This window comes from Streptomyces sp. NPDC057474 (assembly GCF_042802555.1).
In the GTDB taxonomy this organism is placed as follows: Bacteria; Actinomycetota; Actinomycetes; order Streptomycetales; family Streptomycetaceae; genus Streptomyces.
Genome location: NZ_JBHVDX010000013.1, coordinates 1 through 87,115 on the forward strand (window position 1 = coordinate 1; position 87,115 = coordinate 87,115).

Sequence of the window (87,115 nt, forward strand, 5' to 3'; positions counted from 1 at the left end):
TTCGCGGGCCGGCCCGGACGTTTTTCGTGCACGGTGACCACAGTTGGGTACCGCTCCCGCAACCCCGACGGCAAGGCCATGATCAAGGCCGCCGCGTACGTCGCCCCGCCCGAGGAACCGGACGCGGAGTACCCGTTCCAGCTCACCACCGGACGGACGCCGTCTCGGCGGGCGACGCGGAACGCTTGGTCTCGGCGAGGGCGAGTCGGTCGAGGTCCGCTCGCGCCGGGGCGCCCTGCGGGGACGGCTTCGGGTCGCGGACGTACGGCCCGGCGTGCTGTTCGTGCCCTTCCACTACGGCTACTGGGACACACCCTCCGGGGTGGGCCCCGGCGAGAAGACCCCTCCGCGGGCGGCGAACGAGACGAACCTCACCGCCTGGGACCCCGCCTCCGAGCAGCCTCTGTTCAAAACAGCCGCCGCGGCCCCGACCCCGGTCACCGCCCGGACCACGGACCACTGAGCCGCGCCGGGGCACTCACGCACGTCGGCGCCCTCTCACTCCGCCGGGCGGGCGTCCTCCGGGGCCCCGATCCAGCGGCTCGCCTCGACATCGGCGGAGGTGTCCCGCAGCAGGGTGGGGGCGATGACGAGTTCCTCGACGACCGTCCGCTGCGGGAGCGTGGCGCATAGCAGTACGGCCCGCGCCACGTCCTCCGGCTGCACCATGGCCGCCCGCTGCTCCTCGCTCGGCGGGGCGGCGCGGCTGTCCAGGATCGGGGTGTTGACCTCGCCGGGGAGGATGCGGGTGGCGCGGACGAGGTCGTTGCGGAAGGTGTTGTGCAGATACGTCATGAAGTTCCGCACGCCCGCCTTCGCCGCACCGTAGGGGGCTCCGCCGAGGAGAGTGGGCCGTATCGCGGCGAGCGAGGAGATCGTGATGATCGAGCCGCCGCCGCGCTCCAGCATGTCCGGGAGGACGGCCTGGGTGAGCAGATAGACCGCGGTGAGGTTGACGCCCATGACGGCGTTCCACTCGTCCTCGCCGATCCAGCGGACGTCGACCACTCTGCCGGCGCCGCCCGCGTTGTTGATCAGGATGTCCACGGGCCCGGCGACCTCCCGGGTCCAGTCGACCAACTCCCGCACCTCGTCGGCGTTCTCGACGTGCGTGGAGTGGGTGAACGCCGTGCCTCCGGCGTCCTCGATGACGGCGGCGACCTCGTCGAGGATGTGCTGCCGGCGTCCGACGAGGACCACGCTCGCGCCCTCCTCGGCGAGCATCAGCGCCGTCTCCCGGCCGATGCCGGTGCCGGCCCCGGTGACCAGCGCGGTCTTTCCGTCGAGCAGTCCCGTCCGCTGTCCGTCGCGGTTTCCCATGCCCGTCAGCCCTCCCAGCCGTGGGCGCGCCCCACGCGCCCTCAGGAGTGAGGATGCCCCTCCCCCGAGGCCCGTGGGGAGGGTGCGTCAGCGGGCAGGGAGCCGGACGCCCAGCTCGGCCGCCGCCGACCGCAGCAGCGGGACCATGGCGACGAGGTCGTCCATGCCGCGGCGGAAGGCGGGCGCGGCGGTGGAGAGTGCGGCGAAGACGGTGCCGTCGGGTCTCAGGATCGGGACCGCCACGGCGCGCAGGCCCGCGTGGTGTTCCTCGTCGGCCGTGGCGTAGCCGAGTTCGGCGGCGCGGGCGACCTGGGCACGCAGGACGTCGCGGTCGGTGATGCTGTTCGGTCCGTGCGGGGTCAGCTCGACGCGATCGAGGAGGTCGGTGCGTACGTCGTCGGGGGCGAAGGCCAGGAGGACCTTGCCCATCGAGGTGCAGTGCAGCGGTCCGTGGCGGCCCGGCTCGCTGCGGACGCCGACCGGCAGGGGGCCGTCCACGTAGTGCACGTACAGGTGCCGGGTGCCGTCGAGGACGGACATCAGGGTGGCTTCCTCGGTCTGCCGCGTCACGCGCTGCATCACGGGGAGGGCGGTGCCGGCGAATCCGTACACCTGGCCCGCCTGCTGGCCGAGTCGGAAGAGCCTGAGGCCCGGTTTGTAGCGCTTGCCGTCGGCCTCGAACTCCACCAGGCCCTCGCGGCAGAGGGAGTTGACCAGTCGGTGGGCCGTGCTGACGGGGACGCCGCTGGCGCGGGCCAGTTCGGACAGGGTGATGCCGTGCGGGTGCTCGCCCACCAGGACGAGCAGCCGGATCGCCCGTCCGACCACATCCGCCGGGACCTCGCTGTCACTCACAGCGGCAAATTACCACTGGACGGAAAGACCTCCCACTCAGCGGTGCCCTCAGCGGTGTCATTCGGCACTCCCGCACGGCACACGGCACCACCCGGCGGTTGACATCGCCCGCCCGCCACACCCACGATGTTTTCCATTGACCAGAAAGCCTTTCCATTCAATGGGAAAACCAGGGAGCCGTGTATGACTCAGCGAGTGCTCATCACCCGGCCCGCCCTTCCCGGCGGCGGCCTGGACCGGCTGGCGGGCCGGGCGGAGCCGGTGTGCTGGGACGGGCCCGGCAAACCCGAACCGGCCGAGCTGCAAGCCCTCGCCCCCGGGGCGACCGGCATCCTCTGTCTGGGCAACGACCGGGTGGACGCCGCCCTGCTGGACGCCGCCGGGCCTTCGCTGAAGGTGGTAGCGCTGGCCAGCATGGGATACGACGGCGTGGACCGGGACGCGGCGGCCGAGCGGGGTGTCGTGGTCACGCACACCCCCGGCGTCCTCGCCGAGACCACCGCCGATCTGACCTTCGCGCTCGTCCTGATGGCCCGCAGGCTGCTCGGCGCCGCCGGCGACTCGCTCACCGCCGGGCAGTGGGACGTGCCCCGCATGGGCGACCACCTGGGTCTGGACGTGTACGGCGCCACGCTCGGCATCGTCGGGTACGGCCAGATCGGGCGCGCGGTGGCCCGGCGGGCCCATGGCTTCGGCATGCGGGTGCTGCACCACAGCCGGTCCGCACGCGAGGACGCGCTCTCCACGCCGGTTGACCTGCCCACCCTGCTCGCCGAGTCCGACGTGGTCTCGCTCAACGTCCCCCTGACTCCGCAGACCCGTCACCTCATCGGCGCCGCCGAGCTGGCGGCAATGAAGCCGACCGCGACCCTGGTCAACACCGCGCGGGGCGGTGTCGTCGACGAGGACGCACTGCTCGAGGCGCTACGGGACGGGACCATCCACTCCGCAGGCCTGGACGTCTTCGAACGCGAGCCGATGGGCGCCGAGCTGTCGCCGCTGGTCGGCGAACCCCATGTGGTGGCCCTCCCCCATGTCGGCTCGGCCACCGAGGCCACGCGGGCCGCGATGGTGGACCTCGCGGTCGACAACATCCTCGACGTCCTCGCCGACGGCCCGGCGAGGACTCCGCTGCCGGGCAGCGCGGCGCGCCCCGCGACACCGGCATCCGATGCCACGCCCCGGCCAGGCACAGGCGCGATCCCGCCCAGCGCACCGACACCCGACGACGCGGCCCGGCCCGGCACGTCGAGCCATACCTGAGAGGACGCCCCCATGAGCCACCCCCTCTTCGACGTCACCGCCAAGGTCGCCCTGGTCACCGGGTCGAGCCGCGGCATCGGCCGGGCGCTGGCTGCCGGCCTCCTGGAGGCCGGTTGCACGGTCGTCCTCAACGGCCGGGACACCGTCGCCCTGGAGACCGCCCGCAAGGAGCTGGCCGGCGCCTTCGGCGAGGCGGTCCTCGCGGAGGCGTTCGACGTCACCGACTCCGCCGCGGTCGCCGCCGCCGTCACCCGGATCGAGGACCGGACCGGCCCGATCGACATCCTGGTCAACAACACCGGAGCCCAACGCCGGGCCCCGTTCCTCGACTTCACCGACGAGGACTGGCACGGCCTGCTCGACACCAACCTCACCAGCGCCTTCCTCGTGGGCCGCGAGGTCGCCCGCCGTATGGTCCCCCGGGGCCGCGGCAAGATCATCAACATCTGTTCGCTGCAGAGCGAGGCGGTACGTCCCGGCATCGCTCCCTACTCGGCGACCAAGGGCGGCCTGAAGATGCTCACCAAGGGCATGTGCGCCGACCTCGGGCCGCACGGCATCCAGGTCAACGGCATCGGCCCCGGCTACTTCGACACCGAACTGACCTCCGCGCTGGTCGCGGACGAGGAGTTCAGCGCCTGGGTGCGGGGGCGGACCCCCGCAGGCCGCTGGGGCAAGGTCGAGGACCTGGTCGGTGCCCTGCTCTTCCTCTCCTCACCTGCCTCCGACTTCGTCAACGGGCAGCTGCTGTACGTCGACGGCGGCATGCTGTCTGTCCTGTGACCCGGCCGACCCCTCAAGGAGTCCCCATGCACGCGTGTGTTGTCCACGGAGCCGGCGATCTCCGGGTCGAGGAGCGGCCGTACGACGGTCCCGCGCCCGGTGAGATCGCGGTCGCCGTCGCCCTCGGTGGGATCTGCGGTTCCGATCTGCACTACTACCACCGGGGCCGGGTGGGTGACTTCGCGGTGAGCGAGCCCATGGTGCTCGGCCACGAGGTGGTGGGCCATGTCGCCGAGCTCGGGCCCGGCGTCGAGGGGCCGGACGCTCCGGCGGTGGGCGCGGCCGTCGCGATCCATCCCGCCACGCCCTGCGGGGTCTGCCCCGAGTGCGCGCGCGGCACGCGCAATATCTGCGCGCACACCCGCTATCTGGGCAGCGCGGCCCACACCCCGCACGTGCAGGGCGGTTTCGCCCAGGTCATCGCCGTGCCCGCCGACCAGGTCCGGGCGCTGCCGCCCGGACTCGACCTGCGCCGTGCCGTGCTCGCCGAGCCGCTGTCGGTGGCACTGCACGCCGTCCGCCGTGCGGGCGAGGTGAGCGGCAAGCGGGTGCTGGTCACGGGGGCCGGTCCGATCGGCTGTCTGGTCGTGGCGGCGCTGCGGCACGCCGACGCCGCCGAGGTCGTCGTCAGTGATCTCCACGAGGAGCCGCTGCGGATCGCCGGCGAGATGGGCGCCACCGCCACCGCACGGGCGGACCGACCCGACGATCCCGCCTGGGCCGGTGTCTTCGACATCGCCGTGGAGGCGTCCGGGGCGCCTGCCGGGCTGCGGAGCTGCGTGGAGCGGGTGCGGCGCGGCGGCACCGTGGTCATGCTCGGGCTGCTGCCGCCCGGGGAGATCGGGCTGCTCGGCAATGTCGCGGTCACCCGTGAGCTCGAACTGCGCGGGTCCTTCCGCTTCGACACCGAGTTCGACGAGGCCCTGTCGCTGCTGGCCCAGGGCCTCCCTGTCGACCCGGTCGTCACGCACACCTTCCCGTTGGAGCGGTCCGCCGCCGCGTTCGACACGGCTCAGGACCGCACGGTCGCCTCCAAGGTGCTGCTGGATCTCTCCGGGGAGGTGCGAGCGGGCGTCACACCTCGGTGAACGTCCGCATCAGGTTGGTGCTGGTGCCCCGTGTCGACTGTTCGGCGACCGAGCCGGAGGCGACGTTGCCGCCGCCGTCGAGGACGAGTCCCGTGGTGCGGTTGGCGAGGGATTGACTTGCACCTCAGGCTGAAGCCCGAGGATTCTGGCCTTCTCGATCGTTGCTGTGCCGCTACGCGGCACGGGGTTCGGTCGGGAATCCGTGGCTTCCTGTTTCTTCACGCTGTGGGGACGATGGCGGTGCGGATCCGGGAGGCGTTGGGCCCGCTGTTTGAGGACGAGGCGTTCGCCGGAGCGTTCGCCGTCCGGGGACGTCCGGCTGTCTCGCCGGGGGCGTTGGCTCTGGTGCCGGTGTTGCAGTACGCGGAGGGGCTGACCGATCGGCAGGCCGCCGACCAGGTGCGGGCCCGGATGGACTGGAAGTTTCTGCTCGGCCTGGAGCTGGATGATCCCGGGTTCGATGCCTGCGTGCTGAGCCCGACAACGGCCTCGCGCGGAGCCGCGACCCCTGCCACGGCCCTGGTCACCCTCGGCCTTGGTCGACGCCTGGCCGTCCTCCGCATCCGCCTCCTCCACGAGGGGAAGACGCTCCGCGCCAACGCGCGCCCGCCACAACGGGGCACGACGGACGGGTCAGACGGGCTTCGGACGGGCTCCGCCGTCGTCCCCCGGACGTTCGACGGCGGCGGTCACCGCGTCCTGCGACGCCTGTTGCTCGTCGAACGCGTCGATTCCCCACGCGCCCGCATGAGGGCCGAACTCGTTCTCCGCCGCCTGGGCGACCAGGCGGGCGTTCCGGGCGCGTGCCTCCGGCCCGTCCGGCAGGTGGTAGTCCTCGCCGGCCCGCGCGGAACTGGCCTGCACCTTCGTGGCGGCGGCCAGCCGTCGGCTCACGTACCGGTCGAGCGCGTCGGGTACGTCGGACGGTGCCGCGCCGACGAGGCAGTCGCCGAGTACGGCCGCGTCGACCAGTGCCTGCGCCGCGCCCTGGGCCTGGAACGGCACCATCGCGTGGGCGCTGTCGCCGAGCAGGGTGACTCGCCCGATGTTCCAGCGGGCGAGCGGGGCGCGGGTGTGGATGCCGTGGCGGAGCACCGTCCCCGTCCGTCCCAGGATGTCGCGCACCCGGGGGTCCCACCCGTCGAACGCGCGCAGGTGCTCCCCCGGCTCGGCCCGAGCGGTCCACGACTCCTGCGCCGCCTGGGTCCCGATGACGCCCACGACGTTGAGCAGTTCCCCGCGACGCACCCAGTAGTGCACGAAGTGCCGTCCCGGCCCGAGCCAGATCGCGTACTCCGGGAGGCCCAGGCCGGCCACCTCGCCGGCGGGCAGCAGGGCCCGGTAGGCAGCGGTCCCCGAGAACAGGGCCTCGTCGACGCCGAACAGCCACTGGCGGGCCGAGGACCGTACCCCGTCCGCGGCGACGACCAGGTCCGCCTCCAGGTGCTCCCCGCCGACCGTCGTCACGCGCGCGGACTTGTCGTCCTGCCCGATGCCCACGACCACGGTGTTCAGGCGCACCGACTCGGGCGGCACGGCGGCGGCCATGGCCTGGTGCAGATCGGCCCGGTGGACCTGGAGGTACGGCCCCCCGAACGCGCCCTCGGCCTCGCGCCCCAGCGCGTAATGGCAGATCTCGCCGCCGTCGGACCACGTGCGGAAGCTCAGCCGGGACGGCCGGGTGGCCCGTGCGGCGACCGCGTCGAGCAGGCCGAGCCGGCGCAGGACGCGGGTGGCGTTGGGCGCGAGCTGGATCCCCGCACCGATCTCGGTGAACCGCGGCGCCTGCTCGACGAGCGTCACCTCGCACCCCGTGCGCCGCAGACTCAGTGCCGCGGCCAGTCCCCCGATACCCGCCCCCACGACGATCGCCCTCATGTCCCACCTCAGGTCGACGTCTCCTCACGCTACCGGCGGACGAGGACCCGAGGCAGGCGCGCGACGACGCGAAATCGCCGCGCGCCGACGCTCAGAGCGGGGTCCGCTCCACCGGAATCCACAGCTCCGCGTCCGCCTGAGCCGCGTCCTGCGACAGCCGGGTCCGCAGGATCTCGGGGCCCGGGCGGCTCCGGTACGGATTGGACGGGAACCACTGGGTGAACACATCCCGCCACAGATACTGGAGCGCCTGCGGGAACGGCCCGGAGTTCTCGAAGACGGCCCAGGTCCCGGCCGGGACGGTGAGCTCGTCCATGCCGTCGGGCACGGCGGCGCGGGTCACCGCCCCGTGGAAGTAGTCGAGTTCGGTCCCCTCCGCCCGGCTTTCGGCGAGATTGTCACTGACCGAGACGATCCCCTGCGGCTCCTGGTCGGAGAGGCTCTCGATCTGGCGGAGCGTCTCCTGGCCGATGCTCCGGATGAAGTCGGCGATCGCCGGGTTCACCCCCTCGTGCACGAGTGGGACTCGGGCCTTCCTCCCGACCACCCGGAACTCCTCCCTCTCCACGACCCGGTATCGCATGCTGCTGCTCCCTTCGACGACGAGGCGGAAGGACATCCGGGGCTGGGACCGCAGACTCGCGCCGGTCCGCCGGGCCTCCCCGGGGCCGACGCCGTGCAGGGCGCGGAACGCCCGCGCGAACGCCTCCCCCGAGCCGTAGCCGTAGCGCACCGCGATCTCCAGCAGGGTCCGCTCGTCGGCCAGCACCTCGGCGCCGGCTACCGTCAGCCGCCGGCGCCGCACGTACTCCGACAGCGGCATGCCCGCGAGCGCGGAGAAGAGCCGCCGCAGGTGGTACTCCGACGTCACCGCGATCCGTGCCAGTTCGGCCACCTCGATCCGCTGGTCGAGATGGCGCTCGATGTGCTCCATGGCCTGGTTCAGCCGCTCCAGCACCCCGGTCTCCTTCCTTTCGATCACCACGCTAGGGAGGAACCACCTTGCCGGACCCGACATTCTGTGCCCGCTCCGGTCGGGTGAGCGTGAGCGTGGGCGTGAGCGTGGGCGTGAGCGTGGGCTTGGGCGGGTGAGCGTGGGCGGGTGAGCAGTGATGGCCGGCTGGGGGCGAGACCGACGTTCGATCAGCGGTTTGTTGAGACGTCCTGACATACCCGTTGACATCCCCGAGGAGCGGCTCCATAGTCATGCCACTAGAGCGCACTAGTAAAGCGCGCCAGCGGCCGGACCACAGGTCCGCACACCCACCCTGACCAGCACAGCGAGGTGCGAGGGACATGCACAGACACCATCGAGTCGCCGCTCTGACCGCCACCGTTCTGGCCGGCGCCCTGTTCGCCGCCGGCTGCTCCAGCGGTTCCGGCGGCAAGAAGTCCGAGGAGGGCGGGGACACGGCGGCCGCGGGCAAGGCCGACAGCCCCCGGATGACGGTCGCGATGATCACCCACGCGGCCCCCGGCGACACTTTCTGGGACCTCATCCGCAAGGGCGCCGAAGCCGCTGCCGCCAAGGACAACATCAAGCTCGTCTACTCCAGCGACCCGAGCGCCGGCAATCAGGCCAACCTCGTGCAGAACGCCATCGACCAGAAGGTCGACGGCATCGCGCTCACCGCCGCCAAGCCGGACGCCATGAAGGACGCCGTGGCCAAGGCCACCGCCGCGGGCATTCCCGTCGTCGGCTTCAACTCCGGTCTGGACGACTGGAAAAACCTCGGCATGCTGGAGTACTTCGGCCAGGACGAGAACATCGCCGGCCAGGCCTTCGGCGAACGCCTCGACGAATCAGGCGCCAAGCACGCCCTCTGCGTCATCCAGGAACAGGGACATGTCGCCCTCGAGGCCCGCTGCGCCGGCCTCAAGAAGGGCTTCAGCGGCACCACCGACATCCTCTACGTCAACGGCACCGACATGCCCTCCGTGAAGTCGACGATCACCGCCAAGCTCAAGCAGGACTCCTCCATCGACGAGGTGGTCACCCTCGGCGCCCCGTTCGCGCTCACGGCGGTGCAGTCGGTGTCCGACGCGAGCAGCAAGGCCAAGATCGCCACGTTCGACCTCAACAAGGACCTGGTGAAGGCCGTCCAGGACAACAGCATCGAATTCGCCGTCGACCAACAGCCCTACCTCCAGGGCTACCTCGCCGTCGACGGCCTGTGGCTCTACAAGTACAACGGCAACTTCAGCGGGGGCGGCACCGCGCCCGTCCTCACCGGCCCGGCCTTCATCACCAAGGACAACGCGGACGACGTCGCCGAGTTCGCGGCCAAGGGCACCCGCTGACCACTGCGGCCCACAGCAGCGCGACGGCACCGCCAGAAGCGGCCGGCACCGCCCACGCGGTGCCGGCCGCTCCCATGATCCTTGACCTGGGGCTACGCCCCCGCCGCCGGCACCGGCCCGCTGCTCTCCCGTACCACCAGCTTCGGCTCCAACACCGCTTCCCGCGGCTCCAGTTCCGGCTTCTCCAGCCGCTCCACCGCGAACCTCACCGCGTGCTCCGCCATGAGCCCCGCGTCCTGGCGGACGGTGGTCAGACCGATCGGCATCAGATGCGAGAGGTGGCTGTCGTCATAGCCGACGACGGACAGGTCGCGGGGGACCTCGACGCCGGCCCGGGTCAGGGTCATCAGCAGACCCATCGCGCTGCGGTCGTTGCCGGCGAGGACCGCCGTCGGCAGGGGCTGCCCCCGGTCGCGTTCCGCGAGGAGCAGACGGCCGGTCTCCATGCCCGACTCCTCCGTGTGGTCGCCGGGAACGACACGGGCCTCGGCCTCCAGACCGTGGCGGCGCATCGCCGCCCGGTACGCGCGCCGCCGCTCGGCCGAGCCGGGACCCCGTCCGCCGTCGATGTGCACGATCCGCCGGTGCCCCAACTCGACGAGATGGTCCATCGCCTGCCGTACGCCCTTGCCCTCGGCGGAGTGCACGAAGTCGACGTGGGCCCGGGGGACCCGGCGGCTGACGGAGACGGCGACGGTACGGCGCCCCAGTTCTTCGAGGAGGGCGGGCTCGGCGAAGGAGCCGAGCAGGATCAGGGCCTCACAGCGATGGCTGAGCAGCGCCTCGACGGCCTTCTCCTCGCTGCGGCCCCGGGTGGCGCCGGACAGCAGGACCTCGTAGCCGAGTCGTTCGGCCTCCGGGTAGATCCCCTCGATGAGGTTGGTGTGGAAGGTCTGGTGGACGGTGAACATCACGCCGAGTGTGCGGCTGCGGCCGCGCGCCAGCAGCCGGGCCGCACTGTCGGGCCGGTAGCCGATCTCATCGGCGACCCGCAGCACCCGCTCCCGGGTCTCCTCGCTCGCTCCCGGCTGGTTGCGGAACACGATCGAGACGAGCGCCCGCGAGACGCCCGCCTTCGCGGCGACGTCCGCCATCGTGGGCCGCCGCCTGCCCGATGCATCCACCTGTGAACCCACCCTCCGATCGCCGCCCACCTTAGGGCCTGTCGTTCGGATCACGCAGGACAGGCCGGGGCCGTGGTCGGCCGTGGTCTCGAAATCTTCCGGCAACAAGCTATTGACATGACATTTGGACAGGAGTCATCGTACTCGAACTAGAGCGCGCTAGTAGAGCGCGAAACTTCCTGGTCGTCCCTGCCCCTCTCCCTGAAGGACACACGTCATGGCAACGGCGCCAACCCCCACTCCGCACCACCGCGGGCAACCTGTGCCTGGGCTCCGCCCCCGACTCCTGGGGCGTGTGGTTCCCCGAGGACGAGCACCAGATGTCGTACACCCGCTTCCTCGACGAGCCGGCCAAGGCGGGCCACAGATGGCTGGAGCTCGGCCCCTACGGCTATCTCCCCACCGACCCGCGGCGGCTCAAGGAGGAGCTCGACACCCGTGGGCTCCAGGTGTCCGGCGGCGCCGCGTTCGGCGCGCTGCACCGGCCGGAGGCGTGGGACGAGATGCTCGCCCACGTCCGCCGGGTCGCCACGCTGACGGCGGCCGTCGGCGCGCACCACCTCGTCCTCATCCCGCCCATGTCCCGGGACGAGAAGACCGGCGCCTTCACCGAGTCGCCGGAGCTGACCGCCAACAGGGGGCCGGCTTCGGCCGCGCCGCCGACCGGCTCGGCAGACTGCTTCTCGACGAGTACGACGTACGCCTCGTCGTCCACCCGCACGCCGACAGCCACATCCAGACCCAGCCGGAGATCGAGCGGCTGCTCAACGAGTCCGACTCCCGGTACACCAACCCGTGCCTGGACACCGGGCACGTCGCCTACGGCGGCGGCGACAACCTCGACCTGATCCGCCGGTTCGGCGAGCGCGTCGGATACGTCCGCATCAAGCAGACGGACCCGGTCGTCCTCGCCGAAGTGGCCGCCGAGGACCTCTCGTTCGGCGGGGCCGGCAAGCGCGGGGTGTGCGTGACGCCTCCGGACGGTGTGCCGAACCCGACCGATGTCGTGGCCGAACTCGCGAGGCTGGACGCCGAGTTGTTCGTGATCGTCGAGCAGGACCGGTGGCTGTCGGAGATCCTCCCGATGCGGATGCGCGGCTTCGGCATGGGTGTCGCGGCCGTGCTGCTGTGGCTGACCAACTTCCTGATCGGCCTGGTCTTCCCGTCCCTGGTCTCCGGGATCGGCGTCTCCAACGTCTACTTCCTCTTCGTCGTGGCGGGCGTCTTCTCGCTCGCCTTCGTGAAGCTCTATGTCCCCGAGACCAGGGGACGTTCGCTGGAAACCCTCGAAGCCGAACTCCGGACGCGCTTGTCCTGACACCCCTTTCCGCCGAGGAATCTTCTAAGGAAACGACCATGACCGTACGTGTAGGCGTCATCGGCGCCGGCTGGATCGGCAAGGAACACATCCGGCGCCTCACCGACACCGTCACCGGTGCCCGCGTCACCGCCGTGACCGACATCGACGCCGCCCGCGCCGCGGAGGCGGCGGCGCCGGTCGGGGCCCGGGTGCTGCCCGACGGCGCGGCCCTGATCGCGGCGGACGACGTCGACGCCGTCCTCGTGACGTCCTGGGGCCCGACCCATGCCGAACACGTGCTGAACGCGATAGCCACCGGGAAGCCGGTGTTCTGCGAGAAGCCGCTGGCCACGACCGCCGAGGACTGTCTGCGCATCGTCGAGGCCGAGACGGCGCTCGGCCGCCGTCTGGTCCAGGTCGGCTTCATGCGCCGCTACGACACCGGCTACCGGAAGATGAAGCAGGTCATCGACTCCGGTCGCATCGGTGAGCCGCTGATCGTGCACTGCGCCCACCGCAACCCGACCGTCCCGGAGTCGTACACCTCCTCGATGGCCGCCCTGGACACGGCGGTGCACGAGGTGGACGTGCTGCGCTGGCTGCTCGACGACGAGATCGTGTCCACGCAGGTGGTGGCTCCGCGTGCCACGAGCAAGCGGTTCGCCCACCTCAAGGACCCGCAGATCATGCTCTTCGAGACCGCCAGGGGCGTCCGCATCGACCTGGAGGTCTTCGTCAACTGCCAGTACGGCTACGACATCCAGTGCGAGGCCGTGGGCGAGGAGGGACTGGTCCGGCTGCCCGACCCGGCGACGGTCGGCCTGCGCAGCGCCGGGCACCACAGCACGGAGGTGCTCGACGACTGGGTGGGCCGCTTCGCGGACGCCTTCGACACCGAGTTCCGCGAGTGGATCGCCGGTGTCGCCGCCGGCGATGAGCCCACCGGCCCGTCCGCGTGGGACGGCTACGCCGCCACCGTCATCACCGGCGCGACCGTCGAGGCCCTGGAGTCGGGCCGTGTCGTCGCCACCGACCTCAAGCCCCGGCCCGCACTCTACGGAGGTGCCGCGTGAAGATCGCCCTCGACCCGTACATGTTCCGGGCGCTGCCCATCGACGAGATGGTGCGCACGGTCGCCGAACTCGGCTACGCATACATCGAGTTGTCGCCACGCGACGACTTCATGCCGTTCTTCCTGCATCCGCGGGCGGACGACGGGCGCATCGCGGAACTCAAGGACTCCCTGCGCGCGCACGGCGTACAGCTGTCCTCCGTGCTGCCGCTCTACAAGTGGTCCTCGCCGGACGAGGCCGAGCGGCAGGCCGCCGTCCGCTACTGGAAGCGGATGATCGAGATCACCGCCGACCTCGGATGCCCGCTGATGAACTCGGAGTTCAACGGCCGCCCCGAGCGGGCCGCCGAGAGCGAGGCCGCGTTCTGGCGTTCGCTGGAGGAACTGCTGCCTCTGTTCGAGCGGGAGGGCATCGCCCTGAACCTGGAGGCGCACCCGGACGACTTCTGCGAGGAGAACGCCCCGGCCGTCGACCTCGTCCGCGCGATCAACAAGCCTTGGGTGAACTACCTGTACTGCGCCCCGCACTCCTTCCACCTCTCCGGCGCCGATCCGAAGGCGGACATCGCGGCGATGATGCGCTACGCCGGAGACAAGTTGAAGCATGTGCACATCGCCGACTCCTTCGACCACAAGGGCTCCAGCGGACTGCGCTACATCCTCAACCCGCCCGGCACGACCGCCCGCATCCACCAGCACCTGGACATCGGCCAGGGCGAGGTGGACTGGGACGCCTTCTTCGGCACCCTGCGCGCGCTGGACTTCGACGGGGTGGCCACCGCCTGTGTCTTCGCCTGGGAGGAGCGGGCGAAGGAGTCGTCCGCGTTCATGCTGGACCGCATCACCAAGGAACTCGCCCGCTGACGGCGTGACTCGGGCACCGGCGGACATCTCCCCCACCGGTGCCCGAGGGCGTGTCAGGCGAGGGTCACCTCGACCGGCAGCTTCTTGATGCCGTTGACGAAGTTCGAGCGGACGCGCGGGACGTCACCGACGAGGCGGATGTCGGCGAGACGCGGGATCAGCTCCTCGAACATGATGCGGATCTCCGTGCGGGCCAGCAGGTTGCCGAGGCACAGGTGCGGGCTGCCCTTGCCGAAGGTGACGTGGTCGTTGTCGGCACGGGCGACGTCGAAGTCGTACGGGTTGCCGAAGATCTCCTCGTCGCGGTTGCCGGAGGCGTACCACATGACGACCTTGTCGCCCTCCTTCACCTGCTTGCCGCCGAGTTCGACGTCACGGGTCGCGGTGCGGCGGAAGTGGTAGACGGGGGACGCCCAGCGCAGGAACTCCTCGGTCGCCACCGGGATCAGGGACGGGTCCTCCTGGAGACGGGCGAGCTGCTCCGGGTGCTGGAGCAGGGCCAGCATGGAGTGGGTGATGGTGTGGCGGGTGGTCTCGTTGCCGGCGACGACGAGGAGCAGGAAGTAGTTGTCGAAGTCCTGCTCCGAGAGCGGGACGCCGTCGCGCGGGGTGGTGTTGACCAGCTTCGACACCAGGTCGGTGCCGTCGCCGCCGCGTCGCCGGCGGGCCAGTTCGCGGCCGTACTCGAAGACTTCGAGGGAGGCGGGCGAGCGGAAGGGCAGGTCGCGGTACTGCTCGCTCTCCGCACTGTGCAGGAGCACGTCGGCGTAGTCGGGGTCGGTGTTGCCGATGATGCGGTTGCCCCAGTCGATCAGCCGCTGGTTGTCCTCCGGCGGGACGTCCAGCAGCCGGGCGAGGACATTGATGGGGAAGTCGGCGGAGACGTCTGCGACGAAGTCGAAAGTGCCCTTGGCGAGGGCCCTGTCGAGGGTGGTGGCGGTCAGGCCGCGCAGGAAGTCGGTGTAGCTGTTGATGACGTTCGCGCCGAACTGGCGCTGGATCACGCTGCGCAGCGCACGGTGGCGGACACCGTCCAGCTCCAGGATGGAGGCGCGTTTCTTGATCTGGTCGTCGTCGACCTCTTCGAGGTTGACGAACCGGGTGGAGGTGAAGGTCTCGGCGTCGCGGTCCACGCGGGCGATGTCGGCGTGCCGGGTCACCGCCCAGAAGCCGGAGTTGGGGGCCTCCTCCGGCTGCCAGTGCACCGGGTCCTGATGGCGCAGGGTGTGGAACATACGCCACGGGGTGACGCCGTCGGTGAAGTTGTCGAGGTCGGCGAGGTCCACGTCGTTCAGCGGCATGGGTTCCTGCACGGCTTCGCGTACCGGGGGGCGGTGGGCGGAAGTGGTCATGACGGGTCTCCCAGGCGTCACAGGTGGTAGGCGTACTCGGTGAACTCCCAGTCGGTGACGTGCCGTTGGAAGCGTTCGACCTCATCGCGCTTGTAGGTGAGGTACGAGGTGGTGAAGTCCTTGCCGAGGATCTCGGTGAGGGCGGTGTCCGCCGCCAGCTCGTCGAGGGCGGCGGGCAGGCTCATCGGCAGCACGGCGGCTCTGGCGGTGTCGTAGCCGTAGCCCTCCAGCGGGGCAGGGGGCTCCTTGCCCGCCCGGACGCCGAGCAGTGCGGCGGCGATCGTGCCCGCGATCAGCAGATACGGGTTGGCGCCGGCGTCACCGAGCCGTAGCTCCAGCCGGGCGCCGGAGCCGCGCTCGGGCGGTATGCGGACCATGGCGCTGCGGTTGTCCAGCCCCCAGTCGATCAGCCAGGGCGCGAGGGTGTCCGGGCCGAAGCGTTTGTACGAGTTGACCGTCGGGTTGGCGAGGGCGGCGAGCGCCGGGGCGTGGGCGAGGACACCGGCGATCGCGTGGCGGGCGGTGTCGGACAGCCCGTACCGGCCCGCCGGGTCGTCGAAGTCGTTGTGTCCCCGCTCGTCGTCGCAGGACAGGTGGAGGTGGAAGCCGGAGCCGCCCGCGTCGTTGAAGGGCCTGGCCATGAAGGTGGCGAGCCGGCCCTCCTTGCGCGCCAGTTCCTTGACGGCGGCCTTGAAGCGGAAGGAGCGGTCGGCGGCCGAGAGCGCCTCCGAGTGCGTCAGGTTGATTTCGAACTGGCCGCCGTCGAACTCGTGGTTGCCGTTGGTGACGCCTATGCGCAGGTCGCGGAGCCGGCGCAGGGTGCGCAGCAGATGGTTGTCGGGGTCGGCGCGCAGGCCGGCCGTGTAGACGCCGCCGGTGGCGCCCGAGTAGCGCTTCCAACCGCTGGGAGACGCGGGGTCCTCGTCACAGAGGAAGTACTCGAGTTCGGGGCCGACCACCGGGCGCAGCCCCTGTTCGGCGCACTGGGCGAGCACCGAGCGCAGCAGGTCGCGGGGGGACTCGGGGGCGGGTGCGCCGGTGGCCGGGTCGATGGTCTCGCCGAGACAGGTGGCGACGCCGGGTTCCCAGGGCAGGGCGAGCAGGGTGTCGAGGTCCGGGCGGACATGGATGTCGGGCAGGCCGGCGTCCAGGCCTCCGGCCACGGGGACGACGTCCCCCTGGGGTGAGGTGTGGTAGACCGCCCGGCAGAAGGCGAGCCCGTGCTCGCACGCCGTCGGCAGCTGGTCGAGCAGCACGTCGCGGGCCCGGTCGGTGCCGATGAGGTCGGGATAGGTCACCCGGACCACGTCGATGCCCTCGGCGGCCAGTCGCTCCTGGTAGTGCGCGACGGCCGGTGTTTCAGATGCGCTCACCGTGGTCTCCTCGGCGACTGCGGTCAATTGTTTGATGCCAAACGATAAGAACGACTCCATCGGCCCGCAAGGGGTCGGCCACAAAAAATTATCCACCTGGACAGGTATTGACCAGGGGTGGACGACTTCCTATGTTGTTTGAAGCCAAACGAGTCGGAGGTCCCCATGAAGGTCGTCGTCGACATGAACAAGTGCCAGGACCACGGACAGTGCGTCTTCGCCGCCCCCGACGTCTTCCAGCTCGACGAGAACGGGCGCCTGGCCTACGTCAGCGATCCCGACGACGCGCTCCTCGACGAGGTCGAGGAAGCGGCCGACGTCTGTCCGCTCCAGGCCATCCGGATCGAGGCCTGATCGATGAGCACACGCATTGTCGTGGCCGGCGCCTCCATGGCCGGTCTGCGCGCCGCCGAGCAGCTGCGCGCGGCGGGCTGGACGGGGGCCGTCACCGTCGTCGGCGACGAGACCCACATGCCCTACAACCGGCCCCCGCTCTCCAAGGAGGTGCTCGCCGGGAAGGCGCCCTTCGAGTCTCTGGCCTTCCGTCCCCGCGCGAGCGTGGCCGACGTGGAGTGGCGGCTCGGCACGAAGGTCGTCGCCGCGCGCCTCGACGAGCGGACCGTGGAACTGGACGACGGATCCACACTGTCGTACGACGGTCTGGTCGTCGCCACCGGTATGCGGCCCCGTCGGCTCGGCTGCCCCGGTCCGCTCGCCGGCCGCCACACGGTCCGTACGCTGGCCGACGCGCAGGGGCTGCGGGACGAGCTGACCCGGCCCGGGGCCAGGGTGGTCGTGGTCGGCGCCGGGTTCATCGGCTGCGAGGTCGCCGCCACCGCCGTGGGCCTCGGTGTCGCCGAGGTGACCGTGGTCGATCCGCTGCCGCTGCCCATGGTCGGTCCGCTCGGTGAGCTGCTCGGGCGCGCGCTGCTGCGGCGGCACGAGGAGCGCGGGGTGCGGTTCGCGCTCGGCACGGGCGTCGCCGGGTTCGAGGGCGAGGACCGGGTCACGGGCGTGGTGCTCGGCGACGGGACCGTACTGCCCGCCGATGTGGTCGTGGAGTCGGTGGGCTCGGTCGCCAACGTCGAGTGGCTGGAGGGCAACGGCCTCGATCTGTCCGACGGCGTGCTCACCTGCGAGCGGCTGAGGGTCGGCGGACGGCCCGAGGTGGTCGCCGTCGGTGATGTCGCCCGCTTCCCCAACGCCCGCTACGACGGCGTACCGCGCCGGGTCGAGCACTGGTCGATTCCCACGGACACCGCCAAGCACGCGGCGAAGGTGCTGGTCGCCCATCTCACCGGCGCGGCCACCGGGTCGGCGCCGTTCGGACCGCTGCCCACCTTCTGGAGCGACCAGCACGACTTCCGGCTGCAGTCCTTCGGCGCGCCGGTCCTCGGCAGGGACGACGTACGGGTCCTGGACGGCGACCCGGCCGCGGACGTCCTGGTCGGCTACCACCACGGCGGCCGGCTGGTCGGAGTCGTCGCGCTCGGCGGCCCCGCCACCGTTTCCGCCGCCGCCCGCTACCGCGCCGAACTGCTCAAGCAGCCCGCCCTCACCGCGTAAGGATCCTCCTGACCATGACCAGTGTCCGTGGATACTTCCACCCCAAGACGGCGAGCGGTACCTCGTCGCTGATTCCGTCCCCGCCGTGGCGCTACTCGGGCGACCTGCTCACCGTCGAGTACCGCACGGATCCGGCGCGGGTGCGTGAACTCCTGCCTGAGCCCTTGGAGTTGGCCGACGAGGACCCCGGTGCGGTCGCTCTGATCTGGGCCGACTGGCAGTCCTGCTCGGCTTCAGGGGCGGAGCTGCTCGACCCCGTGCTCTCCCAGTACAAGGAGGCCTTCGCGGTCGTCCGCTGCACGTACAAGGGGCGGACGTACTCGCGGTGCGTCTACATCTGGGTCGACAAGGACTTCGCGATCGCCCGCGGGCTGCACCAGGGGTATCCGAAGAAGCTCGGGTCCATCCATCAGACGCGGCCGCATCCGCTGGGGCCCGCTCCACGGATCGAGGCGGGAGCACGGTTCGGGGCGACGCTGGCGGCTGCGGATCGGCGGCTCGCGCAGGCCGTGGTGACGCTGCGGGAGCCCTCGGAGACGAACGGGTTCGTGAACGCGCACCCCATGGCTCATCACCGGTGGCTGCCGTCCATCGAGAGGGGGAAGGGGTTGGCGCTCGATGAGTTGATCGAGACCGGGGCGGCTTCCTTCGAGGGGGGTCAGCCGTGGGTCGGCGAGGCCGAGTTGGAGCTTTTTGAGGCACCGACCGAGGAGTTGGCTCGCTTGGAGGTTCGTGAGCCGATCGCTGCGTATTACCGGCAGGTGGGGGTTGTCTGGGACGGGGGGCGGTTGTTGGAGTCCGGGACGTCCGAAGCGGCTGCCGGGTGAGGTTCGTGGGCGACTGCGGGTCGTCCGTGGCTGGTCGCGCAGTTCCCCGCGCCCCTAGGTGAGCGGGTCCGTCCCTATCCCGAGAAGGAAGCCCCTTTCATGTCTGACAAAATCGTCGTCGCCGGAGTTTCCGTCGACACCCGGCACTGGATCGGTGGCCAACGGGTCGCCTCCGCCGAGACCTTCACCGACGTCTCCCCCATCGATGGTCGTGTCCTCGGCGAGATCGCTCGCGGTGGTCCGGGCGAGGTCGAGGCCGCTGTCGTCGCCGCCCGTGAGGCGTTTCCCTCCTGGGCCGCCACCCCCCGCGCCGAACGCGCCCGCGTCCTGCACGCCATCGCCGACGGGGTCGAGAAGCGGCTCGAAGAGCTGGCCGTCGTCGAGACGAACGACAACGGGGCGCTGCTGCGGTCGCACCGGCGGGGTGTGATGCCGCGGGTGGCGCACAACTTCCGGTTCTTCGCGGACTGGCTGCTGACCCTGGGGCACGAGGACTTCGAGACGCGCGGGCACACCAACCAGGTGAGCTGGGACCCGGCCGGGCCGTCCGTGCTGATCACGCCGTGGAACGCGCCGCTGATGCTGGCCACCTGGAAGGTCGCCCCGGCGCTGGCGGCCGGCAACACGGTGATTCTGAAGCCCGCCGAGTGGACTCCGCTGACCGCGTCGCTGCTGGCGGACATCGCCGCCGAGGCGGGACTGCCCGCCGGGGTGCTGAATGTCGTCCAGGGGTACGGCTCGGAGATCGGTGACGCGCTCACCTCGCACCCGGACGTGCGCCGGATCAGCTTCACCGGTTCGGTGCCGACTGCGAAGCGGATCGCCGGGTCTGCGGCGCCCAACCTCACTCCGCTCAGCCTCGAACTGGGCGGCAAGTCACCTCTGTTGGTGTTCGCGGACGCCGATCTGGACCTGGCCGTGGACCTCGCGGTGGAGCAGTACGACAACGCCGGGCAGGTGTGTCTGGCCGCGACGCGGTTCCTTGTGGAGGAGTCGGTCGCGGAGGAGTTCACCCGGCGGTTCGTGGAGAAGGCCAGTGCTCTGCGGCAGGGTGATCCGCGGGACGAGGCCACGGACATCGGGCCCAACATCCATCCCCGGCAGTTGGAGAAGATCGACGGGTTCGTGCGGCGGGCCGTGGCGGCCGGGGCCCGTGCGGTCATCGGCGGGCACCGCGAGGGCGAGCAGTACTACGCGCCCACGCTGCTCACCGAGGTCGCCCAGGACTCGGAGATCGTGCAGGAGGAGGTCTTCGGACCGGTCCTGACGCTCCAGACCTTCGCCGACGAGGACGAGGCGGTCCGGCTGGCCAACGACACCCGGTTCGGGCTGGCCGCCACCCTCGCCACCGGTGACACCGAGCGCGCCGCGCGGGTGACCGAGCGGCTGGTGGCGGGCACGGTGTGGGTGAACTGCTTCTTCGTACGCGATCTGCAGGCACCTTTCGGCGGCTCCCGTGACTCCGGGGTCGGCCGGGAGGGCGGCACCTGGAGCTTCGACTTCTACTGCGATGTGAAGAACACCGTGACCGCACCGAACGGATGGAACAGCCATGGGTGAGATCGTCGGGGCGGGACTCCTCGCCCACGTCCCCACCATCGTCCTGCCGGAGGCCGACCGGCTGGAGCTCAACGAGGGCAAGGAGATCACCCTCGTCACCGGACTCCAGCAGCTCCGCGAGGACGTCTTCGAGCGCGATGCCGCCAACGAATACGACACCGTCGTCGTCCTCGACTCGCACTGGGCGACGACCGTCGAGTTCGTCGTCACCGCGCAAGCGCGCCGCGCCGGACTGTTCACCTCCGAGGAGCTGCCGCGCGGGATGTGCCGGATGCCGTACGACTTCCCCGGTGATCCCGAACTCGCCCTGAACATCGAGAAGTTCGCGGACAAGCACGGCACCTGGATCACCGCGATCGAGGACGAGTACCTGCCGATCTACTACGCCACGATCAACCTCTGGAAGTTCCTCGGCGAGGGTCTGCCCGACAAGCGGTGGGTGACCATCGGGGTCTGCCAGACCGGGGACATGGAGGACCATCTGCGGCTGGGGCGGGCGCTCGCCGACGGTATCGCCGCCACCCCCGGGCGGCGGGTCCTGATCATCGCCTCCGGCGCCCTCTCCCACACCTTCTGGCCGCTGCGCGAGCTGCGCGACCACGAGGCCAGCGACCCGGTGCACATCTTCACGCCTCAGGCGCGCGCGGCCGACCAGGAGCGGATCGCCTGGTTCAAGGAGGGCCGGCACGACAAGGTCCTCGACACCATGGACGAGTTCTGGAAGTTCAAGCCCGAGGCCAGGTTCTTCCACTACCTGATGATGGCGGGCGCGCTGGGCGAGCAGGCCTGTGTCGCCAGGGCCCGGCAGTACGGGGAGTACGAGAACTCCATCGGCACCGGACAGGTACATCTGTGGTTCGACCGCCCGGCCGACGGCTGGACCGGCGACGACAGTGCCGGCACACCCGCGAACGCCGGTCCGCGCAACCCTCACACCCGCAGCTAGCCGCAACACTGGAGCCCTCATGCCCGAGTACCGCCGCATCCTCCTCGACGGTGCCACCGTCCAGGTCACCGTCGACGACGACGAACTGGTCGCCGGGGACGGCCGCCGCGTCAAGATCGAGGAGGCCCACCACCTTCCGCCGGTCGTGCCGTCGAAGGTGATCGCCGTCCACCTCAACCACCGCAGCCGCGTCGACGAGTTCCAGATCGGACTCCCCAAGACGCCCACCTACTTCCACAAGCCGACCTCCTCCCTCAACAGCCACAAGGGCGCCGTCGTCCGCCCCGACGGCTGCAAATGGCTCAACTACGAGGGCGAGGTCGCCATCGTCATCGGGAGGACCGCGCGGAACATCGCGCCCGAGGACGCGGGCGAGTACATCGCCGGCTACACCGTCGCCAACGACTACGGCCTGCACGACTTCCGTGACACCGACGCCGGTTCGATGCTCCGGGTGAAGGGCTCCGACACCCTCTGCCCGCTCGGCCCCGGGCTCGTCACCGACTGGGACTTCCACGGCAAGCGGCTGCGGACGTACGTCAACGGCGAGGTCGTCCAGGACGGTTCGACGGACGAGATGAAGTGGGACATGCACTACCTCGTCGCCGACATCGCCCGCACCATCACGCTGTTCCCGGGTGACGTCCTGCTCTCCGGCACCCCGGCCAACTCCCGGCCCGTGCAGCCCGGTGACATCGTCGAGGTGGAGGTGGAGGGCCTCGGCCGGCTCACCAACCACATCGTCACCGGCCCCACCCCCGTACGCACCGACGTCGGCGCACAGCCCACCGAATCCGAGGAGGTCCTCTCCACGGCGCTCGGCGGCGACTGGGAGTTCCGTGGCATCCGCCCGCCCCAGCGGTGACCTCCCGGGGCGGAGACGGGCAGGTGGCGGGCGGGAGGCAGGCGGGTAGGGTCACGCGCATGACCGACTCCGCCGACGCCCCGAAGAGCCGACGGCCACGCAAGCGCCTCCACTACGGCGAAGGGCGCGAGGCCCTGCTGAACGCCGCCGTACACGTGGTGGCGCGGGGCGGGTTGCGCAAGCTCACCTATCGGGCCGTCGCGGAGGAGGCGGGGGTCACCCACGGGCTCGTCGTGCACCACTTCGGGTCGCGCGACGCCCTGATCGAGGAGGCCCTCGCCCACACCATCCGCACCTCGCTCAACACCAGCTCCCTCGAACCGGGCACGGGCAGGGTCGCCGACTTCTCCACCGGGCTCTCCGACATGGTCACGGCCGATCCGGACACCCAGGCGTTCCAGTACGAGCTGCTGCTGGAGTCCCGCCGCCGGCCGGAGCTGCTGCCGCAGATCCGTGAGCTGTACGACGAGTACTTCGACGCCGCCCAGCGCGAGCTGGGCCGGATGCTGCCGGCCGGCGCGGACAAGGCGCTGACCCGGCTGGTCTTCGCCGCGCTCGACGGGCTGGTGCTGCATCAGCTCGTCCTCGGCGAGCCCGACGTCACGGACGCCGCCCTGGCAGAGCTGCGCTCCCTGCTGCGGCTGCTCGACGCCAATGGCGACGCCCATGAAACCCGTGACGCCGACGAAGCCGGCGACGCCCGCGCATAGCCTCTGACCTCAGCGGTTCCGGCCCCGGGCGTTCGCCGTCCGGGGCCTTTCGCCGTCCCGGCACGCACCCGGAAAACCAGGCGGAAGGCCGACCGGAAAGCCCGGCGAAAATCTTCACGGAATCCCTTGCCAAACGGATAGTTCGGGCCCACGATAAGGCAACTCGTTTGGGTCTAAACGAATCCATCCCTCCCCGTCCCCGACAGGTGATCCGAGTGGACAGTCAGACGGCGGTCGCCCCGCACAGCTCTCAAGATCCATCCACGGCAGGCAGGCTCAAGCCCGATTCCCTCGGCGTCCTGGGCATCCTCTTCTTCGTCCTTTCCGCCCAGGCCCCGCTGACCGGCATCGCCGGAGCCGTCCCCATCGCCGTCGTCATCGGCAACGGGGCCGGTGTCCCCGCCGCGTATCTCGCGGCCGGCGTCGTGATCCTGCTGTTCTCGATCGGCTTCGTCGCCATGGGCCGCCACGTCGTGGACGCCGGCGCCTTCTACACGTACATCGGCAAGGGGCTGGGCCGCTCGACCGGCTCCGGCAGCGCCGGCGTCGCGCTCTTCGCCTACTGCGCCATCCAGGCCGCGATGTACGGGCTCTACGGCGCGACGGTGAGCGGCCTCGTCGAGCACTACGCCGACATGCGGATCGCCTGGTGGGTGTGGGCGCTGGTCACGATGGTGGTGGTCCAGGTCCTCGGCGCCGCCGGGATCGAGATGGGCGCCAAGCTCCTGGCCGTGTTCGTCCTGGCGGAGTTCAGCATCCTGATCGCCTTCGCCTTCGTGACCTTCTTCAAGGGCGGCGGCCCCGAGGGGCTCGGCCTCGCCGACAGCTTCTCGCCGGACGCGGCGCTCCAGGGCGCTCCCGGTGTGGCGCTGATGTTCGCCGTGGCGTCGATGTTCGGCTTCGAGGCGACCGCCATCTACGGCGAGGAGGCCCGGGAACCGAGGAAGACGGTCCCGCGCGCCACCTATCTGTCGGTCGCGGTGGTCACCGGCTTCTTCGCCTTCACCTCGTGGATGCTGGTCTCCGCACACGGCGCGACCCAGGCGACGGCCGAGGCGGGCAAGGCGCTGGAGAGCGGCGACGCCGCGGGCTGGGTCTTCGCCCCCATCGCGGCGGAGTTCGGCGCGTGGACCGGCGATGTGCTGCCCGTCCTGCTGGCCACCTCGCTGTTCGCCGGCATCCTGGCGTTCCACAACTCCGCCAACCGCTACCTGTTCTCCCTGGGCCGCGAGGGTCTGCTGCCGCGCGGGCTGACCTCGCTCAACCGGCGCCACTCCCCCTGGGCGGCCGGCCTCGTCCAGACCGTGATCGCGGTGGCGCTGGTCATCCCGTTCGCGCTCCTGGCCAAGGACCCCGTGCTGACGCTCTTCTCCTGGTTCAGCGGAGTGGCCGTCCTGGCGATGATGCTCCTCTACTTCCTGACCTCCGTCTCCGTGGTCGTCTTCTTCCGCCGCTCCCGTGCCGACACCCGGCCCTGGAACACGCTGATCGCGCCGGTCCTGGGCGCACTCGGCATCGCCTGGGCGATCTGGCTGATCATCGAGAACTTCACCACGCTCATCGGCGGCGACCAGGCCACCGCCGTGTGGCTGCAGCTGACCGTCCCGGCGGTGCTGGTGCTGGGTCTCGTCGTGGCACGGGTGACCCGGGGCCGGCAGACGGTCACGGACTGACCGCCACTCCCCTTCACCGATTCGAACCCCTCACAAAGACAAGAAGAAGTGGAGAGCTGATGCCCGCCCTCGCCCACGACGACCTGCTCCGTCGCGCCAAGGAACTGGATCTGCCCGACCAGCACCACATCGACGGGGTGGACGAGCCGGGCGGGGGCGCCTCGTTCGCCGTCGTATCGCCCCGTGACGGTCAGGTCCTCGTCGAGGTGGCCGACGCCGGGAGCGCCGAGATCGACCTGGCCGTGGCCGCCGCCCGCCGCGCCTTCGACTCCGGCCCCTGGCCCCGCCTCGCACCCGCCGACCGCGGCCGGATGCTGCTCCGCGTCGCCGAACTCCTCGATGAGCAGCGGGAGAAGCTCGCCCTCACCATCACCCTGGAGATGGGCAAGCCGTACACGGAAGCACACGACATCGAACTGCGCGCCGCGATCAACACCTTCCGCTGGTACGGGCAACTGGCCGACAAACTCACCGACGAGTCGCCCCACACCTCCCCCGACTCCCTGGCCTTGATCACCCGGGAGCCGACGGGTGTCGTGGGCGCGGTGGTGCCGTGGAACTTCCCTCTGACGCTGGCGAGTTGGAAGGTCGCCCCGGCGCTGGCGGCGGGCTGCACGGTCGTCCTGAAGCCCTCCGAGAACTCCCCGCTGTCCGCCCTGCTCCTGGGCCGGATCGCCACCGAGGCCGGACTGCCGCCGGGCGTCCTCAACGTCGTCACCGGTGACGGGCCGACGGCCGGGCGGGCCATCGGACTGCACCCCGATGTGGACGTCCTGGCCTTCACCGGCTCCACGGCGGTCGGCCGGCACTTCCTCCACTACGCCGCCGACTCCAACCTCAAGCGGGTCTGGCTGGAGCTGGGCGGCAAGTCGCCGAACATCATCCTCCCCGACGCCCCCGACCTGGAGAAGGCCGCCGCCACCGCCGCCTGGGGCATCTTCTTCAACCAGGGCGAGATGTGCACCGCCCCCTCCCGGCTCCTGGTGCACTCCTCCGTCGCCGAACGCGTCACCGAGGCCATCGTGTCCCGCGCCCGGGAACTGCGCGTCGGCGACCCGCTCGACCCGGCCACCGAGATGGGCGCGCTGGTCGGCGAGGCCCACCTCGACCGGGTCCTCGACCACATCGGCACCGGTGTCGACGAGGGCGCGCGACTCCGGGCGGGCGGCGACCGCACCCTGACCGGTAGCGGTGGCAGCTATCTGCGGCCCACCGTCTTCGACCAGGTGGATCCCGGTATGCGGCTGGCCCGCGAGGAGATCTTCGGCCCCGTCCTGTCCGTCCTCACCTTCGACGACCTCGACGAGGCGGTACGGCTCGCCAACGCCACCGAGTACGGTCTCGCCGCCGGCCTGTGGACCTCCGACCTGTCCACCGCCCACAAGGTCTCCCGCGCACTCAAGGCCGGAACGGTCTGGGTCAACTGCTACGAGGAGGGGGACCTGACCGTCCCCTTCGGCGGCATGAAGCAGTCGGGCAACGGCCGCGACAAGTCCGCCCACGCCATCGAGAAGTACACCGAGCTGAAGACCACGTGGATCCAGCTGTGACGACGTCCGTGCGACCTGCGACGACGCCCGTGCGACCGCTCATCGCCGTCCCCGCCCGCTTCTCCGCGACGACCTCCGCACTGCGGTACGCCGCCGAGGTCAACGCCCGCGCCCTGATCGAGGCCGTCTGGCGGGCGGGCGGCGAACCAGCGAGCATCCACCCGGCCTCCGGTGACACGGCCGCGCGCCTCGCCCGCTTCGACGGAGTCCTTCTCCCGGGCGGTGGTGACCTCGCCCCGCACCACTACGGGGCGCGAGGTGTCCACGCGAGCGTCTACGACGTCGACGAGGTGCAGGACACCTTCGACCTCGAAGTCGCCCGCGCCACCCTGGACCTGGGCATCCCCCTGCTGGCGATCTGCCGGGGCCTCCAGGTCGTCAACGTCGCCCTCGGCGGCACCCTGGAACAGGACATGGGCGGTCCGGACCGGGAACACCGGCACCTCGTGCACCCGGTGGCGCTCCAGCCCGGCACGCTGCTGGAACAGGCCACCGGTGTGCAGAAGGTGGATGCCTCCTGCTACCACCACCAGCGGGTGGAGATCCTCGGCACGGGACTGGAGATCACCGCCCGCGCCGCCGACGGCACCGTGGAAGGACTCGAACTCCCGGGCGCCCCCGGCTGGTTCACCGCCGTCCAGTGGCATCCCGAGGACACCGCCGAAGAGGATCCCGCGCAGCAGGCCCTCTTCGCCGCTCTCGTACAGGCCGCCGGGGACAGCCGTCAGTCCTCGCCGCCCTCCAGGTCCCCCTCCGCCTCCAGGTACACCTGACGCAGGCCCTCCAGCACCGCCGGGTCGGGCTTCTCCCACATCCCCCGCGACTCCGCCTCCAGCAGCCGCTCGGCGATGCCGTGCAGGGCCCAGGGGTTGGCCTGCTGCAGGAACTCGCGGTTGGTCTCGTCCAGGACGTAGGTCTCGGTGAGCTTGTCGTACATCCAGTCGGCGATCACGCCGGTGGTGGCGTCGTAACCGAACAGGTAGTCCACGGTGGCGGCGAGTTCGAAGGCGCCCTTGTAGCCGTGACGGCGCATCGCCTCGATCCACTTGGGGTTGACGACACGCGCGCGGAACACCCTGGACGTCTCTTCGACGAGGGTGCGGGTGCGGACCGTCTCGGGGCGGGTGGAGTCGCCGATGTACGCCTCGGGGGCCGTGCCGCGCAGGGCTCGGACGGTGGCGACCATGCCGCCGTGGTACTGGAAGTAGTCGTCGGAGTCGGCGATGTCGTGCTCGCGGGTGTCCGTGTTCTTCGCGGCGACCTCGATCCGCTTGTACGCGGTCTCCATCTCCTCGCGGGCCGGGCGGCCGTCGAGTTCGCGGCCGTAGGCGTAGCCGCCCCACACCGTGTAGACCTCGGCGAGGTCGGCGTCGGTGCGCCAGTCGCGGGAGTCGATGAGCTGGAGCAGTCCGGCGCCGTACGTGCCGGGGCGGGAGCCGAAGATACGGGTGGTGGCCCGGCGTTCGTCGCCGTGGGACGCCAGGTCGGCCTGGACGTGGGCGCGGACGTGGTTGGCCTCGGCCGGCTCGTCCAGGGAGGCGGCGAGGCGTACGGCGTCGTCGAGCAGCCCGATGGTGTGCGGGAACGCGTCGCGGAAGAAGCCCGAGATGCGCAGGGTGACGTCGATGCGCGGGCGGCCCAGCTCCTCCTGCGGGATGGCCTCCAGGCCGGTCACCCGGCGGGAGGCGTCGTCCCAGACCGGGCGGACGCCGAGCAGGGCGAGGGCCTCCGCCACGTCGTCGCCGGCCGTGCGCATCGCGCTCGTGCCCCACAGCGACAGTCCCACGGACGTGGGCCATTCGCCGTTGTCGGCGCGGTAGCGCTCCAGCAGGGAGTCCGCGAGGGCCTGGCCGGTCTCCCAGGCGAGGCGGGAGGGGACGGCCTTGGGGTCGACGGAGTAGAAGTTGCGGCCCGTCGGCAGGACGTTCACCAGGCCCCGGAGCGGGGAGCCCGAGGGGCCCGCCGGGACGAAGCCGCCGTTCAGCGCGTGCACGGTGTGGTCGAGTTCGGCCGTGGTCGCGGCGAGCCGGGGCACGACCTCGCGGGCGGCGAACTCCAGGATCGCGGCGACCTGTTCGCCGTGCTCGGCGGGGACGGCGGCCGGGTCCCAGCCCGCGTCCTCCATCGCCTGGACCAGCGCGCGGGCCTTCTCCTCGGCCTCGTCGGCGGTCGTGCGGGTCGCGGCGGACTCGTCGAGGCCGAGGGCCTCGCGCAGGCCGGGCAGGGCGGTGGTGCCGCCCCAGATCTGGCGGGCGCGGAGGACGGCGAGGACCAGGTTGACGTGGTCGGCGCCGGTGGGCGGCTTGCCGAGGACATGCAGACCGTCGCGGATCTGGGCGTCCTTGACCTCGCAGAGCCAGCCGTCGACGTGGAGCAGGAAGTCGTCGAAGCCGTCGTCCTCCGGGCGGTCGTTCAGGCCGAGGTCGTGGTCGAGCCTGGCGGCCTGGATGAGGGTCCAGATCTGGGCGCGGATCGCCGGGAGCTTCGCCGGGTCCATGGAGGAGATCTGCGCGTACTCGTCGAGGAGTTGCTCAAGGCGCGCGATGTCGCCGTAGGAGTCCGCGCGGGCCATCGGCGGGACCAGGTGGTCGACGAGGGTGGCGTGGACGCGGCGCTTGGCCTGGGTGCCCTCGCCCGGGTCGTTGACCAGGAAGGGGTAGACCAGCGGGAGGTCGCCGAGGGCGGCGTCGGGGCCGCAGGCGGCGGACAGGCCCGCGTTCTTGCCGGGCAGCCACTCCAGGTTGCCGTGCTTGCCGAGGTGGATCATCGCGTCGGCGCCGAAACCGCCGTCGTCGGCGCGGGCCGCGATCCAGCGGTAGGCGGCCAGGTAGTGGTGGGAGGGCGGGAGGTCCGGGTCGTGGTAGATCGCGATCGGGTTCTCGCCGAAGCCGCGCGGCGGCTGGATGAGGATCAGCAGGTTGCCGAAGCGGAGGGCCGCGAGGACGATGTCGCCCTCCGGGTTGGCGCTGCGGTCGACGAACATCTCGCCGGGCGCCGGGCCCCAGTGCTCCTCGACGGCGGTGCGGAGCTGCTCGGGGAGGGTGGCGAACCAGCGGCGGTAGTCGGCCGCCGGGATACGGACCGGGTTGCGGGCCAGCTGCTCCTCGGTGAGCCAGTCCTGGTCGTGGCCACCCGCCTCGATGAGGGCGCGGATCAGCTCGTCACCGTCGCCGGAGGCCAGCCCGGGGACGTCGGCGCCCCCGAAGTCGTAGCCCTCGTCGCGCAGTCGGCGCAGCAGGGCGACCGCGCTGGCGGGGGTGTCCAGGCCGACCGCGTTGCCGATGCGGGAGTGCTTCGTCGGGTAGGCGGACAGGACGAGCGCGAGGCGCTTGTCGGCGTTGGCGATGTGGCGGAGCCGGGCGTGGCGTACGGCGATTCCGGCGACACGGGCGGCGCGCTCGGGGTCTGCGACATAGGCCGGGAGGCCGTCCTCGTCGATCTCCTTGAAGGAGAACGGGACGGTGATCAGGCGGCCGTCGAACTCGGGCACGGCGATCTGACTGGCGGCGTCGAGCGGGGAGACGCCCTCGTCGCTCTCCTCCCAGGCGGCGCGCGAGCCGGTCAGGCACAGGGCCTGCAGGATCGGCACGTCGAGGCCGGTCAGGGCGCCCGCGTCCCAGGACTCGTCGTCGCCGCCGGCCGACGCCTCGGCGGGCTTGGTGCCGCCCGCGGCGAGGACGGTGGTGACGATGGCGTCGGCGGCGCGGAGTTCCTCGATCAGCTCGGGCTCGGGGGCGCGCAGGGAGGCCACGTACAGCGGGAGCGCGTGGGCGCCCGTGTCCTCGATCGCCTCGCACAGGGCGCCCACGAAGGCGGTGTTGCCGCTCATGTGGTGGGCGCGGTAGTAGAGCACGGCGACGGTCGGGCCGTCGGTGCCCTCGGCGCCGTCGCGCGGGGTGCGCTCCAGCGGGCCCCACGAGGGGGCGGGCGCGGGGGCGTCGAAGCCGTGGCCGGTGAGCAGGACGGTGTCGGAGAGGAAGCGGGCGAGCTGCTCCAGGTTGGCGGGGCCGCCGTGGGCGAGATAGGCGTGGGCCTCGGCGGCGATGCCGACCGGGACCGTGGAGGCGGCCATCAGCTGGGCGTCGGGGGCCTGTTCACCGGTGAGGACGACTACCGGGCGGCCGTCGGCGAGCAGCAGGTCGAGGCCGTCCTGCCAGGCGCGGATGCCGCCGAGGAGACGTACGACGACCAGGGCGGCGCCGTCGAGGAGCGCCGGGATGTCGTCCAGCGCGAGGCGGGAGGGGTTGGCGAAGCGGTACGGGACCGGGCCGGCGGCCGCGCGGGCGCTGAGCAGGTCGGTGTCGGACGTCGACAGAAGCAGGATGTGGGGCTGCGTCGAGCGCTCCCCGGACGATGGCTGCATGCGGCTGCTGGCCTTCCTCGGGGTCCGCGCCCCGGGCGGTGTCGGATCGGAGTCTCCCCTGCTCGGGCGGGACCGAGGGGTACGGGGAAGGGAGTTCCTGACTTGCCCGCCCCTCCTGGGACGGACTCACAGTGGCGGGACCGCGCCGGACTCACACCGGGCTTCCTCCCCTGTCGCCGTGGTGGCGTCGGCGGACCGGATGATCCACCAAGCAGCATAGTAAGGGTCGCCTCAAAAGGGCGGAGGATACGTCCGTTGTGCCGGTGGGTATGCTCGCCGCCATGTCCACGCCTCCCGTCCGTTCATCGTCCCAGGCCACAGCGGTCACACGGGACCGTGGTGACGCCTGCCCGGGGACGTTGCGGCTGCACGCGGCGGACGACGGGGCGCTGGCCCGGGTCCGGGTGCCCGGTGGTGTGCTGACCGTCCGCCAGGCCGAGGCGCTCGCCGAGGCGGCACGGCGGCTCGGCGACGGTGAGCTGCATCTCACCTCGCGCGGCAATGTGCAGCTGCGGGGACTTGCCGACGGCTGCGGGGCCGAGCTGGCCGAGTCACTGGACGCGGCCGGGCTGTTGCCCTCCGCCGGGCACGAGCGGGTGCGCAACATCGTCGCCTCGCCCCTGGCCGGCCTCGACGGGCGGGGCCTGCGTGACGTACGGCCCTGGCTGTCGGCCCTCGACGCGGCGCTGTGCGCGAGCGACGCGGCGCGGGAACTGTCGGGCCGGTTCCTGTTCGCGCTCGACGACGGGCGGGGGGATGTGGCCGGGCTCGACGCCGATGTGACGGTCCGGGCGGCCGGGGACGGCGGTGCGCTGCTGAGCCTCGGAACGGCCGACGAGGCCCTGTCGGTGCCCGGCGAGGACGCGCCCCGTGCCGCGCTGGCGGCCGCCGAGACCTTCTTGGAGGCGGCGCGGGAGAGCGGGTCCCGGGTCTGGCGTGTGACCGAACTCCCACTCCAGGGCGAGTTGCTCCGCCTGGTCCGCCATCGACTGGCCGCCGACGGCATCGACGCCGCCAGCCGGGCCCGGACCGGAACCGGGACGGCCCGGGCCGAGGGCCCGCCCCCCGGAGCCGTCGGCGACGCACTCTCCGTACACCCTCCCCTCGGGCGCCTCACCGCCCTCCAGTGGCGGGAGTTGACGCACCTCGCGTCCACGACCCCCTGCCGTGAACTGCGGTTGACTCCCTGGCGCGGAGTCGTCGTCCCCACGCCGGGCCTGGGCGAGGAGCAGGCGTCCGAAGCGCTCGCCCGGCTCACCGTGACCGGCCTCGTCACCGATCCGGCCTCTCCCTGGCTCCGCGTCGGCGCCTGCATCGGGCGGCCCGGCTGCGCGAAGTCCCTCGCGGACGTACGGGCGGACGCGACCGGGAGCCTCGACGCGGCCGGGCGCGGCGGCCTCCCCCTGTACTGGTCCGGATGCGAGCGCCGCTGCGGCCACCCCCGGGGTGAACGGATCGACGTGGTGGCCGTGCCGGGCGGCGGCTACCAGCTCTCCCGCGCCACCCCGGGACAGGACCCACGCACCGCGTCCATGGCCGGCCCCGGCCAACTCGCCACCGCCCTGGCGGCGATCACCCCATGACCCGCACGAACCACACCCTCACGAACCACACCTGCACAAACGACACCCTCACGAACGACACCTGCACGAACGACACCCGTATGACGACCGAGAGCAGCGAGAAGACCACCGTGACCACGTACGACTACGAGAAGGACGGCCCGGCGATCTACCGGCAGTCCTTCGCCACCATCCGCGCGGAGGCGGACCTCGCGGCCCTGCCCGCCGACGTCAGCCAGGTCGCGGTACGGATGATCCACGCCTGCGGAATGGTCGACCTCGTACGGGACTTGGCGTACACGCCCGACGCGGTGGCCCGTGCCCGTGCGGCCCTGCGCGCCGGAGCGCCCATCTTCACCGACGTCCAGATGGTGGCCAGCGGGGTGACCCGCAAGCGGCTGCCCGCCGACAACGACGTGCTGTGCACGCTCTCCGACCCGGCCGTCCCCGAGCTGGCGGCGAAGCTGGGCACGACGCGCAGCGCCGCCGCCCTGGAGCTGTGGCGGGACCGGCTGGAGGGTGCGGTCGTGGCTGTCGGCAACGCGCCCACCGCGCTCTTCCGGTTGCTGGAGATGATCGAGGAGGGCGCGCCCCGGCCCGCCGCCGTCATCGGCGTGCCGGTCGGGTTCGTCGGCGCCGCCGAGTCCAAGGACGCGCTCGCCGCGCACCCGTCGGGCCTGGAGCACATCGTCGTACGCGGCCGTCGTGGTGGGAGCGCCATCGCCGCCGCCGCGCTCAACGCGATCGCGAGTGAGGAAGAGTGAGCGGCAAGCTGTACGGGGTGGGGCTCGGCCCCGGTGACCCGTCCCTGATGACCGTCCGGGCCGTCGAGGTCATCTCCGAGGCGGATGTGATCGCGTATCACAGCGCCCGCCACGGCCGTTCCATCGCCCGCTCGATCGCGGCGAAGCACCTGCGCGCCGACCATATCGAGGAGCGGCTGGTCTACCCGTTGACGACGGAGACCACCGATCACCCGGGTGGCTACAAGGGCGCGATGGAGGAGTTCTACGCGGAGGCGTCGGCCCGGCTGGCCGCGCATCTCGACGCGGGGCGCACGGTCGCGGTCCTCGCGGAGGGCGATCCGCTCTTCTACGGCTCCTACATGCACATGCACAAGCGGCTCGTCGACCGCTACGACACCGAGGTCGTCCCCGGTGTCACGTCCGTGTCCGCCGCCGCCGCGCGTCTGGGCACGCCGCTCGTCGAGGGCGAGGAGGTGCTGACGATCCTGCCGGGCACCCTGCCCGAGGAGGAGCTGACCGCACGGCTCGCCGCGACGGACGTGGCCGTGGTGATGAAGCTGGGGCGGACCTTCACCAAGGTGCGGAGCGCGCTGGAGAGTTCGGGGCGGCTGGGCGAGGCCCGCTACGTCGAGCGGGCCACCATGGCCGGGGAGCGGCTCGCCGAACTGGCGGACGTGGACGCGGAGTCGGTGCCGTACTTCTCGGTGGCCGTGCTGCCCAGTCAGGTCGACTCCGAGCGGCCCGTGGCCCGGGAGCGGGGCGAGGTCGTGGTGGTCGGGACCGGGCCCGCCGGTCCGCTGTGGCTGACGCCCGAGACGCGGGGCGCGCTCGCCGCCGCCGACGACCTGGTCGGCTACACCACCTACCTGGACCGGGTGCCGCGGCGGGCGGGCCAGGTCCGGCACGGCTCGGACAACCGGGTCGAGTCGGAGCGCGCCGAGTTCGCCCTCGATCTGGCCCGGCGCGGACGGCGGGTCGCGGTCGTCTCCGGCGGCGACCCGGGTGTCTTCGCCATGGCGACGGCCGTGCTGGAGGCCGCCGCGCAGGAGGAGTACGCGGACGTCCCGGTGCGGGTGCTGCCGGGGGTGACCGCCGCCAACGCGGCCGCCGCCCGCGCGGGCGCCCCGCTCGGCCACGACTACGCCACGATCTCCCTCTCCGACCGGCTCAAGCCGTGGGAGGTCATCGCCGAGCGGCTGCGCGCGGCGGCCTCGGCGGACCTGGTGCTGGCCCTGTACAACCCCGGTTCGCGCAGCCGCACCTGGCAGGTGGGCAAGGCGCGCGAGCTGCTGCTGGAGCACCGGGCGCCGGACACCCCGGTCGTGGTCGCGCGGGACGTGGGCGGCTCCGGCGAGCGGGTGCGGATCGTACGGCTGGCCGACCTGGACCCGGCCGAGGTCGACATGCGCACGATTCTGCTGGTCGGCTCCTCACAGACCCAGGTCGTACGGCGGGGGGACGGCGAGCAGATCGTCTGGACGCCTCGCCGGTATCCGGAGGGGTGAGCGGGGCGGTACCGCGAGCGGCGGCTGCCGGGGTTCAGCGGGCGGGGAGACGCTCTTCGACCCAGCGCGCCGCCGCCTCGGGGTCCGCCACCACGGTGACGCCCTCGGGCACGGGAGGCCTGCGCACCACGACGACGGGCACCCCGGCCTCCCGGGCCGCGGTCAGTTTCGGCGCGGTGGCGGCTCCCCCGCTGTCCTTCGTCACGACGACGTCGACGCGGTGGCGGCGCAGCAGTTCCCGCTCCCCGTCGAGGGTGAAGGGGCCCCGGTCGAGCAGCACCTCCATACGGGCCGGGTGCGGGGCCTCGGGCGCGTCGACGGACCGTACGAGGAACCACAGGTCGTCCAGGGCGGCGAAGGCTGCCAGGCCCATGCGCCCGGTGGTGAGGAACACGCGTCGGCCGAACGTGGGCAGCAGCTTCGCGGCCTCTTCCAGCGAGCCCACGTCGTGCCAGTCGTCGCCGTCGGCCGGGACCCAGCCGGGTCGGCGCAGCGCGAGCAGGGGAACATGGGTCATGGCGGCCGCCCGTGCCGCGTGGAAACTCATGGTCCCGGCGAAAGGATGGGTGGCGTCGATGAGCGCGTCCACCCCGTGCTCGCGCAGCCAGGCGCCCAGCCCCTCGGCCCCGCCGAAGCCGCCGACGCGGACCTCGCCCGGGGGCAGCCGTGGGCTGGCGACCCGTCCGGCGAGAGAGCTGGTCAGGGTCAGGCCGGGGGTGCCGTGCAGCCGCTCGGCCAGACGGCGGGCCTCCGTGGTTCCGCCGAGTATCAGTACGTGCATGGAAGTCCGGGTCCGTTCATGAGCGGTGAAGCGAAAGACATCGGTGCGGCGAAAGCCGTCGGTGAGGCGAAAGCCGTCGGTGAGGCGAAAGCCGTCGGTGAGGCGAAAGCCGTTGGTGAGGCGAAAGCCGTTGGTGAGGCGAAAGCGGTCGGCGAGGCCAAGGGCGGTCGCGCGGCCCAACTCAAGCACACCGGTCTGCGGCACGGCTGGACCACCGGTGCCTGTGCGACCGCCGCGACGACGGCCGCGTACACCGCGCTGCTGACCGGCGAGTTCCCCGACCCGGTGACCATCACCCTGCCGAAGGGTCAGACCCCGTCGTTCGCGCTCGCGGTCGAGGAGCTGACCGGCGGGAGCGCGATGGCGGGGATCGTGAAGGACGCGGGCGACGACCCGGACGTCACGCACGGCGCGCTGGTCCGGGCCACGGTACGGCGGCTGCCCGCCGGAGCCGGGGTGGTGTTCAAGGCCGGTCCCGGGGTCGGGACGGTCACCCGTCCGGGCCTGCCCCTGCCCGTCGGCGAGCCGGCTGTGAACCCGGTCCCCCGCCAGATGATGCGGGACCACGTCGCCGAGGTCGCCGCCCGCCACGGCGGCACCGGCGATGTCGAGATCACCCTCTCCGTGGACCACGGCGAGGAGATCGCCCGCTCCACCTGGAACCCCCGCCTCGGCATCCTCGGCGGTCTGTCCATCCTGGGCACGACCGGGATCGTCGTCCCGTACTCCTGCTCGGCGTGGATCGACTCCATCCGGCGGGGCGTGGACGTGGCACGGGCGGCCGGGCGTACACATGTCGCCGGGTGCACGGGGTCGACGTCGGAGAAGACGGTCGTCGCCGAGTACGAGCTGCCCGAGGACGCCCTGCTCGACATGGGCGACTTCGCGGGCGCGGTGCTCAAGTACGTCCGCCGGCATCCCGTCGACCGGCTGACCATCTGCGGCGGCTTCGCCAAACTCTCCAAGCTCGCCGCCGGCCATCTCGACCTGCACTCCGCCCGCTCCCAGGTCGACAAGGGCTTCCTCGCCGAACTCGCCCGGCGCGGCGGCGCGGACGAGGCACTCGCCGCCGAGGTGGCCGGCGCCAACACCGGGCTCGCCGCGCTCCAGCTGTGCATGGCCGCCGGGGTGCCGCTCGGCGACCTGGTCGCGACGACGGCCCGCGACGAGGCACTCGCCGTGCTGCGGGGCGCGCCCGTCGCGGTCGACGTCATCTGCATCGACCGCGCGGGCATGGTCGTGGGCCGCAGCACGGTCCGCTAGCCGGGCATCCGCATGTGCGTTGTCGGCTGCGGGTGGGTGGGGGCTGGTCGCGCAGTTCCCCGCGCCCCTAAAAGACGCAGGCCCCGCGCCCCTAAAAGACACAGGCCCCGCAGGCCTGAAAAGCGACGGCCCTGCGGGCCGAAAAGCACGGGGCGCAGCCCCTGCTTTTCAGGGGCGCGGGGAACTGCGCGAGAAGCCCCACGCACCCGCACCCGACAACGCACCCAGGGCATCAGCAAACGTGCCGGTCCCGCTCCGGCGAGTACAGGTGGCTGTCGCGGAACTGCTCGGCCCCCAGAGCCCGCCCGACCATGATCACGGCCGTGCGCAGCACACCCGCCTCCTTCACCTGCCCCGCGATGTCCGCGAGGGTGCCCCGGATGATCAGTTCCTCGGGGCGGGAGGCGTAGGCGACGACCGCGACGGGGCAGTCGGCGCCGTAGTGCGGGAGGAGTTCCTCGACGACCCGGTCGACGTACCGCGCGGCCAGGTGCAGCACGATCAGCGCGCCGCTGCGGCCGAGGGTGGCCAGGTCCTCGCCCTCCGGCATGGCCGTGGCGCGCTGGGCGATCCGCGTGAGGATGACGGTCTGGCCGACGGTGGGCACGGTCAGCTCCCGCTTCAGGGCAGCCGCCGCGGCGGCGAAGGCGGGCACGCCCGGCACCACCTCGTACGGCACTCCGGCCGCGTCGAGCCGTCGCATCTGCTCGGCGACCGCGCTGAACACGGACGGGTCCCCGGAGTGCAGCCGGGCCACGTCGTGGCCCTCCTCGTGCGCGCGCACCAGCTCGGCGGTGATCTGGTCCAGGTCGAGCTGGGCGGTGTCCACCAGCCGGGCGTCCGGCGGGCATTCGGCCAGCAGTTCGCGTGGGACGAGGCTGCCCGCGTACAGGCAGACCTGGCAGGCGGCGAGCGTGCGGGCACCGCGGACCGTGATCAGGTCGGCGGCACCGGGGCCGGCGCCGATGAAGTACACGGTCATCTGTCTGCTCCCGAAGCGGTGTCGACGGTGTCGAGGGTGGTTTTCTGTACGGCCCACTGGGTCACCGGCATCGCCTGCCGCCACCCGGTGAAGCCGCCCACGGGCACGGCGTGCGCCACCGCGAGCCGCACCAGCTCGCCGCCGTGGCGGCGGTGGGCGGCGGCGAGCAGCGCCTCGGACTCCAGCGTCACGGTGTTGGCGATCAGTCGTCCACCCACGGGCAGCGCCGCCCAGCAGGCGTCGAGGAGGCCGGGCGCGGTGAGTCCGCCGCCGATGAACACGGCGTCGGGCGGGGGCAGTTCGGCCAGCGCGGCGGGCGCGGCACCGGTGACGACCCGCAGGCCGGGTACACCGAGCCGGTCGGCGTTGCGGGTGATGCGTTCGGCCCGCACCGGGTCGCGTTCGACGGTGACCGCCCGGCAGGCGGGGTGCGTACGCATCCACTCGATGGCGATCGAGCCCGATCCGCCGCCGATGTCCCACAGCAGTTCGCCGGGTGCCGGGGCGAGCGCGGCCAGCGTGGCGGCGCGCACATACCGCTTGGTCAGCTGCCCGTCGTGCTCGTACGCCTCGTCGGGGAGGCCGGGTACGGCGCCGAGCCGCAGGGTGTCCGGGGTCCCGCGGCACTCGACGGCGACGATGTTGAGGGGGTCGCCGGGCGTCCGCGTCCAGTCGTCGGCGGTGGTCTCGTCACTCGTCCGTTCCCGCTCGCCGCCGAGCTGTTCCAGGACGCGCATCCGGCTCGGTCCGAAGCCCCGGTCCCGCAGCAGGGCGGCGACCTCGGCGGGCGTGCCTGCGTCCGCGCTGAGCACGAGGAGCCGGCGGCCGTCGTGCAGGGCGGCGGCCAGGCGGTCGGCGGGTCTGCCGACGAGGGTGACGACGTCGACGTCCTCCAGCGGCCAGCCGAGGCGGGCGGCCGCGTAGGAGACGGAGGAGGGGTGCGGCAGGACGCGCAGCCGGTCACCTGCCTCCTCGGCGAGGGCGCGGCCGATGCCGTAGAACATGGGGTCGCCGCTGGCCAGTACGGCGATCCGGCGGCCGGCGTGCGCGGCGAGCAGCGCGGGAACGGCGGGGCGCAGGGGCGAGGGCCAGGCGATCCGCTCGCCCGCGCACTCCGGGGGCAGCAGGTCGAGCTGCCGTGGGCCCCCGATCAGGACCTCGGCGTCGCGCAGGACCGCCCGGGAGGCGTCGGGGACGCCTCGCCAGCCGTCGGCGCCGAGCCCGACGACGGTGACGGCGTACGGCGGTCCTGGTCGTGCGGGGGTCACTGCGCGGTACCTCGGCGGTTCGGGGGCGGGCGGCTCTCGGGGACGACAGAGGCGCACTCTACTGGGCGGTGACCTGCACGCCTGTGCCCGGGTGCACGTCACCGCCCGTCGCGTCCGGCACCGGGTGCGGTCATCGCGTCCAGTAGGCGATGTTGCGGAACCGGGCCTCGGCGCGGCCGGAGCCGTGGTTGTAGACGCCGTTCTTGAAGTAGCGGGTCGCGGGGCCCCGGTCGTCGACCGTCAGGACGAGGGAGTCGTCGAGGTAGACCTTGATGGTGCCGGTCCCGCTGCTCGCCTCGTGGGCGATCTTCACGTTGAACCAGGTGTCGTACGCGTTGGTCTTGAGCACCGTGCCGTCGTAGCGGCGCACGGTGCCGCCGCCCGTGTTGTGGACGTTGAGCATGATGTCGGTGGCCGGGGTGCCCGAAGGGCGGCGGGTCCGCAGGATCTGGACGAAGGACGCGCGGTCGCCACCGGCCGGCAGGTAGACGTCGGCGTCCCACATGTGGTCGCCCGTCGTGTAGTCGTTCTTCCAGCGCATCTCGGTGCGCGGGTCCGTGGAGTTGCCCTCCTCGAACGGCTCGTCGGTGGCGTACACCCACATACGATGGACGCCTCCGCTGTAGCTGTGCCGGTCGCTCAGATCGAGGTTCCAGGGTTTCTGCCAGCTGTACGTGAACGAGGTCCGCGTCCAACCGTCGGTCGGGTCGGCGGCCGGGGCGGTCGGTGCCGCCGACGCGGCACCCGTGAGCGGGGACTGGGGCAGGGTCAGCGCGGCACCGCCGGCCAGCAGGCCGGCTCCCGCCCGTAGGACGGTTCGCCTCTTCATCATGCGTCCTTTCCGGTGCGAAGACATCGGGCGAATACATCGGGTCGAGCTACATCAGACCGAATACATCGGATGAGTCAAACGTCTGGACCAGGTTGCCCATGTGAGCATGGAGCCCAACTCCGCTCCCCCACAGCCCAATTCCGGCCTGTATTCCGCTTGATCTCGCCACGCTCAGACCATTGACAGGTACACGAACCCTGCTTAGGTTCGCCGATACACCCGATGTATCGATGATCCGTCAGGTCTGGAGGACGATGATGACCTCGCAGTCGGGGAAGCACTCCCCCCTGCCCCGCCGTGCCGTGATCGGCACCGCGCTGGGCGGTGCGGCGGTGGCGGCCCTGCCCGGGACGGCCCATGCCGGACAGTCCTTACCGGCGGCGGCACCGCCCGCCGAAACCGATGCGGTGGCCTCGGGGCGCAGACGCCCCTGGAAACTCCGCGACACCATGGCCACCGACCGCTCCTGGAACCGGTTCCTTCGCGACCAGGACCTCCGCTGGAGCAGACTGCCCACCCGCTGGTACGAGGGCCCGTTCCTCGGCGACGGGCTGCTCGGCAGCATGATCTACCAGGAGCCGGACACCAACCGGATCCGCTTCACCGTCCAGCACGGCCGCGTCCAGGACCACCGGCCCCGGTTCGGCAGCGGCTGGGGCACCTGCCGGCTGCCGGTCGGCCACCTCACGCTCGACCCGGTCGGCACCATCACCGCCGTCGACTGGCGGCTGAGCCTGTGGAACGCCGAACTCACCGGCACCGTCACCACCACCGCCGGCACCCTCACCCTCTCCGCCCTCATCCACGACGAGGTCCTGGCCACCCGGGTGACGGCCGACGGCGGCGAACAGGTCGTCTGGACCTTCCACCCCGAGGAGGCCATCAGCCCCCGGAAGATCAGCGAGGCCCCGCCCGCCGACTACACCGCCCACCCGCCCTGGACGACCCGGACCACCGCCGACGGCACCGAGCAGGTGCTCCAGCCGCTCATCGGCGGCCAGACCGCCACCGCCTACCGCCGCGACGGCGACGAACTGCTGCTCAGTGTGGGACACAGTGCCCCCTCCGAGACCGCCGCCGAGGCCGCGTCGCTGGGGAACCTCCGGCGCGCTCAGTCGTACGGCACACTCCGCCGACGGCACCTGCGCTGGTGGCACGCCTTCTACCCGAAGAGCTTCGTCTCGTTCCCCGACGAGCGGCTGCAGAGTTTCCACTGGATCCAGCTCTACAAGGTCGCCTCCGCCAGCCGCGCGGGCGGCCCCGTCATGGCCACCTGCGGGCCGTGGCTGGAGCCGACCCCGTGGCCCGCGGTCTGGTGGAACCTCAACATCCAGCTGGAGTACTGGCTCGTCCACGGCTCCAACCACCTGGAACTCGACTCGCTCGCCACCACCGTGCGGCAGAACCAGGAACAGCTGATCGCCAACGTTCCCGCCGCCTACCGCGCGGACAGCTCCGGCGTCGGCCGCAGCTCCGACATGTTCGCCAACCGCGGGGTGGGCCGACCGGGCACCGGCGCCGAGGTCGGCGACCTCACCTGGGCGCTGCACAACGTGTGGCTGACCTATCGGCACTCCATGGACAAGGCCCTGCTCCGCGAAACGGTCTTCCCGGTGCTGCGCCGGGCGATCAACTACTACTTGCACTTCCTCACCCCGGGCAGCGACGGCAAGCTCCATCTGCCGAGCACGCTCTCCCCCGAGTACCCGGTCGTGCCGCCGCAGGACACCAACTACGACCTGGCCCTCATCCGCTGGGGCTGCCAGACACTCATCGAATCCGCCGAACTGCTCGGCGTCGACGACGAGTTGATCCCGCGCTGGCAGGAGGTGCTGACCAGGCTCACCCCGTACCCGGTCGACGACAACGGCTACATGATCGGCGCCGACACCCCGTACGCGCAGTCCCACCGGCACTACTCGCATCTGCTGATGGTGTATCCGCTGTACCTCGTCAACTGGGAGCAGCCCGAGAACCGTGACCTGATCACGAAGTCGGTGGTCCGCTGGCACGCGCTGCCGAGCGCCCACCGGGGCTACAGCTACACGGGGGCCGCGTCGATGTACGCGATGACCGGCGACGGCGACACCGCGATCACCTATCTGCTGAAGTTCTTCGACCCCACCACCCGCTACCCCTGCCGGCCCAACACCCACTACACCGAGGCCGGTCCGGTCATCGAGACGCCGCTGTCCGCCTCGCAGTCACTGCACGACATGTTCTGCCAGAGCTGGGGCGGCGTGATCCGTGTCTTCCCCGCTGTCCCGTCCGCCTGGGCGGACGTCACGCTGCACGACTTCCGCACCCAGGGCGCCTTCCTGGTCAGCGCGGTCCGCAAGGGCGGGGCGACCCGGTTCATCCGGATCAGGAGCCTGGCCGGCGAGCCGCTCAGGCTCCGGCACGGGCTCGGTGGCCGTCTCACCGTCCTCCTCGACGACGGCAGCCAGGCCCGCACCCGCGACCTGGGCGACGGCACCCTCGCCATCGATCTGCCCAAGGGCCGCGAGGTGCTCGTCCACTCCGGCTCCCGGCCCGACCTCGTCATCGCACCCGTCGCCGTCAGCGAACCGGGCGCGGCCTGGGGACTGCCGTAACGACCACCGCCCCGGGGGACACGCACACATCAACAGGGAGGATTCTCATGGCGGTTCCGATCAGGACCGCGGTCGCCGGGCTCTGCGCCGGACTGGTGGCCACACTGCTCACGACCGTGCCCGCGCGGGCCGAACAGCACGACCGCGCCTGGGCCGTGTCCGCGACGGCACACGCACCACGCGCGCGGGTGTCCCTGGACTCCACCACCGGCGCCCTGAGCCTCGCGGTGTCCCGCGGCGGCCGTACCGTCGTCGAGCCGTCGCCCGTCGGCATCGTCACCGAACAGGCCGACCTGTCCCAGGGGCTGCGCTTCCTGCACCGCAGGGACAGGGTGATCGACGAGCGGTACCGGACGAAGGCGGGCAAGCGGCTGGACCGCCGGGTGCGGATGAACGAGAGCCGACTGTCGTTCGCCACGGCCGCCGGTGCCCGGCTCGACCTCGTCGTCCGTGCCTCCGCCGACGGCGTCGCCTACCGGTACGTCCTGCCCGCCGGGTACGGCGACGTGCTCGGCGAAACCTCCGCGTTCAACCTTCCGGCGGACGCGAAGGCATGGCTCGGCACCTACCGGGCCGACAACGAGGGGCAGTTCGTCCAGTACACCGCCGCGGGCGCGCCCACCGGGGCGTACTCGGACCAGGCGCTGTTCGCGACCGACGGCGGCTACACCCTGCTCGCCGAGTCCGACCTCACCGGGGCCTACTCCGGCGCCCGGCTCACCCACGAACAGGGCACGGGCACCTACCGGATCAAGCTCGCCGACGACCGGGTCCGGACCGACGGCCCCCTCGCCACCCCCTGGCGTGCCATGGTCACCGGCGACCTCGCCACCGTCACCCGCTCCACCTTCACCGACGACCTCGCCCCCGCCACCAAGGTCAGCGACCGTTCCTGGATCCGGCCCGGCACCGCCCTGTGGACCTGGCTCGCCGGCGGCCGACCGGCCGGCCAGAGCCTCGCCGCGCAGAAGGCCTACGTCGACTACGCCGCCGAACGCGGCTGGCCCTACGAGGCCGTCGACGCGGGCTGGTACTTCAGGTCCGACGCGTGGGACACCACCGACCCGGACTGGCAGACCAACAGCTGGATGCCGGAACTCGTCGAGTACGCGCGCGCCAAGGGTGTCGGCATCATCGTCTGGATCCACCAGCGCGACCTCGACACGGCCGAGGAACGCGCCCAGTGGCTGCCCACCCTGGAACGCTGGGGCGTCAAGGGCGTCAAGATCGACTTCATGGACTCCGAGGCCCAGGCCACGCTCAAGTGGTACGACGCGATCCTTCCGGAGACCGCCGCCCACCATCTCCTGGTCAACTTCCACGGTTCCACGATCCCCAAGGGCATCCAGCGCACCTGGCCGCACGTCATGACCCTGGAGGGCGTCGCGGGCGAGGAGAAGCGGACCAACACCGCCGCCCACCTCACCACCCTGCCCTTCACCCGCAACGTCATCGGCTCAATGGACTTCACCCCCGGCGCCTTCCAGCGCGTCGGACTGCGCCCCAACTCCGACGCGGCCGAGGTCGGGCTCTCCGTCGCCTACGAGTCGGGCCTGCAGATGTTCGCGGGCACCCCCGAGTCGTACGACGCCCGGCCGCTCGCCCGGTCCTACTTCGACCAGGTCCCCGCCGCCTGGGACGACACCCGGCTCCTCGCCGGACAGCCCGGCCAGGAGGCGGTGCTCGCCCGCCGCAGCGGCGACCGCTGGTTCCTGGGCGGGGTGTACGCCGGCGCGGCCCGCACCGCGGAGGTACCGCTGTCCCTCGGCTCCGGACGCTGGCTGGTCGAGACGATCCGGGACGGCGCCGACGGCCTCGTCCAGGACCGGCAGGTCCTGCGCGGCGGCGACAGGCTCACCGTCGGCGTCACCGCCAACGGCGGCTTCGCCGCCCTCGCCTGCCCGTGGCGCCCGGGGGTCACCACCTGTTACCACTGAGCCTCACCGACACGGTCCGACACGGTCCGACACGGTCGCAGGCCGGCGGCTGGGCCGCGTACGTGACGCGCACGACGCCGTCGGCATGCCGTTCCGCCCGGCCGCGTACGCCGAACACATCCCGGGTGGTGATCCCGGTGCTGCGGATCAGGGCCAGGAGCTCGAACCGGGCGGTGGCCGGCGCCGACGCGCACTCGCGCTACTACTCCGAGGACGTCCAGGCGACGGCCCCCGGCGCTGTCGACCTCGTGATCGTCCCGGGCGCGGACCACGTCGACCTGTACGACCGCAAGGACCTCATCCCCTTCGACAGGCTCGACGAGTTCTTCACCAAGAACCTCGCCTGACCGCAAGTGCCCCCGACAGGCCGTTACCGCCACCAGCCTGTCGGGGAGCCCCCACGGCGGAAGCGGACTCTCGGGAACGGTCGGGACGGTCACCCCGCAGAGCTCCCTGATGCCACCGTGGTCAGCAACGGATTGCCTACCTCGCGCACAGACTCGGCATGGACCCGATCGAACTGCGCACGCGCAACGAACCGAACGAGAACGACTCGTCCGGGCTGCCGTTCTCCACCCGCCGGCTACGCGAGTGCTACACCGCGGGGGCGCGCGAGTTCGGCTGGCACCGCCACAGCCCCCGACCGCGCGCCCGGCGCGAGGGCGACCGCTGATCGGCATGGGCGGTGCCGTCGGTGTGTACAAGACGCAACCACGCCCAGGCGCGAATTCGTCTGTACGCCGACGGCACCGCCCATCCTCCTTCCTTGCTGTGCTGTATCGGTGAGGGGTGGGGCGTCAGTTGTTGATGAGGACCTTGAGGCTCTTGCGGTCGGCCATGTCCTGGTAGCCGGCCGGGACGCCGTCGAGCGTGGTGGTGACGTCGAAGACCTTGCCCGGCTCGATGGCGCCGTTGAGGATGTCGGGCATCAGTTCCTCGATGTAGGCGCGGACCGGGGCGGGGCCGCCGGCCAGGCGGATGTTGTGGCGGAAGAGGCTGCCGAAGCCGATCGGCGCCTCCTCGTACTGCGGGACGCCGACGCGGCTGATGACACCGCCCGGACGGACGATCCCGGTGGCCTGCTCGTAGGCGGGCATGTTGCCGACGCACTCCAGGACCACGTGCGTGCCGTGCCCGCCGGTCAGCTCCCGCACCTGGGCGATGCCTTCGTCGCCACGTGCGGAGATGACATCGGTGGCGCCGAACTCGCGGCCCAGGTCGGTGCGCGCCTGGTGACGGCCCATCAGGATGATCTGCTCGGCGCCCAGGCGCTTGGCGGACAGGACCCCCAGCAGGCCGACCGCGCCGTCACCGATCACGGTGACGCGGGTGCGCTCGTTCACGCCGCCCGCCACCGCGGCGTGGTGGCCGGTGCCGAAGACGTCCGAGAGCGTCAGCAGGGACGGGATGAGCGCGGAGTCCGGGGCGACGGGGAGCTTGACGAGGGTGCCGTCGGCGAGCGGGACGCGGACCGCTTCGGCCTGGCCGCCCTCCTCCGCTTCGCCGTCCCAGAAGTTGGCCTGGGCGTGGGCGCAGGAGGTGTGCAGGCCCTCGCGGCAGAACTCGCAGGTGTTGTCGGAGATGGCGAAGGGGGCGACGACCAGGTCGCCGTGCTTGACGGTGGTCACCTCCGAGCCGGTGTCCTCGACGACGCCGATGAACTCGTGGCCCATCCGGGCGGGACCGTCTTCGGCCTTGTGCGAGCCGTACGGCCACAGGTCGCTGCCGCAGACGCAGGACGCGGTGATCCGGACCAACGCGTCGGTGGGGCGCTTGATGACGGAGTCGGGGACGTTCTCGACGCGGACGTCGCCGGCGCCGTACAGGAGTGTTGCGCGCATCAGGGATGCTCCATTTCCTCGTGGTGGGTGATACGGGGTGGTGGATGGGTGGTGTGGTCAGTTGCCCGTCGAGAGCAGGACCTTGCCGATGGTGTGGCGGTCGCCCAGCAGGCGGTGGGCCTCGGCGGCCTCGGCCAGGGGGAGAACCCTGGAGATATGCGGTTTCAGCCAGCCGTTCTCGATGCCCTCGATCACGGCGTTCGCGCGGGACAGCATGTCGTCGCTGGTTGGCATGAAGTGCCACAGGTCGCCGCCGGACAGCGACAGCGAGCGTTCCATGAGCACGTCGGGCGAGATGGGGTCGGCGGGGCCGCTGGCCGCACCGAAGATCACGATCTGTCCGCGCAGGGCGGCTGCCTGAAGGTTTCCCTGGAAGGTGCTCGCTCCGACGCCGTCGATGATGAGATCGGCGCCGTGCCCGTCGGTCAGACGCAGGGTCTCTTCGGCGAAGTCCTGTTCGGTGTAGAGAATGACGTCGTGGGCGCCTGCCTTGCGGACCGCTTCGGCCTTTTCCTCGGTGGACACCGTCCCGATGACGCGCGCTCCCAGGTGGCGCGCCCACTGCACCAGGAGCAGCCCCACCCCACCCGCGGCGGCGTGGATGAGGACCACGTCCCCCTCGCGGGGCTTGCGGTACTCGTGGATCAGGTAGTGGGCGGTCATGCCCTGCAGCGGGAACGCGGCCCCGTCCTCGAAGGACATGTCGTCGGGCAGGGGGATCAGGCTGTCGGCCGGCACGAGCGTGGCTTCGGCGTAGGCACCCAGCTGCTGCGCGTAGGCGACGCGGTCGCCCGGCCGGACGTTGCTCACGCCGGGGCCGACGGCCTCCACCACGCCGGCCCCTTCCAGGCCCGGGGTGAAGGGCAGCGGCATGGTACGCAGGCCGCGGCGCATGTAGGTGTCCACGAAGTTGACCCCGGCCACGGCCAGGCGGACCAGGACCTCGCCACGCGCGGGGGCTTTGAGGCGGACTTCTTGCGCGGTGAGGGTGTCCGGTCCGCCGAAACTGTTGACGACCATCGCGCGGACGTTTGTCGTGCTGGGTGAGTCAGTCATTTCTGCTGTCCTGCCTCGGGTTGTTCGGTGTGGGGCCGGCCGGGGTGCGGCCTGCTTCTCCGAGTGCCGCGCGGCAGACCCCTTCTTTGTGTCGCGGGCTTCAGGCCGGTGGAGGTGCCGTGTCGCGCCGGGAGCCGGCGGGTCACGCGTGCCTGATCACCAGGCGGTCCATCCGGCTTCGACGGGGACGGTGGCGCCGGTCATGAAGGAGGCTTCCTTGCTGATCAGGAACACGATCACCTCGGCGATCTCCTGCGGCTGTCCGTATCGCTTGAACATCTGCCGTCCGGCGAGCGCGTCGACGGCGTCCTGCGGGGTGGCGAAGCTCTTCTGGTGCTCGGCCGCCATCTACGTGTCGACGAGTCCTGGGCACAGGATGTTCGCCCGGACGTTGTGGGGCGCGTACTCCATCGCCAGTGAGCGGGTGAGGCCGAGGACGGCGGCCTTCGACGCGCAGTAGATGCCGATGTTGGGAAGGGCCGCGAGTGCGCCGATCGAGGACACGTTGACCACGGACCCGCCCCCGGCCTTCACCATTTCCGGGACGACGCGCTTGGCGGTGACCAGGCAGGACAGGGTGTTGATGTGCATCACCTTGTCGAAGTCCTCGACCGTGTGCTCCAGCAGCGGCTTGGAGAAGACGATGCCGGCGTTGTTCACCAGGCCGTCCACCTTGCCGTAGGCGTCGACGAGACGGGTCGTCAGCTCGTCGATGGTCTGCTCGTCGACGATGTCGCCGGCCACCGCGATGGCCTCGCCCCCGGCCTTTCGTACCAGGGCCGCGGTCTCCTCCAGCGAGGAGGCGTCCAGATCGGTCAGTCCTACGCGTGATCCTTCCGCCGCCAGCCGCAGCGCCGCCTGGCGGCCCACGCCACCGCCTGCTCCCGTGACGACCGTGACCGCGTTGTCCAGACGTGCCATTTTCGTTCCTCGTTTCCGTGCAAGGGGGAGGTGCGCTGCGAGTGCCCTCAGCGGTGGAGGACAGCCATACCCCCTCACAACTTTGAGTGATTCTTGGATATTTAGGTCTTTGTGTCCCGTGTCGTGTCGGCCTCTGCGGTGGCCTGGACGGCTGTTGCGGAGCGGCGCCGCTGGGTGAGGGCGATGGCGGTGGTGGGGATCAGGGTGAGAGCGGCGATGGCGGTGCCGACCACGGCGGGGCCGGTGGTCCCGAGCGGCGAGCCGAGGGTGAGGCCGGCGATCCAGGAGCCGATGGCGGTGCCGAGGTTGAATGCCGAGACGGTCAGGGCGGAGGCCAGGACGGGCGCCCGGCGGGCGAAGCGGACGGCCATGGCCATCAGTACCGGGTTGGCGCCGAGCCCGAAGAAGCCCAGCAGGGCGACCAGAATGATGGTGGGCACGGCGTAACCGGCCAGCAGGGAGATCGCAAGCAACAGGAGGGTTGATCCCGCGGCGGCCACGAGAGTCACGGTGTGCGGGCGGCGGTCGCCCAGACGGCCTCCGACGAGCGAGCCGGCCAGGGCGCCAAGTCCGAAGCCGACCAGGACCAGCGGCACGATCCCGGACGCGATGCCCGACCGGTCGGTGAGCAGCGGCGAGATGTAGGAGTACGCCGCCAGCACGCCGCCGGTCGTGGTGGCGCAGGCCGCCAGCACCAGCCACAGGCGGCCGGAGCGCAGAGCGGTCAGCTCGGAGCGGATCGACACCGTCAGCTGGTCGCCACCGTCGTGGGGGACGGTGCGGGCGATCAGCGCGATGGCCGCCGCGGCGAGGGCCGCGAGCGCCCAGAACGGTCCGCGCCAGCCCATGAGCTGCCCGGCGAACGCGCCCACCGGCACGCCGACGACGTTGGCGAGCATGGCTCCGGCACCGACCAGTCCCAGGGCGCGGGAACTGGCGGCAGGGCCTGCGGCGCGTGCGGCGGCCACATTGGCCACCGCCCAGAACGCGCCGGTGGCGATCGCGGTCAAAAACCGTGCCGCCAGAACCAGGGTGAAGTTCGCGCTGAGGGCGACGATGACGTGCCCGGCGGCGAAGACGCCCAGGGCGAGCATCAGGGTGAGCCGCTTGGGCAGCCGCAGCGTGAGCATCGCCATCAACGGCGCGCCGACGATCATCCCGATGGCGAAGACGGTGATCATCAATCCGGTCTGGGCGACGCTGACCTGCAGGTCACCCGCGATCTCCGGCAGCAGGCCCGCCACCACGAACTCGGTGGTGCCCATCAGGAACGTGCCCAGCGCCAGGACGTGGACGACGAGCGGCAGCCGGGCGGACGGAGGCTGGGGGTTGTCAGCCCGTACGGTCTCGGCGGGGGCGTGGAGGGTTGCTCCTCGCGTACTCAAGGTTCATCTCCGTGGGGGTTGCGATCGGGGTACGTCTCCCAGAGAACAAGCCGCCCCACCCTTGAGGAAGGTTGGGTTTATAGGGGGTACAAGCTCAACCTCCCTAACCGCCGGCCGATGTCTACCGTGGAAGGCATGGACGACCGAAGAGACCACCGCACCGAGATCCGGGACTTCCTCGCCAGCCGCCGCGCCAAGATCACCCCGGAGCAGGCCGGACTGCCCACCAGCGGCCGGCGCCGGGTCCCGGGGCTGCGGCGCGAGGAGGTCGCCGTGCTCGCCGGTGTGAGCACCGAGTGGTACACGCGCCTGGAGAAAGGCCACATCAGCGGCGTATCCGAAGACGTACTCGCCGCGGTCGCCCACACCCTGCAGCTGGACGAGGACGAACGCACCTACCTGTTCGACCTGGCTCGAGCAGCCCGCCCGGCCACCCGCACACCGTCCCGCCGCAAGGACGTCGCGGTGCCGCCCCGCATCCAGTGGCTGCTCGACTCCATGACGCTGTCCTCCGCCTTCGTGCGCAACGGCCGCCAGGACGTCATCGCCAGCAACCCGCTGGCCCGGGCCCTGCACGCGCCGGTCTTCGAAAGCGCCACCACCGACAAGCGCGGCCGGCCCAACATCGCCCGCTACATCTTCCTCGACCCGGGCTCCCAGCAGTTCTTCGTCGACTGGGAGGCCGCCGCCATCGCCACCACCGCGCTGCTGCGCGCGGAAGCCGGACGCGAACCCCAGGACCGGGCCCTGCGCGAACTCATCGGCGAACTGTCCACAATCAGTTCCGAGTTCCGCAGCCAATGGGCCGCACACGACGTCCGTATCCGCCACGACGGCGTCAAGCGGCTCTGGCACCCCGAGGTCGGTGACCTGGAGCTGACCTACCAGTCCCTGGACCTCCCCGTGTCCCACCGGGCCATACACGACCTGACCCTCTACACCGCCGAACCGGGCACCACCTCCGAGGACCGGCTCAAGCTCCTGGCCAGCCTGGCAGCGACCCGGCCGGTGATAGAGCCTGCTGACCAGCCGCACGAAGCTGGGCCGTCATCGCGTACCACTGAAAACCGCCCTCCCACGTCCTGAAGCTCATGCAGGCTTGTCCACATCGACACACCGACACGCCATTCCGGCTCGCACTACGGGTCCGGGCTGCCCGACGCACCCCCGAAGTGCAAGACGCTCATGTGGCTGCCTGATGTCATGAGTCAACTCCAGGGTGGGTCAGCGGCAGTCGACCCGGGCCTGGTCCTCTGTCACTGGCCCAGCCGCGCCTTCGTCCGACCGATCGCGTCCGCGTTACCGTCCGTCGCGCCGTTCCGGCCCGTAGGGACTCCAGGCCCTGAGGTACGGCTTGAGCTCCTCCGACGTGGGTTCACGTGTGTCCGGCATCTTCGGAAGCCTGCTCAAGGGGTCGATCGACCTCACCTACCCCATTGCCCACTCCAACCAGCGTCGGGCCGAGTCCAGAGCCGACTCGTCCACCGCACCGTCCAGCTCGCCGATGCGACGTTCCAATGCCGTGCAGTACGCACTGAGGAAGCCGTCGTTCGGGCCGAATCCGCGTAGGTTGTCCATGCTTGCTGCCGAAGGACTTCTAGCGTCGACCACAAAGTCCCCTGTCCGCAGGCGAGTGAGCGTGTCTCCCAAGCGGCCCTGATCCCGTCATGTCCGAGTCCGGGCTCAGGCGACCGCCCGGTCATCCGCAGTAAGAATCGTGTGGCCGAGTACGTCCGCCACCTCCTTCCATTCGGTGCGTGACATCGAGAGCGGCGGCAGGAGTTTCAGGACGTGTCCCAGCCCGGAGGTCTCGGCCACGATCCCGGCGCGGAACAGCGCATGCCGTACCCCGTCGGCGGTTTCGGCGTCGGTGAACCGCAGCCCGCTCATGGCCCCCTTGCCCACGACTTCGGCAGCTTGCGTCGGGAGGGCCGCGACGATGCTCGCGAGGCTCGTGCGGATCTCGGCAGCCAGCTCGCCGACGTGGTCGGTGAAATTCGGGTCGATCCAGTGGTCCAGGGCCGCGGAGCCGGCCACGAAGGCGAGGTTGTGGCCGCGGAAGGTGCCGTTGTGCTCGCCGGGTGCCCACTGGTCGATCTCGCGCCGGATCAGCAGGGCCGCCATCGGCAACCCCATGCCGCTGAGCGACTTCGACAGACACACCAGGTCGGGGCGGAGTACGGGGGCGTCCTCGAAGCTGAAGAAAGTGCCGGTGCGTCCGCAGCCCGCCTGGATGTCGTCCACGATCAGCAACACACCTGTGGCGTCGGCGAGTTCGCGGACCCGGGCGAGCCAGGAGTGGGGCGCCGTGTGCAGCCCGCCCTCGCCCTGGACGGTCTCCAGCAGGATCGCCGCGGGCGGAGCCATCCCCCTGTTCGGGTCGAGGGCTCGTTCCAGGGCGGTGACGGGGTCGGTCCCGTCCGGGTGGGCCGCGTCCCCATAGGGGAGGATCGTGACGTCGGTCAGGGGCACCCCCGCCGCACCGCGCAGCAGCGGGGAGGTCGTGGCGGACAGTGCGCCCAGGGACGCGCCGTGGAAGCCTCCGGTGAAAGCGATCACCTCGGTGCGCCCGGTGACCTTGCGGGCCAGCTTCAGGGCGGCCTCTACCGCGAGCGTCCCGGCCGGGCCGGGGAACTGCACCACGAAGTCGCCGAGCCCACGGGGCTCCAGGACGAGGCCGGTGAAGCGTTCCAGGAAGTCGGCCTTGGCCGCGGTATGCAGGTCCAGCGACTGCACAGGTCCGCCGGCCGCGAGGTAGGACATCACCCGGTCGACGATCGCGGGCGGGTTGTGGCCGTAGTTGAGCGATCCCGCCCCGCAGAGCAGGTCCACGTAGCGGCGCCCGGAGGTGTCCCACAGGTGGTGTCCGGCCGCTCGTTCGAACATCACCGGGAAGTCGCGGCAATAGCTGCGTACGTTCGACTCGTGACGTTCGAACACCGTGAGGGGTGTCCGCTCGGTCTCGGTCATGTCAGCACGTACCTTTCATAGATTCTCGTAACCCGCATGAGAACGGGGTCACTTGACCAGGACCGATCCGTCGCCGGGGCGGTGGTCGCGGGAGCGGCGGAGGTCGCTGAACGCGAACGTCCGCTGGAGCCATCGGTCGCGGCCGTCGTAGCGCGGGGTGAACGCCGAACGGCCGTGCAGGGTGACCCGGTTGTCGACCACGGCGAGATCGCCGGGGCGCAGGCGCACCGCCGTGTACGTTCGGTGGGCCACCTCGCCGAGTTCGGCGAGCGCCGCCCGGGCTTCAGGAGTCACGCCCCGGGTGGCGGCCTCGTCGAAGCACCAGTCGGGGTCGTCCGGGTCGCCGGTGAGTACGGCGTGCGCGGTGCCCCCGCCGACCGGGCCGAAGGACGGCGGAGCCTCGGTGACGTACTCGGCGCGGCCGAGGGCCGTCCGGGTGCCGGGCGTCAGCAGCGGCAGGACGCGGCGTACACAGCTGGTGCGCAGTTCGGCGACACCCTCGTGGTCGGACCTCAGGCACAGCAGCATGACGTGGTCGGGCCGGTGGGGGTGGAAGGCGTTCTCGGTGTGGAAGGTGAGTTCTACCGAACCGACATTGCCCTGGACCTCCTCCTGACCGGGCACCGGCACCACGTCCTGGACCAGGGCCCCGGACTTCTCCGCAGCGAACGCGGCCGGGTCGCCGAGCCCCGCGGCGAACAGCAGCAGGGTCGCGGCGGGCAGTGACGGGACGCGCTGCACCGAGCCCTTCACCATGGGTGTCGGCGGCAGATCGGCGGCGGCGATGGGCAGCCGCCTCAGGACGAGGGCGCCGTCCGGGCCGGAGTTCCTGCGGAACTCCCTGACCAGACGCCTCACTTCGGCCGGGGCGTCCTCCCAGGCGTGGCGGGCGAGGGCCGGCCAGGCGGGGTCGTCGACCCGCTCCCCCGCCCGGTCCAGCAGGCCGCTCGTCACCTGGGCCAGTGCGGCCAGGTCGGGGGCGCCGAGGCGCACCGTCCCGTCCCCGGCCGCGGGGTGGGCGGTCCGCGCCGGGTCCGCGGGGGCCGTCGTCGATTCGACGCTGATCACGTCGTGTTCACTCCCGTTCCGTACGTCGCGTGGCTGCGTGGGGTCGGTCAGGCGCCCATGGCGTCGATGAGGCTCTTGGGGCGCAGGTCGGTCCATTCGCGTTCGATGTACTCCAGGCAGGCGGTGCGGCTGTCCGGGCCGAGGACGGTCGTCCAGCCGGCGGGTACGTCGGCGAAGTCGGGCCACAGGGAGTGCTGTCCCTCGTCGTTGGCGAGGACCCGGTAGGTGCCGTCGGGGTTCTCGAAGGGGTTGCTCATGGCGGATCAGTTCCTTTACAGGTCGGTTTCAGGTCGGTTTCAGGTCGCTTGCAGGTCTTTGTCGGTGCGGAGGAGTGCGGCCACGGTCCGGCCGATGGATTCGGCGGACCGGCCGAGCAGGAGGTCGAGGTGGGCGACGTCGACGTCGTGGACGTCGATCCGTCCGGTCACGTGGGGCTGCCAGTCGGCCGGGTCGAGCAGGGGCTCGCCGGGCGCGCTGGGGCGCAGGGCGTGGAAGAGCACGACGTCGCCGTCGAAGGTGCGGGGCACGTGCCGGAGCGTGAGCCGCCGGATGTGTGCGCCGACCCGCACCAGGTCCGCCCGCAGCTCCTGGGTGAGCAGCACGGGCCCGTCCTCCGGGATCGGCACGTGGTCGCGCAGCTCCTGCTCGGTCGGCTCGACCCCGTTGTGGTCGATGTGGGGTAGGTGGGTGTCGAGCAGGACCACCGCTTCGACCGTCTGTCCGGCCTCCCGCAGCTGGACGGCCACCTCGTGGGCGAGCAGCCCGCCCATCGAGCAGCCGAGCAGCCGGTACGGTCCAGACGGCCAGGCCTCGCGGATGAGTGCGACGTAGCGTTGAGCCATCTCGCCGATGCTGCCGGGCAGTTCGTCGCCGCCGTCGAGTCCGGCGGCCTGGACGGCGTACAGGGGCGTGTCCTCGTCGACGTGCGGGCCGAGTACCGCGTAACACCAGCCGATCCCGTCCACGTGGTGCAGGCAGAACAGCGGGGTGCCGGAGGCCGAGGTGTTCCGCAGCGGCAGCAGCGGGGCCAGCGCGTCCATGTCGCCGCCCTCGAGGGGAGCGGCGTCCAGCCGTTCGGCGAACGCGGCCGGCGTCGGGGCCTCGAACAGGGTACGCACCGAGACGCGGGCGCCCAGTTCGGCGCGGACCCGGGCGATGAGCCGGGTACCGAGGAGGGAGTGCCCGCCGAGGGCGAAGAAGTCGTCGTCGGCGGAGACCTCGGACACACCCAGCACCTCGGCGAACAGCCCGCACAGCAGTGCCTCGCGAGGAGTGCGCGGCGCCCGGCCGGTACCGGCGGCGGTGTCCGGCGGGGCGGGCAGCGCCCTGCGGTCGAGCTTGCCGTTGGCGTTCAGCGGGATCGCGTCGACCTCGACGAACGCGGACGGCACCAGGTACGCGGGCAGCGTCGCGGCGAGCCGGGCCCGCGGGTCGTCGGCGGCGAGTGGCTCGGCTTCGGGCACGAGGTAGGCGACCAGCCGCTGGTCGCCCGGACGGTCCTCGCGGGCGATCACGGCGGCTTGTGCGACCCCGTCGAGCGCGGTCAGCGCGGCCTCGATCTCGCCGGGCTCGATCCGGTAACCCCGGATCTTGACCTGGTCGTCGACGCGTCCGGCGTACTCCAGCACCCCGGCGCGGTTCCAGCGGGCCCTGTCGCCCACCCGGTACATCCGGGCGCCGGGCGGGCCGTACGGGTCGGCGACGAACCGCTCGGCACTCTGGCCGGGCCGCCCGGCGTAGCCGCGGGCGAGTCCGGCGCCGGCGAGGTACAGCTCGCCCCACACACCGTCGGGGACGGGCTGGAGGCGCTCGTCGAGCACGTACACGCGCGCGTTGCCGACAGGGCGGCCGATGGGCACCGGCCCCGCCGCGAGGCCGTCGCCCGGTTCGAGCCGGTGGACGACGCAGCCGACGGTCGCCTCCGTGGGACCGTACTCGTTGATCACCACGGCCTCGGGGTGCCGGTCGCGCCACGCCTGCAACGCCGTGCCGTCGAGTGACTCGCCGCCGATGACCAGATTGCGGGCGTCGCTGACGCGGTCGGGCAGCGACTCCAGCAGCCGCAGATGGCTCGGGGTGACCTTGAGCAGGGCGGGGGTCGGCGTGTCCTCGTCGAGCTCCGCGAACCGCACCCGGCCGCCCGCGACCAGCGGCGTGAACAGCGTGGTCACCGGCATGTCGAAGGCGAGGGAGGTGTGCACCAGGGACTCACCGGACGCCGCCGGGTACATCGCCACGGCCTCGCTCAGATAGGCGGCGAGCGCACCGTGTTCGACGACCACTCCCTTCGGGCGGCCGGTCGATCCGGAGGTGTGGATCAGGTAGGCGGCCTGGTGGGGGTGGACGGGCAGGCCCGGTTCGCTGCCGGGGAGCTGGTCCAGGTCGGCCGGGAAGGTCTCCTCGTCGAGCACGATCCGCGCCCCCGCGTCGGCGACCAGCGCGTCGATCCGCGCCCGCGGGTTGGCCGGGTCGACCGGCAGATAGGCCGCCCCGGTCTTCAGGACCGCGAGCAGCGCCACGACCACCTCCGGGCGGCGCGGCAGCACCACGGCGACGACGGTCTCCGGTCCGGCCCCGAGCGCGATCAGGTGCCGGGCGAGCCGGTCGGCGCGGCGGTTCAGCTCGTCGTACGTCAGCTCCGTACCGTCCGTACCGTCCGTACCGTCCGCGCCCTCCTTGCCGTCCACGACGACGGCCACGGCGTGCGGGGTGCGCGCCACCTGTGCCTCGAACATCTCCAGCAGCGACGCCTGCGGCAGCGGCCGGGCGGTGTCGTTGCGTCGGACGAGCACGTCCTCGCGTTCGGCGGGGGTGAGCAGGGGCAGCGCGTGCACGGCACGCGCAGGGTCGGCGGTCACCTCCTGAAGCAGGCGCAGATAGCGGGTGGCGACGCTCTCGGCGGTGGCGCGGTCGAACAGGTCCGAGGCGTACTCGACCGATCCGGACCAGCCGCCCTCGCCGCTCTCGACGAGCGTCAGCGACAGATCGAACTTGGCATGGTCGCCGTGCACGTCCCCGACGGTCACCTCGAGTCCGGGCAGCCTGGGTGCGACGGCCTCCTGGTTGACCGTCAGCATGACCTGGAACAGGGGGTGCCGGGAGCGTGAGCGCACCGGGTTGAGGGCCTCGACCAGCTGCTCGAACGGCACGTCGGTGTGGTCGTACGCCGCCACGTCCGCCGCGCGCACCCGGTCGAGCAGTTCCTCGAACGTGGGGTCGCCGGAGGTGTCGGCGCGCAGCACCAGAGTGTTGGCGAACAGCCCGACGAGCTCTTCGAGCGCGGTGTCCGGGCGGCCCTCCACGGGCGTTCCGATCACGATGTCGTCGCCGGCGCCCAGCCGGGTCAGCAGCGTGACGAGCGTGGCGTGCAGCACCATGAAGGCGCTGGCGCCCCGGTCACGGCCGAGCGCGTCGACACGGCCGCGCAGCCCGGCCGGCACCGTGAAGGGCACCGTGCCACCACGCTGGGACGCGACGGCGGGCCGGGGCCGGTCGGCGGGCAGCTCGATCTGGTCGGGTATCCCGGCCAGCTCCTTCGTCCAGAAGTCGAGCCGGTCGGCGGGCAGTTCCCGCTCCCACAGCGCGTAGTCGGCGTACTGGAGGGGCAGCGGAGCCCAGTCGGGGGCGTGGCCGACGAGGTGGGCGGCGTAGGCCGTGGCGAGGTCCTCGGCCAGGGGCCGCATGGACGCGCCGTCGCCCGCGATGTGGTGCAGGAGCAGCAGCAGGACGTGTTCACGCTCTCCGTCGGTGAACAGCACGGCACGGACAGGCAGTTGGTGGTCCAGGGAGAACGGCATCCGGGCGGCCTCCGCCACCCCCGCGTCGAAGTCGGCCGGGTCGAACGACCGGATCGCGAAGCGCGGCTCCGTGTCGACGACCACCTGGTGCGGCCCCTGAGGTCCTTCGGCGATCACCGTGCGCAGTACGTCGTGCCGGCGCACCAGGTCGCCGAAGGCGGCCCGCAGGGCGTCCCGGTCGAGGGTGCCGGTCATCCGCAGGACGACGGGGATGGTGTACGTCTGCGACGGGCCGTCGAGCCGGTCGAGGAACCACATCCGCCGCTGCGCCGCCGACAGGGGCACCCGCTCAGGTCGTTCGCGCCGGACGAGCGGCGGCCGGGAGGCCTTGGTCGGCCGGCCCGACAGCAGTTCCGCGAGTCCGGCGACGGTCGTGTGCTCGAAGACCTCCCGGATGGACAGCTCCGCTCCGAGGTCGGCGCGGATCCGGTTGACCAGCCGGGCGACGAGCAGGGAGTGGCCGCCGAGGCGGAAGAAGTCGTCGTCGGCGCCCACACCGGGCACACCGAGGACGGCGGCGAAGAGGTCCGCCACCCGCCGCTCCGTGCCCTCGGCGGGCGGCCTGCCCGAGCCCTCGGCGGTGCGGTCGGGGGCGGGCAGCGCCTTGCGGGCGATTTTGCCGTTGGCGGTCAGTGGCAGGGTTTCCAGGACGACGAACGCGACCGGGACCATGTAGTCGGGCAGGGCCCGCGCGGCTGCGGCGCGCAGGGCGGCCGGGTCGGCCGGGTGGTCCTGTTCCGGCACCACGTACGCGACGAGGCGCTTGTCGCCGGGGGTGTCCTCGCGGACGACCACGGCGGCGGCGTCGATGCCCGGCCGGGCCGTGAGGACGGCCTCCACCTCGCCGAGTTCGATGCGGAAGCCGCGGATCTTCACCTGGTCGTCCACACGGCTGACGAACTCCAGCCGCCCGGCAGCCGTCCAGCGGGCCAGGTCCCCCGTGCGGTACATACGGGACCCGGGCGGGCCGAAGGGGCTCGCGACGAAGCGCCCGGCGGTCAGACCGGGGCGGCCGTGGTAGCCGCGGGTGACGAGGTCGCCCGCGACGTACAGTTCGCCGGCGGTGCCGACAGGTGCCGGGCGCAGCAGCGCGTCCAGCACGTACATCCGGGTGTTCCAGGCGGGGGTGCCGATGGTGATGACGCCGGGCGGCACCGGGTCGCCGGGTTCGATGCGGAACAGGCTGCACCCGATGGTGGTCTCGGTCGGGCCGTACTCGTTGAGGACGGTCACGCCGGGGTGCCGGGCGCGCCAGGCGTCCAGCACGTCACCGAGCAGGGACTCGCCGCCGAGGACGAGCTGTCCGCCCGGCGAGTACTCCTCGGGGACCACGCCCAGCAGGTGCAGATGGCTGGGGGTGGCCTTGACGAAGTCGGGCCGGGTGACATGGGCGTCCGGGTCGGGGCCGCTCGCGGTCCAGCGGACCAGTTCCACGGTGCCGCCGGAGATCAGCGGGCCGAACATGCCGGTCGCGGTGAGGTCGAAGGAGACCGGCGAGTGCACCAGGACGCGTCGGCGCAGGCTCTCGTACTCGTGTGTCGCCCAGGCCAAGTAGGCGACCAGCGAGCGGTGTTCGACGACGACCGCCTTGGGCCGGCCGGTGGAGCCCGAGGTGAAGATGACGAACGCAGCGTGTTCGGGCCGCCGGACCACAGCGGTGAGCGGGCCGGACGGCCGTTCCGCGATCGCGGGATCGTCCGTCAGCACGACCGGTACGTCCGTCAACGAGCCCACGGTCTCGGCGAGTTCGACCGTGGTGACCACCGCGACCGGCGCGATGTCTCCCAGCATGAAGGCGAGCCGGTCGGCCGGGTGGGCCGGGTCGAGCGGCAGATATCCGGCGCCGGTCTTCAGGGCGGCCAGCAGCGTCACCGGGATGTGCTCGGAGACCGGCATCAGCACGGCGACGTAGCGCTCCGGGCCTGCCCCCAGATCGAGCAAGTGCCGGGCCAACCGGTTGGCCCGGGCGTCGAGTTCGGCGTACGACAGCTCCGTGGCGCCGAAGACCACGGCGGGCTCGTCCGGGGTGCGGGCGGTCTGGGCCTCGAGCAGGTCCGTCAGGGTCTCCGCCGGCACCTCATGGCCGGTGGTGTTCCACTCGGTGAGCAGCAGCCGCCGCTCCTCGGCGTCCACGACGTCGAACTCCCCCACCGGGCGGCCGGGTTCGGCGGTGACGGCGGTGAGCAGACGGGTGAAGCGCTCGGCGATACGGGCGGCCGAGTCGCGGTCGAACAGGTCGGTGGCGAACTCCAGGAGGCCGTCCGCCCCGCCCTCGGGCCGCTCGGTGAGGAAGAACGACAGGTCGAACTTGGCGGCGGGCGACGCGACCGGCCGCACGCGCGCCGTCAGGCCGGGGAGGTCGACGGCGAGGTCGAGAGCCGCCTGCTGGTCGGCGTTGTTGAAGTTCAGGCCGGTCTGGAACAGCGGGTGCCGGGCGGTGGAGCGCGCCGGGTTGACCGCCTCCACGACCCGCTCGAACGGCACGTCCTGGTGGGCGTAGGCGGCCAGGTCGGCGGCCCGCACCCGGCGCAGCACCTCGGTGAAGTCGGGGTCGCCGGTCAGGTCGGTGCGCAGCACGAGGTTGTTGGCGAAGAAACCGACCAGGGGTGTCAGGGCGTCGTCGGTGCGGCCCGCGACCGGTGAGCCGATCACGATGTCGTCACCCGCACCGAGCCGGTGCAACAGGGTGGCCAGAGCGGCGTGCACGACCATGAAGACGGTCGTGTGGTGCTCGCGGGCGAGCCGGACCAGGGCCTCGTGGACCGCGGGCTCGACCACGAAGGGCACCGTGTCGCCGCGGTGGGTGGGCACGGCGGGCCGGGGCCGGTCGAAGGGCAGCTCCATCTGCTCGGGAAGCCCGGTGAGCGTGGTGCGCCAGTGGTCGAGTTGGCGGGAGAGTGCGCTGTCCGGGTCGTCGGCCTCACCCAGCGCGTGCCGCTGCCACACGGCGAAGTCGGCGTACTGGACGGGCAGTTGATGCCAGTCGGGATTCTCTCCCCGGGTCCGGGCCGCGTACGCGGTGGCGAGGTCGCGGGCGAGCGGGGCCATGGAGGCGCCGTCGCCGGCGATGTGGTGCAGGACGAGGAGCAGTACGTGCTCGCCGGCGCCGAGGTCGAACAGGGTGGCGCGCAGCGGGGGTTGGGCGGTGAGGTCGAACGGGGTGCGGACGGCGTCGGCGACATGCTCGTCGAGCCTGTCCTCATCGGCGCGGACGACGGTCAGCGGCGGCAGGGCCGGCAGGACCACCTGGTGGGGGCCGTGCCCGTCCTCGGCGAAGACCGTACGCAGTGCCTCATGGCGCTGCGCCAGGTCGTCCAGGGCGGCGGTGAGCGCGGCCACGTCGAGGTCGCCGGTCAGCCGCAGCGCGACGGGCAGGTTGTACGTCGCGGACGGGCCCTCGAAGCGGTGCAGGAACCACAGCCGTTCCTGTGCGTACGACAGCGCCAGGCGCCCCTCGCGCGGCTGTGCCGTGACGCCGGAGCGGCGCGATCCGCTCCCGGTGAGCCGGGACGCCAGCTTGGCCACGGTGGTCGCCTCGAACAGGACCGACAGTTCGATGTCGGTGTCGAGGGCGGCGCGGATGCGGCCGGCCAGCCGGGTCACCAGCAGGGAGTGGCCGCCGAGCGCGAAGAAGTCGTCGTCGACCGAGACCTCGGGCACGCGGAGCACCTCGGCGAACAGGCCGCACAGGATCTCCTCCTGCGGGGTGCGCGGCGTGCGCCCGGCGGTGTGCGCGATCTCGGGGACCGGCAGGGCCTTGCGGTCCAGCTTGCCGTTCGGGGTGAGCGGAAACGCCTCCAGGGTGACGATGTGGGCCGGGACCATGTACTCGGGCAGACGGGCCGCGAGCCGGTCGCGCAGATCGTCCACATCGACAGGCGCGACGGGGACCACGTATCCGACGAGCCACTGTCCATGCACGGCTGCGGCTGCCTGGGTGACGGTCGGATGGTCGGCCATGGCGTCTTCGATCTCGCCGAGCTCGACGCGGAATCCACGCAGCTTGACCTGGTTGTCGGCGCGGCCGAGGTATTCCAGCTCGCCGTCCGCCGTCCAGCGCGCCACGTCCCCGGTGCGGTACATGCGCGTCCCGGGCGGCCCGTACGGGCTCGCGACGAACCGTTCGGCGGTCGGCGCGGGCCGGTCGAGGTAGCCGCGGGCGAGCTGGACGCCCTCGACGTACAGTTCGCCGGGCACGCCGGGGGCGACCGGTGCGAGCGTCGCGTCGAGCACGTACGCGCGGGTGTTGGCGATGGGCCCGCCGATCAGCACGGTCTCGGTGTCGGGCGGCGCGGCCCAGGCGGTGACGTCGACGGCGGCCTCGGTCGGGCCGTAGGCGTTGAGGAGCACGGCGTTGGCGTCGTCGTGGAAGCGGCGGACCAGTTCGGCGGGCAGGGCCTCGTCGCCGGAGACGACCAGGCGGACGGCGTCCGGCAGCCGGGTCTCCGCCAGGTAGGCGCCGAGCATGGACGCGCTGAGGTGGACGACGGCGACGGACTCCTCGCGCATCAGTCGCTCCAGGTAGAGCGGGTCGCGCTGGCCGTCGGGCCGGGCCACGACGAGGGTGCCGCCGTACATCAAGGTCCAGAAAACCTCCCACACCGACACGTCGAAGCTGACCGGGGTGGACTGCAGGACTCGTTCGCCTGCGGTGAGCCGATGGTCGCGCTGCATCCACCACAGCCGGTTCGCCATGCCCGCGTACGTGTTGACCGTGCCCTTGGGGCGGCCGGTGGAGCCTGAGGTGTAGATCACGTAGGCGGCGTTGTCGCCGTGGGCCGGCACCCTCGGGTTCTCCGCGAATTTTTCGGCGTCGGGTGCGATCCGCTCGAAGCCGTCCGCGTCCCGGTCGGAGATCAGCAGCCGGGCGCCGGAGTCGGCGAGAATGTACGCGATCCGGTCGGCCGGGTAGCCGGTGTCGATCGGCACGTACGCCGCACCCGCCTTGAGCACCGCCCACAGGGCCACCATCAGGTCGACCGAGCGCGGCAGCATCACGGCGACCCGTGACTCGGGGCCGGCGCCCCGCTCGCGCAGGGCGTGTGCGAGCCGGTTCACGCGGGCGTTGAACTCGCCGTAGGTGACCGCCTCGCCCTCGAAGCGGACCGCCTCGGCGTCCGGGTTCCGGAGCGCGTGCGCCTCGAACAGCTCGACCGCCGAGCCTTCGCCGTCGAACTCCACGGCGGTGTCGTTCCAGTCGGCGAGCACCAGGGCGCGGTCGTCGGCACCGAGGACATCCACCTCGGACAGCCGCTGTCCGGGGTCGGCGGTGACGCACTCCAGGACGCGCACGAACCGGGCCGCGAAGCTCTCGGCCGTACGCCGGTCGTACAGGTCGGTGGCGTACTCCAGGCGGCACAGCAGCCCGCCGTCCTCGTGGACGTGGCAGTCGAAGTGCACGTCGAACTTGGCGGTGCCGCTGGTCACCGGGCCGGGGTCGGCGGTGACACCGGGCAGTTCGAAGCGGGCCTCGGTGAGGTCGAGCCAGGCCAGCATCACCTGGAAGAAGGCGTGCCGGGAGCGGGAGCGCTCCGGGTTCAGCTCCTCCACCAGGCGTTCGAACGGCACCCCTTGGTGGGCGTACGCCGCCAGGCCCGTCTCCCGGACGCGGACCAGCAGCTCCTCGAAGCTCGGGTCGCCCGAGGTGTCCATGCGGTAGACGAGGGTGTTGATGAACACGCCGACCACGTCGTCGAGGACCGAGTCGGGCCGGTCGGCGATGACACCGCCGAGCGGGATGTCCTCGCCCGCGCCGAGCCGGGTCAGCAGCAGCGACACCGCGGCCTGGAGGACCATGAACGGGGTCGTGCGGGTGCGGCCGGCCAGGTCCAGCATCCGCTGGTACAGCTCCGGGCCGACGGGGAACTCGACGTGGTCGCCGCGGTGGGTGGCCACCGCCGGGCGCGGCCGGTCGCCGGGGAAGGTGACCTCGGGCGGGAGGCCGTCGAGGTGCTGCTTCCAGTGGTCGATCTGGCGTGGCAGGTCCGCGGCGAGCGTCTCGCGCTGCCAGATCGCGAAGTCCGGGTACTGGACGGCCAGTTCGGGGAAGCCGGGCGTCTCGTCGCCGGTACGTGCGCGGTAGGCGGTGGTGATGTCCTCGGCGATCGGACGCAACGAGGCGCCGTCCGCCGCGATGTGGTGCACGACCAGCAGCAGGACGTAGGTGTCGGGCCCGGTCTCGTACAGCGTCGTCCGCAGGGGCACGTCGCACGTCAGGTCGAAGGGGCGGGCCGCGTCGGCGGCGAGATCGGGGTCGGAGTCCCGTACGAACTCCGTGGCGTAGCGAATCTCGGGCGGCAGGACGACCTGGTGCGGGCCGTCGGCGTCCTCCGGATAGACCGTGCGCAGCGCCTCGTGGCGGGCGACGAGGTCGGCCAGCGCGCCGCCGAGGGCGTCCGCGTCGAGGGCCCCGGTGAGGCGGATCGCGAGGGGGATGTTGTACGTGCCGGTGGTGCCCTGGAGTCGTTGCAGGAACCACATGCGTTCCTGGGCGAACGACAGCGGGATGCGGCCGGGCCGCTCCTCCGCCGTGATGCGCTTGGCCTGCGGGGCCAGCCGGGTCAGCCGGTCGGCGACACCGGCGACGCTCGGGGCTGCGAAAAGGTCGCGCAGCGACAGGTCGACACCGAACTCGTCGCGCACCCGGTGGACCAGACGGATCATCAGGATCGAGGTGCCGCCGAGCGTGAAGAACTCGTCGTCGACGCCGACCCGTTCGACGCCGAGGACCTCGGCGACGATGGCGCACAGTGACTCTTCCTCGGGCGAGCGGGGCTCGCCGCCGCCGGCGGGGGCGGCCACCGGGGCGGAGCCGTTCTCCTCCGTGGAAGCGGCGCCCATGACGAGCAGCCGGTCCTCCTCGCTCACCACGGCCGACTCACCGGCCGGGATGTCGAGTCCGGCCGCCGCGGCGCCGATCAGGTCGGCCAGGAGGTCGGCGAGGCGGGTGACGGCCGGCGCGTCGAAGGCTCCGGCGAGGTAGGAGAACTTCAGCCGCAGCCGTACGCCGGGGAAGACGGACAGGGTGACCGGGTAGTGGGTGCGCTCGGCGAGTTCGGCGTGGGCGAGGCGCAGTCCGCCGGCCTCGATGCCGTCGTCCATCGGATAGTTCTCGAAGGCGACGACGGTGTCGAACAGTGCTTCGAAGCCGGACGCGCGGGTCAGCTCCGCCAGCGAGGCGTGCTGGTGGGCGTGGAGGGACTGCTGGTCGTGCTGGAGCCGGGCCAGCAGCGCGGCCAGCGTCTCGTCCCGGTCGATCCGCACCCGGACCGGCAGGGTGTTGACGAACAGTCCGAGCATCGACTCCGCGCCGGGCAGCTCGGGCGGGCGCCCGGAGACGGTCGCGCCGAACACGACGTCGTCGCGGCCGGTGAAGCCGCTCAGCAGCAGCCCCCACAGGCCCTGCACGACGGTGTTGAGGGTGAGCCGGTGCGCACGGGCCGTCGACGTCAGGGTGTCGGTGAGCGCCTCGGACAGGACCAGCTCGTGGACGTCGTGTGCGTCGGAGGTGCGGTCGGCCCGGGCGAGCAGGGTGGGTGCCGTCAGAGCGGAGAGCCGCTCCCGCCACACCCCGGCTGCGGCCTCGTGGTCCTGCCGGTCGAGCCAGGCCAGGTAGTCGCGGTACGGGGCGGCCGGGGGCAGGTCGGTGCCGCCGTACAGGGTGAACAGTTCGCGTACCAGCAGGGGCAGGGACCAGCCGTCCAGCAGCAGGTGGTGGTGGGTCAGGACGAGGTGGCGGTCGCCGAGGGCGGTGAACCGCAGCAGGGGCGGCCGGACGACGCTGAAGCCACGGGCGCGGTCACGGGCGAGGAACGCCTCCAGGTCGTCCCCGTCGCGCTCCTCCCAGGGCATCTTGACGTCGGCGGGGACGACCTGCACGGGGGCGCCCGTCGAGCGGCTGCGGAAGGCGGCGCGCAGGTTCGGGTGGCGGTGCAGCAGGGCGGTGGCGGCGGCCCGCATCCGCCCGGGGTCGAAGCCGCCGTCGATCTCCAGGACGAGCTGGCCGACGTACGGGTCGTCGGGCTCGTACAGGGCGAGGAAGAGCAGGCCCTCCTGGAGCGGAGAGAGCGGCAGGACGTCCGTGGCGTCGCGGAACCTGTCCAGTTCCTCCTGGGTGATCCGGACGAGGGGCACGTCGGAGACGGTGAGTCCGCCTCGTGTGTGCGCGGCCAGTTCGGCGAGGGCGTCCGTCCACTGCTCGGCGAGGGCGCGTACGTCGGTCTCCGTGAGGACACCCGAGGGGTAGGTCCACTCGGCGGTCAGCTCGCCGTCACGGACGTGGGCATCGATCTGGAGGGCATGGGTGAGCGCGAGGTCGGCATCGGCCAGCAGCTCCACGGAGGCCTCGCCGTCGGCGAGGTGCCAGCCGCCGAGGTCGTGCGCGTCGAGGCGGCCCAGGTAGTTGAAGGAGATCTGGGGCGTCGGCAGTCCGGTGAGCCGGTCGCGCAGCAGGTCGTGGCCGCGACCGCCGTGCGGGACGGCGCGCAGCTCCTCCTTGGTGCGCTTGATCAGGTGGGCGCCGGTCTCGGTACCGGGGCCCAGGCGCACCGGGTGGATGCGGGTGAACCAGCCGACGGTGGTGGACAGGTCCATCCCGTCCGGGAGGTGGTCGCGGCCGTGGCCCTCCAGGTCGACCAGGACCGGTCCCTCGCCCCGGTGGCGTTGTACGGCCGCCGAGAGCGCGGCGAGCAGGATGTCGTCCGGGGTGGCCCGGTAGGCGGCGGGGAGGGTGGTCAGCAGGGTGGCGGTGAGGTCGGCCGGGACGGCGACGGTGACCGAGCGGGCGGTGCCGTGGACGTCCTGGGCCGGGTCGAGGGAGCGGGTGCCGAGCACGGGTTCCGTGGTGGTCAATAGGTCAGTCCACAGCGGGAGTTCGTCCATGGAAGGACGAAGGTGTCCGGCCCAGCGGCGCAACGAGGTCCCGGGCGGGGACAGCTCGGCGTCGCCGGTGAGCGCCTCGGCGAGGTCGGTCAGCAGAATGCGCCAGGCCACGCCGTCGACGACCAGGTGGTGGAGAACGAGCAGCAGTCGGCCGGACGCGAACCACACCGCCCGCACCATCACACCGTCGTCCGGCGACAGCGCGCGACGCGCGGCCTCCTTCTCTCCGGCCACGTCCTCGTCCCGGGCGCGGGTCAGGCAGTCCTCGGCACGCACGGCGCCCACGGGCCGGATGTGACGGCCGCGCATACGCAGGGCGTCGTGACGGTCGAGCACCTTCTGCAGGGCGGCGGTCAGCCGGTCGTACGGCAGTCCGGGCTCGGCGGCCAGGAGGAGAGACTGGGCGAAGCCGGCGGTGGGGCCGCCGCGTTCGGCGAGGCGCCGGGCCATGGGTGTTTCGGGGAGTTCGCCGACCGGGTCGTCCTCGACGGGCGGGGCCGTCGGTGCCGTCGCGGTGACGGTGGCGAGGCGGGCGACGGTCGGGTGGTCGAAGACGTCCTGGGGGGTGAAATGGAGGCCCTGGCGGCGGGCGCGGCTGACGAGCTGGATGGCGTGGATGCTGTCCGCGCCGAGGGTGAACAGGTCGTCGTCCACGCCCAGTTCGGGGCGGTCGAGGAGTGTGGCGGCGATGGTGTGCAGGGTGCGCTCGGTGGCGGTCGCAGGGGCACGTCCGCTCAATGGCCGGGCCGGGGCGGGCAGGGCGCGGCGGTCGATCTTGCCGTTGGGGGTCACCGGGATCGACGGCAGGACGAACACGCTCACCGGCACCATGTGGGCGGGCAGCCGCTCCACGAGGTGTGCCCGGGGGTCGGTCTGCGGTGTGCCGGTGACGTAGCCGACGAGTTGCCGGGCGCCGGCGGCGGAGTCGTGGACGAGGACCACGGCCTGTTCGACGCCGGGCACCGACGCCAGGACGGCCTCGACCTCGGCGGGTTCGACCCGCTGCCCGTTGATCTTGATCTGGTCGTCGGCGCGTCCGACGAACTCCAGGTCGCCGTCGGCCCGTCGGCGCACCAGGTCGCCGGTGCGGTACATGCGGGTGCCGGCCGGGCCGTGGGGGTCGGCGACGAACCGCTCGGCGGTCTGGCCCGGGCGGTCGAGATAGCCGCGCGCGAGCTGGACGCCCGCGAGGTACAGCTCGCCGGTGACTCCGGCGGGCACGGACTGGAGGGCCGGATCGAGCACGTAGGCACGGGAGTTGTGGGTGGGCGTGCCGATGGTGACGGGCTCGCCGGGCACGCAGGCGTGGGAGGTGGCGGTCACCGAGAACTCGGTGGGACCGTAGGAGTTGTGCAGCTGGGCACCGCATTCGCGGTGGAAGCGGTCGGCGAGCCCGACGGGCAACGCCTCGCCGCCGCAACTGACCATGCGCAGCGAGACGGTCGTTAGGTACTCGTCGAGGAACGGGCCGAGCATGGCCGGGACGAAGTGGATGACGGTGACGCGCTCGTCGCTGACCAGCCGGGCCAGATAAGCCGGGTCGCGGTGACCGTCGGGGCGGGCGACGACGAGGGTCGCACCGCGCGTGAGGGTCCAGAACACCTCCCACACCGACACGTCGAAGCCGACGGGTGTCTTGTGCACGACCCGGTCGGCGGGGGTGAGCCGGTACTCGTCCTGCATCCAGGCGAGCATGTTGGTGATGCCGGCGTGGGTGACGACGGTGCCCTTGGGGCGGCCGGTGGTGCCCGAGGTGTGGATGACGTACGCGGCGTTGTCCCCCCGCAGGACGACGCCGGGGTTCGTGTCGGGCTCGCCCTCGCCGAGGGAGCGCACGTTGTCCTCGTCGATCACGAACGTCACGCGGGAGTCGGCGACGACGTACGCGATCCGGTCGGCCGGGTGGCCGGTCTCGACGGGCACGTACGCGGCGCCGGTCTTCAGTACCGCCCACAGCGCGACGATCAGGTCGGGCGAGCGGGGCAGCTTCACCGCGACCCGTGACTCCGGTCCCACGCCCCGCCCGCGCAGGGCGTGCGCGAGACGGTTCACGCGGGCGTTGAGTTCGCCGTACGTCAGCCGCTCGCTCTCGAAGGCGACGGCCTCCGCGGCCGGGTCCTGGGCCTCGAACAGGTCCACCGGTGAGCGCGGGTCCGTCGCGTGGCCGGTGTCGTTGCGGGCGTGGAAGCGCTCCCGTTCCGCGTCGTCGAGCAGGTCGAGGGCGCCGATGGGCAGCTCGGGACGCTCGGTGGCGGCGGTGAGGAGGCGGGTGTAGCGGTCGCGGTGTGCGGCGGCCGTCTCCGGGGTGAAGCGGCCGGGGTGGGCGTTGACGGTCAGCTCGATGCCGTCGCCCGCCTCGGGATCGCCGAACGCGTGCAGGGCGAGGTCGCGTACCGGGCCGGAGGCCAGCTGGTGTGCCTCTGCCTCGGTGGGGCCGAACGGCAGGCGGGCGGAGGCGAAGGAGAGGACGTTCACGGACGGGCCGCTCAGGGTGCCCGGGTGGGCCGGGGCGGAGAGGTCGCGGCGGAGTTCGTCGTGCGGGTAGCGCTGGTGGCGGGTCGCCTCGGCCAGGCGGACGGCGACGCGGTCCAGCAGCTCGGCGAACGTGGTGGAACCGTCGACGCGGAGTCGCAGCGGGACGTCGTTGACGAGCATGGCGGGCGTGGCCAGGGCCTGCGGGCTGAGCCGGGCGGCCATGAACACGCGGACGACCACGTCGTGGGCGCCGGTGACGCGGTGGGTGTGCGCGGCCATGGCGGCGATCACCGGCAGGGACCAGCGGGACCCGGTGAGCCCGCGCACCCGCTGGGCGGTGGCCTCGGGCAGGCGGCCGGTCGCGCTGGGGAGGCTGGGGGCGAGTCCGGTGGCGCCCGAGGCGAGTGCGGGGACGGCGGATCCGGGGCCGGTGATGGCGGGGCCGGTGGCGGGACGGGTGGGGGCTGGGCCGAGGCCGGTGAGGGCGGAGCCGAGTTCGGTGGACTCCGGCAGGTCGGCGAACTCTCCACGCCAGTAGGCGCCGTCGCGCTCCCGGCGGGCGGAGCCGAGGTAGGCGTTCTCCTCGGCCAGGACCTGGGGCAGGGTGCCGAAGCCGCTCGCGGGCGGCTGCTCGCCCGCCGCCAGTGCCGTGTAGACCTCCAGCAGGCGGCGGCAGTGCAGGACCTGCCCGTAGCCGTCGAGGAGGATGTGGTGGTAGCGGAAGTGGAACCAGTGCCGGTCGGCGCCGAGCCGCAGCAGGGTGTGCCGGAACAGCCGGTCGCCGGTGACCGGCACCGGCCGGGCCAGGTCGGCGTCGATCCAGGCGCGGGCGGCGTCGGCCGGATCGGCCTCGCCGCTCAGGTCGAGGTACTCCAACTCCCCCTGGACGGAGGGGTCGACCGTCTGGCGGACCGTCTCCCCGTCCTCGTGGAAGCGGGCCCGCAGTGCCTCGGTCTCGGTCACGGCCCGCTCCACGGCGCGGGCCAGCAGGGCGCGGTCCACCGGCCCGGGGACGTCGTAGTAGATGCCGCACGTGTACAGGGGGCTGTCGGGGGCGAGGCGCTGGGCGACCCACACCCCGTGCTGGGCCGCCGTGAGCGGCAGGCCGGGGTTCGTCGGGGCAGCGTTCATGGTCAGGCCTGCTTCCCGCTCGTGGGCGCCGCCTCGGGCTGCCCGCCGACCAGGTCGGACAGTGCCGCGCTCAGCGCGTCGACCGTGGGGTGGTCCCAGGTCAGCGCGTCGTCGACGGTGACCTCGAACTCGTCCTCGATGTCGGCGGTGATGGCCAGCGCCGTCAGGGAGTCCAGGCCGTAGTCGGCCAGCGGTACGGACGTGTCGATGTCCTGCGGCGAGCGGCGCAGATAGGTCGCCACACGCTCGGTCAGCCAGGTGTGCACGTCTCGGTTGCCAGCGGTCATGAGGGGGGTCTCTTTCTGAGCGGGTGGGAGGAACGGGGGCCGGAGCGCACGGCGGCTCGGGGGCCGGGGGCGCGGCGGCGGACTGCGGGCCCACGGCGGCACGGCTCGCCCGTCACGGGCGAGCGGTCGCCGGGCGGTGCACTGCCTCCGGCAGGCGTACGGCCTCCAGCGGCCGGCAGTCCTCACACGGAGAGGGGTCTTCCGGCCAGACCGAAGGAACGGCCTGTGGCCCGGCGGTCCAGCAGTTCGGCGAAGAGCGCGTCCTCGACCGGGGTGGGCAGGGGGCCAGGCCTGTGCGGGCCCGGAGCCGATCGGTGCAGGGCCGCGCGCAGCCAGGCGGGGTCGGCCAGGAAGTCCCCCGGGTCGGCGTGCCGCCAGACCTGGACGCAGACGGTCCGGGACAGCAGGCGCACATACCGGGTGACGAGGTCGTAGTGCTGGGGGCGGGCGTCGACGCCGAGTTCCACGGGCGACAAAGGCCCGCACACGGCGGCCAGTTGCGCCAGCTCGGCGTGGTCGTCACCGATCGCCGTACGCAGGTCCGCGTGCTCGGTCGCCCACGACGTGTCGGCCAGGGCGTGGAGGGATCCGGCGACGGGGTCGCGGCCCGCGGCATGGAGGGCCAGCCGGTCGTACCGCAGGGGCGGTAGCGCCTCCGCCAGCGCGAACAGGTCGCCGGGCGGCTCGGTGCCGGGGCGGCTCCAGGTGCGGCGGGCCAGCAGCGGCAGCTGAGGGAGCAGGCTCATCTGGCAGGCGGCGCGCGCGATGTGTCCGAAGCCGACGGGGGCGAGGTCGCGCAGCAGCTTCTGGAACAGCGCGGTCGGCCCTTCGCGCAGGTAGAAGTGGGCGCCGAGGAGTTCCGCGAGCCGGTCCATGGCCTCCAGCAGCAGCCGGGACACCTCGAACTTGACCGCGGAGGCGTACACGCTCGCCGCGCCGGGCACCAGGTGCAGCGCGCGGGCGCCGACCGCGCCGATCGCCTCGGCGCGCAGCAGGTCGGCGAAGACACCAGCCAGCACCGAGCGGACGTGTGGGATGTCGGTCGCGGGACCGCCGTACAGCTTGCGCTCAGTCAGGTGGTCCACGGCGATGCGCAGTCCGGTGTCGAGGATCCCCGTGGCCATCGTGGGCAGGACCGTGCGGGTGATCTGCAGGGCCTTCAACGCGGTCTCCAGACCGGAGCCGACCGGGCCGAGGATCGCGGAGGAAGGCACCGGCAGTCCGTCGAAGCACAGGCCACCGAGCTGGACTCCCCGCATCCCCACGGTGCCGAAGCGCGGCAGGTCGGTCAGGCGCGCGGGGTCGGCGCTCGCGCGGTCGACGAGAACCAGGGAGTGGCTGCGCGGACCGGGCCGCGGGTCGGTGCGGGCGAGCACGACCATGGCGTCGGCGCGCCGGAGGTTGGTGACGACCTCCTTGCGGCCGCTCAGCCGCAGCAGGCCGTCGACAGCGGCGGTCGCGGCGAACTCCGTACCGGTCATGTCGTTGCCGTGGGCCAGCTCGTGGAAGGCGATGGCGATGCGCCGGCCGTCCAGGAGCAGCCGGGCGGCCTGCTCGCTCTGCCGTTCGTCGCCGGCGGTCCACAGGGTGACTCCCGCGATGAGCGAGCTGGCGCCGTAGCCGAGGCCGAGCGCGGGGTCGCGGCGGTAGAGCGCGCGCATGACCTCGGCCAGGTGGTCGGCTCGCTCCAGGCGGCCGCCCAGTTCGGGTGGTACGAACTCGGCGTTCAGTCCGTAGGAGTGCAGCAGAGATTCCCCGGCGGTGAGCGTCTCCGCTCGTTCGTCGGCGGCGAGGATCGCGGTCGCACCGGTGGGATTGACCGGGTCGGTGAGGCTGCCGAGCAGGTGCTCCAGTTCGTCGGCGCGCTTGGGGGCGAGGCTTTTGACGGTGGTCATGCGGCACCTCCCAACAGGGTGAACTCGGGTGCGGGCATGCCGAGGACGACATCGGCCAGAGCGTCGAAGACATCGCTGCCGTCGCTGCCGTCCGCGCCGAGCAGGACGGTCAGGCAGGCCCGCAGCCACAGGCCGTCGTCGCCGAGGCGTCCCGTGCGCAGGGGCGGGTTCTCCAGCCACAGCAGCAGGCAGGCGGCCGAGGCGTAGGCGCGTTCGTAGTCCTCGGCGAGACGGAACGCCGTGCTGGGCAGGCCACCCGCTACCGGTATGAAGTCCGCCGACTCCGTTTCCAGGCGGGCCAGTTCGGCCAGCAGCCGGTCAAGTAGCGGCCCTGTCTCCGGTGTCCCCTGCTTCCGTGCGCGCGCTGCCAGGTCGGGCAGGGCCTGCACGGCACTGCATCCCGTGACGGACAGCAGTGCCAGACGGTCCGGGGCGAACGGAGGCAGGGAGGCGGTGAGGTCGGCGGCGGCGCGCAGGCCTTCGCCTTCGGTCCGGCGGCGGCTCAACTGGCGTGCCAGGCGCGGCATCTGGTTGAGGAGGGCCGCCCGGTTGACGGCCGTGCTGCCGTCGAAGATCGCGCAGATACGGTGGTCGCGCTCCAGTTTGGCGAAGCCACCGCCCGGCGGTGAGGTGAGAAACCCGCGCACGCCCAGCAGTTCGCCGAGCGAGCCGAGCGTCTCCTGGGTCAGCGTCGGGACGTACGCCTTGGTGATCGCGGAGACCGCGCTCAGTTCGCCGGGCAGCGTGTGCACCGAGCGGGCGGAGAGCACGCTCACCGCCTCCGCGGTCAGCGCGGCGGCGGCCGCCCGGCCGAGGATGCGGCGCACGTGCGGGACGTCGGCGAGGCGGCGGCCGTACAGTTCGCGTCCGGTCACGAAGTCCCGGGCCAGCCGCAGGGCGTGGTCGGCGGCGCCGAGGGAGAGCGCGGCGCAGGCGATGCGGGTGAGCTGGAGTGTCTTGAGGACCACGGGGATCCCGCCACCCTCCTCTCCGACGAGCGCGTCGGCGGGGACAGGTGCGCCGTCCAGGGCGAAGCCGCTGATGTCCGCGCCGCGGATGCCGTGCGTACGGATCTTCGGCAGGTTCCGCCAGGCTTCTTCGGGCAGTTGGCGTTTGTCCACGAGGAAGAGGCTGAAGCCGCGTGCGCCGCCTGCCGGGTCGGTGCGGGCCAGGACGCAGGCGAGCGTGGCGCGGGTGGCGTTGTTGATGAGCCACTTCTCGCCGGTGAGCCGCCAGCCGACACCGCCCTCAACGGCTTCTGCTCGTGCTCCTGCTCCGGCTCCGGCTCCGGCTCCGGCTCCGGCCTCAGGATCGGTATCGGCCTCAGGCTCGGCATCGGCATCGGCATCGGGCTCGGCCTTGGCCTTGGCCTTGGCATCAGGCTCGGCATCGGCATCGGCCTCAGGCTTGGCCTTGGCCTCAGGCTCGGCATCGGCATCGGCATCGGCCTTGGCCTCAGGCTCGGCCTTGGCCTCAGCCTTGGCCTTGGCCTTGGCCTTGGCATCGGCATCGGCATCGGCATCGGGCTCGGGCTCGGCACCAACTTCCGCTCCGGCCACGTCGGCCACCGCCGTGAACTCCCCCGCGAGCAGGTCGGCGCCATGGTCGCGCTCGGTCAGTCCCCAGCAGACCGGTTCGCCGGCGCGTACGCGTTCGGCGAGCCTGGCGGCCTGCTCCGGGGAGCCGGCCACCCACACCGGGGCCGCCCCGAGGAACGTCTTGCCGTGGGCGATGGCCACGGTCAGATCGCGGCGGGCGACCGCGCGCAGCAGCCGTACCGTCTCACTGAGATCGCCGTCCTGGGGCAGGACGTAGTGGGCGGGCAGCCCGGCGGCGTCGAGGACACGGACGGCCCCGTCGGGGAACTCCTCCCGGTCGTCGAGCCCGGCGAGCGCGTCGGGCGAGAAGGCGTCGCCCTCGTGGGCACCGAGCAGGGTCTCCAGGTCGGCCGTGGTCGTCATCGCTCGGTCACCCGCCGGTGGTCGGCCAGGGCCGCGGTGAGCAGCTGGTCCTCGCCGAGGTGGAGAGTGTCCAGCTCCCCGGCGAGGTAGAGGGCGCGCATCGCCGCGCGCTGCACCTTGCCGCTCGTGGTGCGCCGGACGCCGCCGGGCCGGACGAGGGCGACCGCCGCGACGGGGACGCCGAACTCCCGGGCTACGGTCTGCTTCATGTCGACGGCGATCTGCCCCAGCCGCTCCGCACCCCAGTGGGCGCGGATCTCGTGCACGGCGACCACCGCGGGGGCGATGTCGACGCCGTCGTCGCCGACCATGAAGACGGCGCCGTGCAGGCCCTCCAGTTCCTCGTGCTGGGAGCGCAGTTCGTACTCGATGTCAGAGGGGTGCAGATTGCGCCCGTGCAGGACCAGGACGTCCTTGCTGCGGCCGGTGATGTACAGGTCGCCGTCGAAAAGGGCTCCGAGGTCGCCGGTGCGCAGGAACGGTCCGCGCCCGTCGTCGGTGTGTGCCCGGAACGTGGCGTCGGTGACGTGCTCGTTCTCCCAGTAGCCGGCGGTGACGCACGGGCCGCTGAGCCAGATCTCGCCGATGCGGCCGTCGGGCAGGGCGTCCCCGGTGCCGGGGTCGACGATCAGCACGTCGGAGCCGGTCGGCGCCCCGCATCCGACGAGCACGCGGGACGGTTGTGTGCCGGTGGCCGGCCCGAGCAGCCGGTTCTCGAGTGCCGTCGCGTCGACCGGGGTCCGCAGCGGTGGCCGCCCGGCGGTGCCCGACGCCATCAGAGTCGCCTCGGCCAGGCCGTACACCGGGATGAGCGCGTCGGGCCGCAGTCCTGCGGCGGCGAACCGCTCGGTGAAGGCGGCGACCACGTCGGCGCGGACCGGTTCCGAGCCGTCGGCGAACTTGACCCGGGACAGGTCGAGCGCGGCGAGCTGCTCGTCGGTGACGCGTCGGACGCACATCTCGTAGCCGAAGTCGGGCGCGGCGGTGAATCCGACGTCGCAGGCGTCCAGCATCCGCAGCCAGTGGTACGGGCGGCGCAGGAAGGACATGGGGTCCATCTGCACATAGCCGTTCCCGCACAGGATGCCGGGCAGCATCAGCCCGATCAGGCCCATGTCGTGGTAGAGGGGGATCCAGCCGCCGTACGTCGTGGCGCTGTCGTTGCCGAAGGCGTCCACCATCCGCTCGACGTTGGCGACCAGATTGCCGTGGGTGACCATGACGCCCTTGGGGTCACCGGTCGATCCCGAGGTGTACTGGAGCAGTGCCAGCGTGTCGGACGCCGCCTCGGGAGCAATCCAGGTGTCCGGGTTCCCTTCGCCGGTGTCGGTGGTGTGGCAGACCGCACCGACGATGCCCTCCTCGGCCACCCACTTCTCGACGTCCGGCAGATCACCGCGCTGCGTCAGGATGGCGCGCACCCCCGCGTCCCGGGCGATGGCGGCGAGGCGGCGGCGTTCATGCCGGTAGCGGCCCGGCAACGGGGCGGGCACAGCGATGACTCCGGCGTACACGCAGGCGGAGAAGGCGGTGGTGAATTCGATCCCCGGGGAATAGAGGAGAAGTACCCGATCTCCTGGGGACAATCTCTCCTGGAGCCAGGATGCGATACGCCGAGAATGCAGATCGAGTTCTGCGCGATCGCGCACTGTGCAGCTGATGTCGCTGAAGTCGGAAACGAATGTGACAGCAGGCTGCTGCGGATTACGCGCCGCCTGTTCCCTCAGCATCGTGAGTAATTCTCGCACGACAGGAACCGTACGTGATCTTGGTTCTCGAAGCCGTACTGAAAGCTTCAATCAGACCTAAAGCAAGACCATCGAACGTACAAGAAAACTTGACACTTCCATGATCGACTGAGGTCGGCGACAGGCGTAGAAACAGTTCCGTGCATGCGTCAGTCACGTCGGCCATCATCATCGATGACCTTCACAAGAAATATCGGACAAACCATGCGTTACGAGGTGTCGAACTGGAGGTGAGAACTGGTGAGGTAATGGGCCTGCTGGGACCGAACGGAGCCGGTAAGACCACACTGGTAAAGATTCTGACGACACTCCTCAGACCGGATCACGGACGCGTTCTCGTGAACGGCTGGAATGTGTCGGAAGAGCCGGAGAAGGTACGTTCGACCATCGGTATGGCCGGGCAGTATTCGACGGTCGACGGGCTGTTGACCGGATTCGAGAATCTGTATCTCATCGCGAAACTGCGCGGTGTGGGCCGCCGTACGGCCCGCCGGGTCGCCGACGATCTGCTGTCCCGGTTCCGGCTCACCACCGTGGCGGGACGCCCGGCCGGCGCCTACTCCGGCGGTATGCGCCGACGGCTCGATCTGGCCGCCGCCCTGGTCGGCTCCCCGCCCCTGGTCGTCCTGGACGAGCCCACCACCGGGCTCGATCCCGAGAGCAGACTGGACACCTGGGAGGCGGTCGGTGAACTCGTCGCCGGTGGCACCACGATCCTGCTGACGACCCAGTACCTGGAGGAGGCGGACCGTCTCGCCGACCGGATCACCGTGATCGACGGGGGCCAGGTGGTGGCCGAGGGCACCAGCGACGAACTGAAGGCGACCGCCGGCAACCGGCTCGTCGTGTGCGTCGCCAAGGACGACCAGCTCGACGCCGCCGCCCGCGCCGCCGCTCAGGCGACCGGCACGGCCCCGACGGTGGACCGTCGCGCTCGGCGGGTGGAGGCGGCCGCCACCGACGGCCGGGCCGCGCTCGGCCGCGCCCTCGCCGCGCTGGAGGGCGAGAACGTCGAGGTACTGGAGATCGGCCTCAGCCGATGCACCCTCGACGACGTGTTCCTCGGCCTGACCAGCCACGCCCGGCGGAAGGCCGCCTGATGAACACCCCCGTACGCGCCCCGGACACTGCCACGCCCCCGGAGACGTCCCCGCAGCGGGCCGTCCGCGTCCCTGACCCGGCCGCCGCCGGTGCCGCGCTCCGCCCGACCGCCGCCCGCAGTAACCCCGTGATCCGGGTCGTCGCGGAGAGCGCGGACCTCGCCCTGCGCAATCTGCTGCACCTGCGGCGCACCCCGGGCCTGCTCATCTCCTGCCTCGTCGAGCCGGTCGTGTACGCCCTGCTCATCGGATACGTCTTCGGCAACAGCCTCGGTGGCCCGGCGTACCGCTCCTACATGATGGGCGGCCTGATCGCCCAGACGGTGGCGTTCACCACCACCTTCACCACGGTCGGACTCTCCAGGGACCTGGAGCAGGGGATGGTCGACCGCTTCCGCGCCCTGCCGATCTCCCGTGTGGCCCTGCTGCTGGGCCGGACCACCTCCGATCTCACCACCTGCCTGGCGAGCGTCGCCGTCACCACAACGTGCGGCCTGCTGATGGGCTGGCGCGCGCACACCGGTCCCGTCGAGGTCGCCGCCGGGGTCCTGCTGGTGCTGCTGTTCTCCTTCGCGATGTCGTGGATCGGCGTGTTCGTCTCCCTCATCGCGCCGAACGCCCAGGTGGCCGGCAGTCTCGGGCTGATCTGGCTGTTCCCGGCGACGTTCATCTCCTCCGGGTTCGTCTCCGGCTCGACCCTCCCGGGCCCGCTGTCCACCGTGGCCGCCTGGAACCCGATCACCTCGCTCGCCAACGCCCTGCGCCGGCTGTTCGGCAACGCTCCCCCGCCGGGCTTCCCCGCGCAGCACGGCTGGCCCGCCCAGCACCCCGTGCTGTACACCGCGGGCTGCTCGGTGCTGCTCATCGCCGTCTTCATCACCCTGTCGACATGGCGTTACCGCACCCGCACGAGCCGCTGACCGCGCCTGAGACTGCGAGGCTCGTACGCCCCCACAGGAGGCCCCCATGCCCGTCCCCACTCTGCGTCTCGGCCTCAACCTCGGCTACTGGGTCGGCGGCAACGACGCCTCCAACCTCTCCCTCGCCTCTCTTGCCGAAGATCTCGGCTACTCGGCGGTGTGGGTCTCGGAGGCCTACGGATCCGACGCCGTCACCGTGCTGTCCTGGATCGCCGCCCGCACCTCCCGTATCGACGTCGGCAGCGCGGTCCTGCAGATCCCCGCCCGCTCGCCCGCGATGACGGCGATGACCGCCGCCACCCTCGACACCCTCTCCGGCGGACGGCTCAGGCTCGGGCTCGGGGTGTCCGGCCCCCAGGTCTCGGAGGGCTGGCACGGCGTCAGGTTCGCCTCACCGCTGGGCCGTACCCGCGAATACGTCGACCTCGTACGCCACGCGCTGCGCCGGGAACCCCTCGCCTACGAAGGCCGCCACTTCACGCTCCCCCTGCCGGACGGCCCCGGCAAGGCGCTCGCCCTGACCATCCGGCCGCCGCGCGAGCGGATACCGGTCTACCTCGCCGCCCTGGGCCCGAAGAACCTCGAACTGACCGGAGAGATCGCCGACGGCTGGCTCCCGGTGTTCTTCTCCCCCTCCCACGCCGCCCAGCAAATTCAGCCCCTGAAGGCCGGCCTCGCGAAGGCGGGGCGCACCCTCGACGGGTTCGACATCGCCCCCGGAGTCCCTCTGGTGACCGGTGCCGACTGGCGGACCTGCGCCCGCCGGGTACGGGGGTACGCCGCGCTGTACCTCGGCGGCATGGGCGGACGCGACGACAACCACTACACCCGGTTGGCCGAGCGCATGGGCTTCGGGACCCAGGCCCGCACCGTCCAGGAGAGGTTCCTGGCCGGCGACTACCCCGGCGCCATGGCCGCCGTACCGCTCGAATTCCTCGACGCCACCTCGCTGCTCGGGCCGCGGGAGCGCATCGCCGAGCGGATGACGGCGTTCGCCGAGGCGGGCGCCACCACGGTCAACCTGATGCCGGTGGGACCCGGGCTGCCCGGCCCGGACCGCGCCGCCGACGCCCTGCGCATCGCCGTCGAGGCGGCGGAACTCGCCGGACTCCTCGCGTCCGGCCCCGTCCCCTCCAGCCCCCGCCGACAAGGCCCGCTCCAAGCGCGGAACTCACAAGGAGACCCCCACACCCATGACCACGCATGACACGACCAAGCTGATCTGCCTGCCGTACGCCGGGGCGGGCGCCTCGTTCTACCGTCCCTGGACGGCCCTGGCCGGGGACGCGCTGGAGATCGTGCCCCTGCAACTGCCGGGCCGCGAGCGGCTGATCGACGAGGAGCCGTACCGGGACGCGCACCAGGCCGTCGACGGGCTCCTGGCCCAGTTGCGGGAACGGCTCGGCGACGACGGCGGCCACCGAGTCGCCCTCTTCGGGCACAGTCTGGGCGCCGTGCTCGCCTACGAACTCGCCCAGCGGCTGGCCGACGTGCCGGGCGTCGACCTGGTCCATGTCTTCGTCAGCGGATCGCCGGAACCGGCCCGGGGACGCGAGCGGCGGGCCACGGGCCTGTCCGACGAGGAGTTCCTCGCCCGGGTCGGCGAGTTCGCCGGTTACCACCACCCCGCGCTGGACGACCCGGAGATGCGCGCGATGATCCTGCCCGCACTGCGCGCGGACGTCGAGATGCACGAGAGCTACGAGCCCTCAACCGGCCTCCCGCTGGACGCGCCCCTCACGGTCGTCCGGGGTGAGGACGACGACCTGGTCGGCTACGACGAAGCCGACTCCTGGAGCAAGGTCGCCGGCCGCGACTTCGAGCACGTCGAGATCCCCGGGGGCCACATGTACCTCACCGACGCCGCCCCCGCACTGGTCCGGCTGGTCGTCTCGACGGTGCTGTAGCGCCACTCGTCCTCACCCCCTCCCAACGAGCCTGATTCTTCTAGGAGTTACCGATGCGTCTGCACGGCAAGTCCGTCCTCGTCACCGGCGCCGCCCGCGGACTCGGCAGGGCCACCGCGCTCGCCTGTGCCACCGAGGGCGCCGACCTCACCCTGCTGGACATCTGCGCCGATCTGCCCGGCGTGCCCTATCCACTGGGGACACCAGGGCAGTTGGAGCACACCGCCACGCTGTGCCGGGAAGCAGGCGCGGCCGTACTCACCACCGTGACCGACATCCGTGACCTCCGTGCCGTCCGGGAGGCGGTGACGCGCGCCGAGGACCGGTTCGGCCGGATCGACGTCGCCGTCAACAACGCGGGCATCGCCGCGCCCTCGGGCAAGCCGGTGCACGAGATCAGCGAGGAGGAATGGTCCCTGATGATCGACGTGGACCTCTCCGGAGCCTGGCGGGTGATCCGCGAGGTCGGCAAGGCGATGAGCGCCCGGCGCGCCGGCAGCATCGTCAACGTCGCCTCCACCGCCGGGCTCGTCGGCTACCGGCACTTCGCCGGATACGTCGCCGCAAAGCACGCCGTCGTCGGACTGACCAAGGCCGCCGCGCTCGACTACGCCCCGACGAAGGTGCGTGTGAACGCGGTCTGCCCCGGTTCGGTGCGCGACGACGCGCAGGCCGAGGGTCGCATGCTCACCGAGATCGCCAGGGCGCTCGACGTGCCGGTGGACGAGCACGAGAAGACCTTCGTCGAGGCGCAGCCGATGAACGCGCTGATCGAACCCGAGGACGTCGCGTCCGCCGTGGTCTTCCTCGCCTCCGACGAGTCCCGGCAGATCACCGGCTCGGTCCTGACCGTGGACGGCGGATTCAGCGCCCGCTGAGCCCGCGCACACCGTCCGCCTCCCCTGTACGACAAGGAGTACCACCCGTGTCAGGCTCCCTCCACCTCGCAGCCCGCTGCCACGCGGTGCGCGTCCGCTCGGACCGCTCCCCGGACCCGGCGGCACTTCCGGGGCTGTGGATCGAGGACGTGCCCGTGCCGGCGGCCGACCCGCTCGCCGAGCGCCTCCGCCACGCCGAACTCGCCCGCCCGGCCGACGCACCGCGCAAGGTCCTGCTGCGCTACGCCGACGGCCCCTGCGATCTGATCGTCGTGGCCCCTCGCGACCGGTGGGACCGGACGGCCCTCGGACGACTGGCAGTCGGCGACTCCGCCGGACCGCGAACCGCCCGCGCCATCTCCGACGCACCCGCGACCGCTCCCATGCCCGCTTGGGGACTGGGTGACGACGGCCCCACGATCCCCCACCTCTTCGCCCTGGCCGACGGTGGCGACGAGGCGACCTGGCTCGCCGCCCTCGCCGTCACCCTGCGCCGCTACGACCCCGAGAGCGCACCCGTCATCGGCACGGACCACGGCTCCTTCACCGTCGAGCAGGCACCCACTCTCGGTGAGCTGAAGCCCTCCCCCACGGACGGCCCATCGCTCGTCGGCCTGCTCTTCGACGCGGCCGAGGTCCCCGGCGCGTACGTGCCCTGCCTGGCACCGCCGTTCCCGCTCACCCTGTCGGTCTTCAAGGACGCCGACGGCTGGCGGCTTCGCTGCGACCACGTCGGGACTCACATCTCCACGGAGATGGCCGCACAGTTCACCCGACACCTCGCGCGAGTGCAGCAGCTCATCCTGAGCGCGCCTCGGACCGGGGTCGACGACGTCGATCTGCTGGACGAGGCCGAACGCGACCGTGTCGCGGCACTCGGCAGGCCGGCCCACCGCCTGGCCACCACCCCGATCAGCGTGCCCGCGGCGTTCGCACGGATCGCGGAGGCTACGCCGAACCGCATCGCCGTGACCGACGGCGGCGCGGATCTGACCTATCGCGAACTCGACGAGCAGTCGGGCCTCCTGGCACACGGCCTGCGCGAACACGGCGTCACCGCCGGGGACCGGGTGGGCGTGTGTCTGGAGCGCACCGCCGAGCTTCTCGTCACCCTGCTCGCCGTGCTGAAGGCCGGCGCGGCCTACGTCCCCGTCGACCCCGCCTACCCGGCGGACCGTATCGCCCACACCGCGCGGGACGCGGGACTGGGCGTGGTGATCACCCGTCTGCCCGAGTTCCCGGACGTGGCCGGCTGTGCGCCCGTGACACCGGACGAACTGCTCGACGCGGCTGCGGGGCCCGGCGACGCCTCCGCCCTGCCCGCCGTCTCTCCCGACTCCACCGCCTACGTCATCTACACCTCCGGCTCCACCGGCCGCCCCAAGGGCGTCGAGGTGCCGCACCGGAATGTGATCGCCCTGATCCACGCGACCCGCGACGAGTACGTGTTCGGGTGCGACGACGTGTGGACCTGGTTCCACTCCAGCGCCTTCGACTTTTCCGTGTGGGAGGTCTGGGGCTGCCTGCTGTCCGGGGGGCGGCTGGTCGTGGTGCCGTACTTCGTCTCCCGGGAACCCGACAGCTTCCGCGATCTGCTGGTGTCCGAGAAGGTCACCGTCCTGAGCCAGACCCCGTCGGCGTTCGCACAGCTGCTGGACGTGGACCACACCCAAGTCGGGGTCCGGCTGGTCGTGTTCGGCGGCGAGCCGCTCGACGCGCGCATGCTGCTGCCCTGGTTCGACCGGCACCCCGAGTCGGTCTGCCGGATGGTGAACATGTTCGGCATCACCGAGACGACGGTCCACGTCACCCAACAGACCCTCACCCGGCAGCTGGCACTCGCCGCCACCCGCTCCGTCGGGCATGCCCTGCCCGGCTGGCACCTGTACGTGACCGACGATGCGGGGCGGCTGCTGCCGCCCGGCGTGGCCGGCGAGATCTGTGTCGGCGGCGCCGGTGTCGCCCTCGGATACCTCGGCCAGGAGGAACTGACCGCTCGGCGCTTCGTGGTGGACCCGTGGACCAGCGGCACCATGTACCGCAGCGGCGACTTGGGACGTCTGCGCCCGGACGGGCGGCTCGAACACCTTGGACGGATCGACAGCCAGGTCAAGATCCGCGGCTTCCGGATCGAGCTCGACGAGATCCGCGCGGTCCTGCTGGAGGACCCGGACGTACGAACGGCGGCCGTCGTCGTGCGCCGCGACGACCCGGCCGACGCCACCACCGCCGGGATCCACGCCTACGTGGTCCTCACCGGCGGCGACCCGGCCACCGTCCGCAAACGGGCCGCGGGAGTCCTGCCCGACTACATGCTCCCCACCACAGTCACCGCCCTGGACTCGCTCCCGCTGACAGCCAACGGGAAACTCGACACGACACGGCTCCCCGCACCCACAGCCCCCGCCGTGCCGGTGCGGGACACCGAGCCCGTCACGGACGACGACCTCACCGATCGGCTGCGGGAGATATGGAGCGAGGTCCTCGGCAGGCCCGTCGGCCTGGACGACGACTTCTTCGAACTCGGCGGCAACTCCCTGTTCGCCGTCCGTATCGGCGCAGTACTGCGCGCGCGTGGCCTGCCGTCCTTGCGTCTGCGGGAGCTGTACCGCCATCCGACCGTCCGGGACACCGCCAGAATGCTTGTTTCTTCGGACACCTGACCCAGACGCTGCAGCCGGAGGCTGCTGTGACCTCGCCGCCGACGACCGTGCCAGGAAGGCGATCGCTCCCACACAGCGCGCCGTTCGCCGACTGCGGCACGACCACTACATCCACCGCGAGAAGGTCCGCGATCCCGGCATCGCGCCCGCCATCGCCCGCTGCGGAACCCGGCAGGGCACTGGGCGACTTCCGCGCCACCCATCAGTGCTGCGCCGAGGAGTGGGTGACGTTGGAGCAGTGGCGGCGACGGTTCCTCGCCGACCGACTGGACGAACTATCGATCCGGGTCGGCCCGGTGGAGGGACGGGTGCGCTCCCACGGCCGCTACCGCTGACAGCGCACACGGCAACTGCTCCCAGTGGCGAGGGCCAGACAGGCCGGGTTGTGCAGGGCCGTCCACACGGATGGCCCTGCACTCCACCCCCACAACGGCCACGGACGGGCTCCGTGCGCCCGCGAGGATGGCCGCTGCGCCAAGCGGTTCGTGGGTGCCGGCTGCTGGACTCCCCGTACCGGCGGGATGGCCCTGTCCGGCAGGCTCAATCGCTGCTCAAGCAGGTGCTCCTCCGTATCCAGAGCGTGGCGTTGCGGACAGCAATCCAAGATCCGGACCATTCCCGGGCCATCAGTTCGGACAGGAAGAGCGGTGCCGCAGAATGCAGCGACGGCACCGAACCCCGCACCGACGCCGGACCCGACCAGGCCCCAAGTCAGCATTCGTCCGGCCGCCACCGAAGCCGCAAAGCCCGGCGAAAGCGGCAGGGCTGCGAGACAAGCCTCGCGACTTCACCTGACGATACGTCAGCAAAGTCCACAGTCGGTTGATCCGGTGCAGGTCTGCGGCCGGGAAGCAGGTCGAGGACCCGGCGCTACCGAGGGTTGAGGTTCTCAGGCGAGTGTCCAGGTGACGCTGTCGGTGTAGGTGGAGCCGTTGATGGTTGCGGTCACCGTCACGGTGTTCTGTCCCTGACTCAGGGTGATGCCGGCCCACTTGAAGATGCGGTCGCTGCTGCTCAGGGCCCCCAGGGAGGTGCCGTTGAGGGTCGCGGTGACCCGGTCCGCGTTGGAGTACACCTTCAGCTCGGTGGCGGGGTCGGTCCGCTGGGTCCAGCGGCGGCTGGTGATGTGAAGGGTCGGGGTGCTCGCCCAGTTGGCCTTGTACCAGTAGAAGGCGTCCTTGCGGATCTGCCGGTCACGGGTGACCAGGCCCTTGTCGTTGATTCCGGGTCGGCTTCCTTCGTTACGGCCGTCGGAGGCGAAGTCGAACATGGCCCAGACGAACGTGCCCCAGATGTACGGACGGGCGGCGAGCTGCTTCCAGGCCGCCTCGTGGAACAGGGACTGGTACTCCTCGGGGTGCCAGGAACCACCGGGTGCGGGCTTGGGCGGGTTGAGGGCGTGCTGGGTGGTGCTGGCGCCGACACCGTACTCCGACATGGCCATCCTGCGGGACGGGGAGGTCGCGTGCAGGTTGTCGGCCCAGGCGCCGAGGTCACCGTCCTTCGAACCGTAGTACCAGCCGTAGTACTTGTTGAAGCCCGTGGTCTGCGTGTGCAGCCCTGCCTGCGCGTTGTCGGGGTCTTCGCCGCGTACCGCGTAGGTGGAGAGCCGGTCCGGGTCCTCGGCGGCGATGATGCCGGCCAATGACGCGAGCAGCCTGTTCGTGGCGGTGCCGTTGTAGTCGGTCAGCTCGTTGCCGATGCCCCAGAAGACGATCGACGGGTGGTTGTAGTTCTGCCGGATCAGCTCACGCAGCTGGTTCTGGGTGCTCGCGGTGAAGGCGGTGGAATCGGTGACGGAGTTGACCAGCGGGATCTCCGCCCAGACGATCAGTCCGCGTTCGTCGGCGAGTTCGTAGTCCTTCTGATCGTGCTGGTAGTGCGCCATCCGGACGGCGTTGGCGCCGAGCTCCCGGATGAGGTCGAAGTCCTGGGTGTGATCGGCGTCGGTCACTGCCCAGCCCTTGACGGCCCGCTCCTGGTGCAGATTGACACCGTGCAGGCCGAGGTGGCTGCCGTTGAGGTAGCAGCCGGTGGCGGCGTCCACGGCCAGCGAGCGGAGGCCCAGGCGTTCGGTCACCACGTCCGCGATCCTGTCGGCGCCTGCGGTGACGTCGTGGATCTCGACGCTCGCGTTGTAGAGGTAGGGATCCGCCACGCCGTTCCACAGGCGAGGGCTGTCGATGGTGACGGTCTGTCTGATCTCGGCGCCGGCTGCCGCGGCGACGGCCTGCGCGGTGCTGCGGGTGTCCGCGACGACTGTTCCGCTCTTGTCGGCGATGACGCTGCGGACCACCACCGATCTCGTGCCGCCGGTGTCGTTCCACAGCTTCGTCGTCACGGTCACCGTGGCCGACGCGGCGCTGACATCGCTCTGCCAGAGGTAGACGCCTGGGCCCGCGTAGTCCTCCATCCGAATGTGCAGGTTGTCGACGGCCCACAGGCTCACATTGCGGTAGATGCCTCCCTCGAAGGTGTAGTCCGCGCTCACCGGCGCGATGTTCGTGTCACGGGCGTTGATCACCTTGACCGCGATCACGTTGTCCGCGCCGGGGACGAGCACGCCGGTGACGCCGAACCTGAAGCGGGAGTATCCGCCTTTGTGCTGCCCGAGGTACGTGCCGTTGACCCAGACGTCGGCTACCTGGTTGACCCCGGCGAACTGCAAGTACAGCCGCTTCCCCGCCAGTTCCGGCGGCACCGCGTAGTGGCGGCGGTACCAGCCCACTCCGCGGTAGTAGTTGTTGCCGCCGTCGGCGCCGTCGACGGCGTTCCATGTGTGGGGCGTGTTGACCGGCGTCCATCCGGAGTCGTCGAAGCCGGGTGTTTCCGCACCGCTGACGTCTGCTCTGACGAACCGCCATCCCTTGTTGAGGTCGATGCGCACACGCGGATTCGGCGCCGTGTACGTCGTGGCTGCGAAGGCGGCCTTGGACATCGGAATCCCTGCCAACGAGGCCAGTACTCCTCCGGCAGTCCCGCTCAGCACCTGTCGGCGAGTGGGGAAATCTGTCATGCCGAAACTCCCTTTCTCAGTGGTGAAGCAGAGGGCTTTTTCCTGGTGCCGTTCCATCGACGACCGCGGCAGGCCGGCGGGCGCACCGGCTACGCGGTCATCGGACCTGCGGGGACCAGGCAAGGGCGCCTCCAGCGACGGCCCCCGACCCGCCGGTCCGGAGATCGGGCACTGGGGCCGGTCCGCTCACGCGATTCGGAACGGATCACGCCCCCGCCCGGTCCCACCTCCGCCTCGGCGAGGACGCCGAAGTCCGGCGGCCCCACGCTGACGGCACACCGGGCCGTGCCGACCAGAGGTCGATGCGCTGGCCGGCCCGGGGACTGCCGGTGGTGGAGATGAGGGCGTAGGTCTGGGCGGCCCGTTGGGTCCGGTTCGGCCGGGAAACCCGCCGGGCTGCCGGAAACGCGCTGGTGTCCGCGCGTGGGTGAAGGGTGACGTGGCCGATCGCCCCGAGGTCCACCGCGATCCCCACGGACGTGGCGCTGACGTCGGCGAACGGAAGCCGATGCCGGTGAAGCCCTTGGCGCCGGTGACGCTGGTGGTGCTGCTGTCCCGGCCCAGATCTTGCCCCAGCCGCTGTTGCCGAGTGTGCGGTTTCTGTTCACGGTGGTTGGGTTGCCTGCCGAGCTACGGAGCGGGCGGTGGCGGTCTTGAAGCCGTAGGTCTGCACGGGCCCCCTGCACCGAACGAAGTTGGGGGCCAGGGCCACGGCTGCGGCGTGACATGGGGCAGACCGGTGTGATTTATCGGATCGCGGGATCAATGTTCTGGACGCGTCAAAATCAGGTGTGGGATGGGCTCGGCGACAGGCAACGTGCGCGGCGCCAGGGCAGAGCCTGCCGGGCTCGGCGACTTGGCGCGCGAGCCCGGCATGCGGGATGTTGTTCTTCCCCGCCTTCCCACTGCTCAGTTGATGCGGACGATCTTCCAGAGCTGGTCGTCGTTGTTCACGTCGTTCCACTGGACGACCGGAGCGCCGTTACTGGTGGCGGACTGGGCGACTCCGGTGTGGAGGCCGCTTCCCACGTTCTTGAGTTCGTAGTAGCCGTCGCCCGCCTCGACGAGCGTCCACTTCTGTGAGTCGGCGGTGGAGGGGGTGTTCTGGACGAC

At 71.6% G+C, this 87,115-nt stretch carries 57 protein-coding genes, 6 pseudogenes and 1 riboswitch; of the genes and pseudogenes, 35 read left to right on the top strand and 28 right to left on the bottom strand.

What is annotated here, in order from left to right; all coding sequences use genetic code 11:
* A pseudogene (locus tag ACFU53_RS05615) lies at positions 1 to 463 on the top strand (molybdopterin dinucleotide binding domain-containing protein); the annotation flags it as partial.
* A 35-nt stretch (positions 464 to 498) separates the two neighbouring features.
* Here ACFU53_RS05615 and ACFU53_RS05620 read toward each other — a convergent pair.
* Positions 499 to 1,320, bottom strand: a complete 822-nt coding sequence (locus ACFU53_RS05620) for an SDR family oxidoreductase (protein ID WP_383986348.1) — start codon at positions 1,318 to 1,320, stop codon at positions 499 to 501.
* A gap of 87 nt (positions 1,321 to 1,407) precedes the next feature.
* Positions 1,408 to 2,175 carry an IclR family transcriptional regulator gene (locus ACFU53_RS05625; protein WP_383986350.1) on the bottom strand — a complete coding sequence of 256 codons (768 nt, stop codon included), beginning with the start codon at positions 2,173 to 2,175 and terminating at the stop codon, positions 1,408 to 1,410.
* 183 nt (positions 2,176 to 2,358) lie between these two features.
* On the opposite strand from ACFU53_RS05625, the gene ACFU53_RS05630 reads away from it, so the two are divergent.
* The 4 genes and pseudogenes from ACFU53_RS05630 to ACFU53_RS05645 form a co-directional block, all read left to right on the top strand.
* The gene (locus tag ACFU53_RS05630; protein WP_383986352.1) at positions 2,359 to 3,438 is read left to right on the top strand and encodes a 2-hydroxyacid dehydrogenase; all 1,080 of its coding nucleotides are present in this window, start codon (positions 2,359 to 2,361) and stop codon (positions 3,436 to 3,438) included.
* Positions 3,439 to 3,450: 12 nt separating this feature from the next.
* Positions 3,451 to 4,221 (top strand): SDR family oxidoreductase, encoded by a 771-nt coding sequence (locus ACFU53_RS05635; protein ID WP_383986354.1) that lies wholly within the window; start codon positions 3,451 to 3,453, stop codon positions 4,219 to 4,221.
* Positions 4,222 to 4,247: 26 nt separating this feature from the next.
* Positions 4,248 to 5,309 carry an L-idonate 5-dehydrogenase gene (locus ACFU53_RS05640; protein ID WP_383986356.1) on the top strand — a complete coding sequence of 354 codons (1,062 nt, stop codon included), beginning with the start codon at positions 4,248 to 4,250 and terminating at the stop codon, positions 5,307 to 5,309.
* A 309-nt stretch (positions 5,310 to 5,618) separates the two neighbouring features.
* Positions 5,619 to 5,786 (top strand): annotated as a pseudogene (locus ACFU53_RS05645) (transposase); the annotation flags it as partial.
* A gap of 156 nt (positions 5,787 to 5,942) precedes the next feature.
* On the opposite strand, the gene ACFU53_RS05650 reads toward ACFU53_RS05645, so the two are convergent.
* The gene (locus tag ACFU53_RS05650) at positions 5,943 to 7,187 is read right to left on the bottom strand and encodes an FAD-dependent monooxygenase (RefSeq protein ID WP_383986358.1); all 1,245 of its coding nucleotides are present in this window, start codon (positions 7,185 to 7,187) and stop codon (positions 5,943 to 5,945) included.
* A 91-nt stretch (positions 7,188 to 7,278) separates the two neighbouring features.
* Positions 7,279 to 8,145, bottom strand: a complete 867-nt coding sequence (locus tag ACFU53_RS05655; protein WP_383986447.1) for a GyrI-like domain-containing protein — start codon at positions 8,143 to 8,145, stop codon at positions 7,279 to 7,281.
* A gap of 338 nt (positions 8,146 to 8,483) precedes the next feature.
* Between ACFU53_RS05655 and ACFU53_RS05660 the strand changes: the two genes are divergently transcribed.
* Positions 8,484 to 9,488 (top strand): sugar ABC transporter substrate-binding protein, encoded by a 1,005-nt coding sequence (locus tag ACFU53_RS05660; RefSeq protein ID WP_383986360.1) that lies wholly within the window; start codon positions 8,484 to 8,486, stop codon positions 9,486 to 9,488.
* Between the two features lie 92 nt (positions 9,489 to 9,580).
* Here the strand turns inward: ACFU53_RS05660 and ACFU53_RS05665 are convergent, their stop codons facing one another.
* Positions 9,581 to 10,582 carry a LacI family DNA-binding transcriptional regulator gene (locus tag ACFU53_RS05665; RefSeq protein WP_383986362.1) on the bottom strand — a complete coding sequence of 334 codons (1,002 nt, stop codon included), beginning with the start codon at positions 10,580 to 10,582 and terminating at the stop codon, positions 9,581 to 9,583.
* A 247-nt stretch (positions 10,583 to 10,829) separates the two neighbouring features.
* Between ACFU53_RS05665 and ACFU53_RS05670 the strand changes: the two are divergent.
* The 4 genes and pseudogenes from ACFU53_RS05670 to ACFU53_RS05685 all read left to right on the top strand — a co-directional run.
* Positions 10,830 to 11,672: pseudogene (locus ACFU53_RS05670) on the top strand (sugar phosphate isomerase/epimerase family protein); the annotation flags it as partial.
* Between the two features lie 45 nt (positions 11,673 to 11,717).
* Positions 11,718 to 11,930, top strand: coding sequence for an MFS transporter (locus tag ACFU53_RS05675; RefSeq protein WP_383986449.1), 213 nt, complete (start codon positions 11,718 to 11,720; stop codon positions 11,928 to 11,930).
* A gap of 38 nt (positions 11,931 to 11,968) precedes the next feature.
* Entirely contained in the window at positions 11,969 to 12,985 is a 1,017-nt protein-coding gene (locus tag ACFU53_RS05680) for a Gfo/Idh/MocA family oxidoreductase (RefSeq protein WP_383986365.1), read from the top strand.
* Positions 12,982 to 13,848, top strand: coding sequence for a sugar phosphate isomerase/epimerase family protein (locus ACFU53_RS05685; protein WP_383986367.1), 867 nt, complete (start codon positions 12,982 to 12,984; stop codon positions 13,846 to 13,848). Before ACFU53_RS05680 ends, ACFU53_RS05685 begins: the two co-directional genes overlap by 4 nt.
* Before the next feature lie 53 nt (positions 13,849 to 13,901).
* Here ACFU53_RS05685 and ACFU53_RS05690 read toward each other — a convergent pair whose 3' ends face one another.
* Positions 13,902 to 15,200 (bottom strand): cytochrome P450, encoded by a 1,299-nt coding sequence (locus tag ACFU53_RS05690; protein ID WP_383986369.1) that lies wholly within the window; start codon positions 15,198 to 15,200, stop codon positions 13,902 to 13,904.
* A 17-nt stretch (positions 15,201 to 15,217) separates the two neighbouring features.
* Entirely contained in the window at positions 15,218 to 16,573 is a 1,356-nt protein-coding gene (locus ACFU53_RS05695) for a glutamine synthetase family protein (RefSeq protein WP_383986371.1), read from the bottom strand.
* Positions 16,574 to 16,738: 165 nt separating this feature from the next.
* Here ACFU53_RS05695 and ACFU53_RS05700 point away from each other — a divergent pair, with 165 nt between their 5' ends.
* The 10 genes from ACFU53_RS05700 to ACFU53_RS05745 all read left to right on the top strand — a co-directional run bounded on the left by ACFU53_RS05700 (position 16,739) and on the right by ACFU53_RS05745 (position 27,043).
* Positions 16,739 to 16,927: a ferredoxin gene (locus tag ACFU53_RS05700; RefSeq protein ID WP_383986373.1), complete on the top strand. Its 189-nt coding sequence runs from the start codon at positions 16,739 to 16,741 to the stop codon at positions 16,925 to 16,927.
* A 3-nt stretch (positions 16,928 to 16,930) separates the two neighbouring features.
* Entirely contained in the window at positions 16,931 to 18,139 is a 1,209-nt protein-coding gene (locus ACFU53_RS05705; protein ID WP_383986375.1) for an NAD(P)/FAD-dependent oxidoreductase, read from the top strand.
* A gap of 14 nt (positions 18,140 to 18,153) precedes the next feature.
* Positions 18,154 to 18,966, top strand: a complete 813-nt coding sequence (locus ACFU53_RS05710) for an acetoacetate decarboxylase family protein (RefSeq protein ID WP_383986377.1) — start codon at positions 18,154 to 18,156, stop codon at positions 18,964 to 18,966.
* Between the two features lie 99 nt (positions 18,967 to 19,065).
* Positions 19,066 to 20,526, top strand: a complete 1,461-nt coding sequence (locus tag ACFU53_RS05715) for an aldehyde dehydrogenase (RefSeq protein WP_383986378.1) — start codon at positions 19,066 to 19,068, stop codon at positions 20,524 to 20,526.
* Positions 20,519 to 21,472, top strand: coding sequence for a 3,4-dihydroxyphenylacetate 2,3-dioxygenase (locus ACFU53_RS05720; RefSeq protein WP_383986380.1), 954 nt, complete (start codon positions 20,519 to 20,521; stop codon positions 21,470 to 21,472). Before ACFU53_RS05715 ends, ACFU53_RS05720 begins: the two co-directional genes overlap by 8 nt.
* A gap of 19 nt (positions 21,473 to 21,491) precedes the next feature.
* On the top strand, positions 21,492 to 22,337 hold the full coding sequence (locus tag ACFU53_RS05725; protein WP_383986382.1) for a fumarylacetoacetate hydrolase family protein: 846 nt from the start codon (positions 21,492 to 21,494) through the stop codon (positions 22,335 to 22,337).
* A gap of 59 nt (positions 22,338 to 22,396) precedes the next feature.
* Complete coding sequence (locus ACFU53_RS05730) at positions 22,397 to 23,047, top strand: TetR/AcrR family transcriptional regulator (RefSeq protein ID WP_383986384.1); 651 nt, start codon at positions 22,397 to 22,399, stop codon at positions 23,045 to 23,047.
* A gap of 215 nt (positions 23,048 to 23,262) precedes the next feature.
* A complete protein-coding gene (locus ACFU53_RS05735) occupies positions 23,263 to 24,720 on the top strand; it encodes an APC family permease (RefSeq protein WP_383986386.1) in 1,458 nt (485 codons plus the stop codon).
* 59 nt (positions 24,721 to 24,779) lie between these two features.
* Positions 24,780 to 26,270 (top strand): aldehyde dehydrogenase, encoded by a 1,491-nt coding sequence (locus ACFU53_RS05740; protein WP_383986388.1) that lies wholly within the window; start codon positions 24,780 to 24,782, stop codon positions 26,268 to 26,270.
* A complete protein-coding gene (locus ACFU53_RS05745; protein WP_383986390.1) occupies positions 26,267 to 27,043 on the top strand; it encodes a gamma-glutamyl-gamma-aminobutyrate hydrolase family protein in 777 nt (258 codons plus the stop codon). Before ACFU53_RS05740 ends, ACFU53_RS05745 begins: the two co-directional genes overlap by 4 nt.
* On the opposite strand, the gene cobN is transcribed toward ACFU53_RS05745, so the two are convergent.
* Positions 26,995 to 30,633 (bottom strand): cobaltochelatase subunit CobN, encoded by a 3,639-nt coding sequence (gene cobN / locus ACFU53_RS05750; protein ID WP_383986391.1) that lies wholly within the window; start codon positions 30,631 to 30,633, stop codon positions 26,995 to 26,997. The genes ACFU53_RS05745 and cobN overlap by 49 nt on opposite strands.
* A 91-nt stretch (positions 30,634 to 30,724) precedes the next feature.
* Positions 30,725 to 30,801, bottom strand: a riboswitch (cobalamin riboswitch).
* Positions 30,802 to 30,902: 101 nt separating this feature from the next.
* Between cobN and cobG the strand changes: the two genes are divergently transcribed.
* From cobG to ACFU53_RS05765, 3 genes are all read left to right on the top strand, one after another.
* A complete protein-coding gene (gene cobG, locus ACFU53_RS05755; RefSeq protein WP_383986451.1) occupies positions 30,903 to 32,216 on the top strand; it encodes a precorrin-3B synthase in 1,314 nt (437 codons plus the stop codon).
* An 80-nt stretch (positions 32,217 to 32,296) separates the two neighbouring features.
* Positions 32,297 to 32,959: a precorrin-8X methylmutase gene (locus ACFU53_RS05760; RefSeq protein WP_383986452.1), complete on the top strand. Its 663-nt coding sequence runs from the start codon at positions 32,297 to 32,299 to the stop codon at positions 32,957 to 32,959.
* On the top strand, positions 32,956 to 34,446 hold the full coding sequence (locus tag ACFU53_RS05765) for a precorrin-2 C(20)-methyltransferase (protein WP_383986393.1): 1,491 nt from the start codon (positions 32,956 to 32,958) through the stop codon (positions 34,444 to 34,446). The genes ACFU53_RS05760 and ACFU53_RS05765 overlap by 4 nt, the downstream gene beginning before the upstream one ends.
* Positions 34,447 to 34,480: 34 nt before the next feature.
* Here ACFU53_RS05765 and ACFU53_RS05770 read toward each other — a convergent pair whose 3' ends face one another.
* Positions 34,481 to 35,227, bottom strand: a complete 747-nt coding sequence (locus ACFU53_RS05770) for a cobalt-precorrin-6A reductase (protein ID WP_383986395.1) — start codon at positions 35,225 to 35,227, stop codon at positions 34,481 to 34,483.
* 18 nt (positions 35,228 to 35,245) lie between these two features.
* On the opposite strand from ACFU53_RS05770, the gene ACFU53_RS05775 reads away from it, so the two are divergent.
* On the top strand, positions 35,246 to 36,490 hold the full coding sequence (locus tag ACFU53_RS05775; RefSeq protein ID WP_383986397.1) for a cobalt-precorrin-5B (C(1))-methyltransferase: 1,245 nt from the start codon (positions 35,246 to 35,248) through the stop codon (positions 36,488 to 36,490).
* A 232-nt stretch (positions 36,491 to 36,722) separates the two neighbouring features.
* On the opposite strand, the gene cobM is transcribed toward ACFU53_RS05775, so the two are convergent.
* From cobM to ACFU53_RS05790, 3 genes are all read right to left on the bottom strand, one after another.
* Positions 36,723 to 37,472, bottom strand: coding sequence for a precorrin-4 C(11)-methyltransferase (cobM, locus tag ACFU53_RS05780; RefSeq protein WP_383986399.1), 750 nt, complete (start codon positions 37,470 to 37,472; stop codon positions 36,723 to 36,725).
* Positions 37,469 to 38,740 (bottom strand): precorrin-6y C5,15-methyltransferase (decarboxylating) subunit CbiE, encoded by a 1,272-nt coding sequence (gene cbiE, locus ACFU53_RS05785; protein WP_383986401.1) that lies wholly within the window; start codon positions 38,738 to 38,740, stop codon positions 37,469 to 37,471. Before cbiE ends, cobM begins: the two co-directional genes overlap by 4 nt.
* Positions 38,741 to 38,870: 130 nt before the next feature.
* Positions 38,871 to 39,569 (bottom strand): polysaccharide lyase family 7 protein, encoded by a 699-nt coding sequence (locus tag ACFU53_RS05790; protein WP_383986454.1) that lies wholly within the window; start codon positions 39,567 to 39,569, stop codon positions 38,871 to 38,873.
* A gap of 260 nt (positions 39,570 to 39,829) precedes the next feature.
* On the opposite strand from ACFU53_RS05790, the gene ACFU53_RS05795 reads away from it, so the two are divergent.
* Complete coding sequence (locus tag ACFU53_RS05795; RefSeq protein ID WP_383986456.1) at positions 39,830 to 42,166, top strand: Tat pathway signal sequence domain protein; 2,337 nt, start codon at positions 39,830 to 39,832, stop codon at positions 42,164 to 42,166.
* 47 nt (positions 42,167 to 42,213) lie between these two features.
* The gene (locus ACFU53_RS05800; RefSeq protein WP_383986403.1) at positions 42,214 to 44,103 is read left to right on the top strand and encodes a glycoside hydrolase family 97 catalytic domain-containing protein; all 1,890 of its coding nucleotides are present in this window, start codon (positions 42,214 to 42,216) and stop codon (positions 44,101 to 44,103) included.
* Here the strand turns inward: ACFU53_RS05800 and ACFU53_RS05805 are convergent.
* Positions 44,084 to 44,275 (bottom strand): annotated as a pseudogene (locus tag ACFU53_RS05805) (hypothetical protein); the annotation flags it as partial. The gene ACFU53_RS05800 and the pseudogene ACFU53_RS05805 overlap by 20 nt on opposite strands.
* Between ACFU53_RS05805 and ACFU53_RS05810 the strand changes: the two are divergent.
* Both ACFU53_RS05810 and ACFU53_RS05815 read left to right on the top strand, forming a co-directional pair.
* Entirely contained in the window at positions 44,229 to 44,450 is a 222-nt protein-coding gene (locus tag ACFU53_RS05810) for a hypothetical protein (RefSeq protein WP_383986405.1), read from the top strand. The pseudogene ACFU53_RS05805 and the gene ACFU53_RS05810 overlap by 47 nt on opposite strands.
* A gap of 140 nt (positions 44,451 to 44,590) precedes the next feature.
* A pseudogene (locus ACFU53_RS05815) lies at positions 44,591 to 44,893 on the top strand (xanthine dehydrogenase family protein molybdopterin-binding subunit); the annotation flags it as partial.
* Positions 44,894 to 44,900: 7 nt separating this feature from the next.
* Here ACFU53_RS05815 and ACFU53_RS05820 read toward each other — a convergent pair.
* From ACFU53_RS05820 to ACFU53_RS05835, 4 genes and pseudogenes are all read right to left on the bottom strand, one after another.
* Positions 44,901 to 45,944 carry a zinc-dependent alcohol dehydrogenase family protein gene (locus ACFU53_RS05820; RefSeq protein ID WP_383986407.1) on the bottom strand — a complete coding sequence of 348 codons (1,044 nt, stop codon included), beginning with the start codon at positions 45,942 to 45,944 and terminating at the stop codon, positions 44,901 to 44,903.
* A gap of 57 nt (positions 45,945 to 46,001) precedes the next feature.
* Positions 46,002 to 47,000, bottom strand: coding sequence for a quinone oxidoreductase family protein (locus tag ACFU53_RS05825; protein WP_383986409.1), 999 nt, complete (start codon positions 46,998 to 47,000; stop codon positions 46,002 to 46,004).
* 156 nt (positions 47,001 to 47,156) lie between these two features.
* Positions 47,157 to 47,921, bottom strand: a pseudogene (locus ACFU53_RS05830) (SDR family NAD(P)-dependent oxidoreductase).
* A gap of 101 nt (positions 47,922 to 48,022) precedes the next feature.
* Entirely contained in the window at positions 48,023 to 49,306 is a 1,284-nt protein-coding gene (locus tag ACFU53_RS05835; RefSeq protein WP_383986411.1) for an MFS transporter, read from the bottom strand.
* A gap of 135 nt (positions 49,307 to 49,441) precedes the next feature.
* Here ACFU53_RS05835 and ACFU53_RS05840 point away from each other — a divergent pair, with 135 nt between their 5' ends.
* The gene (locus tag ACFU53_RS05840; RefSeq protein ID WP_383986413.1) at positions 49,442 to 50,392 is read left to right on the top strand and encodes a helix-turn-helix transcriptional regulator; all 951 of its coding nucleotides are present in this window, start codon (positions 49,442 to 49,444) and stop codon (positions 50,390 to 50,392) included.
* A 342-nt stretch (positions 50,393 to 50,734) separates the two neighbouring features.
* Here ACFU53_RS05840 and ACFU53_RS05845 read toward each other — a convergent pair whose 3' ends face one another.
* The 9 genes from ACFU53_RS05845 to ACFU53_RS05885 all read right to left on the bottom strand — a co-directional run bounded on the left by ACFU53_RS05845 (position 50,735) and on the right by ACFU53_RS05885 (position 75,500).
* The gene (locus ACFU53_RS05845; protein ID WP_383986415.1) at positions 50,735 to 50,884 is read right to left on the bottom strand and encodes a hypothetical protein; all 150 of its coding nucleotides are present in this window, start codon (positions 50,882 to 50,884) and stop codon (positions 50,735 to 50,737) included.
* 105 nt (positions 50,885 to 50,989) lie between these two features.
* On the bottom strand, positions 50,990 to 52,276 hold the full coding sequence (locus tag ACFU53_RS05850) for a diaminobutyrate--2-oxoglutarate transaminase (RefSeq protein WP_383986417.1): 1,287 nt from the start codon (positions 52,274 to 52,276) through the stop codon (positions 50,990 to 50,992).
* Positions 52,277 to 52,324: 48 nt separating this feature from the next.
* On the bottom strand, positions 52,325 to 53,344 hold the full coding sequence (locus ACFU53_RS05855; protein ID WP_383986419.1) for a TauD/TfdA family dioxygenase: 1,020 nt from the start codon (positions 53,342 to 53,344) through the stop codon (positions 52,325 to 52,327).
* Between the two features lie 47 nt (positions 53,345 to 53,391).
* Positions 53,392 to 53,601 carry an MbtH family protein gene (locus tag ACFU53_RS05860; RefSeq protein ID WP_383986421.1) on the bottom strand — a complete coding sequence of 70 codons (210 nt, stop codon included), beginning with the start codon at positions 53,599 to 53,601 and terminating at the stop codon, positions 53,392 to 53,394.
* A 39-nt stretch (positions 53,602 to 53,640) separates the two neighbouring features.
* Positions 53,641 to 69,627, bottom strand: coding sequence for an amino acid adenylation domain-containing protein (locus ACFU53_RS05865; protein ID WP_383986423.1), 15,987 nt, complete (start codon positions 69,625 to 69,627; stop codon positions 53,641 to 53,643).
* A gap of 2 nt (positions 69,628 to 69,629) precedes the next feature.
* Positions 69,630 to 69,914, bottom strand: coding sequence for an acyl carrier protein (locus ACFU53_RS05870; protein ID WP_383986425.1), 285 nt, complete (start codon positions 69,912 to 69,914; stop codon positions 69,630 to 69,632).
* A 182-nt stretch (positions 69,915 to 70,096) separates the two neighbouring features.
* Positions 70,097 to 71,809, bottom strand: a complete 1,713-nt coding sequence (locus ACFU53_RS05875; protein WP_383986427.1) for an acyl-CoA dehydrogenase — start codon at positions 71,807 to 71,809, stop codon at positions 70,097 to 70,099.
* Positions 71,806 to 73,770: an acyl-CoA dehydrogenase family protein gene (locus ACFU53_RS05880; RefSeq protein WP_383986429.1), complete on the bottom strand. Its 1,965-nt coding sequence runs from the start codon at positions 73,768 to 73,770 to the stop codon at positions 71,806 to 71,808. Before ACFU53_RS05880 ends, ACFU53_RS05875 begins: the two co-directional genes overlap by 4 nt.
* Positions 73,767 to 75,500 (bottom strand): fatty acyl-AMP ligase, encoded by a 1,734-nt coding sequence (locus ACFU53_RS05885; RefSeq protein ID WP_383986458.1) that lies wholly within the window; start codon positions 75,498 to 75,500, stop codon positions 73,767 to 73,769. The genes ACFU53_RS05880 and ACFU53_RS05885 overlap by 4 nt, the downstream gene beginning before the upstream one ends.
* Before the next feature lie 158 nt (positions 75,501 to 75,658).
* On the opposite strand from ACFU53_RS05885, the gene ACFU53_RS05890 reads away from it, so the two are divergent.
* The 6 genes from ACFU53_RS05890 to ACFU53_RS05915 are packed head-to-tail and all read left to right on the top strand — an operon-like array spanning position 75,659 to position 82,986.
* Complete coding sequence (locus ACFU53_RS05890; protein WP_383986431.1) at positions 75,659 to 76,618, top strand: ABC transporter ATP-binding protein; 960 nt, start codon at positions 75,659 to 75,661, stop codon at positions 76,616 to 76,618.
* Positions 76,618 to 77,538 (top strand): ABC transporter permease, encoded by a 921-nt coding sequence (locus tag ACFU53_RS05895; protein ID WP_383986433.1) that lies wholly within the window; start codon positions 76,618 to 76,620, stop codon positions 77,536 to 77,538. The genes ACFU53_RS05890 and ACFU53_RS05895 overlap by 1 nt, the downstream gene beginning before the upstream one ends.
* A 46-nt stretch (positions 77,539 to 77,584) precedes the next feature.
* The gene (locus tag ACFU53_RS05900; RefSeq protein ID WP_383986435.1) at positions 77,585 to 78,745 is read left to right on the top strand and encodes an LLM class F420-dependent oxidoreductase; all 1,161 of its coding nucleotides are present in this window, start codon (positions 77,585 to 77,587) and stop codon (positions 78,743 to 78,745) included.
* Positions 78,732 to 79,445, top strand: a complete 714-nt coding sequence (locus ACFU53_RS05905; protein WP_383986437.1) for a thioesterase II family protein — start codon at positions 78,732 to 78,734, stop codon at positions 79,443 to 79,445. Before ACFU53_RS05900 ends, ACFU53_RS05905 begins: the two co-directional genes overlap by 14 nt.
* A 53-nt stretch (positions 79,446 to 79,498) precedes the next feature.
* Complete coding sequence (locus tag ACFU53_RS05910; RefSeq protein ID WP_383986439.1) at positions 79,499 to 80,323, top strand: SDR family oxidoreductase; 825 nt, start codon at positions 79,499 to 79,501, stop codon at positions 80,321 to 80,323.
* 47 nt (positions 80,324 to 80,370) lie between these two features.
* A complete protein-coding gene (locus ACFU53_RS05915) occupies positions 80,371 to 82,986 on the top strand; it encodes an amino acid adenylation domain-containing protein (RefSeq protein ID WP_383986441.1) in 2,616 nt (871 codons plus the stop codon).
* Positions 82,987 to 83,875: 889 nt separating this feature from the next.
* Here ACFU53_RS05915 and ACFU53_RS05920 read toward each other — a convergent pair.
* Both ACFU53_RS05920 and ACFU53_RS05925 read right to left on the bottom strand, forming a co-directional pair.
* Complete coding sequence (locus ACFU53_RS05920) at positions 83,876 to 86,002, bottom strand: glycoside hydrolase family 2 protein (protein WP_383986443.1); 2,127 nt, start codon at positions 86,000 to 86,002, stop codon at positions 83,876 to 83,878.
* A 909-nt stretch (positions 86,003 to 86,911) separates the two neighbouring features.
* On the bottom strand, positions 86,912 to 87,115 hold a 204-nt coding region (locus tag ACFU53_RS05925), incomplete at its 5' end, for an RICIN domain-containing protein (RefSeq protein ID WP_383986445.1).

What these genes read in the sequence shown, in the direction of transcription:
- ACFU53_RS05820 (WP_383986407.1), bottom strand. Translation starts at nt 45,944, where the DNA reads ATGCGCGCAACACTCCTGTACGGCGCCGGCGACGTCCGCGTCGAGAAC.
- ACFU53_RS05900 (WP_383986435.1), top strand. Translation starts at nt 77,585, where the DNA reads ATGCCCGTCCCCACTCTGCGTCTCGGCCTCAACCTCGGCTACTGGGTC.
- ACFU53_RS05725 (WP_383986382.1), top strand. Translation starts at nt 21,492, where the DNA reads ATGCCCGAGTACCGCCGCATCCTCCTCGACGGTGCCACCGTCCAGGTC.
- ACFU53_RS05740 (WP_383986388.1), top strand. Translation starts at nt 24,780, where the DNA reads ATGCCCGCCCTCGCCCACGACGACCTGCTCCGTCGCGCCAAGGAACTG.
- ACFU53_RS05620 (WP_383986348.1), bottom strand. Translation starts at nt 1,320, where the DNA reads ATGGGAAACCGCGACGGACAGCGGACGGGACTGCTCGACGGAAAGACC.
- ACFU53_RS05720 (WP_383986380.1), top strand. Translation starts at nt 20,519, where the DNA reads ATGGGTGAGATCGTCGGGGCGGGACTCCTCGCCCACGTCCCCACCATC.
- ACFU53_RS05640 (WP_383986356.1), top strand. Translation starts at nt 4,248, where the DNA reads ATGCACGCGTGTGTTGTCCACGGAGCCGGCGATCTCCGGGTCGAGGAG.
- ACFU53_RS05840 (WP_383986413.1), top strand. Translation starts at nt 49,442, where the DNA reads ATGGACGACCGAAGAGACCACCGCACCGAGATCCGGGACTTCCTCGCC.
- cobG (WP_383986451.1), top strand. Translation starts at nt 30,903, where the DNA reads ATGCTCGCCGCCATGTCCACGCCTCCCGTCCGTTCATCGTCCCAGGCC.
- ACFU53_RS05690 (WP_383986369.1), bottom strand. Translation starts at nt 15,200, where the DNA reads ATGACCACTTCCGCCCACCGCCCCCCGGTACGCGAAGCCGTGCAGGAA.
- ACFU53_RS05885 (WP_383986458.1), bottom strand. Translation starts at nt 75,500, where the DNA reads ATGCTGAGGGAACAGGCGGCGCGTAATCCGCAGCAGCCTGCTGTCACA.
- ACFU53_RS05825 (WP_383986409.1), bottom strand. Translation starts at nt 47,000, where the DNA reads ATGACTGACTCACCCAGCACGACAAACGTCCGCGCGATGGTCGTCAAC.
- ACFU53_RS05660 (WP_383986360.1), top strand. Translation starts at nt 8,484, where the DNA reads ATGCACAGACACCATCGAGTCGCCGCTCTGACCGCCACCGTTCTGGCC.
- cobM (WP_383986399.1), bottom strand. Translation starts at nt 37,472, where the DNA reads ATGACCGTGTACTTCATCGGCGCCGGCCCCGGTGCCGCCGACCTGATC.
- cobN (WP_383986391.1), bottom strand. Translation starts at nt 30,633, where the DNA reads ATGCAGCCATCGTCCGGGGAGCGCTCGACGCAGCCCCACATCCTGCTT.
- ACFU53_RS05760 (WP_383986452.1), top strand. Translation starts at nt 32,297, where the DNA reads ATGACGACCGAGAGCAGCGAGAAGACCACCGTGACCACGTACGACTAC.
- ACFU53_RS05730 (WP_383986384.1), top strand. Translation starts at nt 22,397, where the DNA reads ATGACCGACTCCGCCGACGCCCCGAAGAGCCGACGGCCACGCAAGCGC.
- ACFU53_RS05845 (WP_383986415.1), bottom strand. Translation starts at nt 50,884, where the DNA reads ATGGACAACCTACGCGGATTCGGCCCGAACGACGGCTTCCTCAGTGCG.
- ACFU53_RS05680 (WP_383986365.1), top strand. Translation starts at nt 11,969, where the DNA reads ATGACCGTACGTGTAGGCGTCATCGGCGCCGGCTGGATCGGCAAGGAA.
- ACFU53_RS05665 (WP_383986362.1), bottom strand. Translation starts at nt 10,582, where the DNA reads ATGGCGGACGTCGCCGCGAAGGCGGGCGTCTCGCGGGCGCTCGTCTCG.
- ACFU53_RS05895 (WP_383986433.1), top strand. Translation starts at nt 76,618, where the DNA reads ATGAACACCCCCGTACGCGCCCCGGACACTGCCACGCCCCCGGAGACG.
- ACFU53_RS05705 (WP_383986375.1), top strand. Translation starts at nt 16,931, where the DNA reads ATGAGCACACGCATTGTCGTGGCCGGCGCCTCCATGGCCGGTCTGCGC.
- ACFU53_RS05775 (WP_383986397.1), top strand. Translation starts at nt 35,246, where the DNA reads ATGAGCGGTGAAGCGAAAGACATCGGTGCGGCGAAAGCCGTCGGTGAG.
- ACFU53_RS05715 (WP_383986378.1), top strand. Translation starts at nt 19,066, where the DNA reads ATGTCTGACAAAATCGTCGTCGCCGGAGTTTCCGTCGACACCCGGCAC.
- ACFU53_RS05870 (WP_383986425.1), bottom strand. Translation starts at nt 69,914, where the DNA reads ATGACCGCTGGCAACCGAGACGTGCACACCTGGCTGACCGAGCGTGTG.
- ACFU53_RS05630 (WP_383986352.1), top strand. Translation starts at nt 2,359, where the DNA reads ATGACTCAGCGAGTGCTCATCACCCGGCCCGCCCTTCCCGGCGGCGGC.
- ACFU53_RS05860 (WP_383986421.1), bottom strand. Translation starts at nt 53,601, where the DNA reads ATGAGCAACCCCTTCGAGAACCCCGACGGCACCTACCGGGTCCTCGCC.
- ACFU53_RS05865 (WP_383986423.1), bottom strand. Translation starts at nt 69,627, where the DNA reads ATGAACGCTGCCCCGACGAACCCCGGCCTGCCGCTCACGGCGGCCCAG.
- ACFU53_RS05875 (WP_383986427.1), bottom strand. Translation starts at nt 71,809, where the DNA reads ATGACCACCGTCAAAAGCCTCGCCCCCAAGCGCGCCGACGAACTGGAG.
- ACFU53_RS05800 (WP_383986403.1), top strand. Translation starts at nt 42,214, where the DNA reads ATGGCGGTTCCGATCAGGACCGCGGTCGCCGGGCTCTGCGCCGGACTG.
- ACFU53_RS05905 (WP_383986437.1), top strand. Translation starts at nt 78,732, where the DNA reads ATGACCACGCATGACACGACCAAGCTGATCTGCCTGCCGTACGCCGGG.
- ACFU53_RS05880 (WP_383986429.1), bottom strand. Translation starts at nt 73,770, where the DNA reads ATGACGACCACGGCCGACCTGGAGACCCTGCTCGGTGCCCACGAGGGC.
- ACFU53_RS05790 (WP_383986454.1), bottom strand. Translation starts at nt 39,569, where the DNA reads ATGAAGAGGCGAACCGTCCTACGGGCGGGAGCCGGCCTGCTGGCCGGC.
- ACFU53_RS05920 (WP_383986443.1), bottom strand. Translation starts at nt 86,002, where the DNA reads ATGACAGATTTCCCCACTCGCCGACAGGTGCTGAGCGGGACTGCCGGA.
- ACFU53_RS05635 (WP_383986354.1), top strand. Translation starts at nt 3,451, where the DNA reads ATGAGCCACCCCCTCTTCGACGTCACCGCCAAGGTCGCCCTGGTCACC.
- ACFU53_RS05770 (WP_383986395.1), bottom strand. Translation starts at nt 35,227, where the DNA reads ATGCACGTACTGATACTCGGCGGAACCACGGAGGCCCGCCGTCTGGCC.
- ACFU53_RS05910 (WP_383986439.1), top strand. Translation starts at nt 79,499, where the DNA reads ATGCGTCTGCACGGCAAGTCCGTCCTCGTCACCGGCGCCGCCCGCGGA.
- ACFU53_RS05675 (WP_383986449.1), top strand. Translation starts at nt 11,718, where the DNA reads ATGGGTGTCGCGGCCGTGCTGCTGTGGCTGACCAACTTCCTGATCGGC.
- ACFU53_RS05650 (WP_383986358.1), bottom strand. Translation starts at nt 7,187, where the DNA reads ATGAGGGCGATCGTCGTGGGGGCGGGTATCGGGGGACTGGCCGCGGCA.
- ACFU53_RS05700 (WP_383986373.1), top strand. Translation starts at nt 16,739, where the DNA reads ATGAAGGTCGTCGTCGACATGAACAAGTGCCAGGACCACGGACAGTGC.
- ACFU53_RS05850 (WP_383986417.1), bottom strand. Translation starts at nt 52,276, where the DNA reads ATGACCGAGACCGAGCGGACACCCCTCACGGTGTTCGAACGTCACGAG.
- ACFU53_RS05795 (WP_383986456.1), top strand. Translation starts at nt 39,830, where the DNA reads ATGACCTCGCAGTCGGGGAAGCACTCCCCCCTGCCCCGCCGTGCCGTG.
- ACFU53_RS05710 (WP_383986377.1), top strand. Translation starts at nt 18,154, where the DNA reads ATGACCAGTGTCCGTGGATACTTCCACCCCAAGACGGCGAGCGGTACC.